This window comes from Lentzea sp. CA-135723, assembly GCF_050936595.1.
Lineage (GTDB): Bacteria > Actinomycetota > Actinomycetes > Mycobacteriales > Pseudonocardiaceae > Lentzea.
Genome location: NZ_JBNJMK010000001.1, coordinates 5,961,073 through 6,069,326, shown reverse-complemented (window position 1 = coordinate 6,069,326; position 108,254 = coordinate 5,961,073). Strand labels below are relative to the sequence as shown.

At 69.0% G+C, this 108,254-nt stretch carries 119 protein-coding genes, 1 tRNA gene, 1 pseudogene and 1 riboswitch (2 of these 122 only partly in view); of the genes and pseudogenes, 45 read left to right on the top strand and 76 right to left on the bottom strand.

Features of this window, described 5'->3' with window-relative positions; translation table 11 throughout:
- From ACQEU1_RS28075 to ACQEU1_RS28050, 6 genes are all read right to left on the bottom strand, one after another.
- A protein-coding gene (locus tag ACQEU1_RS28075; RefSeq protein WP_433207865.1) for a transglycosylase SLT domain-containing protein crosses the window boundary here: on the bottom strand, positions 1-698 show its 5' portion. The gene continues 469 nt to the left of window position 1, outside the view; only the first 698 of its 1,167 coding nucleotides appear in the window; it begins with the start codon at positions 696-698; the stop codon falls past the left edge of the window.
- A gap of 1 nt (position 699) precedes the next feature.
- Entirely contained in the window at positions 700-1,005 is a 306-nt protein-coding gene (locus tag ACQEU1_RS28070) for a hypothetical protein (protein WP_433207862.1), read from the bottom strand.
- Between the two features lie 134 nt (positions 1,006-1,139).
- The gene (locus ACQEU1_RS28065) at positions 1,140-1,877 is read right to left on the bottom strand and encodes an ESX secretion-associated protein EspG (RefSeq protein WP_433207859.1); all 738 of its coding nucleotides are present in this window, start codon (positions 1,875-1,877) and stop codon (positions 1,140-1,142) included.
- 24 nt (positions 1,878-1,901) lie between these two features.
- On the bottom strand, positions 1,902-3,200 hold the full coding sequence (locus ACQEU1_RS28060) for a hypothetical protein (protein ID WP_433207856.1): 1,299 nt from the start codon (positions 3,198-3,200) through the stop codon (positions 1,902-1,904).
- A gap of 9 nt (positions 3,201-3,209) precedes the next feature.
- Positions 3,210-3,809, bottom strand: coding sequence for a DUF3558 domain-containing protein (locus ACQEU1_RS28055; RefSeq protein WP_433207853.1), 600 nt, complete (start codon positions 3,807-3,809; stop codon positions 3,210-3,212).
- Entirely contained in the window at positions 3,806-4,264 is a 459-nt protein-coding gene (locus ACQEU1_RS28050; protein ID WP_433207850.1) for a hypothetical protein, read from the bottom strand. The genes ACQEU1_RS28055 and ACQEU1_RS28050 overlap by 4 nt, the downstream gene beginning before the upstream one ends.
- Positions 4,265-4,689: 425 nt before the next feature.
- On the opposite strand from ACQEU1_RS28050, the gene ACQEU1_RS28045 reads away from it, so the two are divergent.
- Both ACQEU1_RS28045 and ACQEU1_RS28040 read left to right on the top strand, forming a co-directional pair.
- On the top strand, positions 4,690-5,754 hold the full coding sequence (locus tag ACQEU1_RS28045; protein WP_433207847.1) for a hypothetical protein: 1,065 nt from the start codon (positions 4,690-4,692) through the stop codon (positions 5,752-5,754).
- 73 nt (positions 5,755-5,827) lie between these two features.
- Entirely contained in the window at positions 5,828-6,652 is an 825-nt protein-coding gene (locus tag ACQEU1_RS28040) for an AraC family transcriptional regulator (RefSeq protein ID WP_433207844.1), read from the top strand.
- On the opposite strand, the gene ACQEU1_RS28035 is transcribed toward ACQEU1_RS28040, so the two are convergent.
- The 4 genes from ACQEU1_RS28035 to ACQEU1_RS28020 are packed head-to-tail and all read right to left on the bottom strand — an operon-like array spanning position 6,642 to position 11,676.
- Complete coding sequence (locus ACQEU1_RS28035) at positions 6,642-7,550, bottom strand: ADP-ribosylglycohydrolase family protein (RefSeq protein ID WP_433207841.1); 909 nt, start codon at positions 7,548-7,550, stop codon at positions 6,642-6,644. The genes ACQEU1_RS28040 and ACQEU1_RS28035 overlap by 11 nt on opposite strands.
- Positions 7,547-8,803, bottom strand: coding sequence for a phosphoribosylamine--glycine ligase (gene purD, locus ACQEU1_RS28030; protein ID WP_433207838.1), 1,257 nt, complete (start codon positions 8,801-8,803; stop codon positions 7,547-7,549). The genes ACQEU1_RS28035 and purD overlap by 4 nt, the downstream gene beginning before the upstream one ends.
- Positions 8,804-8,819: 16 nt before the next feature.
- A complete protein-coding gene (locus tag ACQEU1_RS28025) occupies positions 8,820-9,797 on the bottom strand; it encodes a TAXI family TRAP transporter solute-binding subunit (protein WP_433211828.1) in 978 nt (325 codons plus the stop codon).
- Complete coding sequence (locus ACQEU1_RS28020) at positions 9,787-11,676, bottom strand: TRAP transporter permease (protein ID WP_433211824.1); 1,890 nt, start codon at positions 11,674-11,676, stop codon at positions 9,787-9,789. The genes ACQEU1_RS28025 and ACQEU1_RS28020 overlap by 11 nt, the downstream gene beginning before the upstream one ends.
- A 174-nt stretch (positions 11,677-11,850) precedes the next feature.
- Here ACQEU1_RS28020 and ACQEU1_RS28015 point away from each other — a divergent pair, with 174 nt between their 5' ends.
- Both ACQEU1_RS28015 and ACQEU1_RS28010 read left to right on the top strand, forming a co-directional pair.
- On the top strand, positions 11,851-13,413 hold the full coding sequence (locus ACQEU1_RS28015) for a Na+/H+ antiporter (protein WP_433207835.1): 1,563 nt from the start codon (positions 11,851-11,853) through the stop codon (positions 13,411-13,413).
- Positions 13,414-13,479: 66 nt separating this feature from the next.
- Positions 13,480-14,562 carry a glycerophosphodiester phosphodiesterase gene (locus ACQEU1_RS28010; protein ID WP_433207832.1) on the top strand — a complete coding sequence of 361 codons (1,083 nt, stop codon included), beginning with the start codon at positions 13,480-13,482 and terminating at the stop codon, positions 14,560-14,562.
- On the opposite strand, the gene ACQEU1_RS28005 is transcribed toward ACQEU1_RS28010, so the two are convergent.
- The 4 genes from ACQEU1_RS28005 to ACQEU1_RS27990 are packed head-to-tail and all read right to left on the bottom strand — an operon-like array spanning position 14,552 to position 18,126.
- Positions 14,552-15,676, bottom strand: coding sequence for an LLM class flavin-dependent oxidoreductase (locus tag ACQEU1_RS28005; RefSeq protein ID WP_433207829.1), 1,125 nt, complete (start codon positions 15,674-15,676; stop codon positions 14,552-14,554). The two genes, ACQEU1_RS28010 and ACQEU1_RS28005, sit on opposite strands and share 11 nt — an antisense overlap.
- Positions 15,673-16,647 (bottom strand): ABC transporter substrate-binding protein, encoded by a 975-nt coding sequence (locus ACQEU1_RS28000; RefSeq protein WP_433207826.1) that lies wholly within the window; start codon positions 16,645-16,647, stop codon positions 15,673-15,675. Before ACQEU1_RS28000 ends, ACQEU1_RS28005 begins: the two co-directional genes overlap by 4 nt.
- Complete coding sequence (locus tag ACQEU1_RS27995; protein ID WP_433207823.1) at positions 16,631-17,332, bottom strand: ABC transporter ATP-binding protein; 702 nt, start codon at positions 17,330-17,332, stop codon at positions 16,631-16,633. Before ACQEU1_RS27995 ends, ACQEU1_RS28000 begins: the two co-directional genes overlap by 17 nt.
- Positions 17,317-18,126, bottom strand: a complete 810-nt coding sequence (locus ACQEU1_RS27990) for an ABC transporter permease (RefSeq protein ID WP_433207820.1) — start codon at positions 18,124-18,126, stop codon at positions 17,317-17,319. The genes ACQEU1_RS27995 and ACQEU1_RS27990 overlap by 16 nt, the downstream gene beginning before the upstream one ends.
- Before the next feature lie 146 nt (positions 18,127-18,272).
- On the opposite strand from ACQEU1_RS27990, the gene ACQEU1_RS27985 reads away from it, so the two are divergent.
- Positions 18,273-20,732, top strand: coding sequence for a M48 family metalloprotease (locus tag ACQEU1_RS27985; protein WP_433207817.1), 2,460 nt, complete (start codon positions 18,273-18,275; stop codon positions 20,730-20,732).
- Here ACQEU1_RS27985 and ACQEU1_RS27980 read toward each other — a convergent pair.
- Positions 20,725-22,014: an adenylosuccinate synthase gene (locus ACQEU1_RS27980; RefSeq protein ID WP_433207814.1), complete on the bottom strand. Its 1,290-nt coding sequence runs from the start codon at positions 22,012-22,014 to the stop codon at positions 20,725-20,727. The genes ACQEU1_RS27985 and ACQEU1_RS27980 overlap by 8 nt on opposite strands.
- Positions 22,015-22,124: 110 nt before the next feature.
- Here ACQEU1_RS27980 and ACQEU1_RS27975 point away from each other — a divergent pair, with 110 nt between their 5' ends.
- The 3 genes from ACQEU1_RS27975 to ACQEU1_RS27965 all read left to right on the top strand — a co-directional run bounded on the left by ACQEU1_RS27975 (position 22,125) and on the right by ACQEU1_RS27965 (position 23,719).
- The gene (locus tag ACQEU1_RS27975) at positions 22,125-22,733 is read left to right on the top strand and encodes a hypothetical protein (RefSeq protein WP_433207811.1); all 609 of its coding nucleotides are present in this window, start codon (positions 22,125-22,127) and stop codon (positions 22,731-22,733) included.
- Positions 22,734-22,838: 105 nt separating this feature from the next.
- Positions 22,839-23,468: an HNH endonuclease family protein gene (locus ACQEU1_RS27970; protein ID WP_433207808.1), complete on the top strand. Its 630-nt coding sequence runs from the start codon at positions 22,839-22,841 to the stop codon at positions 23,466-23,468.
- The gene (locus tag ACQEU1_RS27965; protein ID WP_433211821.1) at positions 23,468-23,719 is read left to right on the top strand and encodes a hypothetical protein; all 252 of its coding nucleotides are present in this window, start codon (positions 23,468-23,470) and stop codon (positions 23,717-23,719) included. The genes ACQEU1_RS27970 and ACQEU1_RS27965 overlap by 1 nt, the downstream gene beginning before the upstream one ends.
- On the opposite strand, the gene ACQEU1_RS27960 is transcribed toward ACQEU1_RS27965, so the two are convergent.
- The 3 genes from ACQEU1_RS27960 to ACQEU1_RS27950 form a co-directional block, all read right to left on the bottom strand.
- The gene (locus tag ACQEU1_RS27960; protein ID WP_433207805.1) at positions 23,628-24,788 is read right to left on the bottom strand and encodes an FUSC family protein; all 1,161 of its coding nucleotides are present in this window, start codon (positions 24,786-24,788) and stop codon (positions 23,628-23,630) included. The two genes, ACQEU1_RS27965 and ACQEU1_RS27960, sit on opposite strands and share 92 nt — an antisense overlap.
- Positions 24,789-25,530: 742 nt before the next feature.
- Entirely contained in the window at positions 25,531-25,941 is a 411-nt protein-coding gene (locus ACQEU1_RS27955) for a DUF3151 domain-containing protein (protein WP_433207802.1), read from the bottom strand.
- A gap of 49 nt (positions 25,942-25,990) precedes the next feature.
- Positions 25,991-26,113: a hypothetical protein gene (locus tag ACQEU1_RS27950; RefSeq protein WP_433207799.1), complete on the bottom strand. Its 123-nt coding sequence runs from the start codon at positions 26,111-26,113 to the stop codon at positions 25,991-25,993.
- A 136-nt stretch (positions 26,114-26,249) separates the two neighbouring features.
- On the opposite strand from ACQEU1_RS27950, the gene ACQEU1_RS27945 reads away from it, so the two are divergent.
- The gene (locus ACQEU1_RS27945; protein ID WP_433207796.1) at positions 26,250-27,359 is read left to right on the top strand and encodes a hypothetical protein; all 1,110 of its coding nucleotides are present in this window, start codon (positions 26,250-26,252) and stop codon (positions 27,357-27,359) included.
- Here ACQEU1_RS27945 and ACQEU1_RS27940 read toward each other — a convergent pair.
- Positions 27,339-27,710 (bottom strand): winged helix-turn-helix transcriptional regulator, encoded by a 372-nt coding sequence (locus ACQEU1_RS27940; RefSeq protein WP_433207793.1) that lies wholly within the window; start codon positions 27,708-27,710, stop codon positions 27,339-27,341. The two genes, ACQEU1_RS27945 and ACQEU1_RS27940, sit on opposite strands and share 21 nt — an antisense overlap.
- Before the next feature lie 85 nt (positions 27,711-27,795).
- Between ACQEU1_RS27940 and ACQEU1_RS27935 the strand changes: the two genes are divergently transcribed.
- Positions 27,796-28,623, top strand: a complete 828-nt coding sequence (locus ACQEU1_RS27935; protein WP_433207790.1) for an SDR family oxidoreductase — start codon at positions 27,796-27,798, stop codon at positions 28,621-28,623.
- A 53-nt stretch (positions 28,624-28,676) separates the two neighbouring features.
- On the opposite strand, the gene fbaA is transcribed toward ACQEU1_RS27935, so the two are convergent.
- Entirely contained in the window at positions 28,677-29,711 is a 1,035-nt protein-coding gene (fbaA, locus tag ACQEU1_RS27930; protein ID WP_433207787.1) for a class II fructose-bisphosphate aldolase, read from the bottom strand.
- 158 nt (positions 29,712-29,869) lie between these two features.
- On the opposite strand from fbaA, the gene ACQEU1_RS27925 reads away from it, so the two are divergent.
- On the top strand, positions 29,870-30,154 hold the full coding sequence (locus tag ACQEU1_RS27925; RefSeq protein WP_433207784.1) for a DUF427 domain-containing protein: 285 nt from the start codon (positions 29,870-29,872) through the stop codon (positions 30,152-30,154).
- Here the strand turns inward: ACQEU1_RS27925 and ACQEU1_RS27920 are convergent.
- A complete protein-coding gene (locus tag ACQEU1_RS27920; protein WP_433207781.1) occupies positions 30,144-30,917 on the bottom strand; it encodes a TIGR03620 family F420-dependent LLM class oxidoreductase in 774 nt (257 codons plus the stop codon). The two genes, ACQEU1_RS27925 and ACQEU1_RS27920, sit on opposite strands and share 11 nt — an antisense overlap.
- 38 nt (positions 30,918-30,955) lie before the next feature.
- On the opposite strand from ACQEU1_RS27920, the gene ACQEU1_RS27915 reads away from it, so the two are divergent.
- Positions 30,956-31,882: an aldo/keto reductase gene (locus ACQEU1_RS27915; protein ID WP_433207778.1), complete on the top strand. Its 927-nt coding sequence runs from the start codon at positions 30,956-30,958 to the stop codon at positions 31,880-31,882.
- 44 nt (positions 31,883-31,926) lie between these two features.
- On the top strand, positions 31,927-32,778 hold the full coding sequence (locus ACQEU1_RS27910) for an SDR family oxidoreductase (protein WP_433207775.1): 852 nt from the start codon (positions 31,927-31,929) through the stop codon (positions 32,776-32,778).
- Here the strand turns inward: ACQEU1_RS27910 and ACQEU1_RS27905 are convergent.
- Entirely contained in the window at positions 32,768-33,049 is a 282-nt protein-coding gene (locus ACQEU1_RS27905) for a YciI family protein (protein WP_433207772.1), read from the bottom strand. The two genes, ACQEU1_RS27910 and ACQEU1_RS27905, sit on opposite strands and share 11 nt — an antisense overlap.
- A 40-nt stretch (positions 33,050-33,089) precedes the next feature.
- On the opposite strand from ACQEU1_RS27905, the gene ACQEU1_RS27900 reads away from it, so the two are divergent.
- From ACQEU1_RS27900 to ACQEU1_RS27870, 7 genes are all read left to right on the top strand, one after another.
- A complete protein-coding gene (locus tag ACQEU1_RS27900; RefSeq protein ID WP_030477748.1) occupies positions 33,090-33,653 on the top strand; it encodes a SigE family RNA polymerase sigma factor in 564 nt (187 codons plus the stop codon).
- Between the two features lie 168 nt (positions 33,654-33,821).
- Positions 33,822-34,730, top strand: a complete 909-nt coding sequence (locus ACQEU1_RS27895) for an ROK family protein (RefSeq protein WP_433207768.1) — start codon at positions 33,822-33,824, stop codon at positions 34,728-34,730.
- Positions 34,730-35,881, top strand: coding sequence for an N-acetylglucosamine-6-phosphate deacetylase (gene nagA / locus ACQEU1_RS27890; RefSeq protein ID WP_433207765.1), 1,152 nt, complete (start codon positions 34,730-34,732; stop codon positions 35,879-35,881). Before ACQEU1_RS27895 ends, nagA begins: the two co-directional genes overlap by 1 nt.
- A gap of 4 nt (positions 35,882-35,885) precedes the next feature.
- On the top strand, positions 35,886-36,080 hold the full coding sequence (locus tag ACQEU1_RS27885; RefSeq protein WP_285637138.1) for a hypothetical protein: 195 nt from the start codon (positions 35,886-35,888) through the stop codon (positions 36,078-36,080).
- 23 nt (positions 36,081-36,103) lie between these two features.
- The gene (locus ACQEU1_RS27880; RefSeq protein WP_433211818.1) at positions 36,104-36,823 is read left to right on the top strand and encodes a DedA family protein; all 720 of its coding nucleotides are present in this window, start codon (positions 36,104-36,106) and stop codon (positions 36,821-36,823) included.
- 765 nt (positions 36,824-37,588) lie between these two features.
- Complete coding sequence (locus tag ACQEU1_RS27875; protein WP_433207761.1) at positions 37,589-38,740, top strand: glycoside hydrolase family 18 protein; 1,152 nt, start codon at positions 37,589-37,591, stop codon at positions 38,738-38,740.
- Positions 38,740-38,940, top strand: a complete 201-nt coding sequence (locus ACQEU1_RS27870) for a hypothetical protein (RefSeq protein WP_433207754.1) — start codon at positions 38,740-38,742, stop codon at positions 38,938-38,940. The genes ACQEU1_RS27875 and ACQEU1_RS27870 overlap by 1 nt, the downstream gene beginning before the upstream one ends.
- 198 nt (positions 38,941-39,138) lie before the next feature.
- Here the strand turns inward: ACQEU1_RS27870 and ACQEU1_RS27865 are convergent, their stop codons facing one another.
- Positions 39,139-40,509 (bottom strand): FAD-binding oxidoreductase, encoded by a 1,371-nt coding sequence (locus ACQEU1_RS27865; protein WP_433207751.1) that lies wholly within the window; start codon positions 40,507-40,509, stop codon positions 39,139-39,141.
- A 156-nt stretch (positions 40,510-40,665) separates the two neighbouring features.
- Between ACQEU1_RS27865 and ACQEU1_RS27860 the strand changes: the two genes are divergently transcribed.
- On the top strand, positions 40,666-41,313 hold the full coding sequence (locus ACQEU1_RS27860; protein WP_433207748.1) for a DedA family protein: 648 nt from the start codon (positions 40,666-40,668) through the stop codon (positions 41,311-41,313).
- An 80-nt stretch (positions 41,314-41,393) separates the two neighbouring features.
- On the opposite strand, the gene ACQEU1_RS27855 is transcribed toward ACQEU1_RS27860, so the two are convergent.
- Together ACQEU1_RS27855 and ACQEU1_RS27850 are read right to left on the bottom strand one after the other, a co-directional pair.
- Positions 41,394-41,969, bottom strand: a complete 576-nt coding sequence (locus tag ACQEU1_RS27855; RefSeq protein WP_433211815.1) for a nucleoside/nucleotide kinase family protein — start codon at positions 41,967-41,969, stop codon at positions 41,394-41,396.
- 23 nt (positions 41,970-41,992) lie between these two features.
- Positions 41,993-42,838: a PfkB family carbohydrate kinase gene (locus ACQEU1_RS27850; RefSeq protein WP_433207745.1), complete on the bottom strand. Its 846-nt coding sequence runs from the start codon at positions 42,836-42,838 to the stop codon at positions 41,993-41,995.
- Between the two features lie 34 nt (positions 42,839-42,872).
- Here ACQEU1_RS27850 and ACQEU1_RS27845 point away from each other — a divergent pair, with 34 nt between their 5' ends.
- A complete protein-coding gene (locus ACQEU1_RS27845; protein WP_433207742.1) occupies positions 42,873-43,847 on the top strand; it encodes a LacI family DNA-binding transcriptional regulator in 975 nt (324 codons plus the stop codon).
- A complete protein-coding gene (locus tag ACQEU1_RS27840) occupies positions 43,841-44,572 on the top strand; it encodes a sugar phosphate isomerase/epimerase family protein (RefSeq protein WP_433207739.1) in 732 nt (243 codons plus the stop codon). Before ACQEU1_RS27845 ends, ACQEU1_RS27840 begins: the two co-directional genes overlap by 7 nt.
- Here ACQEU1_RS27840 and ACQEU1_RS27835 read toward each other — a convergent pair.
- The 4 genes from ACQEU1_RS27835 to pyrE form a co-directional block, all read right to left on the bottom strand.
- The gene (locus ACQEU1_RS27835) at positions 44,562-45,659 is read right to left on the bottom strand and encodes a glycoside hydrolase family 76 protein (RefSeq protein ID WP_433207736.1); all 1,098 of its coding nucleotides are present in this window, start codon (positions 45,657-45,659) and stop codon (positions 44,562-44,564) included. The genes ACQEU1_RS27840 and ACQEU1_RS27835 overlap by 11 nt on opposite strands.
- 25 nt (positions 45,660-45,684) lie before the next feature.
- Positions 45,685-46,350 carry a TrmH family RNA methyltransferase gene (locus ACQEU1_RS27830; RefSeq protein ID WP_433207733.1) on the bottom strand — a complete coding sequence of 222 codons (666 nt, stop codon included), beginning with the start codon at positions 46,348-46,350 and terminating at the stop codon, positions 45,685-45,687.
- Positions 46,322-46,690 carry a DUF2784 domain-containing protein gene (locus ACQEU1_RS27825; protein ID WP_433207730.1) on the bottom strand — a complete coding sequence of 123 codons (369 nt, stop codon included), beginning with the start codon at positions 46,688-46,690 and terminating at the stop codon, positions 46,322-46,324. Before ACQEU1_RS27825 ends, ACQEU1_RS27830 begins: the two co-directional genes overlap by 29 nt.
- 63 nt (positions 46,691-46,753) lie before the next feature.
- On the bottom strand, positions 46,754-47,308 hold the full coding sequence (pyrE, locus tag ACQEU1_RS27820; protein WP_433211812.1) for an orotate phosphoribosyltransferase: 555 nt from the start codon (positions 47,306-47,308) through the stop codon (positions 46,754-46,756).
- Positions 47,309-47,373: 65 nt separating this feature from the next.
- On the opposite strand from pyrE, the gene ACQEU1_RS27815 reads away from it, so the two are divergent.
- Positions 47,374-47,925, top strand: a complete 552-nt coding sequence (locus ACQEU1_RS27815; RefSeq protein WP_433207727.1) for a hypothetical protein — start codon at positions 47,374-47,376, stop codon at positions 47,923-47,925.
- Position 47,926: 1 nt separating this feature from the next.
- Here the strand turns inward: ACQEU1_RS27815 and ACQEU1_RS27810 are convergent, their stop codons facing one another.
- From ACQEU1_RS27810 to ACQEU1_RS27785, 6 genes are read right to left on the bottom strand one after another with little or no spacing between them, the layout of a single operon-like run.
- Positions 47,927-48,364 carry a hypothetical protein gene (locus ACQEU1_RS27810; RefSeq protein ID WP_433207724.1) on the bottom strand — a complete coding sequence of 146 codons (438 nt, stop codon included), beginning with the start codon at positions 48,362-48,364 and terminating at the stop codon, positions 47,927-47,929.
- Positions 48,361-49,281 carry a WXG100 family type VII secretion target gene (locus ACQEU1_RS27805; protein ID WP_433207721.1) on the bottom strand — a complete coding sequence of 307 codons (921 nt, stop codon included), beginning with the start codon at positions 49,279-49,281 and terminating at the stop codon, positions 48,361-48,363. The genes ACQEU1_RS27810 and ACQEU1_RS27805 overlap by 4 nt, the downstream gene beginning before the upstream one ends.
- A complete protein-coding gene (locus ACQEU1_RS27800; protein WP_433207718.1) occupies positions 49,278-49,592 on the bottom strand; it encodes a hypothetical protein in 315 nt (104 codons plus the stop codon). Before ACQEU1_RS27800 ends, ACQEU1_RS27805 begins: the two co-directional genes overlap by 4 nt.
- Before the next feature lie 37 nt (positions 49,593-49,629).
- Complete coding sequence (locus ACQEU1_RS27795) at positions 49,630-50,403, bottom strand: SDR family NAD(P)-dependent oxidoreductase (RefSeq protein WP_433207715.1); 774 nt, start codon at positions 50,401-50,403, stop codon at positions 49,630-49,632.
- Positions 50,404-50,456: 53 nt separating this feature from the next.
- The gene (locus ACQEU1_RS27790) at positions 50,457-51,191 is read right to left on the bottom strand and encodes a hypothetical protein (protein WP_382443945.1); all 735 of its coding nucleotides are present in this window, start codon (positions 51,189-51,191) and stop codon (positions 50,457-50,459) included.
- A gap of 37 nt (positions 51,192-51,228) precedes the next feature.
- Positions 51,229-52,074 carry a helix-turn-helix domain-containing protein gene (locus ACQEU1_RS27785; RefSeq protein ID WP_433207711.1) on the bottom strand — a complete coding sequence of 282 codons (846 nt, stop codon included), beginning with the start codon at positions 52,072-52,074 and terminating at the stop codon, positions 51,229-51,231.
- 112 nt (positions 52,075-52,186) lie between these two features.
- On the opposite strand from ACQEU1_RS27785, the gene ACQEU1_RS27780 reads away from it, so the two are divergent.
- Positions 52,187-53,215 carry an aldo/keto reductase gene (locus tag ACQEU1_RS27780; protein ID WP_433207708.1) on the top strand — a complete coding sequence of 343 codons (1,029 nt, stop codon included), beginning with the start codon at positions 52,187-52,189 and terminating at the stop codon, positions 53,213-53,215.
- On the opposite strand, the gene ACQEU1_RS27775 is transcribed toward ACQEU1_RS27780, so the two are convergent.
- Entirely contained in the window at positions 53,186-53,596 is a 411-nt protein-coding gene (locus tag ACQEU1_RS27775) for a hypothetical protein (RefSeq protein WP_433207705.1), read from the bottom strand. The two genes, ACQEU1_RS27780 and ACQEU1_RS27775, sit on opposite strands and share 30 nt — an antisense overlap.
- A 37-nt stretch (positions 53,597-53,633) precedes the next feature.
- Positions 53,634-56,216 carry an ATP-dependent chaperone ClpB gene (clpB, locus tag ACQEU1_RS27770; RefSeq protein WP_433207702.1) on the bottom strand — a complete coding sequence of 861 codons (2,583 nt, stop codon included), beginning with the start codon at positions 56,214-56,216 and terminating at the stop codon, positions 53,634-53,636.
- A gap of 126 nt (positions 56,217-56,342) precedes the next feature.
- Here clpB and ACQEU1_RS27765 point away from each other — a divergent pair, with 126 nt between their 5' ends.
- Complete coding sequence (locus ACQEU1_RS27765; protein WP_433207699.1) at positions 56,343-56,726, top strand: VOC family protein; 384 nt, start codon at positions 56,343-56,345, stop codon at positions 56,724-56,726.
- Here the strand turns inward: ACQEU1_RS27765 and ACQEU1_RS27760 are convergent.
- Positions 56,624-58,285 carry an MDR family MFS transporter gene (locus ACQEU1_RS27760; protein ID WP_433207696.1) on the bottom strand — a complete coding sequence of 554 codons (1,662 nt, stop codon included), beginning with the start codon at positions 58,283-58,285 and terminating at the stop codon, positions 56,624-56,626. The two genes, ACQEU1_RS27765 and ACQEU1_RS27760, sit on opposite strands and share 103 nt — an antisense overlap.
- 219 nt (positions 58,286-58,504) lie before the next feature.
- Positions 58,505-59,140, bottom strand: coding sequence for a pyridoxamine 5'-phosphate oxidase family protein (locus ACQEU1_RS27755; protein WP_433207693.1), 636 nt, complete (start codon positions 59,138-59,140; stop codon positions 58,505-58,507).
- Positions 59,141-59,459: 319 nt separating this feature from the next.
- Here ACQEU1_RS27755 and ACQEU1_RS27750 point away from each other — a divergent pair, with 319 nt between their 5' ends.
- Both ACQEU1_RS27750 and glyA read left to right on the top strand, forming a co-directional pair.
- On the top strand, positions 59,460-60,563 hold the full coding sequence (locus ACQEU1_RS27750) for an FAD-binding oxidoreductase (RefSeq protein WP_433207690.1): 1,104 nt from the start codon (positions 59,460-59,462) through the stop codon (positions 60,561-60,563).
- 7 nt (positions 60,564-60,570) lie between these two features.
- A riboswitch (ZMP/ZTP riboswitch) is annotated at positions 60,571-60,655 on the top strand.
- A 13-nt stretch (positions 60,656-60,668) separates the two neighbouring features.
- Positions 60,669-61,886, top strand: a complete 1,218-nt coding sequence (gene glyA, locus ACQEU1_RS27745; RefSeq protein ID WP_433207687.1) for a serine hydroxymethyltransferase — start codon at positions 60,669-60,671, stop codon at positions 61,884-61,886.
- Here the strand turns inward: glyA and ACQEU1_RS27740 are convergent.
- The gene (locus ACQEU1_RS27740; protein WP_433207684.1) at positions 61,869-62,444 is read right to left on the bottom strand and encodes a TetR/AcrR family transcriptional regulator; all 576 of its coding nucleotides are present in this window, start codon (positions 62,442-62,444) and stop codon (positions 61,869-61,871) included. The genes glyA and ACQEU1_RS27740 overlap by 18 nt on opposite strands.
- 87 nt (positions 62,445-62,531) lie before the next feature.
- On the opposite strand from ACQEU1_RS27740, the gene ACQEU1_RS27735 reads away from it, so the two are divergent.
- Entirely contained in the window at positions 62,532-63,431 is a 900-nt protein-coding gene (locus tag ACQEU1_RS27735; RefSeq protein ID WP_433207681.1) for an SDR family oxidoreductase, read from the top strand.
- Between the two features lie 150 nt (positions 63,432-63,581).
- Here the strand turns inward: ACQEU1_RS27735 and ACQEU1_RS27730 are convergent, their stop codons facing one another.
- The 9 genes from ACQEU1_RS27730 to ACQEU1_RS27690 form a co-directional block, all read right to left on the bottom strand.
- Positions 63,582-63,764 carry a hypothetical protein gene (locus ACQEU1_RS27730; protein ID WP_433207678.1) on the bottom strand — a complete coding sequence of 61 codons (183 nt, stop codon included), beginning with the start codon at positions 63,762-63,764 and terminating at the stop codon, positions 63,582-63,584.
- Positions 63,765-64,043: 279 nt separating this feature from the next.
- Complete coding sequence (locus ACQEU1_RS27725; RefSeq protein ID WP_285637061.1) at positions 64,044-64,472, bottom strand: heat shock protein transcriptional repressor HspR; 429 nt, start codon at positions 64,470-64,472, stop codon at positions 64,044-64,046.
- Positions 64,473-64,477: 5 nt separating this feature from the next.
- Positions 64,478-65,650, bottom strand: a complete 1,173-nt coding sequence (gene dnaJ / locus ACQEU1_RS27720; protein ID WP_433207675.1) for a molecular chaperone DnaJ — start codon at positions 65,648-65,650, stop codon at positions 64,478-64,480.
- 17 nt (positions 65,651-65,667) lie between these two features.
- Positions 65,668-66,297: a nucleotide exchange factor GrpE gene (grpE, locus tag ACQEU1_RS27715; RefSeq protein WP_433207672.1), complete on the bottom strand. Its 630-nt coding sequence runs from the start codon at positions 66,295-66,297 to the stop codon at positions 65,668-65,670.
- Entirely contained in the window at positions 66,294-68,162 is a 1,869-nt protein-coding gene (gene dnaK / locus ACQEU1_RS27710; protein WP_433207669.1) for a molecular chaperone DnaK, read from the bottom strand. The genes grpE and dnaK overlap by 4 nt, the downstream gene beginning before the upstream one ends.
- A 181-nt stretch (positions 68,163-68,343) precedes the next feature.
- Positions 68,344-69,189, bottom strand: a complete 846-nt coding sequence (locus ACQEU1_RS27705) for a DUF4097 family beta strand repeat-containing protein (RefSeq protein ID WP_433207666.1) — start codon at positions 69,187-69,189, stop codon at positions 68,344-68,346.
- A gap of 82 nt (positions 69,190-69,271) precedes the next feature.
- Positions 69,272-69,826 carry a hypothetical protein gene (locus ACQEU1_RS27700; RefSeq protein WP_433207663.1) on the bottom strand — a complete coding sequence of 185 codons (555 nt, stop codon included), beginning with the start codon at positions 69,824-69,826 and terminating at the stop codon, positions 69,272-69,274.
- Positions 69,827-69,831: 5 nt separating this feature from the next.
- Positions 69,832-70,407 (bottom strand): TetR/AcrR family transcriptional regulator, encoded by a 576-nt coding sequence (locus ACQEU1_RS27695; protein WP_433207660.1) that lies wholly within the window; start codon positions 70,405-70,407, stop codon positions 69,832-69,834.
- An 8-nt stretch (positions 70,408-70,415) separates the two neighbouring features.
- A complete protein-coding gene (locus ACQEU1_RS27690) occupies positions 70,416-70,739 on the bottom strand; it encodes a DMT family transporter (protein WP_382441171.1) in 324 nt (107 codons plus the stop codon).
- Positions 70,740-70,885: 146 nt separating this feature from the next.
- Between ACQEU1_RS27690 and ACQEU1_RS27685 the strand changes: the two genes are divergently transcribed.
- Positions 70,886-73,147 (top strand): (Fe-S)-binding protein, encoded by a 2,262-nt coding sequence (locus tag ACQEU1_RS27685; RefSeq protein WP_433207657.1) that lies wholly within the window; start codon positions 70,886-70,888, stop codon positions 73,145-73,147.
- A 56-nt stretch (positions 73,148-73,203) separates the two neighbouring features.
- Here ACQEU1_RS27685 and ACQEU1_RS27680 read toward each other — a convergent pair whose 3' ends face one another.
- The 5 genes from ACQEU1_RS27680 to ACQEU1_RS27660 form a co-directional block, all read right to left on the bottom strand.
- Positions 73,204-73,983, bottom strand: a complete 780-nt coding sequence (locus tag ACQEU1_RS27680; protein ID WP_433207654.1) for an SdrD B-like domain-containing protein — start codon at positions 73,981-73,983, stop codon at positions 73,204-73,206.
- 72 nt (positions 73,984-74,055) lie between these two features.
- On the bottom strand, positions 74,056-74,436 hold the full coding sequence (locus ACQEU1_RS27675; RefSeq protein ID WP_433207651.1) for a phage holin family protein: 381 nt from the start codon (positions 74,434-74,436) through the stop codon (positions 74,056-74,058).
- Between the two features lie 32 nt (positions 74,437-74,468).
- Complete coding sequence (locus tag ACQEU1_RS27670; protein ID WP_433207648.1) at positions 74,469-75,677, bottom strand: SdrD B-like domain-containing protein; 1,209 nt, start codon at positions 75,675-75,677, stop codon at positions 74,469-74,471.
- A 21-nt stretch (positions 75,678-75,698) separates the two neighbouring features.
- Positions 75,699-76,928 carry an SdrD B-like domain-containing protein gene (locus ACQEU1_RS27665; RefSeq protein WP_433207645.1) on the bottom strand — a complete coding sequence of 410 codons (1,230 nt, stop codon included), beginning with the start codon at positions 76,926-76,928 and terminating at the stop codon, positions 75,699-75,701.
- 154 nt (positions 76,929-77,082) lie between these two features.
- Positions 77,083-77,634 carry a MarR family winged helix-turn-helix transcriptional regulator gene (locus ACQEU1_RS27660; protein ID WP_433207642.1) on the bottom strand — a complete coding sequence of 184 codons (552 nt, stop codon included), beginning with the start codon at positions 77,632-77,634 and terminating at the stop codon, positions 77,083-77,085.
- Positions 77,635-77,846: 212 nt separating this feature from the next.
- Here ACQEU1_RS27660 and ACQEU1_RS27655 point away from each other — a divergent pair, with 212 nt between their 5' ends.
- Positions 77,847-78,830: a cation diffusion facilitator family transporter gene (locus ACQEU1_RS27655; protein ID WP_433207639.1), complete on the top strand. Its 984-nt coding sequence runs from the start codon at positions 77,847-77,849 to the stop codon at positions 78,828-78,830.
- Here ACQEU1_RS27655 and dcd read toward each other — a convergent pair.
- Positions 78,827-79,408 carry a dCTP deaminase gene (dcd, locus tag ACQEU1_RS27650; RefSeq protein ID WP_433207636.1) on the bottom strand — a complete coding sequence of 194 codons (582 nt, stop codon included), beginning with the start codon at positions 79,406-79,408 and terminating at the stop codon, positions 78,827-78,829. The genes ACQEU1_RS27655 and dcd overlap by 4 nt on opposite strands.
- 84 nt (positions 79,409-79,492) lie before the next feature.
- On the opposite strand from dcd, the gene ACQEU1_RS27645 reads away from it, so the two are divergent.
- The 5 genes from ACQEU1_RS27645 (at position 79,493) to ACQEU1_RS27625 (ending at position 81,955) form a co-directional block, all read left to right on the top strand.
- Positions 79,493-79,563: transfer RNA gene (locus ACQEU1_RS27645), tRNA-Gly, on the top strand.
- A gap of 95 nt (positions 79,564-79,658) precedes the next feature.
- Positions 79,659-79,910 (top strand): DUF7669 domain-containing protein, encoded by a 252-nt coding sequence (locus ACQEU1_RS27640; protein WP_433207633.1) that lies wholly within the window; start codon positions 79,659-79,661, stop codon positions 79,908-79,910.
- A gap of 368 nt (positions 79,911-80,278) precedes the next feature.
- Positions 80,279-81,004 (top strand): hypothetical protein, encoded by a 726-nt coding sequence (locus ACQEU1_RS27635; RefSeq protein WP_433207630.1) that lies wholly within the window; start codon positions 80,279-80,281, stop codon positions 81,002-81,004.
- A 25-nt stretch (positions 81,005-81,029) separates the two neighbouring features.
- Complete coding sequence (locus ACQEU1_RS27630) at positions 81,030-81,437, top strand: roadblock/LC7 domain-containing protein (protein ID WP_382441181.1); 408 nt, start codon at positions 81,030-81,032, stop codon at positions 81,435-81,437.
- 146 nt (positions 81,438-81,583) lie between these two features.
- On the top strand, positions 81,584-81,955 hold the full coding sequence (locus ACQEU1_RS27625; RefSeq protein WP_382441182.1) for a hypothetical protein: 372 nt from the start codon (positions 81,584-81,586) through the stop codon (positions 81,953-81,955).
- A gap of 6 nt (positions 81,956-81,961) precedes the next feature.
- Here ACQEU1_RS27625 and ACQEU1_RS27620 read toward each other — a convergent pair whose 3' ends face one another.
- Positions 81,962-82,378, bottom strand: coding sequence for a hypothetical protein (locus ACQEU1_RS27620; RefSeq protein WP_433207626.1), 417 nt, complete (start codon positions 82,376-82,378; stop codon positions 81,962-81,964).
- 116 nt (positions 82,379-82,494) lie between these two features.
- On the opposite strand from ACQEU1_RS27620, the gene ACQEU1_RS27615 reads away from it, so the two are divergent.
- On the top strand, positions 82,495-82,857 hold the full coding sequence (locus ACQEU1_RS27615; protein ID WP_433207623.1) for a hypothetical protein: 363 nt from the start codon (positions 82,495-82,497) through the stop codon (positions 82,855-82,857).
- Here ACQEU1_RS27615 and ACQEU1_RS27610 read toward each other — a convergent pair.
- Positions 82,817-84,325, bottom strand: a complete 1,509-nt coding sequence (locus ACQEU1_RS27610; protein WP_433207620.1) for a sodium:solute symporter family protein — start codon at positions 84,323-84,325, stop codon at positions 82,817-82,819. The two genes, ACQEU1_RS27615 and ACQEU1_RS27610, sit on opposite strands and share 41 nt — an antisense overlap.
- A 281-nt stretch (positions 84,326-84,606) precedes the next feature.
- Between ACQEU1_RS27610 and ACQEU1_RS27605 the strand changes: the two genes are divergently transcribed.
- Complete coding sequence (locus tag ACQEU1_RS27605; RefSeq protein WP_433207617.1) at positions 84,607-85,245, top strand: response regulator transcription factor; 639 nt, start codon at positions 84,607-84,609, stop codon at positions 85,243-85,245.
- Here ACQEU1_RS27605 and ACQEU1_RS27600 read toward each other — a convergent pair.
- Positions 85,207-85,782 (bottom strand): TetR/AcrR family transcriptional regulator, encoded by a 576-nt coding sequence (locus tag ACQEU1_RS27600; RefSeq protein WP_433207614.1) that lies wholly within the window; start codon positions 85,780-85,782, stop codon positions 85,207-85,209. The genes ACQEU1_RS27605 and ACQEU1_RS27600 overlap by 39 nt on opposite strands.
- A gap of 81 nt (positions 85,783-85,863) precedes the next feature.
- Here ACQEU1_RS27600 and ACQEU1_RS27595 point away from each other — a divergent pair, with 81 nt between their 5' ends.
- Positions 85,864-86,901 carry an FAD-dependent oxidoreductase gene (locus ACQEU1_RS27595; RefSeq protein ID WP_433207611.1) on the top strand — a complete coding sequence of 346 codons (1,038 nt, stop codon included), beginning with the start codon at positions 85,864-85,866 and terminating at the stop codon, positions 86,899-86,901.
- Positions 86,902-87,052: 151 nt separating this feature from the next.
- Positions 87,053-88,888 (top strand): acyl-CoA dehydrogenase, encoded by a 1,836-nt coding sequence (locus ACQEU1_RS27590; protein ID WP_433207608.1) that lies wholly within the window; start codon positions 87,053-87,055, stop codon positions 88,886-88,888.
- A gap of 75 nt (positions 88,889-88,963) precedes the next feature.
- Here the strand turns inward: ACQEU1_RS27590 and ACQEU1_RS27585 are convergent.
- A pseudogene (locus tag ACQEU1_RS27585) lies at positions 88,964-89,989 on the bottom strand (Cmx/CmrA family chloramphenicol efflux MFS transporter); the annotation flags it as partial.
- A 172-nt stretch (positions 89,990-90,161) separates the two neighbouring features.
- Here ACQEU1_RS27585 and ACQEU1_RS27580 point away from each other — a divergent pair.
- Complete coding sequence (locus ACQEU1_RS27580) at positions 90,162-90,608, top strand: hypothetical protein (RefSeq protein ID WP_433207605.1); 447 nt, start codon at positions 90,162-90,164, stop codon at positions 90,606-90,608.
- Here ACQEU1_RS27580 and ACQEU1_RS27575 read toward each other — a convergent pair.
- The 7 genes from ACQEU1_RS27575 to ACQEU1_RS27545 form a co-directional block, all read right to left on the bottom strand.
- Entirely contained in the window at positions 90,572-91,300 is a 729-nt protein-coding gene (locus ACQEU1_RS27575) for a DUF1206 domain-containing protein (RefSeq protein WP_433207602.1), read from the bottom strand. The two genes, ACQEU1_RS27580 and ACQEU1_RS27575, sit on opposite strands and share 37 nt — an antisense overlap.
- Positions 91,301-91,410: 110 nt before the next feature.
- The gene (locus tag ACQEU1_RS27570) at positions 91,411-93,168 is read right to left on the bottom strand and encodes a VanW family protein (RefSeq protein ID WP_433211809.1); all 1,758 of its coding nucleotides are present in this window, start codon (positions 93,166-93,168) and stop codon (positions 91,411-91,413) included.
- 335 nt (positions 93,169-93,503) lie between these two features.
- Positions 93,504-93,797, bottom strand: a complete 294-nt coding sequence (locus ACQEU1_RS27565) for a GroES family chaperonin (protein ID WP_084401587.1) — start codon at positions 93,795-93,797, stop codon at positions 93,504-93,506.
- 36 nt (positions 93,798-93,833) lie between these two features.
- The gene (locus tag ACQEU1_RS27560; RefSeq protein WP_433207599.1) at positions 93,834-95,654 is read right to left on the bottom strand and encodes an NHL domain-containing thioredoxin family protein; all 1,821 of its coding nucleotides are present in this window, start codon (positions 95,652-95,654) and stop codon (positions 93,834-93,836) included.
- Positions 95,655-95,698: 44 nt separating this feature from the next.
- Positions 95,699-96,100 (bottom strand): DUF4259 domain-containing protein, encoded by a 402-nt coding sequence (locus ACQEU1_RS27555; protein WP_433207596.1) that lies wholly within the window; start codon positions 96,098-96,100, stop codon positions 95,699-95,701.
- 41 nt (positions 96,101-96,141) lie between these two features.
- Positions 96,142-96,711, bottom strand: coding sequence for a hypothetical protein (locus tag ACQEU1_RS27550; protein WP_433207593.1), 570 nt, complete (start codon positions 96,709-96,711; stop codon positions 96,142-96,144).
- A gap of 20 nt (positions 96,712-96,731) precedes the next feature.
- Positions 96,732-97,253, bottom strand: coding sequence for a hypothetical protein (locus ACQEU1_RS27545; RefSeq protein ID WP_433207590.1), 522 nt, complete (start codon positions 97,251-97,253; stop codon positions 96,732-96,734).
- A 131-nt stretch (positions 97,254-97,384) separates the two neighbouring features.
- Between ACQEU1_RS27545 and ACQEU1_RS27540 the strand changes: the two genes are divergently transcribed.
- Positions 97,385-98,440 carry an NAD(P)-binding domain-containing protein gene (locus tag ACQEU1_RS27540; RefSeq protein WP_433207587.1) on the top strand — a complete coding sequence of 352 codons (1,056 nt, stop codon included), beginning with the start codon at positions 97,385-97,387 and terminating at the stop codon, positions 98,438-98,440.
- A 3-nt stretch (positions 98,441-98,443) separates the two neighbouring features.
- On the opposite strand, the gene ACQEU1_RS27535 is transcribed toward ACQEU1_RS27540, so the two are convergent.
- Both ACQEU1_RS27535 and ACQEU1_RS27530 read right to left on the bottom strand, forming a co-directional pair.
- The gene (locus tag ACQEU1_RS27535; RefSeq protein ID WP_433207584.1) at positions 98,444-99,112 is read right to left on the bottom strand and encodes a dienelactone hydrolase family protein; all 669 of its coding nucleotides are present in this window, start codon (positions 99,110-99,112) and stop codon (positions 98,444-98,446) included.
- A complete protein-coding gene (locus ACQEU1_RS27530; protein WP_433207581.1) occupies positions 99,109-100,038 on the bottom strand; it encodes an SDR family oxidoreductase in 930 nt (309 codons plus the stop codon). The genes ACQEU1_RS27535 and ACQEU1_RS27530 overlap by 4 nt, the downstream gene beginning before the upstream one ends.
- A 97-nt stretch (positions 100,039-100,135) precedes the next feature.
- Between ACQEU1_RS27530 and ACQEU1_RS27525 the strand changes: the two genes are divergently transcribed.
- Complete coding sequence (locus ACQEU1_RS27525; RefSeq protein ID WP_433207578.1) at positions 100,136-100,804, top strand: TetR/AcrR family transcriptional regulator; 669 nt, start codon at positions 100,136-100,138, stop codon at positions 100,802-100,804.
- Here the strand turns inward: ACQEU1_RS27525 and ACQEU1_RS27520 are convergent, their stop codons facing one another.
- Positions 100,805-101,872, bottom strand: coding sequence for a pentapeptide repeat-containing protein (locus ACQEU1_RS27520; protein WP_433207575.1), 1,068 nt, complete (start codon positions 101,870-101,872; stop codon positions 100,805-100,807).
- Between the two features lie 67 nt (positions 101,873-101,939).
- On the opposite strand from ACQEU1_RS27520, the gene ACQEU1_RS27515 reads away from it, so the two are divergent.
- Entirely contained in the window at positions 101,940-102,713 is a 774-nt protein-coding gene (locus tag ACQEU1_RS27515; RefSeq protein WP_433207572.1) for an HAD family hydrolase, read from the top strand.
- Here the strand turns inward: ACQEU1_RS27515 and ACQEU1_RS27510 are convergent.
- The 5 genes from ACQEU1_RS27510 to ACQEU1_RS27490 all read right to left on the bottom strand — a co-directional run bounded on the left by ACQEU1_RS27510 (position 102,710) and on the right by ACQEU1_RS27490 (position 107,068).
- A complete protein-coding gene (locus ACQEU1_RS27510; RefSeq protein ID WP_433207569.1) occupies positions 102,710-103,054 on the bottom strand; it encodes an NTP pyrophosphohydrolase in 345 nt (114 codons plus the stop codon). The two genes, ACQEU1_RS27515 and ACQEU1_RS27510, sit on opposite strands and share 4 nt — an antisense overlap.
- Before the next feature lie 14 nt (positions 103,055-103,068).
- Positions 103,069-104,436, bottom strand: a complete 1,368-nt coding sequence (locus ACQEU1_RS27505; RefSeq protein ID WP_433207566.1) for a S28 family serine protease — start codon at positions 104,434-104,436, stop codon at positions 103,069-103,071.
- A gap of 43 nt (positions 104,437-104,479) precedes the next feature.
- Positions 104,480-105,340 carry an NAD(P)-dependent oxidoreductase gene (locus ACQEU1_RS27500; protein WP_433207563.1) on the bottom strand — a complete coding sequence of 287 codons (861 nt, stop codon included), beginning with the start codon at positions 105,338-105,340 and terminating at the stop codon, positions 104,480-104,482.
- A gap of 229 nt (positions 105,341-105,569) precedes the next feature.
- Positions 105,570-105,716: a hypothetical protein gene (locus tag ACQEU1_RS27495; RefSeq protein ID WP_169746017.1), complete on the bottom strand. Its 147-nt coding sequence runs from the start codon at positions 105,714-105,716 to the stop codon at positions 105,570-105,572.
- Positions 105,717-105,874: 158 nt separating this feature from the next.
- The gene (locus ACQEU1_RS27490) at positions 105,875-107,068 is read right to left on the bottom strand and encodes an AAA family ATPase (protein WP_433207560.1); all 1,194 of its coding nucleotides are present in this window, start codon (positions 107,066-107,068) and stop codon (positions 105,875-105,877) included.
- 154 nt (positions 107,069-107,222) lie between these two features.
- Between ACQEU1_RS27490 and ACQEU1_RS27485 the strand changes: the two genes are divergently transcribed.
- Complete coding sequence (locus ACQEU1_RS27485; RefSeq protein ID WP_433207557.1) at positions 107,223-107,837, top strand: SIMPL domain-containing protein; 615 nt, start codon at positions 107,223-107,225, stop codon at positions 107,835-107,837.
- 39 nt (positions 107,838-107,876) lie between these two features.
- Here ACQEU1_RS27485 and ACQEU1_RS27480 read toward each other — a convergent pair whose 3' ends face one another.
- Together ACQEU1_RS27480 and ACQEU1_RS27475 are read right to left on the bottom strand one after the other, a co-directional pair.
- Entirely contained in the window at positions 107,877-108,122 is a 246-nt protein-coding gene (locus ACQEU1_RS27480; RefSeq protein ID WP_433207554.1) for a hypothetical protein, read from the bottom strand.
- Between the two features lie 83 nt (positions 108,123-108,205).
- Positions 108,206-108,254, bottom strand: the 3' portion of a protein-coding gene (locus tag ACQEU1_RS27475) for a serine hydrolase domain-containing protein (protein WP_433207551.1). 920 nt of this gene lie beyond the right edge of the window; only the last 49 of its 969 coding nucleotides appear in the window; its start codon lies beyond the right edge, outside the window; the stop codon is at positions 108,206-108,208.

The window sequence follows — 108,254 nt, the reverse complement described above, 5'->3', positions numbered from 1 at the left end:
CCGCCTCCTCCGCCACCGCCGTTGTTCGTCGGTGCGGGCGGGGGTGCGGTGGTGGAGGACGTCTTGGTGGAGTCGTCGGGCGGGGCGGTCGGGGACCAGTCGACGGGCTTGCCGGGGGACGGGACGAACGTCTGGGTGTTCGGGTCCTCCAGCGTCGAGAACTTCGGGGTCAGGCTCGCCGGGCGGCCCTTCAGGGTGCCGGCCGCGGTGTTGACGGCGGATTCCGCTTGGGAGATCACGGGGTTGGCGTCGCTCAGGGCCTCGGCGCAGTAGCCGCGGATGACGCTGTCGACGTCTTCTTGGGGCTGGCCCTGGAGTTGCTGGCGGGCCTGGCGGGCGCGGCTCAGGAGGTTCTCGCAGATGCGGCTCATCGACGTCTTGGCGGTCTCCAGCGCGCTCGCGGCCGCCTCCAGGTCGGTCGCGGCGTTGGTGAGCGCTTCGGTCATCGAGGTGCCGCACTTCGTGACGTTGCCCATGTAGGCGACGAATCCGTCCGCGGCCTTGCCCTCCCAGCCGCCGTCGAGCTGCGCGACGGAGCGTTGCAGGACGCCCGTCTGGTCGCCGCACTTGCCGGCTGCCTGCTTCCAGCGGTTCGCGATGTCGCGGACGGCCTGGGGTTGCGCGGTCTCGATCTTGTCCGCGAGCGCGGCCAGTTCCGCGCCGCCGGGCAACGCCGCGACTTCGTCCATCGCGCTCACGTCACACCGCCCTCATGGAGTTCTTGTTGGCTTCCTCGACATTCGCGACGTTGGTCTGGATCGCGTCGAGCGCGCCTTCGACCTTGCGCAGCACCTTCTCGGCGGCCTCGAACTCGTGTGCGCCCGCCTGGTCCATTGCGGACACCGCGCCCGAGATCGCAACGGAAGAGCCGAGCTTTCCGAAAATGTCCGGATTGCCGTACTGGCCGGAAAAGCCGTCGCCGATCGCACCGAATTGCCCGGCCTGACTGCTCACGGTCGTTCGGCACTGTTCCATGGCTTCCGTGTTGAACTTGCTCGCAGCCATGCGCGCCTACCCCCTCAACGTCTGCTCGCTGACCTTAGAACGAATTGCGCCGGGCGGTGCGGCGATTCGCTCTTTCGAGACGACGACGCCCGCCCGTCGAGTTCGACGGGCGGGCATCGACGAGGGTTCCGTGATCACACTTCTTGCAGGAGCTCCCAGATCGAACCGGCGAGCCGGTGGTTGTCGACGGGCGTGATCGTGCACCACTGACGGCCGTCGCTGCTCGGCTTGAGCTGACGCAGGTACCGCCCGTTGTGCGTGTCGTGGAACGAAACGACGCGCGCCGCGCGGTGTCCGTTGCGCTGCACGCCGAACTGCCCGCGCGTCGACATGCCGTCGAGCATGCCGGCGAGCTCCTGCGCGTCGCCGAGCCGCATTCCCTGCCGTTCCAGCGAGGTGATCATGCGTTGCGCGTCGAGCCCGACGTTCTTGGCAGCGGAGACCAGTTCGTCGTACGGCATGCTGATCGACCGCCCGAACCCGGTGGGCATCTCGCCGGCGACCGACACGGCGGCCTCGGCGAGTGCCGTGCCGCGCGCCTCGATCAACCACATCTCGTCGCGGTCCTGCACCGCCAGGATCGCCTCGTCACCGATCGCCGCGGCGAGCCCGCTGATCTGCCGGTCGGCCCAGATCCACAGGTCGATGGCCACCTGGTGGTTGGCCAGCAACGCGAACCCGTCCGCGAGTTCCGGCACGACCCGCCCGTTGCGCGCGAGCCCGCGCGCCTCCAGCGACTCCCAGGCCCGCTTCACCACCTCCGCCTTCTCGGTGTGGGTGATGGACGGAATCCGCGTGTCCAGCGCGACGTGCGCGGCCGGGAGGCGTTGCGCCTCCCAGACCACGGCGAACTCCACTGTGGACAGAACCACAGAACCTGGTGAGCTCAAAGGGATCTACTTGTCCTTCGGGTCTTCGCCGATGACGGACTGAACCACCATGCGGTCGTCGCCGAACATCTCGTCGGAGTCGACGCCGTACTTGCGCACGTGCTCGCCGTCCTCCTCGCCCTCACCCTTGGCGGCACTGGCCGCGGGCGACATGAGCGACCCGGCCCCCTTGCCGCCGACACCACCCTTGCCTGCAGCAGCGGCACCGGCCCGAGTCCCCTCAGGCCCGACGCCGCTAGCACCACCGGGCGTCATGGCGCCACCAGGCCCCTTGCCCGCGACACCGGTACCGCCGACGCCACCAGCGCCGCCGCCCTTGCCGCCACCAGCGCCGATGGTGCTGGGCGCACCCTTCGGACCGGTGGGAGCGATGGCCGTCTTGGGCGCCTGGCTGGGCCCGCGTCCGCCACCGACGACCTGCGCGCCACGCGCACCGGCCGCACCGCCGGCGACAGCGGCCGCACCGGTCGCCGCGGCGGCGAGGCCGATGGGCGGGGTGCCGATCGCCTTGGGCAGGCCGGGGCCTGCGGCGATGGGGGTGGGCGTGCCGCCGGGCAGGACGCCGGTGGAGTTGCCGGGGATGTTCGGGGTCGGCGCGCCTGGGGTGCCCGTGAAGCCGGGCGTTCCCGCGAAGCCGGGGGTTCCCGGCGTGCCGGTGTAGCCGGGGCCGCCGGTGATGCCGGGAGGGCCTCCTGTCGGCACACCGACCTGCGCACCGACCGACGGGGCGACGGCCGAGCTGGCAACGACGATGTCCGGCGGCGGGTTGGGCGTGCGGAACGAGTCGATCGCGCTCTGGCTGTTCGACTGGTAGCCGTTGAGACTGTCGATGGCCTGCTGACGGGCCGCGTTGGTCGCCGCGACCTCCTGCGCGTGATCGGTTTCGATGCCGAAGAAGCCGCCGACCTTGTCCCCGAAGTTCTGCTCCGTGTCGCCGCGCAGCGTCTGAGACTCTGGCGAACTGTTACGCGCGGTCGAGGTGCTTTCGCCCTGGCGCGCCATCGCATCCGAGTTGCCGGTGGTCGCTTCGCCCGCGTCGTTGAAGCCCTCGGAGGTGACCTTGGTCTTCTGCTGGCCAGCCTCGCCGGCCGCTCCGCCCCAGTCGATGCCCAGAGCCTTCAGCTGGTTGCGCAGTTCGGTGTCCACGTCCTGCAGGCTGCCCGCGAGCGTTCGGAGAACTTCCGAAGCAGCCGCGAACTTCCGGGAGAGTTCACCGCTGCCCGTAGCGAGCTTCTGGACCTCGGTTGCGAGCTGCTGATTGCTCCAGCCTTCGAAGTTCCAGTCAGTGAGTCGTTCACCCGCCATGTCTCCCCCTCACTTCAAGGTCTTGAGCGTCTCGACCGCGAGTCCGGCGGCCTTGCTGGCCTTGCTGCACATCTGGTCCTGCGAGTCGCCCTTCTCGGTCCCGGGGTCGTAGCTCATGTGGAGCTGCTGACCTTCGGCGACGTCGACGGTCACACTGCAATCCACGCTGTTCGTACCCGTGAAAGTGAGCTGCGCGGCACCGTATCCGGCGACGTTCACGACCTTCGCGTCCACGTTTCCGGACCCGCTGAGCCAGAACGGAACGCCCTTGTTCGTCACCAGGACGACCGTGTAGGAATATTTGAGTCCATTTTCATAAAAGCACCCCGGTGCTTTACCGAAATCGGACACCTCGATCTGCTCGGGCACCGTCTCAGTGACCTTGACGTCGGCCATCTGAGCCTGCGTGAGCAGCTTGCACGCGTCGACCCCGGCGAGGCTCAACTCGGACGGGCGCTTCGGCAGCTCTTTGGCAGAATCCGACGTGCCTGACGTGGGGCTGCCCCCTGACGTCGGGCTCGGCTTGCCCTGCTCACCGCTACTGGTGCACGCGGTAGCGGCGACCAGCACGGAAGCTGCCGCGATGACCTTGAAGATCGCCTTGTTCACTTCGTCTTTCCGAACACGTTCGTGATCTCATCTTCGGTGAAGCCGTACTGCTTGGCGGATTGCTGCAGCTGCGCCGCCAAATGATCGAGACTTTCAACGTACTGCGCGATTCGCTCAACATAGGAGTCATCGTCAGTCATCAGGCGGCGATTCCACAGGCCTGCGACGTTAGCGCTCACCATTCCGGCCGAGTCTTCGCCGACGTGCACCTGAAGATCACGCTTGGCCATGCGCAGCGCCCGCTGCAGCACCTCGGCCTGCTCCTGGATGATCACGCCTGCTTTGAGGACAGTGTCCTTGTTGACGTGGAAGTTCTGGCTCGACGGACCCGACGTCAGTCCGTCCAAGAAGGCCGAAGCCGAGTGGAACGCGCTGACCGCGGCCCCGATCGCGCCCCCGGCCACACCCGCGACGGCACTGAGAGCGGCATCCGCCCCCGCGCTCTCCTGTGTCACGACGTCCTACCCCCGTACGGTTGGTAACGGTTCGGTCCCGCTTCGCAGGCTACCAACGCCTGCGTAAGACGTACCTGTGGTTGGACGAAGACCACCCCTCGTTGGTTCCACGTCACTCTCCGTTCCGTTTCCACTGGCGGGGTGCGGTGATTCCGGTAGCTTCCGCGACTTGGGGGACGAACGCACGGGACTACCTGGGGGAATGTGTGCACGGGCCGTACGGGCAGCAGCCGCACGCGTATCAGCAGCCTTATCCGTTTCCGCCGCCCAAGAAACGGCGCATCGGATTGATCATTGCCGTGCTCGCGGTGGTGGTTGTTCTGGTGGGTGGTGGTGTTGCTGCCGCGATCTTGGTCACTCATGAGAGCAGGCCTGCTGCTGTGGAGCCTGAGGCGGCTGACACGAGTGTTATCGCGCAGAGGGTCGTGCCCGAGGTGGTGGAGTACGGCGGGGTGGCGATGATCGACGCCTGCACGGTTATGCCCGGCACGTTGATCGAGGCGGTCGGGTTCCGGGACGCCGCGCACGGGTGGCACAGCCAGCGGTATCTGCCGCGGTCGGTGCCTGGTGTCGACGCGACGGTGAAGGGCGAGGCCGACGCCATCTCCACCTGCCTTTACGAGTCGATGGCCGAGGGTGGGATCGAGCGGTTCACGCTCTCGTTGCGCCAGGCGCCGTTCAACGACGTGGGGTCGATCGGGGTCGGGGAAGGCACGAAGATGACGGTGGCCGGGCTCAGGGCCGCCGTGCGGCCCGGGCTCAGCGCTGGCAGCTTCGACGCTCGGGTGGTCAGCGCGGACGGCCAGGTCGAGGCCGTGCTGGGTGCGTCGCGCATGAGCAACGTCAAGGAGATCACCGATCCCGAGGCGACGTTCTTGCGGCTGCTGGAAGGTGTGGCGGCCAACCTCGCGAAGGGGCCGCAGGGCAGCACGGCGCACGTGCACACCGGGCGGTACGAGAGCGTGCCGAGCGCTTGTGACGTGCTGAGCGGCGAGCGGTTCCGGGAGATCACCGGCGGCAGGGACTCCGGTGTGGTCGAGGCCGACTTCTACGAGAAGGAGATCTTCGACCGGTTCCAGAACGACAAGGACGAGGTGCGGTACTTCTACTCGAACCAGCAGGAGTGCAGGCGGCTTTCGCCGGAGTGGTTCGAACCCGGGAAACGCGGTCAGGGCAAGGCGTTGAAGATCCGCCTCAGGACCTACCGCGACGCCGACATGGCGATCAAGGACGCGCAGGACTGCAACCCGGACTCGCCCTCGCGCGGCGTCACGGGTGAGGCCGCGATGAGCGACGAGAAGATCGGCGACTTCGCCGCGTGCGGCTTCAAGGAAGGCGACTCGCCGACCATCTCCTTCGTCGCGGGACGCACGCAGGTGCGGCTGACCGGCTACGGCGACTGGGCGGCCGACGAACCCGCTGCGTACGTCAAGCAGTTCACGCCGGTCGCTCAGGCCCTCGCCGGCGAGGTGAAGAAGGCGATCGGATAGGGCACAGGTTGTCGGGTGGCCGGGCCGGACACCCCATAGCTTTGGGGACGTGTTGGAGCGACTCAACGAGGCCATGGCCCGCATCGAGGACGACCTCGAAGGGGACGTCGACGTCCGGGTGCTCGCGCGGATCGCGGGCACCAGTGAGTACCACTTCCGGCGCATGTTCAGTGCGTTGGCCGGGATTCCGATCAGCGAGTACGTGCGGCGGCGGAAGCTCACGAAGGCGGCCGGCGAGGTCCTCAGTGGACAGATGTCGTTGCTTGATGTTGCCGTCAAATGGGGTTACGGGTCCAACGAGGCCTTTGCTCGGGCTTTCCGTGCCATGCACGGGGTTGGGCCTCAGGAGGCCAGGGCTGACAGGAAGGCGTTGCGGTCGCAGCAGATCCTCACGTTCAGGCTGACCATCGAGGGGAGTGCGGACATGGAGTACCGCGTTGTGGAGAAGGACGCGTTTCGCGTTGTCGGGCGTGGGACGCGGGTGCCGTTGGTGCACCTGGGGATGAACCCGGCGATCGTGGAGTTCGTCAAGGGCATCGGGATGCCGACGCTTGACAGGATGAAGGCTCTCAGCGACGGGGAGCCTGGTGGGATGTTGGCTCTCACGTTCAACCAGGAAGGGGTCGAGGAGGGTGCGATGCTCGACTACTTCCAGGGGGTCGTGACGAGTGCACAGGCCCCCGAGGACATGGAGACGCTCCACGTCGACAAGGGGACCTGGGCCGTGTTCACGACTGAGGGGCCTTATCCGGAGACCATTCAGCACATGTGGCGGGACATCTACACGCAGTGGTTCCCGTCCAACAGTTACGAGAGCGCTGAAGGGCCGCAGATGTTGCGCACGGAGATCGACGGGGATCGGGCCACGGCCGAGTTGTGGATTCCCGTCACCAGCTGAGGACCAGGCGCTCCATCACGTCGCGGAGTTCCAGGACGGCCAGCCAGGACTCGGGGATCACGTGCACGCCGTCGCGGGCTCCGAGGATGTTGCCGCAGATCGAACCCGTCGAGTCGCTGTCGCCGGAGTGGTTGACGGCGAGACGCACGGCTGAGGCGAAGTCGTCGCCCACCAGGGCGGCGTGCAGGCCGATGGCGAGGGCTTCTTCGCCCACCCAGCCTCCGCCCAGCTCGGACTCGATCTCCTCCGGGGTCAGCGGGCCGAGGGTCATCACCTTGTCCAGCAACGAGGACTGCTCCTCGTGGCCGTCCCAGCGGACCAGTTCGGCGCGGGCCACCGCCACCGCCGACGGCAGGTCCGCGCCGGCCAGCAGGGCCTGGACGATCACGGCCAGCACGCCGGCCGAGAGGTAGCCGCTGGGGTGGTGGTGGGTCATCTGGGCCGTGCCCACGGCCAGCGCGAAGACCTCGCGGACGTCGGGTGACCAGACGGCTACCGGGGCGGCGCGCATCACGCCGCCGCAGCCCTTGGAGTTGTTCTTCTCGTTGTGCTTCAACGCGGTGATGCAGGTGTGGCCAGGGGCGCGGCGGGAGTGCAGGCGCTGGTCCGCCATCAGCCAGCCGTCGGACGCGACCAGCGGGCCGCCTTGCGTGTGCAGCCAGCGCGCGTAGGCGGCCCGCACGGTCAGGAGCGGGTCCACGCCGTGCTGACGGGCCAGCAGCAGGCCTTCGAGGGTGAAGAGCACCATCTGGGTGTCGTCGGTGATCTCCAGCGACGGGAGGTCGACCACGCCGGCGGGGCCGTGCTGGCGGCGGATGGTGTCGATCGACGAGAACTCGATCGGCGCACCCAGCCCGTCGCCCACGGCTCCGCCGAGCACGCACCCCAGCAGGCTCACGGCAGGGTGATCTTTCCGTCGACCGCCTTCGACGCGATGTCCGAACGGTGGTGCGAGCCGGTGAGGTGGATGTCCGCGACGCGCTTGTAGGCGCGCTCGCGGGCCTTCGCCAGCGACTTGCCGGTGCCCACGACGGACAGCACGCGGCCGCCCGCGGAGACCACGGCGCCGTCCTCGCGGCGGCGGGTGCCCGCGTGCAGGACGCCGTCGGACTCGGCTCCGGTGATCACGTCGCCGGTGCGCGGGCGGTTCGGGTAGCCCTCGGCCGCGACCACGACCGTCACGGCGTAGCCGTTCTCCCACTCCAGCTCGGGCAACGAACCCAGCGAACCGTTGGCCGCCGCCAGGAACAGCGAGGAGATCGGCGACTTCAGCAGCGCCAGGACCGACTGGGTCTCCGGGTCGCCGAAGCGGCAGTTGAACTCGATCACCTGCACACCGGTCGACGTCAGCGCCAGACCGGCGTACAGCAGACCGACGAACGGGGTCTCCCTCGCACGCAGCTCGTCGACCACGGGCTGCACGCACCGCGACACGATCTCCGACACGAGGCCCTCCGGCGCCCATGGCAACGGCGCGTAGGCACCCATGCCGCCGGTGTTCGGGCCCGCGTCGCCGTCGCCCACGCGCTTGAAGTCCTGCGCGGGGATCAGCGGCACCACGGACACGCCGTCGGTGACGCAGAACAGCGACACCTCGGGACCGTCGAGGAACGACTCCAGCAGCACCGGGTGGCCGCCGTCGAGCAACGTCATCGCGTGCGCGCGGGCCGCGGCCAGGTCGGACGTGACGACCACGCCCTTGCCGGCGGCGAGACCGTCGTCCTTCACGACCCACGTCGGCCCGAAGCGCCCGAGAGCGGCGTCCAGGCGGGCCGGGTTGTCCACGACCTCGCTGTGCGCCGTGGGCACGCCCGCCGCGTTCATGACGTCCTTGGCGAACGCCTTGGACCCCTCGATGCAGGCGGCGGCCTTCGACGGGCCGAAGCACGGGATGCCGAGGGCGCGGACCGCGTCCGCGGCCCCGGCCACCAGTGGCTGCTCGGGGCCGATGACGACGAGGTCGGCCTTCCACTCCTTCGCGAGACCGGCGACGGCCTCCGCGTCGGACACGTCCACGCCGTAGATCTCGGCATGACCGGCAATGCCTGCGTTGCCTGGCGCGCACGCCAAAGCAGTCAGTTGCGGGTCGCGCGACAACGCGAGGACAAGGGCATGCTCACGGGCTCCAGACCCGATGACCAGGACGCGCACGATGACCCAGCGTAGTTCAGCCCAGCGCCTGCTTCGCCCCAGGGTGCAGCGGGACGGGGTCGGAGGCGCTCGCCTTGTCCCGGGCGATGTCCTTCACGGCCGGGTGCACCTTCTCCAGGTCAGCCTTCTTGTCGAAGATCAGCTTGGTGACGGCGCAAGCGTTGTTGGCCGCGAAGTCCTCGCGGACGAGCAGCAGGTTCGGCACCACGATGGTGGGAACCTCGGCCAGTCCGTAGGTCGCCGCGGGGATCGGCGCCGTGTCGTACACCGGCGAGATCTTCTTCATCTCCGGCAGCAACGGCGTGATGTCGATGAACTTCACCCGGTCCTTCATGGACGTGGTGATGTCCGTGATCTGGGGCGTCGGCAGGCCTCCCGACCAGATGAGACCGTCGATGCTGCCGTCCTTCATGCCGTCCGCGGTCTTCGTCAGGTCGAGCCGCTGCGCCTGCACGTCGGAGTCGATGTTGAGGCCCGCCGTCTTCAGCAGCCGTCCCGCGATCACCTCGGTGCCGGACTTCGGCGATCCGGTGGAGATCCGCTTGCCCTTCATGTCCGCGATCGAGTTGATCCCGGAGTCCGCCCGCACCACGACCTGCGTGTAGTTCGGGTAGATCCGCGACAGCGCCGCGATCTTCTGCTTCTGCCCGTTGAACGCCCCGGTGCCGTTCACGGCGTCCGCGGCGGTGTCCGCAAGTGAGAACGCGATGTCATAAGTGCCGGACACGAGCTGCTGGATGTTCTGAACGGACGCACCGGTCTCGGCCGCCGACGCCTTCAGCTTCGAGTTGTCGGAGATCAGCTTCGCCAGGCCGCCGCCGACCACGAAGTACACGCCACCGGAGTTGCCGGTCGCGATCGTGATCCGGCCGTCCGACGCCTCGCACGACGCGCCACCGGAGGACGCGTCCGGCGTGGTGGGCGTGCGCTTTCCACCACACCCGGAAACCACGAGCGCCAAAGCGATCGCGCCGATCGCGTACTTACGCAGCATCACGAACCCTCCCACGGGTCACCAGGTGGACCGCCGCGGCCACCACGAGGAACCCGGCCCCGATGGCGATCGTCAACGGCTGCAGGTACAGCAGGAACAAGGCGGCCGGCGCGCACAGCACGCGTTCCGGCCAGCGCGCGGGACCGAACATCCAGCCGCCGGTCAGCACGGCCAGCGCCGCCACCCCCAGCGCGGACGCTCCGAACGCCCACACGGAGTCGAGCAACGGCCCGCGCAGCAACAGCGAAGACCCGGCGTCGGTCAGCACGAACGCCAGCGGCACGAGGAACGCGGGCAGCGTGTACTTCCACGTCTGCCACATGGTCTTCATCACGTCGCCGCCGGTCAGCGCGGCGGCGGCGACGGCCGCGAGGGCAGTCGGCGGTGTCACTTCGGACAACACCGCGTAGTAGAAGATGAACATCGCCGTCTCGGCCGGCTCGACGCCCAGCGTGATCAACGCCGGCCCGATGACGACCCACGAGATGATGAACGACGCCGTCACCGGCACGGCCAGCCCGAGCACCGACACCGCCACGGCCGCCAGCACCGCCGTCAGCATCAGCACCACGACGGGTTCCGAGCTCACCGCGGACGCGAGGTCCACCAACGACCCCGCAAGCGCTTGCCCCAGGCCGGTCTTGGTGATCGTCGACGTCACCACGCCGGCCGCCGCGCACACCGCGATCACCGGGAACGCCGACCGCACACCGACCGAGAGCGCGTCCGCGATCAGCCGCGGCCACTCCCGCCGGTGGTTGATCAACGCGAACAGCGCCGCCACCCCGGTCGCGTACACGACGGCCTTGTAGACGGGGATGTCCAGCGCCAGGAACACGATGATGATCCCGAGCGACAGGAAGTGGTACCAGCCGAGCTTCAGCACGTCGAAGAACCGCGGCGCGTCCACGTCGACCGGCCGAGCCCCGAACCGCCGGGCGTCCGCCTCGACGGCCAGCGCGATGCCCAGGTAGTACAGCAGGGTCGGGATGATCGCCCAGACCAGCACCGACAGGTACGAGACCTCGAGGTACTCGGCGATGATGAACGCCGCCGCGCCCAGCGTGGGCGGCGACAGGATCGCGCCGATGCCGGACGCCGCGAGCAGCCCGCCCGCGTTCTCCTTGGGATACCCGGCCTTCTGCAGCATCGGCCACGTCACGGCACCCAGCGACACGGTCGTCGCCGTGCCCGAACCCGACACCGTGCCCAGCAGGAAACCGGCCGTGGCCGCGGTACGTCCGGGGGCCGTCCGGGACTTGCGGAACGCCGCGAAGCTGACGTCCACGAAGAACTTCCCGGCGCCGGAGGCGTTCAGCACCGAGCCGTAGATCGTGAACAGCACGATGTAGGTCGCCGCCACGTCGAGCGGCGTGCCGTAGAACCCGCTGGAGTCGTTGAAGAAGCCGTTGATGATCTGCGGGAAGTCGACGCCGGAGTGCGAGATCGACCACGAGGGCGGCAGGAACCCGCCGTAGTAGGCGTAGGCGATGAACCCCAGGCACACCACCGGGAGCACCCAGCCGGTCGTGCGCCGGCAGGCCTCCAGGACCAGCACCAGCAGCACCGAGCCGACGACCACGTCCAGCGTCGTGAGCTGGCCCTGCCGGTTCAGGAACTCGTCGTAGCCGCCGAACAGCGGGTACGCGCCCGCGAGGAACGCCAGCCCCGCCAGCACCCAGTCCCACCACGGCGGCGTGTGCCCGCGGCCGTACGCGAGGAACACCAGCGGCAGCGTCACCGCCAGGAAGATGATCAGGTAGTACTGGCTTCCCTTGGCGAACGGGAAGAACACCTGCTTGAGCACCAGCAGTGCGATCAGCAGGCCGGCGATCCACAGCGCCCGCTCCCACCGTGGGGAGAGCGATCGCGACGGCATCTCCTCGTCGTGCTCCGCGACGATGCGGGCGAGGTCCGGGTTGGCCACGGACCGACCGTACTGTGGGGCCGATCACAGCCCCAGAGGATCAATCCAAAGGAACTGCAAAGACTCGAAGGCGCCCTCTACAAGGCACACAGGACAGGCGATCCATCAGCACGCAAAATGAGCGGCATGCACGGGCCTGAACTTCTGCTGCTGCTCCTCGGGGCGTTGATCGTCACGGCGATCGCCCGCCGGCTCAACTGGTCGGCGCCGCTGGTGCTCGTCGCCGTCGGTCTCGTCGTCTCGTTCATCCCGGGCGTCCCGGAGTTCGAGCTCGACCCGCACCTGATCCTGCTGGTGGTGCTGCCGCCGCTGCTCTACAGCGCCGCGCTGGACAGCTCCTACCTCAACATCCGCGCGAACCTGCGGCCGATCGGCCTGCTCGCGGTCGGGCTCGTGCTCTTCACGACGCTGGTCGTCGGCATCGTGGCCAAGCTGGTGTTCCCGGACATGCCCTTCGCGGCCGCGCTCGTGCTCGGCGCTGTGGTGGCGCCACCGGACGCCGTCGCGGCCGTGGCGATCGGGCGCAAGCTCGGCCTGCAACGGCGCGCGATGACGTTGCTGGTCGGCGAGAGCCTGATCAACGACGCGACGGCGCTCACGGCGTTCAAGGTCGCGGTGGCGGCCGCGGTCGGCACGGCCATGGCCCCCTGGCAGGGTGTCGGACTGTTCCTGCTGGTCACCGCCGGTGGCATCGCCGTCGGTCTCCTCGTCGGCGTGGTGGTCAGGTACCTGCGCAAACGGCTCTGCGAGGGCGTGCTGGAGAGCGCGCTGGGGTTGCTCGTGCCGTTCGGCGCCTACCTGCTCGCGGAAGAGGGCCTGGCCGCGTTCCACATCCAGTTCTCCGGCGTGCTCGCGGTCGTCGTGGCGGGCCTGTACGTCGGCCACCACTCGCCGCGCGGCCGGTACTCGACGCGACTGCAGGACGCCGCCGTCTGGAAGGCGCTGGACGTGCTGCTGGAGGCGTTCGTCTTCGCGCTCATCGGGCTTCAGGTGTCGGCGATCATCCAGGACGTCGAGCTGGACGGCGCCCTGCTGCTCGGGGCCGGCGCGGTGCTGCTCGCCGCGATCCTCGCGCGGTTCGTCTGGATGTACCCGGCCACGTACATCCCCTGGTACCTGTCGAAACGCATCAAGGAGAGGGAACGCGAACCGCACCTCGGGCAGGTGACGGTGATCGCCTGGACCGGCATGCGCGGGGTGGTGACGCTCGCCGCGGCCGCCGCGATCCCGCCGGAGATGCCCGGCAGGAGCATCATCCTGTTCTGCGCGTTCGTGGTCACGGTCGCGACGCTGCTGCTGCAGGGCATGACGTTGCCGTGGCTGATCAACAAGATCGGCTTCGCGGGCGACGACGCGCGCCAGGACGCCCTGGCGGAGGCGCAGGTGCAGCACCGGGCGGCGCAGGCGGCGGTGACGCGGCTCGACGAGGAGGTCGACGACGTCCCCGAGCACGTGCGCGACCAGCTGCACGCGCTCGCCGAGCACCGGGGCAACGCCGCGTGGGAACGCCTGGGCCGGCAGGAGGAGGAGAACCCGGCGGCCGCTTACCGCAGGCTGCGGCGGCTGATGCTGACCGCCGAACGGGACGAGTTCGTCAAGGCCCGCGACGCCGGGGAGATCGACGACGAGGTGCTGTTCCGGGTGATGCGGGAACTGGACTTGGAGGAAGCCGCACTTTCCCGTGAGTAACCGTTCACCTGCATTTCGTGTTGCGATGCTTGGGTTCGCTCTCTACACGAAACGGGAGGTCGATCGATGTATCGGAGAGGTCTAGCCGCCGTAGTCCTCGTGTTCGCGGGTGCGGTGGTGGCGTCCCTGCCCTCCGCCTCGGCGCACGACGACAAGGGCCCGATCGTCATCGGGCACCGCGGCGCTTCGGCGTACCGGCCGGAGCACACGCTCGCCGCGTACGAGCTCGCCGCGCGCATGGGCGCCGACTTCATCGAGCCCGACCTGGTGCCCACCAAGGACGGCAAGCTGGTCGCGCGGCACGAGAACGAGATCGGCGGCACCACGAACGTCGCCGACAAGACGCAGTTCGCCGACCGCAAGAAGACCAAGACGATCGACGGCGTCGCGATCACCGGCTGGTTCACCGAGGACTTCACGCTCGCCGAGCTGAAGACGTTGCGCGCCAAGGAACGCATCCCGGCGATCCGCCCGCGCAACACCCTCTACGACGGCCGGTTCGAGGTCCCGACGCTGCAGGAGGTCATCGACCTCTCCAAGCGCCTGTCCCGCGAGCTGCACCGCGAGATCGGCATCTACCCCGAGACCAAGCACCCGACGTACTTCAAGTCGATCGGTCTCGCGCTGGAGCCGAAGCTCGTCGACGTGCTGAACCGCAACGGCCTCAACCGCGGCAGTGCCAAGGTCTACGTGCAGTCGTTCGAGGTCGCGAACCTCAAGGAGCTCAACCGCTCGCTGCGGGTGCCGATCGTCCAGCTCGTCAACGGCTCCGGCCAGCCGTACGACTTCACCGTCGCCGGCGACAAGCGCACCTACGCCGACCTGGTCACCCCGGCCGGGCTGCGCGAGGTGCGGTCGTACGCGGACGGCGTCGGCCTCACCAAGGACATCATCATCCCGCGTGACGCCAACGGTTTCCTGAAGGCGCCGACCACCGTCGTGAAGGACGCCCACAAGGTCGGTCTGACGGTGCACTCCTGGACGTTCCGCAACGAGAACTCGTTCCTCCCCGCGGACTTCCGCTCCTCCACCGACCCGGCCGCGTACGGCCGGGCCTTCGAGGAGTACGACCTGTTCTTCAAGCAGGGCATCGACGGCGTGTTCGCGGACAACCCCGACACGGCCGTGGAAGCCAAGGTCAAGCGCTAGCGAGCTGCAGCGTGCGGTCCCCGTCGAGCAACCCGCGTTGCTCGAGCAGGGGCCGCACGCCCTCGCCGAACCAGTACGCCTCTTCGAGGTGCGGGTAGCCGGAGAGCACGAACTCCTCGATGCCGACGGCGTGGTACTCCTCGATCAGGTCCGCGACCTCGGCGTGCGAGCCCACCAACGCCGTTCCCGCACCGCCGCGCACCAGCCCGACGCCCGCCCACAGGTTCGGGTGGATCTCCAGGCCGCGCACACCACGGCTGAGGTCACCGCCGTGCAGCGCCAGCATCCGTTGCTGGCCAACGGACTCCGACGCGCCGAGCTGGGCCTGCGCCTGCGCGACCGCCGCCGGGTCGAGCGCGTCCAGCAGCTTCGCGGCCGCCCCCCACGCCTCCGCCGACGTGTCCCTGCTGATCGTGTGCAGCCGGATGCCGAACCGGATCGGCCGGTCCGTCAACGCCCGCACCCGCGCGATCTTCGCCGCCACGTCCGCCGGCGGTTCGCCCCAGGTCAGGTAGACGTCCGCGCGGGCGGCCGCCACCGGCAGGGCCGCGTCCGACGAACCGCCGAAGTAGATCGGCGGCACCGGGTCCGGCGCGGCCAGCACCGTGGCGTCCTGCACCTGGTAGTGGTCGCCGTGGAACGTGAACGGCTCACCGCTCCAAATGCCGCGCACGACCTGGAGGAACTCGTCGGTGCGCGCGTACCGCTGGTCCTTGCCGAGCCAGTCGCCGAACCGTTGCTGCTCAACGGAATCGCCGCCGGTCACAACGTTGAGCAGCAACCGCCCGCGTGAGATCCGCTGGTAGGTCGCGGCCATCTGGGCGGCCAGCGTCGGGGAGAGCACGCCGGGCCGGAACGCCACCAGGAACTTCAGCGTCTTCGTCTGCGCGATCAACGCGGACGTGGTCAGCCAGGCGTCCTCGCACCACGTGCCGGTCGGCGTGAGCACGCCGGTGAACCCGACCTGCTCGGCCGTGCGCGCGATCTGCGCCAGGTAGTCGATGTCCGGCTCACGGCGTGCCCCGGCCGCGGGCGCGCGGTTGGCGTGGAAGTGCTCCACGACCGTGCGGCCGTCTCCGGACGTCGGCAGGAACCAGTGCAACGTGATGCTCATGCGAGATCTCCCTGGAACCTCGTGTCGACGAACTTCGCGAAGTCGACCTTGCCGGGCAGCGTCTTGTCCTCGGTGAACGCGTCCGCGAGCTCCTGCTCCGACCTGATCACCGTGTCGTCCAGCTTCACCACGGTGTCGCCGTTGCGGTTCACGGCGGCGAGCGCGACCTCGTACTTCAGGCCGGTCTCGGCGGACCACGCCTTCGCCCACTCCTCGCGGTGCGTGTCGGCCCACTTCTGCGCCTTGTAATACCGGATCAGGTACTCCTTGAGCGCCGGGTTCTTCCCCTTGTCCTCCAACGCCTTCCGGCCGGCGACCTGGAAGCCGTAGCCGTTGGACCTGCCCTCGCCGGTGGTCAGCACGCGCGCCTTGGCCTCCTGCTGCGCCTGCGCGGTGTAGGGGTCCCAGACCGCCCACGCGTCGACCTTGCCCTGGGTGAACGCACCGTACGCGTCGGCGGGCTGCAGGAAGTTGAGCGTCACGTCCTTGGTCGTGAGACCGGCCGCGCGCAACGTCAGCAGGACCTGGCCGTGCGCCGAACTCCCCTTGGCCACGGCGATGTTCTTGCCCTTGAGATCCTCGACCCTCTGCAACGGCGAGCTCTCCGGCACGAGGATCGCGTCGGCCTCGACCTCGCCCTTCGAGACGCCGACGGCGGCGATCTTGGCGTTCGCGGCGGCGGCGAAGATCGGCGGCGTGTTGCCGACCGCGCCGACGTCGATCGCCCCGGCGGACGCCGCTTCGAGCAGCGGCGGGCCGGAGGTGAACGTCGACCACTCGATCTTGTAGGGGAAGTCGTTCAGCAGACCGGCGGCGGTGAGCACGGACTTGGCGCCGCCCTTCTGGTCGCCGACCTTGAGCACGACGTCGGCGGCGGGCGTGTCCTGGGACTGCGTCGCCGTCGAGCAGCCGGTGGTGAAGAGGATCGCGGCGAGCAGGGTGAGCCAGCTTCTGTTAGGCGGCTTCTTCAACTTCGACTCCCAGATCAGCGAGCACGCGGGCGCGTTGCTCCACGACGGAGGCCCGGCGGCGCGGGCGGGGCAGGTCGACGTGGTGCGTGGCGACGATGCGGCCCTCGTCGAGCACGAGGATCCGGTCGGCCAGCAGCAACGCCTCGTCGACGTCGTGCGTCACGAGCAGGACGGCGGGCTTGTGCCGCGTCCACAGGTCTTCCACCAGGTGGTGCATGGCCAGGCGGGTCAACGCGTCGAGCGCGCCGAACGGTTCGTCGAGCAGCAGCACGTCGGGTTCGCGGACCAGCGCGCGGGCGAGCGAGACCCGTTGCGCCTCACCGCCGGACAACGTCAGCGGCCACGCGTCGGCGTGGTCGGTGAGCCGCACCTCTTCCAGCGCCTTCAACGCGATCGCGCGGCCGTCCGGCCGGTGCAGGCCGAGCGCGATGTTGCGCCAGACCTTGCGCCACGGCAGCAACCGCGGCTGCTGGAACGCCACCGACACCGTGCCGGGCACCTCCGCCGTGCCTTCGACGTCCCGGTCGAGGCCTGCGAGGATCCTCAGCAACGTCGACTTGCCGCAGCCGCTGCGTCCCAGCAGCGCCACGAACTCGCCGGGCTCGACCTCCAGGTCGATGCCGTCCAGCACCGTCCGCGCGCCGAAAGCCTTGTGCAGACCGCGAACGCTCACCGCTTTTGCCATCGCAGGACCCTCCTCTCCAGCAGCCGCACCAGCGCGTCGGTGGTCAGGCCGAGCAGCGCGTAGACCACGAGGCCGACGACCACGACGTCGGTGCGGAGGAACTCACGGGCGTTGTTGATCAGGAAGCCGAGACCGGCGTCGGCGTTGACCTGCTCGGCGACGATCAGCGACAGCCAGGCCGTGCCGAACGCGATCCGCAGTCCCACCAGGGTCTGCGGCACGGCGGACGGCAGCACGACGTGCACGACCCGTTCGACGCGGCTATACCCGAGCACGCGGGCGGCCTCGACCAGCCCCGGATCGGTCTGCCGGATGCCCGCGTGCAGGTTGAGGTAGAGCGGGAACGCGACGCCGGCCGCGACCAGTGCGAGCTTGGGTTCCTCGCCGATGCCGAACCACAGGATGAACAACGGGATCAGGCCGAGGTGAGGCAACGTCCGCAACATCTGCACCGGCGGGTCGAGCAATGTCTCGCCCCACCGGGAAAGGCCGGAGGCGAGCCCGAGAACGACGCCGACCACACCGCCTATGAGAAACCCGAATAGCACGCGCGTCATGGACACCGTGAACGCCTCGCCCAATTGGCCGTCGGCGATCAGCTCACCGGCGGATTCGGCGACCGTGAGCGGAGACGCGAGTTTGTCGGGCGACAGCACCCCCGTTGAGCTGGCCAGTTGCCACAGCAGAACCAGCGCCACCGGGCTGATCCACCGCAGTGGCAGCTTGAACTTCCGCGCCTGAACAGGCGGCGCGGATTTCGGCCGCGCGGCCACTCCTGCAATGGACAAGGTCATGGGCAGGAAGTACAGGCGAGCCCACGAGATGCGTCAACGACGCCCAAATCGTGAAAAAGCGTCGTACATCGACATGATCGCCGCACGGACATTTTCCCGCCAACGGCCGAGTGACAAGTGCGACCCTTGACGATCAACATGCAGGCATGGTTTCGGAGGGGGACAGACCGAGGGTGCCTTCCGGCACCACGCTGAGGTTCGCGTCGCTGGTGCTGCTGGCGGCCGCGACGACGTTGCAGATCTTCGGGCAGTACGGGGCGTCGTGGCCGGTGACCACCTCGCTCGACGACGCCCGGTGCCAGGTGCGTTCCGGTCTCTACTTCACCTCCTCGTTGGCGGTGGATCCCGACGAGTCCAAATGGGACGCCTATCGAGCGTGCATGGCGCCGTTCCTCGTGCCGCGCGGGTTGTGGCTCCTGGGCGGGCTCGTGCTGCTGACCTCGGCCGCCCTGCTGATCTACTTCCTGCGCCCGCGGTGGCGGATCTTCCGGCGCGGACTCGTCCCCGTTCCCGAGGAGCTCCACGAAACCCTTGCCGCGCTGGTGGAGGAGGCCGGTCTCACCAAGGCGCCGGTATTCCTCCTCGAACCGACCAAGATGCACATGGGCGGAACGGCGTTCGGCAACCACCGGCGCAAGTACGTCTCGCTGAACGCGGCGATGCTCGTCGTGCACCGCGAGCAGCCGGAGACGTTCAGAGCGATCGTGTTGCACGAACTCGCCCACGTCCGCGCGGACGTCACGGTCACGTACGCGACGCTCGCGATCTGGCGGGCGTTCGTCGTCGTGGTGCTCACGCCGTACGTGCTCACCCTGATCAACCCGATGCTGTTGTCCCGCACTCCGTGGAAACCCTTCGTCCTGCCACCGGGCTACATCACGTTCAGCATCGCCTGGCGGCTGGCGGTGATGGTGCTGCTGGTGTTCCTCGCCAGGATCGCGGTGCTGCGCGCCAGGGAGAAGTACGCGGACGTGCTCGTGGTGCGCTGGACGGGCGACCAGGACCCGTACCGGGTGCTGCCCGCGAGGAGCTGGTTCCGCCGCTGGTTCGGACACCACCCCGCGCCTGCCGCGCGGTCCACGGCCATGCGCGACCCGGACTCGTTGCTGCGACCCGGTTTCTGGGAGGTGCTGGCCTGCGCGCTCGCCGTGCAGATCGCCTGGTGGCACACGACTTCGGCCCTGCGCAACCTGAGCTGGTACCACTCGGGCAACGAGTCGTTCCTCGTCATGAGGATCGTCTGGGTGGTCCCGATGGCCGCGTTGATCGGCCTGGTCGCCTGGCGCGGCGCGGCGGGTGTGGTGCGCTGCGGCACCTTCCTGGTACCGGGGCTCGCGATCGGCACGGGCCTCGTGCTCGGCGACCAGCTCGACATGTACGGCTTCGGCTTCGACAAGGTCTCGGTGCAGAGCGTGCTCGCCTCGGCCGCTCTGACCGGCACCGCGGTTCTCGTGACCGTGTGGGCCGGGTACTGCGCCACGCTCGTGCGAACCCGCCGACAGGCGTGGTTGCTCGGTCTGTCGATCCCGCTGGTGGTCTTCCCGCTGCTGGCCTGGTTCGCCGAGATCCGGGCGGTGGAGGCGATGTGGCGCAACAACATCACACCCGTGTTCGAGCTGCTGGCCGGCTACACGTCGTCCAATGTGGACGCGGTCGCGCTGCAGGCGGTCTCGTTCCCGTTCCTGCTCAACTTCAACCGCACGGTCACGGTCGTGGCGCTCGCCCTGGTGTGGCTGGTGCCGCTGCTCCTGCGCCGGGAGCTCCCGCGCGGCGCCGTGATCGCCGGGGCCGCCGGCGGGGTGCTCGCCGCGGTCGCGGTGGTGCTGCTGGGGAACATCAGCCCACCGCTGGTCGCCACCGCGTGGCAGATCGTGGCGGTGGTCGCGGTGGAACTCGTGGTGGTGCTGGCGGCGGCACGGCACGTCGACCGCGTCGGAGCTCTGCTCGCCACGTGGCTGACGGGACTCGTGGCGACGGTGGCGATCTGGCTGACGCACCTGGACGGCACCCAGGTCGACAGCGTGCTGGCGTCTCGTCCGCTCCAGGTCCTGCCCGTCCTGGGCACCCTCGCAGCGCTCCTGGGCGGGTTCGCGCACGTCTCCCGGCCCCGGCACCCCTCCCGGCCGTGGTTCGCGGTCGCAGCGGCCGTTCTGGGCGTCGGCATGGTGGCCTGGCAGCCCGGCGCGACGGACGCTTCGGCCTCGATGCAGCCGCCGGTGCCCACGAGCACCGAGCTGAACACCGACGACGCGGTGAACACGTGGATCTACGGCGGCGGATGGGACCGCATGATGACGGTGGTGCACGCCACCAACCAGGTCTTCGTCGGTGTCAAGGCCACCGACCCGGCCGGCATCCTCCAGGGTTGCGAGAACCTCGTCCCCGCGTTGCGCGAGGAGTTCCCCGACCCGCCCGACGCCGTGATCGCGGAGAACTGGCGCACCGCACTGGCGGACCTGGAGACCGCCGCCAGGTCGTGCGTCGCGGTGTACCGGGACGGACGGACCGACGACGGCTCGACCTGGACCGCGTTCAGCAGCGGCCTCGGTCAGCTCGGCAAGGTGCAGACCGGACTGACCGAGGCCCAGGAGCGGGCTCTCAGCTGAGCACGTCGTGGCGGACGATCGTCTGGTCGCGGCCGGGGCCGACGCCGATCGCCGAGACGCGCGCGCCGATGATGCCTTCGAGGTACTCGACGTACGCCTTGGCGTTCGCGGGCAGCTCGTCGAACGTGCGGCAGTGCGAGATGTCCTCGAACCAGCCGGGCAGCTCCTCGTAGACCGGGACGGCGTGGTGCACGTCGGTCTGCGTCATCGGCATCTCGTCGGTGCGGCGACCGTCCACTTCGTACGCGACGCAGACCGGCACCTTCTCGAGGCCGGAGAGCACGTCGAGCTTGGTGAGGAAGTAGTCGGTGATGCCGTTGACGCGACTCGCGTACCGGGCGATCACGGCGTCGAACCAGCCGGTGCGGCGGCTGCGGCCGGTGGTGACGCCGAACTCGCCGCCCTGCTTGCGCAGGTACTCGCCCATGTCGTCGTTGAGCTCGGTCGGGAACGGGCCGGAGCCGACGCGGGTCGTGTACGCCTTCAGGATGCCGATCACGGTGCTGATGCGGGTCGGGCCGACACCGGAGCCGACCGTCGCGCCACCGCTCGTGGGGTTCGACGAGGTGACGAACGGATAGGTGCCGTGGTCGACGTCGAGCAGGGTGCCCTGCGAGCCCTCCAGCACGACGATCTCGTCGCGGTCGAGCGCCTGGTTGAGCAGCAGGCGGGTGTCCGCGATGCGGTGGACGAAGTGCTGACCGTGCTCGAGCACCTGGTCGACGACCTGCTCGGGGTCGAGCGCCTTGCGGTTGTAGACCTTGACCAGCACCTGGTTCTTGAAGTCCAGCGCGGCCTCGACCTTCTGCCGGAGGATCTTCTCGTCCAGCAGGTCCTGCACCCGGACGCCGACGCGGGCGAGCTTGTCCTGGTAGGCGGGGCCGATGCCGCGACCGGTCGTGCCGATCTTCGCCTTGCCCAGGTAGCGCTCGGTCACCTTGTCGATGGCCACGTGGTACGGCATGATCAAGTGCGCGTCCGACGAGATCAGGAGACCGCTGGTGTCGACGCCCTTCTCCTCCAGGCCCGCGAGCTCCGTGAGCAGCACGCCGGGGTCGACCACGACACCGTTGCCGATCACGTTCTTCACGCCGGGCGTGAGGATGCCGGACGGGATGAGGTGCAGGGCGAACTTCTGACCGTCCGGGAGGACGACGGTGTGACCCGCGTTGTTGCCGCCCTGGTAGCGAACGATCCACTGGACACGCTCACCGAGGATGTCGGTGGCCTTGCCCTTGCCCTCATCGCCCCACTGGGCACCGATCAGCACGACGGCCGGCATGTGAAACTCCAAGCACTTGGACTGGTTCGAGCGAATGCCGGTAAGTGAGGGTAGACCAGGAGATGACCGTGCGCGGAATCGTGTTGGCCTGCGGAAACACGCAGTCGCCAATGATCGCTCAACGTGACGGCGTGGTGGCCGTCCCCGCCCGCCCCGGCAAGGACCACGTAGATCAACATTTGGACTCGGAACGGCTCGTCGTCGTGGGCACCGACGCGGACCTCGCCGCGGTCGCGTTGCGGTTGCTGCGCAAGGAGAAGCTCGGTTCGGTGGCGCTCGGGTACGTGCCCGTCGCCGATTCGTCCACCGCCGCGCTCTGGGGGCTTTCGACCGACCAGGAGCGGGCGCTGGACGTCGCCCTGAACGGTGACGTGGATCCCGTTCCCCTCGTCCGCGACGACGTCGGCGGCGTGTTGGTGGGTCTCGGCGTGTTGTCCCCGGTGCGTGGCGTTGGTTACAGCGACGCGGACAACGTGCTGCGCGGGCAGGCGTCCAGGGTGGAGTGCACGCCCGACCCCGACGGCGGCCTCGGACTGCGGATCCGGATCGTCAACAAGCGGCTGATCGGGTCCCGGGTCAGGGAGAGCCGGCCGCGGGCGTTCCAGCTCGGCTGCCTGCCCACGACGGTGACCCTGGACGGCGTGAAGCACCCGCGTCCGATGGACAAGTGGACCTGGTACCGGCACACCGAGGACTTGAGGCTCGTGCGAGGCGTCTAGTCGTCCGCTTTTCATTCACTTGAGGGTCACTCGAAGGCATTGCGCAATTTCATAATGTGACTGAGGGTAGGTCCCGATCACTTTCCAACAAGGAAGGTCGGGACGATGTCAAAAGTTAACCGAATCATTGGTGTTTCAGTTGCCGCACTGGCACTGGCCTTTGGTTTTGTTACCCCTGCACTGGCGACACCTCCGAACATCCCCAGCACCGCCACGGCAAAGTCGGAATTAGCCGGACTGACCGTTCGCGCCGATGGTTCGATGACCGGCTATTCGCGTGACAAGTTCCCGCACTGGATCACCCAGTCGGGCGCTTGCAACACCCGTGAGGCGGTTCTGAAGCGCGACGGCACCAACGTCGTGACGGACTCGTCGTGCGCCGCCACCTCGGGCCGCTGGTTCTCGCCGTACGACGGCGCGACCTGGTCGGCGGCCTCCGACGTGGACATCGACCACGTCGTCCCGCTGGCCGCGGCCTGGCGTTCGGGCGCGTCGTCGTGGAGCACCGCGCAGCGCCAGTCGTTCGCGAACGACATGTCCGGCCCGCAGCTGATCGCCGTCACCGACAACGTCAACCAGGCGAAGGGCGACCAGACGCCCGCGACCTGGAAGCCTCCGCTGACGTCCTACTGGTGCACCTACGCCAAGATGTGGGTACACACCAAGTACCGCTGGAGCCTCAGCGTGAACTCGGCGGAGAAGACCGAACTGACGGGCATGCTCGGAAGGTGCTGATGGCGTCCCACTCCACGCTTTTCGTGGCAGGCCCCGGTGGCGTGATGACCGACGAGGTCGGCGTCGTCACCGGAGACCTCGAACTGTGCACGGAACTCTCCGAGGACGGAAAGCTCCGCGCACTGGTCCGCTACGAGGGCGCGGAGGAGTGGTACGCGATCACGGGCGGTTCGTGCGTTCTGAACGACCCTCGTGATCACGAGCAGGTGCACTCCCTTCTGCACGGCCTCCTGCACCGGCCGGAGGGCTGAGCGGCGGCAACGCCTCCATCGCCTCGCTCCTGCTCAACCCGGTCGCCTGCAACAGGTCCACGGCGACGCTGCGGATCTGGGCCAGCACGACCTTGGACGAGAACCCGTCCCCGCCGAGGCGCCGCGCGGTGAGATTCCGCGCGGCGTCCCGCACGGCCTCCCGCGTCTGCTGGGGCTCCTTGCCCTTCTCCAGCTCGTTCTTGAGGCAGTCGACGGCCTTCGCGTACTCGACGAGCACCTCTGGCACGCCGTCCGGGATCCGTTCGTCGGCCTTGAGCGCGGCCATCGTCCGGCGCGCGAGCACCCGCGTGTTGCGGATCGCGTAGTCCACCGGCCCCGCCGCCGTCTGATAGCGACTCAGCTCGTCCTTCGACCGCCACCGGATGGGCGCGATCTTCGCGATCTCACTGCCGGTCTGCAGTGCGGACTTGTAGTCGTCGATGGTGCTCTGGCTGGTCCTCAGCTCGGCCAGCACGCCGGCCGCCTTGACCGCGTCCTTCTCCTCGAGCGCCTGCGCGATGTTCTTCAGCGCCCCGCTGAGAGTGGCCGTCAACGTCTTGAGCTGCCGCTGCGCCACCGTCACCGGGTTGGCGGGGATCAACGCGGCCACCGCCAACCCGACCAGCCCGCCGGTCAGCGCGTCGATCATCCGGTCGAACCCGCCCCCGGCACTGGGCGGCAGCAACGTAGCCACCAGCACCGCGCTGCTGCCCGCCTGGAGGGCGATGACCGACCCGCCGTCCAGCAGCACCGCCGCCGACATCGCGAGCGCCACCACCAGCGCGATCTGCCAGGGCCCACTGCCGATCCACCCGATCAGCGCGTCCCCGACACCAACCCCGACCGAGACACCGACGACCAGCTCGCCAACACGCCGGAGCCGTTGCCCTAACGACACACCAAGACACACGACCGCGGCAATAGGGGCGAAGAACGGGTGCGCGTGGCCGATGACCATCGTCGCCACCAGCCAGGCAATGCCGGCGGACAGCCCGCACTGGACGATCGGCAACGCGGCCGCGCGCCACCGGCCGAACCCCCGGCCGACCGCCTCTCTGACCGCGCCCACGTCCCCACCTTCCGCTCGACCGTGCCGCCGCCAGTCTTGGGCCAACGGGGACGGGTCACAACCTGCGGAGCTGCCGGAGCCGGGCGGAGGAAGCAACATCACAACGGCCGCGAGGTGGGAGAGCGCGGCCAATCAGGACGATGGCGGCAATTCGCCCGCAAAGGAGACCGGGCTGCCCGCGAGGAATGCGGGCCGGGACGCGGCGCGGTGAGAGGCGGCGGGACGCAGGCACCGCACGATGCGGGGCGGACGCGGCGCGAGCCGGAACGTGGTGCGCGGGACGAGGCTGGGTGCGGAACGGAGCGCGGTGCGGTGCGCAGTGCGGAGGCGCGGGTGGCCTGATACCACGCGAAGCCGCAGGCGAGCCGTACCGACGGCGAAGCCGAGGCTCTTGGCTTTTGCTTTTGTCTTTAGCCAAGAAGATCCGGCGGTGGGGTCCCGTCACGAGTCGCGCCACAGCTCTTGCTGCACCAGAGCAGGGGTGTCAAACGGACACGCTTTTCGTCCGTTTGACACCCCTGCTCTGGTGTGGCCCGCTCTTGGTGCGACTCGTGACGGGACCCCACCGCCAACGCAACCACCAACGCAACAGGCAGCCGCCCAACACAAACAGGCGTGCCATCTACCTGCTCATGGCGCGGTGCCCCCCGATCAGATTGCCGGGGGTCTGGGGGCAGAGCCCCCGGAGGGAAGCACGCAAGGCAAACCCGCCGCCCGCAACGGAACCCACCAACGAACCGCGTCAGGAAAGACCCAGCGCGGCCGGCGCCTTCGGGTCCGAATCAGCCAGGAACTTCGAGCAGCGGTCCCACTCCTCGTCCTCCCCGATCTCCCGAGCCGCCAGCGCCAGCGCCGCGAGCGCCCGCAGGAACCCCTGGTTCGGCCGGTGGTCCCACGGCACGGGCCCGAAGCCCTTCCACCCGGACCGCCGCAACTGGTCCAGCCCGCGGTGGTACCCGGTGCGGGCGTACGCGTAAGCGGCAACGGGGTCACCGGCGTGCAGCGCACGCTCAGCCAGCAACGCCCAGGCCTCGGAGAAGTCCGGGTACGCGCGCACGATCTTGGCGGGGTCGGTGCCACCGTCAGCGGCGGCCTGAGCCTCCGGACGGTCGGGAAGGCGGGTCGGCTCGGGCCCGAGGAGGTTCTCAACCATGGGACCCATCGTGCCGCATGCGACGAAACGGGCTGGACGAACATCCTGCCTAGCCGAACATCTGCACCACGGCGGCCACGACGGCCAGCATCAGCACGGTGACGAGCACGCCGGCGATGATCCGCTGCTTCGTGGTGGCCTTGTAACGGTCGTCGATGTCAGAAGAGCTCATGGCCGTGCACCTTGCCGAGGCGAGGCATAGAACTTCAACCTCGTTCACTCCATCGTGCACACGAATTGGAAACATCAGGGTAAAACCAGGGGCGTTCTCCCTGTCCGAACGCCACGACCGTGCTCATGATGTGCGGATGATCCAGGGGGCAAGGGACTTCAGGACGAGGTACTGGGCGCGCGGGCTCCCGGGCAGGGAGACGCCCGCCGAGCTCACGCGGCTGCTGTACCGGTGGTGGCTGGTCGGTCTGCTGCTCAAGCTGATCGGGTCGTCGTGGGACGTGAGCTGGCACTTCAAGTGGTTGCGCGACGATCTCGCGCCGCCGCACCTGATCAACACGGTCGGCACGGTCATCGTGGTGGGGCTCACGCTGTTCCACACGTTCACCGGGTACGGCGGGGACCGGCTGACGATCCGGTTGATGCAGGTGGGGTCGGGGATCTTCCTCATCGCGCTGCCGATCGACGTGATCAACCACCGCATCAACGGGCTCGACATCACGAGCTGGAGCGGGTCGCACGCGCTGCTGTACCTCGGTACGGCCGTGATGCTCGCCGGCGCGATCCGCGGGTGGATGAAGTACTACCCCCACGACCGCACGCGGACGGTCGGGCTGGCCGCGCTGTGGTTCTTCTTCCTGGAGAACGTCTGGTTCCCCAACCAGCACCAGGAGTACGGCGTGCGCGCGTTGCAGGCCTACGACAGCGGCCGCGCCGAGGCCGAGCCGATCCTGCTCCAGTTCGCCGCCGACCAGCTCGGCGTGCCGGTCGGGCGGGAGGCGGTGGTGCACTTCGCGCTGCCCATCGCGGACTGGGTCTACCCGGTGTGGGGGCTGGTGGCCGCGGCGCTGGTGCTGGTGGTCGCGCGCCGGACGATCGACCGGAGGTGGGCCGCCACGGCGGTGGCCGCCGGGTACGTCGCCTACCGGTGCCTGATCTGGCCGTTGCTGGCCGGGATCGACTTCCCGAAGTCCGCCGTGCCGTTGTTCCTCGTGCTGGTCGGGCTCGTGATCGACGCGGTGCACGCGCTCGAGGTGCCGACGCCCGCGAAGGCCGTGCTCGGGTCGGCGGCGGTGACGACGGTCGGGTACGTCGGGATCTGGTTCCAGCAGGAGTACCTGTGGGGGCCGCCGATCTCGTTCTCGTCGGCGGCGGTCACGGCCGTGCTGCTGGCGGTGCTGTGGACGGCGGGGGACCTGCTGAGCCGCCGGCCGCAGCTGCTCGGGTCACGCCTCGAGCTGGGCTGACAGCCTCGTCGTGATCCGGCCGAAGAGGTCGGCCAGCGGCTCGCCGACGTCCCGCCCGAACTCGGTCAACCCGTAGGTGACCTGGGGCGGGGTCGTCGGCTCCACCCTGCGCCAGATCAGGCCGTCCTCGACGAGCCCGCGCAACGTCTGGGACAGCATCTTCTCGCTGATGCCGCGGATGCTCTCGCGCAGCTCGAAGAACCTCAGGTCGTTGGCCTGCAGCGAGATCAGCACCCAGATGCCCCAGCGGCTGGTGACGTGATCGACCATCTCGCGCGCCGGGCAGTCGGTGTGAAACACCTCATACCGCTCCGTCGCACCGGACCGCGTGAACTGAGTTCCGACCGTCACGTCCGGAGCTTACCTCCAGGTACGTCCTTACGAAAAGTAAGCCCTGTTCCTAGCGTCGCCACCACAGACGACGAAGGAGCTGGACATGATCGTGGTGACCGGGGCGACCGGGAACATCGGACGACCCCTCACGAGGGCGCTGGCCGAGGCGGGCGAGCAGGTGGTGGCCGTGTCGCGGCACGAGGCGGCGGTGCCGGCGGGCGTGCGGCACGTCCGCGCCGACCTCGCCCACCCGGAAGACCTCCCCCTGAACGGCGCGAAGGCGTTGTTCCTGCTGCTGTCCGGCGACCTGCACGCGGTGGACGCCCACCCCGCGGCGTTGATCGACCAGGCCGCGCGGCACGGCGTGGGCCGAGTGGTGCTGCTGTCCTCGCTGGGAGTCCGGACCAGGCCGTTCGGCACGACGCGGATCCTGATGCGCGGCCTGGAGGACCGGCTGCGGGAGTCCGATGTGGACTGGACCGTGCTGCGGCCTGGCGGGTTCGCCTCGAACGCCCTGTGGTGGGCCGAGTCCGTGCGCGCGCGACGGACGGTGGCCGCGCCGTTCGGGGACGTCGGCGTGCCGGTCATCGACCCGGCGGACATCGCCGAGGTCGCGGCGGAATGCCTGCGGGGCAACGCGAACGGCGTCCTGGAACTCACCGGCCCTGAGGTGGTCACGCCGCGGCAGCAGGCGGAGGCGCTCGCGGCCGCGCTGGGCGAACCCGTGCGGTTCCACGAGCTCACCCGCGCGGAAGCCAAGGCGGGCATGGAGAAGATGATGCCGGGTGAGCTCGCCGACGACACCCTCGACATCGTCGGCGCGCCGACCCCGGACGAGCTGGCGGTGAGCCCGGACGTCCGGAGGGTGCTCGGCAGGTCCCCGCGCACGTTCGCCGAGTGGGCGGCACGGCACGTGGAAGCCTTCCGCTGACACGAAAAGGCCCCCGGCACGAAGCCGGGGGCCTTTCACCGAGCCGAAGAAGATCAGCCCGCGATCATGCGGCCCGACGACTTGAGGTGCTCGCACGCCTGCGCGATGCGGGCGCCCATGGCCGTCTCGGCGGCCTTGAGGTAGCTGCGCGGGTCGTAGGTCTTCTTGTTGCCGACCTCGCCGTCGATCTTCAGCACGCCGTCGTAGTTCGCGAACATGTGCGCGGCGATCGGACGGGTGAACGCGTACTGCGTGTCCGTGTCGATGTTCATCTTGATGACGCCGTACGACACGGCCTCGTGGATCTCCTCGAGCAGCGAGCCGGAGCCGCCGTGGAAGACCAGGTCGAACGGCTTGGAGCCGGCCGCGAGGCCGAGCTTCTCCGCCACGACGTCCTGGCCCTGCTTGAGGATCTCGGGACGCAGCTTCACGTTGCCCGGCTTGTAGACGCCGTGCACGTTGCCGAAGGTCGCGGCGAGCAGGTAGCGACCCTTCTCGCCGGCACCGAGGGCCTCGACGGTCTTCAGGTAGTCGTCCGCCGTCGTGTAGAGCTTGTCGTTGATCTCGTTGTCGACGCCGTCCTCCTCGCCACCGACGACGCCGACCTCGATCTCCAGGACCAGCTTGGCCTTGGCCGAGAGGTCGAGGAGCTCCGAGGCGATCTGGAGGTTCTCGTCCAGCGGCACGGCGGAGCCGTCCCACATGTGCGACTGGAAGAGCGGGTTGCCGCCCTTGTCGACGCGCTCCTGGCTGATGGCGATCAGCGGACGCACGTACCCGTCGAGCTTGTCCTTCGGGCAGTGGTCGGTGTGCAGCGCGATGTTCACCGGGTACTTCGCGGCAACGACGTGCGCGAACTCGGCGAGCGCGACGGCACCGGTCACCATGTCCTTGACCTTGGTGCCCGAGGCGAACTCGGCACCGCCGGTCGAGACCTGGATGATGCCGTCGCTCTCAGCCTCGGCGAAGCCGCGCAGAGCCGCGTTGAGCGTCTCCGACGACGTGACGTTGATGGCGGGGTAGGCGAACTCGTTCGCCTTGGCCCGGTCCAGCATCTCCGCGTAGACCTCGGGAGTTGCGATGGGCATCGGTGGTCCTCCTCAGGCGCCCTGAACGGGTGTCAGCCCGCATCCTACGAGGCGGTGTCACGGGGCCGCGCCGGTGGCCGTCCTCACAGAGGGATCGATCAAGTACCAGCTGACCAGCCGGTCCGCACTACTCGCCAGTACGGCGGATAGTGGTGGACATGGCAACCGCTCAGTGGAACGGCAAGATCATCGCTTCGAGCGACGACACCGTCGTGGTCGAAGGCAACCACTACTTCCCGCTGGGGTCCGTCGACCCGGCCGTGCTCAAGCCGACGGACCACACCTCGCACTGCCCGTGGAAGGGCGACGCGAACTACTACTCGCTGGTGGTCGACGGCTCCGAGAACACCAACGCGGCCTGGTACTACGCCGAGCCGAAGGACGCGGCGAAGCAGATCAAGGGCCACGTGGCGTTCTGGAAGGGCGTCGAGATCAGCGCCTGAGCCCGAGCGCCGACGCGAGGTCCGCGTAGTGGCCGTTCAGCGACTGGACGGCCACGTGGTCGGCACCGGCGTCGAGGTGCGCCTGGAGTTTGGCGGCCACCTGGTCCGGCGTGCCGTGCGCGACCAACGCGTCGATGAGCCGGTCCGAGCCCTTCACGTCCTCGTCGCTGAAGCCGTAGCGCTTCCAGTTGTTCGTGTAGTTGGTGAGCGTGAAGTAGTAGGAGAGCTGCTCACGGGCGATGGCCCGCGCGGCCACCGGGTCCGCCTCCACGACGGCGGTCACCTCGGGGGCGAGCAGCTTGTCGCCCAGCACCTCACGTGCGGCGGCGGTGTGCTCCACCGGCACCAGGTACGGGTGGGCGCCCGCGGTCCGGTCGGCGGCGAGCCGCAGCACCTTCGGGCCGAGCGCGGCGAGCACCAGCCGGTCGGCCGGCACGTCCAGCGCGTCCAGGTACGACACGAGCTTGTCGTAGGGCTTCTCGTAGGCCTGGTCGAGCTGGCGGTGGCCGACGCCGACGCCGAGCAGCAGCCGGTCGCTGTCCAGCCGGGCGAACGCGGCGGAGACCTCGTGCGGGTCGGACTGCCACACGTTGACGATGCCGGTCGCGATCGTGATCGAGCCCGTGGTGGCCAGCGCGTGCTCGATCTCGGCCACGCCGGGCGAGGCGCCGAGCCAGAACGTGCCGAAGCCGAGCTCCTCGATCTCGCCGATCCGCCCTGCCCACGCCTGGTGCGCGCCCCAGACCCCGAACGTTCCCAACATCCGAACTCCCGTTCTCGTGAAGGACTACCGTTCGCAGTATGCCGATCTTGAGCTCCACTGACCTGACCGTGTCGAGGCTCTGCCTGGGAGGCAACGTCTTCGGCTGGACCGCCGACGAGAACCAGTCGTTCGCCGTGCTCGACGCCTACCTCGCCGCGGGCGGGAACTTCGTCGACACCGCCGACGTGTACTCGGCCTGGGGCGACGGCAACTCGGGCGGCGAGTCGGAGACGATCATCGGCCGGTGGCTGGCCGCGCGCGGCAACCGCGACGACGTCGTGGTCGCCACCAAGGTCGGCATGCTCGCCGGCTTCGACAACCAGAGGCGCGAGACGGTGCTGACCGGCGCCGAACGGTCGTTGAAGCGGCTCGGCGTGGACCACGTCGACCTCTACTACAACCACCGCGACGACCCGGACACGCCGCTGGAGGAGACGCTCGCCGCGTACGACCAGCTCGTCCGCGACGGCAAGGTCCGCTACGTCGCCGCGTCCAACTTCTCCGCCGAACGGCTCGCGCGGGCGTTGGAGATCCAGGAACGCGAGGGCTTCGCGAAGTTCGTGGCGTTGCAGCCCGAGTACAACCTGGTCAGCCGCGCGAAGTTCGAGGGCGACCTGCAGGACGTCGTCGCGTCGCACGGTCTCGCGACCCTGCCGTACTGGGGCCTGGCGCGCGGCTTCCTGACCGGCAAGTACCGGCCGGGCGTGGAGGTCGAGAGCGCACGGGCCGGCGCCGCGTCGCAGTACCTCGACGAGCACGGGTTGCAGGTGCTGGAGGTGCTCGACGAACTGGCCGAGACGCACTCGACGACCGTCGCCGCGGTCGCGCTGGCATGGCTCGCCCAGCAGCCGACGATCGCCGCGCCGATCGCGTCCGCGCGCACGTTGGAGCAGCTCAGCGACCTCACGCCGGTGCTGACCCTGGAGCTCACCCAGGCCGAGGCGGACCGCCTCAGCGCAATTTAACTTGCCAGTAGCTTACCGGGAGTAGGTTGCGTTACCGTGACGGCATGGACGTCACGGGCAAGGTGGTACTGATCACCGGCGCGGCCAGGGGCATCGGCGCCGAGGTGGCGAGGCAACTGGCCGCGCGCGGGGCTCGCCTCGCGCTCGTCGGGCTGGAGAAGGCCCAACTCGAAGAGGTCGCGCGGCAGACCGGCGGCAAGGCGTGGGAAGCCGATGTCACCGACTGGGACGCGCTCGACCGCGTGATGAACGAGGTCGCCGCCCACTTCGGCGGCATCGACGTGGTGGTGGCGAACGCGGGCATCGCGGCCACCGGGTTCGTGCGCTCGATGGACCCCAAGGCGTTCGAACGGGTCATCGAGGTCAACCTGCTCGGCGTGTGGCGCACGGTCCGCACGGCGTTGCCGCACCTGATCAAGAGTCGTGGCTACTGCCTGGTCGTGTCGTCGCTCGCGGCGATCGTCCACATCCCCGGCAACGCGGCCTACTCGGCGGCCAAGGCCGGCTGCGAAGCGTTTGCGGACAGCCTGCGCGCCGAGGTCAGGCACCTGGGCGTCGGCGTCGGCACCGCCTACTTCTCGTGGATCTCCACGGACATGGTCAACAGCGCCGACGAGCACCCGGTGTTCGGGAAGCTCCGCCAGGGCATGCCGGGGCTCGCCAGCAAGAAGTACCCCGTCCGCAACGTCGGCAGGGCCGTGGTCAGGGGCATCGAGAAGCGGTCGAAGGCGGTCCACGTCCCGGGCTGGGTCGGCGCGCTGAAGTACTTCCGCGCGTTCACGCCGCTGGTCGTGGACCGCCAGGCGGTCGCGGAGATCGCGGACGCCGACCGGCAGATGGCCGCGAGCGACACATCAGGCCTGGTCGGGCCCGGCGGGCAGGCTGCTAGTCGTTGAGCCAGAGGCCCATCAGCGGGGACCACTCGCGGATGCGCCACTCGGTGACGTTCGCGGACGAGTACGGGTCGGCGGCGATGACCTCCTTCAGCGAGGCCTCGTCCGCCGCCTCGTAGACGATCAACGCACCGGTGTCGTCCGCGTACGGGCCTGAGGCGAGGACCACTCCCTTCTCGACGAGGGAGGCGAGGTACTCGCGGTGCTCCGGGCGTACCGAGAGACGCTTCTCACGGTCGGGACCGAACACCAATTCGACAGCAAAGCGGGCCATGCCACCACCGTAGTGAAGCTGACCGGTACCGTCCTACCTTGTGGTTGGCGAAGAAACCCCGCGCACCGTGCAGGACACCCTGACCAACCTGCGAATCAAGGACGGCGTCGCAGGACCTCCCACAGGGCCCCTCACGCTCGAAGACCTGTACAAGCAGCACCGCATGCGCCTCGTGAGGCTCGCGCTGCTGCTCGTGGACGAGCCGTCGACCGCTGAGGACGTCGTCCAGGAGGCCTTCACCGGCCTGCACCGCAACTGGAAGGGCCTGCGCGACTCCCAGGCCGCCGTCGGCTACCTCCGCACGGCCGTGGTCAACGGTTCGCGCAGCGTGCTGCGCCGCCGCAAGACCGCCCGCGACTACACGCCCCCGCACGTGGCGAACGCGCGGTCGGCCGAGTCGCTCGCGATGCTCACTGCGGAGCACCAGGCCGTGGTCAAGGCGTTGCAGCAGCTCCCGCCACGCCAGCGCGAGGTGCTCGTGCTGCGCTACTACGGCGACCTGTCCGAGGCGGAGATCGCCGAGGCCACCGGCATCTCGAAGGGCACCGTGAAGTCCACGGCGTCCCGCGCGCTCGACGCCCTGCAGAAGATCATGGCGGGCTGACCACGCGCGGTGACCGTCCAGGTCGTCCTCGGTTAGTAAGCCAACTTTCCCGTTTCCCCAGCTGACGCCGATTTGCCCGTTGCGGGCGGTTTCAGCTCGTAAGACCACGCGCCCAAATCGGTACTTGGTATAGACCAATAGGCCACCTATGCCGCAGGATCAGTTCCCGTGGCACGCAGACACGTGGTCGCCGTTGACATCGGTGGCACCGAAACCAAGGCGGCGCTCGTCTCCGGCACCTCGGAGTCGGTGGCGGCGGTGAAGCACGCTCGCCGGGCGACGCCCGGTGAGCTGGAGCCTCTGCTCGACGTCATCGCCGAGCTCGTCGAGGAGCTCAGCAACGCCTCCGAGCACGAGATCGACGCCGTGGGAGTCGTGGCGCCGGGCATCGTGGACGAGTCCAGGGGCGTCGGCGTGTACACGGCCAACCTGCCGTGGAGCCAGTTCCCGTTCGCCACCGTCCTGTCCGAACGGCTGGGCGTGCCCACCGCGTTCGGTCACGACGTGCGGGCCGCGGGCCTGGCCGAATGCCGCATGGGTGCCGCCAGGGACCTGAGCAACGCGGTGATCATGCCCATCGGCACGGGCATCGCCGGCGCGCTGCTGCTGAACGGGCAGATCTTCGCCGGCGAGGGCTACGCGGGCGAGATCGGCCATGTGAACGTCGGCCACGGCGTGCCCTGCGCCTGTGGCCAGATCGGCTGCGTGGAGACAGTGGCGTCCTCCGCGGCGATCGCCCGCCGGTACACCGCACGTACCGGCACCCCCGTCAACGGCGCCGCTGAGGTCGCGCGCAGGGTCCGTGACGGGGAGCAGGACGCCGTCGCCGTGTGGCACGAGGCCGTGGACGCGCTCGCCAGGGGGATCCTGGTGCTGGCGACGCTGCTCGGTCCTGAGGCCGTCGTGCTCGGCGGTGGGCTCGCACTCGCAGGAGACCTGCTGGTGGAGCCCCTGAGGGAAAGGCTGGACGGGCTGATCGCCTTCCAGCGCCGACCGGAGCTGCGGCTCGCGGCGCTCGGCGACGAGGCGGGCTTCCTCGGCGCGGCGCTGCTGGCCATCGACACGCTGGAGGCGTGATGAGCACGTGGGGTGGACCAGTCGACGTGACCCTGACCGGTGGTCGGGTCGTCACGCCGGAGGGGGTGCTCGAGAACGGGTGGGTGAGCATCTCGGGCGGCCGGATCGCCGCCGTGGGAGAGGGCGCCGCACCGGACGGCCCGACGACCGATGTCGCGGGCGGCACGATCGTGCCGGGCTTCGTGGACATCCACTGCCACGGCGGTGGCGGCGACGCGTTCACCAGCAGCGACCCGGTGAAGATCCGCAAGGCGGCCGCGGCCCACCGCAGGCACGGCACCACGACGTTGCTGGCCTCGCTGGTCTCCCGGCCGGTCCCGGAACTCGCCGACCAGGTCTCGGCGCTCGCCGAACTGGTCCAGGAGGGCGTCGTCGCGGGCGTGCACCTGGAGGGCCCGTTCCTCTCGGCGGCCCGCTGCGGCGCGCACGACCCGGCCATCCTCTGCCCGCCGGAGCAGACCGCCGTCACCAAGCTCCTCGACGCGGGCAAGGGCACCGTCCGCATGATCACCATCGCCCCCGAGCTGGAAGGCGCGGTCCAGGCCGTCCACCAGCTCGTGGACTCGAACGTGATCGCGGCCATCGGCCACACCGACGCCACGGAGGCGCAGGTCCGACCGGCCGTCGACGCCGGAGCGTCCGTCGCCACGCACCTCTTCAACGGCATGCGCCCGCTGCACCACCGCGAGCCGGGCCCGATCGGCGCGTTGCTCGACGACGAACGCGTGACCGTGGAACTGATCTGCGACCTCGTCCACCTGCACCCGACCGCCGTCCGCCTGGCCGCCCGCCACGCGGGCCTGAAGCGCACGATCCTGATCACCGACGCCATCGCGGCGGCGGGCGTGGGCGACGGCGTGTACGACGTCGGCGGCCTCGAGGTCCGAGTCGTCGACGGCGTTCCAACGTTGGCAGGAGGCGCCGCGCTCGCCGGCAGCACCCTCACGATGGACATGGCGTTCCGCAACGCCGTCAACTCGTGCGGCCTCACTCTCGTAGAAGCCGCACACGCCACTTCGACCCGGGGCGCCGAACTCCTCGGCCTCGACACCGGCAAGCTGCAAGCCGGGCTGGCCGCGGACCTGGTAGTCCTGGATGCAGAATTGAAGCCCCGGGACGTGATGGTCAAGGGCGAGTGGGTGAAGGACTAGGTGCATGGCAGACGATCCGGAACGACTGGTCACCGACGCTCTGAGAGCACAGGCGACCAGCACAAATGCCGGATTTGCCGTACCTGTCCGTTTTGACGACGAGCCCCCGGCACCCATGTCCGCGTGGTGGGTGCTGGGCCTCGCGCTGCTCCTGGGCCTGGCCGCAGGCACGGTGGCGGCGGTGATCACGCTCGGCTGACCTGTACCGTTGGGCGCGTGACGATTGCATTGGGCCCTGACTGGCTGGACCCCACCGTTCTGCTGAACGGGCTCGGCCCGTACATGCTCATCGGGTTGTGCCTCATCATCTTCGCGGAGTGCGGGCTCCTCGTCGGCTTCTTCCTGCCGGGCGACTCCCTGCTGTTCACAGCGGGCCTGTTCGTCGCCGCGGGCACCATCGACACCCCGCTCTGGCTCGTCTGCGTGCTCCTGACGGTCTGCGCCTTCGTCGGCAACGTGGTCGGCTACTACATCGGCGTCAAGGCAGGCCCGGCCCTGTTCAGCAAGCCGGAGTCGAAGATCTTCAAGAAGGAGTACGTCGACAAGACGCAGGAGTTCTTCGACAAGTACGGCGCCCGAGCCATCGTCCTCGCCCGCTTCGTCCCCATCGTCCGCACCTTCATCACCGCGATGGCGGGCGTCGGCAAGATGGACCCGAAGAAGTACTTCACGTACTCGGCCATCGGCGGCGTCGCCTGGGCGGCGGGCCTGACGATCCTCGGCTACTTCCTCGGCCAGGTCTCGTTCATCAAGAACAACCTGGAGATCACGCTCCTGGCCATCGTCTTCCTGTCGATCGTGCCGATCATCATCGAGGTGATCAAGGCCCGCAAGGAGAAGAAGGCGCTCGTCGAGGCCGAGGCCGACGACATCACGCAGGTGATGCAGGCGCAGGTGCAGCACGACGACGCGACGCAGGTCATCCCGCGCGTGGAGCGCTGACCGCACGACCAGCACACGAAGGCCCGCCCGCTCCGAGAGCAGGCGGGCCTTTTGCTTGCGGGAGGCATGCTGCCGCAGGGGTCCCCTCGGATTCAGGCTCCCCCGCGACCCAACGTACCGAGAGGGTCTGACAGTCCGGAGTGGTCAGCCGAGCAGCAACGGGGGCGTTGGCGGCAGGGGCGGAGGCCGAGGCGGCGGGCACGGAGGCACGGAGGCACGGAGGCACGGAGGCACGGAGGCGGCACCCAACCGCAGCCGCCAACGCAAGCCAACCACCGTCTCGGCCCGGCGCGCGGTGCCAACCGGACAGCCGTCAACGCAAAGCCAACCACCTACGAGGCCTGGTACGCGATGCCGCAGGCGAGCCCGAACGGGCTGATCCCACTCCGGTCAGCGGTACAACCCATCGACTGCGATTGGGGCTTGACTTTGGGTGCGAGGTGCTACCACTAGTGGCTCGGCCGGGCCTCTTTTCAGCCCGGCCTTTTCCGGTCCGACAAGCACCTCGCAAGGGCCCCGAAGTCAAGCCCCAATCGCCACCCACGCGCTTCGGCAGGACCCGCGCAAGCACCCTCGCAACCGCAGCCCAACCAACAAAACGCAACCAACCCCGCTGGAAACGCAACCCACCCCGCCGCAACAGGAACCACACCAACGAAACCGGCACCGAGGGGCCAATAGGACCGGTTTCCACCCTCAACCTTGCGGCAAACCGGACACCACCCCTAGCCTCCAACTGGTCTGGACCACCGGGGAGGGCCAAGAATGATGTCGTTGTTCCGCAAGGGTTTCGCACTGACCCTGACCGCCCTAGCAGTCGCAGCAGGCACAACCACACCGGCAGAAGCCACCCCACCCAAGATCGTCGGCGCCTACTACGGCAACTGGTTCAGCGGCTCCAAGCCCATCTCCCAGATCCCGTCCAACACCCCCATCACCCACCTCTTCTACGCCTTCTCCACCATCGAGAACGGCAAGTGCACGATGCCGGCCGAAACAGCCCAGAAGGACTTCGCCGACATCCGCGACCTCAAGCACCGCAAACCAAGCCTCAAAGCCCTGATCTCCCTGGGCGGCTGGGGCGCAGGCGGCTTCTCGGACGCAGCACTCACCGAATCCACCCGCAGCACCCTCATCAGCTCCTGCAAGGCCCTGTTCTTCCAGGACGGCACCTTCGACGGCATCGACATCGACTGGGAGTTCCCGGTCTACGGCGGCCCGACAGAGATCACCGACCGCCCGGAGGACAAGCGCAACATGACGTTGCTGACCAAGGACTTCCGCAAGGCGCTCGGCCCCAGGAAGCTGGTCACCGCCGCCCTCCCGGCAGGCCGCCTCCAGACCGACGGCCCGTACGACCCGGCGAAGTCCTTCGAGCTGCGCGAACTGGCGCGCACCATGGACTTCATCAACGTCATGACCTACGACCTGGGCACCGGCTTCTCGCCCGTGGCCACGTTCAACGCCGGTTTCCGCGAGGTCGCCAACGACCCGATGCCGCGCGAAGACCGCAAGTGGAACAACGTCGTGGGCGCCATCAACTACTACGAGCGCCACGGAGTGCCCGCACGCAAGATGGTGCTGGGCGTGCCGTTCTACGGCCGCGGGTTCAACGTGAAGGCCGAAGGGCCGCAGCACGGGCTCTACCAGGCGTACGACAGCGCGTTCTGGGTCGACGGGTACGACGAGGTCAACGCCCTCAAGGCCGCGCCGGGGTGGAAGGAGTACTGGCACCCCGTGGCGCAGTCGCCGTGGTTGTACAACGCGGCGGAGAAGAAGTTCGTGTCGTTCGAGAACCCGCGGTCCATCAAGCTCCGTGCGGACTACGCGCGCGCACGCGGGCTGCTCGGCACGTTCATGTGGGAGCTGGGGCACGACGACGCGCAGCACTCATTGCTGAAAGCCATGTCCCGCTAGTGCACCGGCTGGAAGACCGGATCGCGTTGCTGCGTCAGGCTTTGAGGAGCCCGATCGCGTGGCAGGTGGCGGCGGCCCTGAAGTACGTCGGGGACACGTTGGAGCCCGAGCACCGCGCGGCGCTGGTGCCCGACCTCGTCGAGCTCAGCGCCAGCCCGCTGTGGGCGTCCGACGCGAGGGAAGTGCTCGAAAGGATTTGAGTCTCCCGTTGCGTCAAGGTGTTCGCAAGCAACCCGAGATGCACGACCACGGCGAGGAGATCCTGGTCGGCACGGACGCGGGCAACCCCTGCACGTTCCCGTAGTTCTCGGCGCACGACGAACTCGCGCTGCTCACCCGAGGACGGGTGCTCGGGCCGGAGGAACGGCGGCGGATGCTCGCCGACGTCGAGGAAGCCGCTAGAACATGGATCCCGGGTTGAACAGGTTCGACGGGTCCAGCGCGCGCTTGATCTCGCGGTGGACCCGCAGCCCGACCGGCCCGATCTCCTTCGCGAGCCACTCGCGCTTGATCTTGCCGATGCCGTGCTCGCCGGTGACCGTGCCGCCCAGCGAGAGCCCGACGGCGAGGATGTCGTCGAACGCCTTCTGGGCACGCGCGAACTGCGAGGCGTCGGCCGGGTCGTAGACGATCGTCGGGTGCATGTTGCCGTCGCCCGCGTGGCCGACGACGGCGATCTTGAGCCCGACCTCGGCCGAGATGTCCTCGCAGCCCTGGATGAGCTCGGCGATGCGGGTGCGCGGCACGCACACGTCGTCGGTCAGCCACGAGCCGTAGATCTCCAGCGCGGTCAGCACGGCGCGGCGGGCGGTCAGCAGGTCGCGGCCCTCGTTGACGTCCTCGGTCGCGTAGACGAGGTCGGCCTCCAGGCAGATCTCCTCGATCTTCCGCAGCTCGTGCCGCGCCTGCTCGCCGCCCGCGTCGGACTGGCAGATCAGCAACGCCGCGCAGCCGGGTCCGGCGCCGAGCTCGGTCTTCAGGTACGTCTCCGCGGCCTCGATCGAGGTGCGGTCCATGATCTCCATCAGCGACGGCACCAGGCCCTCGCGGACGATCCGGCTGACCGCGGCACCCGCGAGCGCCGTGGTGCCGAACGCGGCGACCAGCGTGGCCGGGGCCTGCGGCAACGGCCGGAGAGCCAGCGTCGCCTGGGTGATCACGCCGAGCGTGCCCTCGGAGCCGATGAAGAGCTTGGTGAGGTCGTAGCCCGCGACGCCCTTGACCGTGCGGCGGCCGGTCCGCAGCACCTCGCCGTCGGCCAGGACGACCTCGAGGCCGAGCACCGAGTCGGTGGTCACGCCGTACTTCACGCAGCACAGGCCGCCTGCGTTGGTGGAGAGGTTGCCGCCGATCGTGCACCAGTCGTAGCTGCTCGGGTCCGGCGGGTAGAACAGGCCGTCCTTCTCGACGCGGCCGCGCAGGTCGAGGTTCACGACGCCCGGCTCGACGACGGCGAGGCGGTTGTCGGCGTCGACCTCGACGATGGCGTTCATCTTGGTCATGACCAGGACGACGCAGCCCTCGATCGCGTTCGCGGCGCCGGAGAGACCGCTGCCCGCGCCACGGGGGACGATCGGGACGGCGTGGCGGGCGCAGGCCCGCACGACCTCCTGCACCTGCCCGGTGTTCAGCGGGAACACCACGGCCAGCGGACTGCCGTGCGGGGCCAACGGCATCATGTCGCGCTCGTAGCTCGCGGTGACGTCGGTGTCGGTCAACACGCCGGATTCACCCACGGCGGCGCGGAGTTCCGCGAGCAAGGTCTCCATGCGCCCCACGCTAGTCCGACTCGGCCGGTTCACGAGGCGGCGATCTGGGCGGAGCGGAGTTCACGTGGTGACTCGGTGTGCTCAACCCAGATTTAGGCAACCCGTCAGACCGATGTCGCCGTGCCGTCCACACCGCAAGACGTAGGCTGGTTCACCGTGGCGCATGCATTCGCCTCGCTGGAGACCGCCGGTCCGGTGGCCGTCTGGGTCATCGTGCTCAGCTTCATCTTCGTCGAGTGCGCATTCATCTTCGGGCTGTTCCTGCCCGGTGACTCGCTGCTGTTCGCCGCCGGCGTGGTGCTGGCGACGCACAACAGCGAGCTGTCGGCGTGGCTGCTGTCCCTCGCCGCACTGATCATCGCCGTCGTCGGCAACCTGGTCGGCTACTACATCGGCCGGGGCACCGGCACCCGCGTGCTCGCGCGCAAGGGCGGCAAGGTGCTGAACCGGCAGAACCTGAAACGCGCCGGCGACTTCCTCGACCGCCGCGGGTTCTGGGCCATCGTGCTCGCCCGCTGGATCCCGTGGATCCGCACGCTGGCGCCCATCATCGCGGGCGCCGCGCGGATGGACCTCAAGCGGTTCACCGTGGCCACGACCATCGGCGCCGTCGCGTGGGTGCCGACGCTGGTGCTGGCCGGCTACTACGGCGCGGGCATCATCCAGTCCGTCCCGTGGCTCGAGACGGCCGCGATCATCGTCAGCATCGCGTTCTTCGTGGGCGGCACCGGCTGGGGGATCTGGCGCTACCGCCAGGAGATGGCCAAGCCGATCGACGACACGGTCGAAGTCGGAACGAACTAGCGACAGATCGCAAAGCCGTTCTGCGGGACGGACCGCCGTCACCGGCGACGCCCTCGGCTGCGCGCCGGCCTGGCCTGTTCCTAGAGCACCTCGGTGATCAGCAGGTCCGCTGATCCCTTCGACGAGTTCACCATCAACGCGTTGACGTGGTCGGTGCCGTGCAGCACCCGTTCCTCCGCCTCCGACAAGGTGCGCCCGTACCGCAGGTGGCGGTCGATCAGGCGCTGCACGCGCACGTCCTCGTCGATGAACAGGAACCACGCCTCGTCCAGGATGATCCGGACGCGCTTCCACTTGTCGTAGTTGAGCAGCAGGTAGTTGCCCTCGGTGACGACGAGCGGGACGTCCGGGTGCACCGGCACGGCGCAGGCGATCGGCTCCTCGATCTCGCGGCGGAACTCCGGCGCGTAGATCAGGTCCGGCCCGCACGCCTTGATGCGGCCGAGCAGGTCCACGTAGCCGGGGATGTCGAACGTGTCGGGCGCGCCCTTGCGTTCGACCAGCCGCAGCCGTTCGAGCACGCTCTGCGCGAGGTGGAAGCCGTCCATCTCGACCAGCACGGCCTGGCCGTCGAGGGCCTCGACCAGCCGGCGCGCGAGTGTCGACTTGCCGGAACCGGGTGCCCCGCCGATGCCGAGAATCTTGCGCTCACCCATGTCCGCGAGCGCCCGAGCCCGTTCTAGCAGCTCGTCGAACCTGACCTGCTGTCCTGCCACCGCGCCAGCCTCTCAACCCAGTCCCCGACCGCACCGACGCGAACGGCGGCCGCCTCCGACGCGAACCCGATGGCCTCCACCGGGTCCGCCCCTGACGCGAGCGCAAAGGCGTACGCGCCGTGCCAGACGTCTCCGGCACCGTTCGTGTCCTTCACCTCCACCGCGGGCACGGGCACCTCTCCGCGCGAGCCGTTCCGCGACCAGGTGACCGGCTTCGCACCCTGCGTGCGAATGACCAGCGGCACCCCGAAGGAGTGCACCTCGGCCTCGGACCGCTCGAACCCGTGAGAGCAGGCGGCCACGTCCACCAGCGGCAACAGGTGATCGAGGACAGGTTTCCAGCTCCCGGCGTCGAGCACCACAGGCAATCCGAGCGCTTTCGCCTGGCGGGCGACGGGGATCACGAGCCCGTCGTGGTGCCCGTCGACCAGCACCACGTCGGCGGCGGCCAGCAGTTCGGCCAACTCCGGCGCGATCACCTGCACCGATGCGTTCCGGGACACAACCGTGCGTTCTCCATCGGAGTCCCGGACGACGACCATGCTCACGGGTGTCGTGCCCGGAACGGCGGTCACGTGGACCGGCTCCAAGGCGGCCTGGACGAATTCACCCAGTGCGTCGGCACCCAACGCGGTGAGCAGCGACGCCCGCCCGCCGAGTGCCGCGACGGCGCGGGCCGCGTTCGCCGCCGGGCCTCCCGGCGAGAGCACGGCGTCGAGCGAGCGGATCTTCTGCCCGGGTTCCGGGAACTCGTCCACCCGTTGGGTCACGTCGAGAGTTGTGAGCCCGACACACAGCACGGCTGCCATCTGGGCTTCCTCCAAACGGGTATGGTCCCAGGCCATGGTCACCATGCGGGATGTCGCGGCTCTCGCGGGGGTCTCCATCACCACGGTGTCACACGTGATCAACGAGACGCGGCCGGTCGCCGGGGACACGCGCGAGCGCGTCCAGAAGGCGATCGACGAGACCGGGTACACGGGGGACGCCATCGCGCGTTCGCTGGTCATGGGCGGCACCAAGTCGCTGGGCCTCGCCGTGTCGCTGGTCTCCCACCCGTACTTCGCCGAGCTGATCGCCGCCATCGAGTCGGAAGCGACCCGCAACGGCTACTCGCTCGTGCTGATCGACACGCGGGACACCCCCGAGTCCGAGCAGGCCGCGGTCAGAATGCTGCGCTCGCGAAGAGTCGACGGGCTGCTGCTCACACCGTCGGCAGGGGGCGGAAGCCTGGTCCTGCCGGAGCTCAAGAGACTCAGCATCCCGACGGTGCTGGTGGACCGGCTGACCGTGGCGAAGGACATCGACCAGGTCGGGCCGGAGAACGTCCAGGCCACGTCCGGCCTGGTCAAGCACCTCGCGGAGCTCGGGCACCGGCGGATCGGCATCGTCTGCGGCAAGGCCGGCGTGGCGACGACCGAGGAACGGATCCTCGGCTACCGCCTCGGCCTCGGCCGCGCGGGCCTGAAGTGGGACGAGGCGCTGGTGTCGCAGAGCGGCTGGCTCGCGCCGCTGCTCGACCAGGAGGACCCGGCCACCGCCGTCGTCGCCGCCGACCACCTCGTCACGGTCGGGCTGCTGCACGAGATGCGCGCCCGCGGTCTCAAGCTCGGCACGGACCTGGCCGTCGTGGCCTACGACGAGGTCGAGTGGGCTACCTTGATCGAACCGCCGCTCACCACACTGGCCCAGCCAGTCGAGGAGATCGGACGGACCGCGGTGAAACTGCTGCTCTCCCGCATCGCTGACCCCGAGAGGCCACCGGAGACGATCCGGCTCTCACCCTCCCTCATGCACCGGCAGTCCTGCGGATGCTGATCCCTGGGCTCGTCTCGGTGACGTTCCGGCAGCTCACGGTCGAAGAGATCGGTGAGCTCGCGACGGAGTGCGGCTTGCAGGCCGTGGAGTGGGGCGGCGACGTGCACGTGCCGCCCGGCGACTTCGCGGCGGCACGCAGGGCGCTCGACACCGGGCTGAAGGTGGCGGCGTACGGGTCGTACTACCGCGCCGGGGTCTCCGACCGCGCCGAGCTGGCGCCGGTCCTGGAGACCGCGGCCGAGCTGGACGCGCCGTTCGTGCGGGTCTGGGCGGGCACCGCCGGCTCGGAGGAGACGCCCGACCGCGGGCCGGTCATCGACGCGCTGCACCACGCCGTCGAGCACGCCGAGGCGATGGGCACCAAGATCGCGCTGGAGTACCACCGGAACACGCTGACGGACACGCTCGACTCGACCGTGCGGCTGCTCGACGAGGTCGACGGCGTGGTGTCGTACTGGCAGCCGCGCGGCGGTCAGGACGTGTTCTCGGCCGTGCACGAGGTGCGGACCCTCGAACCCGTGACGGCGCACGCCTTCTCGTGGGGACCCGGCGGGTTCACCGAGCGGTTCCCGCTGGCCGAGCGCCGTGACCTGTGGAAGCCGGTGCTGACCGAGCTGGCGCGCGACGGCGTCGACCGCAACGTGCTGCTGGAGTTCGTGCTGGACGACTCACCGGAGCGGTTCCGCGAGGACGCCAAGGCGCTGCTGAGCTGGATCAGGCCGTAGCGACGTCCAGACCGCTGCGTTCGAGCAGGGCGGCCGCCTCCAGGCACATCCAGCCACCGAGCTGGACGGACAGGTCGCGGCCCTCCTCCTCGTCCGCCGGGACAGTCCACTCCGGACCGAACAGCGGACCGCTGACGGCCATCACGCGGTTGCTCCACGCGGCCTCCGCCGACTGCACCACGAGCTCGCGGGCCAGGTCGGCGGTCTCGTGCCGCTCGGGGTCGAGGTCGGGGATGATCAACGCGGCCTGGGCGAGGTAGCGGGTGAGGATGCCCGCGAACAGGCCGCCGTCACCGCCGCCCTGACCCCGGATCACGCCGTTGGTGGCCAGGTCGTCGTGCACGGCCGTGATCGTGCGTGCGGCCTTGTCGAGCCACTTCTCGGCCTGGCCGTGCTTCGCGAGCTCGACGCACGCGCCGATGAGAACTCCTTGGCAGTACGTGAAGATGTTCTTCTCGTACTCGCGGATCTCGCCGTTCGGGTGGACGTGCAGGCCGTCCCACGCGAGGCCGTTGCCGGGGTCGACCAGGTGCTCCTCGATCCAGTCCACGGTGGAGCGGGCGCGGGCGAGGTCGGTGCGTTCGTTCTGGCGGGCCAGGAAGATCGCGGCCGGGCCGTTGGCGGGGACGTTCTTGAAGTCGTCGTGGCGCTTCCACCAGATGCCGCCACCGGCGTGGTCGGTCCAGCCGTCCCGCAACTGCTCGGCGATGGCGTTCAACGCCTTGGGCTTCGCTACGCCGACCTCGCGTTCGGCGCGTTGCAGCGCCAGGCCGAGCCACGCGACATCGTCGTAGAAGTCGTTGGTCCAGCCCAGGACGTTGCGGACCCGGATGCCGCGCACGACCTTGGTGACCGCGGCCTTGCGCAGCTCGCTGGGCGAGCGCAGGTAGCCGTCGATCAGGCAGTCCAGCAGGTGCGCCTGCCACCAGTAGTTGAAGCTGGTGTGGATCTTGTCCCGGAAGAGCGGGGGCCACGCCCTCGCCCCGAGGAGCGTGCCCGGCACACCCCAGACCCTCCGCAGGTGCCTGGAGTACACCGCGCGCTCCGCGACGCCCGCGCGCGCCGCCAGCAGTTTCGCGATCGCCACAAGGTCATCGTGCGTGCTTGACCGATCAAGAAGCTCGGTGAATCGCCCAGTGGTAGAGGCCCATGGCCACAGAAGTTGTCAGGTTGTAACTGCTGACCTTCTCGCGCATGGGCAGCCGGACGATCCGGGAGGCCTTGGCGCGGACCTCGGCGGAGATGCCGTGGCGTTCCGAGCCGAACGCCAGCACGGCGTCGTCCGGGATCGGGCCTTTCAGCAGGTCACCGTCGGCGTCGAAGGCGATCAGCTCGCCGGCGAAGTCGAGGCTCGTGACCTTCGCCACCGGCAGCGCGAAGTGCAGCCCGGCCGAGCCGCGCAGGACGTTGGGGTGCCACGGGTCGACGTCCCCGGTGGAGATCACGCCGCCCGCGTCGAGGCCGGCCGCGACACGGATGGCCGCGCCGAAGTTGCCGAGGTTGCGCGGGTTGTCCAGCAGCACGACCGGCGCCTGGCGGTCGAACGGCAGCTCAGGCCGTTCGGCGAACCCGGCGACGCCGGTGGGGTGCGTGCGGCCGACCCGCAGCTTGAAGTGGTTCTGGTCGACCTCGGTGGCGGCGGCGAACCGCTCGCGCAGGTCGGGGGCGTGCGTCTCGGCGAGGGCGACCGCGGCGGCGAGGTCCGTCGTGAGCAACGGGTCCACGTGCCCGCCGAAGCGCAGCGCGTGCTTAACAGCGTGAAAGCCTTCGAGCAGCACGGTGACCAGCATAGAAGCCGATCCAGGAGACGATCACGATCGACCCCAGCACCAGCTGGACCAGCGTCGACGCGCTCTCCGGGTACCAGACGCCGTCGATGTAGTGGTCGATGAACCCGGTCTCCAGCACCGGCATGCCCGCCATCGCCCGGAAGTCGTTCTCCCAGGTCGTGAGGGGGCAGACCGTCGGCGTGAGGATGCTCAGCACCGCCCACGCGCCCAGGGCCAGGTGCGGGTAGATCACCCAGCGCCAGCGCCAGGCGAGGTATCCGCCCACGAGCAGGAACGCCAGCACCGCGAAGTGCAGGAGCATGACCGCTTCGGCTAGAGATCTGGCCATTCGCACCACCCCGTCCCTGTTCCAGACTAGGACGGGGTGGCTCGAACCGCTCTCGACAAAACCTCAGGCGAGGCCGAGGTCGTTCAGGTCGAGCAGGTAGCGGTACTGCAGACCCTCGGCCTCGATGGCCTCCTTGGCGCCCGTGCCGCGGTCGACGACCGTGGCCACGCCGATGACCTCGGCCCCGTGCTCGCGCAACGCCGTGACGGCCGTGAGCACCGACCCGCCCGTGGTGGAGGTGTCCTCGACCGCGAGCACGCGCTGGCCGCGCACGTCGATGCCCTCGATCTGGCGCTGCATGCCGTGGGCCTTGTTGGCCTTGCGCACGACGAACGCGTCGAGCACGTCACCGTCCGCCGAGGCGGAGTGCATCATCGCGTAGGCGACGGGGTCCGCGCCGAGGGTGAGCCCGCCGACCGCGACGAAGTCCCAGTCGGACGTGAGCTGCCGCAGCAGCCTGCCGATCAACGGGGCCGCGGCGTGGTGCAGCGTCGCCCGCCGCAGGTCGACGTAGTAGTCGGCTTCCTTGCCGCTGGAGAGGGTCACCTTGCCGTGCACCACGGCCAGTTCGCTCACGAGGCGAGCGAGTTCCGACTTAGCGTTCGAGTCCAAGACCACTTCAGTTCGCACGGGTCGTGAGCTTCGCACATATGAGCGGACGATGCCTCGTACGCTGCATCACCGTGAGCACCCTGTACGTGGAACAGCCGTGGACGTTCCTGAGCCTGCTGGCCCGGCCGCACTACCGAGTCGAGGTGTTCGACGAACGGGACGTGCCGGTGATGGTGGTGCGCGAGCGCGGCGGTCCCGGGGTGCAGCGGCCGTTGCGGCACACCGGGTTCTCCGGCTGGACGACGTTCGACCTCGACGTGGTGGCGCCTGGTGGCCAGCCGATCATGCGCATCGACAAGGGCTTTGGGCGACGGCCGCACGTGCGGGTGAGCACGCCGCAGGGCCAGTTGATCGGGACGATCAAGACGCACGGCGCGTGGCAGCAGTCACTGCACGACGCGGCCGGTCAGCAGCTCTGCTTCTTCGGTGACGTCGCACGAATCCAGACCGGTGCGCGGGCCAAGCGCAACGGCTCTCGGGTGCGCAGGGACGTCGTGCGGATCAACCCCGCCGTGACGGAGCCGGTGCGGTCGCTGGCGACCGCCTGCGCGGTCGCCTTCGACGTCGTACGCGGTACCGGGACCAGCCACACCAGCAGCGGCGGCGTGGACTGGCCCGTCTGACCTACCAGGCGTCCTTGCGGAAGTGGCTCGGGCCGTCGTCCTCGTCGTCCGGCGAAGGAGGCGGCGGCGCGGGAGTTCCGGAGGCGATGACGTCCTCGACGTCCTGGCCCTCTTCGAGCGCCCGGTAGGCGCGCTGGAGGTCCGGCACGCCGACCGCGAGCGCCTGCTGCGCACCGGGGTCGTTCAGCGCGCGACCCGCGGCGACGTCGGCCCACGACAGCTCGCCGGCGTCGACGCGGCGCTGGAAGTCCTTGAGCTCCTTGGGCGCGCCGGGCGACTTGGCGAACCGCTCGATCTCGCGGAGGTCCTGTTCGGACAGTCCGCGCGAACGTCGTTGCACCTGGGAGGCGGCCGTCGCGACCTTGCCCAGGTCGTCGATGCGGGAGTCGACGTCGGCGAACAGCTGCTGGAGCCGCGCCTGGTCGTAGGGGAACGTCACTGCTGACCACCACCGGTGGACGCCGGTGCGGGTGCGGAGGAGCCACCGGTTCCGGCTCCGGCGCCGCTGCCCGTGCTCGGCGTGCTGTAGCGGCCGGACGCGGCCGATCCGGCCTTGCCCAGGCCGTACGCGCCGAGGCCGACACCGATCGCGCCGGACTTCGCCGCCGACACGCCGTTGTCGAACTTCTGCTTGCCGTCCTGCACGCCGTCCACGGCGTCGAGCGCGTCGTTGACGTCCCGGACGTCCTTGAGCTTCATCAACGCCGTGCCCATGGCGACGATGCCGTCGACCATGCCCTTGACGCCCTCGATCAGCGTCATGATCGACTGGATGATCTTGCGGATGGCGTCGACGATCTGGATCGCGTCGTAGACCATCCACACCGCGCGGCCCCAGCCGACGACCGGGATCACCGCGGTCATCGCCGCTTCGAGCAGCATGGTGCAGAGCTTGTCGAGCAGGAACAGCGCGACCTTCGTGGCCGAGCGGCACGCCGAGGCCATCGACTGGAACTTGTTGCCGATGATCCGGGCGACCTGGGAGTCCGCCTCGATCGCGATGACCCACATGGTGTCCATGCGGCGTTCGAAACCCTGCGCCGCGGAACCGTCCCAGTGCGGACCCAGCTGGCCGGCGCCCTCACCGACGTTGTGCCGCACGGAGTCCAGCGCCTTCGCGACCTGGTCCCACGCGTTGGCGTTGGCGTCGATCTTCTCGAAGTCGCCGACCAGCGGGCTGATCAGCGACTCGATCAGGTTCTCGCCGGTGACCTTCTCGTAGATCCAGTTGACGCCCTGCAGCTTCCACCCGGCGGCCTCGATGAGCTCCTTGGTGGTCTGCCTGCCGGGACGGTCCTCGGCGGCCGCGTTGAGCGCGACCGACGGGTCCTCGACGTCCGCGTACGCCGTGGTCATCGGCCACCTCCGGCACCCTGGATCAGTTTGAGGCCGAACTGGTCGACCTTCTCGTAGGAGTCGGCCGTCTTCCGCAGCGCGTCGGCGTCCTTGGTCATCATCTTGTTGGCGAAGTCCAGCGTCTCCCCGTAGAGGCTCGCGACACCGGTCACGACGGGGTGCAGCAACGTCAGCAGGCCGGTGAACCCGCTGGTGTCACCGCCCTTGGAGATCGCGTGGTCCTTGATGGTCAGGAAGTGCCCTGCGTTGCGGTCCAGCAGTTCGCTGTAGCCCCGCAACTCGTCCGGTTCGACGTGGAACTGTTCGCTCACGTGCCCTCCGACGCGCCATTCGGCCCAACGGTTCCGGTCAGGTGCGACCGCGTCCGCCGGCGAACCGCGACGCCATCCGGCGCACGAGCTTGCGGGGCAGGCGCGTGGCGATGGTGACGATCGCCTTGTACTGCAGGCCGGGCACCGACAACGGCTTGCCGCGGCGCAGGTCGCGCAGGGCCTCGTGGACCAGCTTCTCGACCGGCACGTAGAGCCAGTTCGGCGTCTTGGACATGTCGATCCGCGCCCGCTGGTGGAACTCGGTCCGCACGAAACCGGGGGCGAGCGCCATGATCCGCACGCCGGTGCCCTCGGCCGCGAGCGCCGTGCCCTCGGAGAACGCCGTCACCCACGCCTTGTCGGCGCTGTAGCTCGTGCCGCGGCCCGGCAGGAAGCTCGCGACGCTCGACACGTTGATGACGTCGCCCTTGCCGCGCGCGATCATGGCCGGGATCGCGGCCCGGCACAGGCGCAGCACGGTGGTGACGTTGACGTCGAGCTGGTTCTGCAGCTTCTCGACGTCGGTGGCGAAGAGCTCGCCGTTGTTGGCGAAGCCCGCGTTGTTCACGAGCAGGTCGACGGCCTGCTCGGCGAGCCGTTGCTCGACCTTGAGCCGGTCCTCGTGGTCACTGAGGTCGGCCGGCAGGACGTCCACGTTCACGCCGTGCCGGTCGTGCAGCTGCTTCGCGAGTTCCTCGAGTGCGGGCGCGGTGCGCGCGACCAGCACGAGGTCGTACCCCTCCGCCGCGAGCCTGCGGGCGAAGGCGGCCCCGATCCCGACGGTCGATCCGGTCACCAGTGCGGTTGGCATACGTCCGCACGGTAGTCGGTTCGGCGCCGGGGCCGAAGATCACGCTTGCAACGTCACGTCTGCTTGCGCCCGAACGACGGCCGGTAGACCTCGCCGCCCTCGTCGTCCTCCGCCACCGGCTCCTCGCGCTCGGACGGGTCCGGGTCGAACGGGTCGATGACGTCCGCGAGCTCGCCGACGTCGCGCAGCAGCCGTTCGAGGCGCGCGGGCGACGAGTTGGGCGGCGCGGCGGCCAGCACCCAGTCGTTCTCCATCCAGACGACCGTGACGTCGCCCCCGATCTCCTCGGCGGCATCGATCAGGTCGGGCGTGATGATCTTGCGGGCCGCCGGCACGTCCGTGACGAACGCGTACCGCGACCCCACCGGCCCGAGCATGTCGGGCATCGGCTTCTTGTCGTCGTCGCGCTGGAACGGCACGGTCGACAGCCACAGCTCGATCACCACCGACAACGCCCTGCGGCAGCGCACGCCGACCAGCACGGAGTTGACCTTGCCGCCGGTCTCGTGGTCGAGCACGTAGACCTGCCTGCGGCCGTCCGCGGTGAAGGTGGAGCCCGCCACCACGTCACGGGCGAGGCCCGTGCCGTAGTACGCGATGGCCCCGGCTTCCCACCGGGTCGGCAGCACGTGGTCTGTCTCCTCGAACTGCCAGCCGCGCAGGGCAGCCCAACGGCGCCGTTCACGATTACGCGCGGTTCGTTGCGCCCGGTCGGTCGCGAGCAGGGCGAACCCCGCCACACCCGCCACCGCGGCGACGGTGAACCAGACCCACGCCGGTATGCCCACGGGCCAAGCGTAGTGGGTCGGAGGCGAGGAACGAAGATCACTTCCGCGCGTCGTGATCTCGGCGTGCCTTTCCCCGGTTCAGTCGGGCGATCGCGGCCTGGCTCCTCCGGTCGGCTCCGCGGTAGATCACCAGCAGCTGGTCGGGGTTCTGCAGCGGCCGGAGCGTCTCGAAGCTGAGGGCGATCTCCCCCGCGCTCGGGTGTTTCAGCACCTTGGCGCCGCGGGCGTTGAACCGGACGTCGCGCGCGGCCCACAGCCGGGCGAACTCCTCGTCGGCGGCGGCGCACTCGGCGATGAGGCCGGCCAGCACCTGGTCCTCGGGGTGCGCGGCCCACGCGGCCCGCAGGTGGGCGACGCCTTCTCTCACCACCCGGTCGCGGTCGACGTACCGCTGGCGGATCTCCGGGTGCAGCAGGCAGAGCCAGACCGCGTTGCGCCTGGTCTCCGGCAGTTCCCGGAAGTCCAGGAGCACCTCCGCCATCTCGTCGTTCCACGCGAGGACGTCGAACCGGTGGTTCATCACCATGGCTGGCCTCGGCGAGAGGTCCTCGACCAGCAGTTTCAACGACTCGGCCGCCTCGGTCGCCGCCTTGTCCTCGGTGCGCTGCCTGGTGAGGCCGAGGAGGTACGCGCGTTCGTCGTCGTTCAGCCGCAACGCCCCGGCCAGCGCCTGCGCCACCTCCGCCGACGGCCGCAGCCCGCGGGCCTGCTCCAGCCGGACGACGTAGTCGACGCTGATCCCCGCCAGCTCGGCGACCTCCTCGCGCCGCAGCCCGGGCGTCCTGCGCTGCCGTCGTCGCGGCAGGGCGAAGTCGCGCGGGTCCAGCCGCTCGCGCCGGGTCCTCAGGAAGATCGCGAGCTCCTGCGTCACGTCGGTGAGCATGGCCTCTTCAACAGTCCGGGTAGGACTCGTGTTCCCAGGAAGTTCCTTCCCTTATCGATGGGCTTTGTTCGTCGGACGCTGGTGCTCCACTTCGTCTTCGGGGAGAAACACCATGTCGCTCGACACGTACCGCCTGCTGGGCCGTTCCGGCCTGCGGGTTTCACCACTGGCCCTGGGCACCGCGACCTTCGGCAACGAGTGGGGCTGGGGCTCGTCGGCCGAGGACGCGCGGACGTTGTTCTCGACGTACGTCGACCGCGGCGGCAACTTCATCGACACGGCCGCGGCCTACGGCGGTTCCGAGGAACTGCTGGGCTCGCTGGTCGCGGGACGGCGCGACAGCCTGGTGCTGGCGACGAAGTACTCGACCCTGCGGCGTCCTGACGACCCGAACTCCGGCGGCTCGCACCGCAAGAACCTGTTCGCGTCGGTGGAGAACAGCCTCCGCCGGCTGCGCACGGACTACCTGGACCTGCTGCACGTGCACGTCTGGGACGCGCGGACGCCGTTCGAGGAGGTGCTGCGCGGCCTGGACGACCTGGTGCGGTCCGGCAAGGTCCTCTACGTGGGCATGTCGAACGCCCCGGCCTGGGAGATCGCGCGCATGCAGGCCGTCGCGGACCTGCGCGGCTGGTCACCGCTGGTGGCGTTGCAGGTCGAGTACAGCCTGATCAACCGGGCCGCCGAACGCGACCTGATCCCGATGGCCTCCGCACTGGGGCTGGGCGTGACGCCGTTCTCGCCGTTGGGCGGCGGAGTCTTGTCGGGCAAGTACTCGGGCGCCGCCGAGGCCGGGACGTCGCGCCGGGAGTTCAACGCCGCGCTGGGCATGGTGAACCCGCGCACGCTCGGGATCGCCGAGGTGGTGCGGTCGGTGGCGTTGGAGGTCGGATGCGCTCCTGCCCAGGTCGCGCTGGCGTGGAACGTGCGGCGGCCCGGGGTGGTCGCTCCTGTCGTGGGGGCGCGCACGCCGGAGCAGCTCGTCGGGAACCTCGGGGCGTTGGAGGTGGCGTTGACGGCGGGGCAGGTGGCGCGGCTGGACGAGGCGAGCGCGATCGACCTCGGGTACCCGCACGACGTGCTGTCCGGCGACCACATCCGGACCGTGCTGTCAGGGGAGCTGAAGGTCGAGAGCCGGTGAGCGCGGCACCACGACGACCTGGTCGGCGTCCTCGTAGACGATCCGGCCGGGGTCGTCGCTCTCCAGCCGCTCCCAGCGCACGCCGTGGGCGTCGAGGATGGCGAGGTAGCCGGGCAGGCGCACGACCAGGTGCGTCGCCTCGGTTTTGAACCAGGCACGGGCATCCGGGTTGACCGCGCGGTCGTAGACCGCCGGGTCGACCGTCGACGGGTCGGTGTAGGCGGCGTTGTACCAGGCGTTGTTGACGCGCACGAACTCTTCTTGCGCGGCGGTGAGCTCGCCGCGGCGGCGGAGGCCGTTCACGAGACCGAAGACGCCGGGGAAGCGGCCGCGGGCGTTGGGCTCGGCGGCCTGGTACCTGGCAAAGCGGAAGTCCCCCATGGGGCCGGAACCTACCGGCCCCACAGGGGACTCTCGCTCAGGCGGTGCGGCCCACGATCAGGCCGCTCTGGTCGTCCACCACGTCGACCCGCACCGTGTCGCCGTCCCGGACCTCGCCGGCCAGCAGCTCCTTCGCCAGCTGGTCGCCGATCGCCGACTGCACGAGCCGCCGCAACGGCCGCGCGCCGTAGATCGCGTCGAAGCCGTTGAGCGCCAGCCAGTCGCGGGCCGACGGCGTGACGTCGAGGGTCAGGCGCCGGGCCGCCAGGCGGTCGGCCAGGCGGGCGATCTGGATGTCCACGATGGACGTCAGTTCCTCGGTGGCGAGGGCGTGGAAGACCACGACGTCGTCCAGCCTGTTGAGGAACTCCGGCTTGAAGTGGCGTTGCACCACGGCGAGCACGGCGTCCTTGCGTTCCAGCTCGGTGAGCGTCGGGTTGACGATGGTCTGCGAACCCAGGTTCGAGGTGAGCACCAGGATCGTGTTGCGGAAGTCGACCGTGCGGCCCTGGCCGTCGGTCAGGCGGCCGTCGTCGAGCACCTGCAGCAGCACGTCGAACACGTCCGGGTGCGCCTTCTCGACCTCGTCCAGCAGCACGACCGAGTACGGGCGGCGACGGACCGACTCGGTGAGCTGGCCGCCCTGGTCGTAGCCGACGTAGCCGGGAGGCGCGCCGACCAGGCGGGCCACCGAGTGCTTCTCGGAGTACTCGCTCATGTCGATGCGGATCATCGCCCGCTCGTCGTCGAACAGGAAGCCCGCCAACGCCTTCGCGAGCTCCGTCTTGCCGACGCCGGTGGGGCCGAGGAACAGGAACGAACCCGTGGGGCGGTCCGGGTCGGCTACGCCGGCGCGTGTCCTGCGCACCGCGTCCGACACCACGCGCACGGCTTCGGCCTGGCCCACTACGCGGCGGCCCAGTTCCTCCTCCATGCGCAGCAGCTTGGCGGTCTCGCCCTCCAGCAGCCTGCCGGCGGGGATGCCGGTCCACGCCGACACCACGTCCGCGACGTCGTCCGGGCCGACCTCCTCCTTGAGCATCGCGGCGTCCTGTGTGGACTCCGCCGCGACCGCGAGTTCCTTCTCCAGCTGGGGGATCCGGCCGTACCGGAGCTCCGCCGCACGGCCGAGGTCGCCGTCGCGCTCGGCCCGTTCCGACTCGCCGCGCAACGACTCGAGCTGCTCCTTCAGCGCGCGCACGCGGTCGATGGAGCCCTTCTCGTTCTGCCACCTCGCCGTCAGCGCGGAGAGCTCCTCGCGCTTCTCGGCCAGTTCGGCGCGCAACGCGTGCAGGCGTTCGACGGAGGCCGCGTCGGACTCCTTGGACAGCGCCATCTCCTCGATCTCGAGGCGCCGCACGGCACGTTCGACGGTGTCGATCTCGACGGGCCGCGAGTCGATCTCCATGCGCAGCCGGGACGCGGCCTCGTCGACGAGGTCGATGGCCTTGTCCGGCAGGAAGCGCGCGGTGATGTAGCGGTCGGACAGCGTCGAGGCGGCGACCAGCGCGGCGTCCGTGATGCGCACGCCGTGGTGCACCTCGTAGCGCTCCTTCAAGCCGCGCAGGATGCCGACCGTGTCCTCCACCGAGGGTTCGCCGACCAGCACCTGCTGGAAGCGGCGTTCCAGGGCGGCGTCCTTCTCGATGTGCTCGCGGTACTCGTCCAGGGTCGTGGCACCGACCATCCTGAGCTCGCCGCGGGCCAGCATCGGCTTGATCATGTTGCCGGCGTCCATCGCCGACTCACCGGTCGCGCCCGCACCGACGATCGTGTGCAGCTCGTCGATGAACGTGATGACCTGCCCGGCCGAGTCGGTGATCTCCTTCAGCACGGCCTTGAGCCGTTCCTCGAACTCACCGCGGTACTTGGCGCCCGCGACCATCGAGCCGAGGTCGAGCGACACGACCTTCTTGCCGCGCAACGACTCCGGCACGTCACCGGCCACGACGCGCTGCGCCAGGCCCTCGACGATCGCGGTCTTGCCGACGCCGGGCTCGCCGATCAGCACGGGGTTGTTCTTGGTGCGCCGCGACAGCACCTGCACGACGCGGCGGATCTCGGCGTCACGGCCGATCACCGGGTCGAGCTCGCCCTTGCGCGCGCGTTCGGTCAGGTCGACGCCGTACTTCTCCAGCGCCTTGTAGGTGCCCTCGGGGTCGGCCGAGGTCACTCGCGCCGAGCCGCGCACCTTCGCGAACGCGTCGGTCAGCGCGTCGGGCGTGGCACCGTGCCGCCGCAGGAGGTCGGCCACCAGCCCGCCGTGCTGCGCGAGCCCGACGAGCAGGTGCTCGGTGGACACGTACTCGTCGCCCATCTCGGTGGCGAGCTCCTGCGCCCGGTTGATCACCCGCACGGCGTCGCGCGAGAACTGCGGGGCGGACACGGTGGAACCGGAAGCGCTCGGCAGCCCGCGGGAGAGCTGCTCCAGCTCCTTGCGCACCTGCTCGGGGTCGGCGCCCACGGCCGACAGCAACGGCGCGGTCAACCCGTCCGTCTGCGCCAGCAGTGCGCTGAGCAGGTGCACGGAACCCACGTCGGGGTTCCCGTTCAGCGTGGCGGCCTGCACCGCCGCGGACACGGCCTGCTGCGTCTTGGTCGTCGGGTTGAAAGCGTCCATTCCTCCACCTCGTGGTCAGCCTCCAGCATGGACCATCATCCCGCACAACGTCAGAAAAGTTGAGTCTGTTCCGCTCAACCTTGAAATCGCTCCAGATCACAGCGCGACTAGGCGATGATCAGTCCCATGACGTCCATCATCCACAGCATCACGATCGACACGCGGGACTGCTACGAGATCGCCTCGTGGTGGAGCGAGGTCCTGGACCTGCCGATCCACCCCGACGACAACCCCGGCGACCCCGAGGCGATGATCGAGCTGCCGAACGGCATCCGCTACCTGTTCATCAACGTTCCCGAAGGAAAAGACCTCAAGAACAGGCTGCACCTGGACCTGCAGCCGGTGGGCACGACCCGCGACGAGGAGGTGGAGCGCCTCGTCGGGATCGGCGCGACGGTCTTCGACGATCAGCGCAGGCCCGACGGCACCGGCTGGGTCACCCTCCGCGACCCCGAGGGCAACGAGTTCTGCGTGGAACGCAGCGCATCCGAACGAGCCGCGACGTCCTGACCAGCGTCACTCGAAAGCACCAACAGCTTGTCCACAGCGGGAACCGAGTTATCCACAATCCGCTGTTCAGTATCCACAGGTGAATCAAGTTCAGTGGCGACCGTCTGTGCACCAGAACCCGTTGGGGTGACATCTTCCACCGAGTCGCGCAGCGGCTGCTCCTTGATCAGCAGGACCGCGATGACCGTGAACACGGCGAGCCCGGCGGCGATGAGGAACAACTCGCCCATGGCGTCACCGTAGGAGTCGCGCACGACTGGGGAGAGGGACCCGCGGTCGAGCGTCTTCGTGCTCACCTGGGCCGCCAGCACGGCCCCGAGCACCGAGACGCCGGCCGTCCCGCCCAGCGACCGCAGGAACGTGGCCGTGGAGCTGGCCGCTCCGAGGTCGGCCATGCCCACGCCGTTCTGCACGGCCAGCACGAGGTTCTGCATGGTCAGCCCGACTCCGACGCCGACCAGGGCGAGGTACGCGCCCATCAGCACGAGGTTGGTCCGGTGGTCGATCGTCCCGAGCAGCGCCAGCCCCGCGACCAGCGAGAACGCTCCCCACACGAGGTAGCTCTTCCACCGCCCGCTCTTGGCGATCAACTGCCCGCTGACCGTCGACGAGATGCTCAGCCCGAGCACCAGCGGCACCGTCAGCAACCCGGCCTTGGTCGGCGAGAAGCCGCGCGCGATCTGGAAGTACTGCCCCATGAACACCGACGCGCCGAACATCGCGGTCCCCACCGCGACACCCCCGAGCATCGCCAGCACCACGGTCCGGTTCTTGAACAGGTGCAGCGGGATGACCGGCGCACTGGCCCGCCGCTCCACGAAGTAGGCCCCGACGATCGCGAGGAGCGCCCCGCCCGCGAAGAGCGCGCTCTCACCGCTGATCCAGCCGAAGTCCTTGCCCGCGAACGACACCCACATGAGCACGAGGCTCACCCCACCCGTGATGAGCGTGGCACCGAGGTAGTCGATCTTCACGTGCTGCTTCTTCACCGGCAGGTGCAACGTCTTGTGCAGCACGGCCAGCGCCACGAGCGCGAGCGGGACGCAGACGAAGAAGCACCACCGCCACCCCGGCCAGTCGACGAGGAACCCGCCGACCAACGGCCCGCCGACCGTCCCGGCGGAGATCACCATGCCGGTGTAGCCGCTGTACCGCCCACGTTCACGCGGGCTGAGCAGCGCGCCGACGACGACCTGCCCCAGCGCCTGCACACCACCCATGCCGAGCCCCTGCACGACCCGGAACCCGATCAGCTGCTCCATGTTCTGGCTGAGGCCCGAGAGCACCGAGCCGATCACGAACAGCACGATCGCGGACTGCAGCAGCCGCTTCTTGTCGAAGAGGTCCGCGAGCTTCCCCCACAGGGGCGTGCTGGCGGTGGACGCGAGGAGCATCGCGGTGATGACCCACGTGTACTGGGTCTGCGTGCCTTTGAGCTCGGCCAGGATCGTCGGGAGGGCGTTCGAGACGATGGTGGAGCTGAGGATCGCGACGAGCAACGCCACCCAGATTCCGGACAGCGCTTCGAGGATCTCCCGATGCGACGAGGGCCGACTCAAACCGGCACACCTCCAGTAGTTAGTTGATGTCATACAACTATATCTGGAGATAGTTAGCTAGAACAACGAATTGGGGTGGCTGATGGGTCACACCCAGGGTCGGCCGGGCCGCTCGAGCGGGGGTCGGCGCACGCTCACGAACGGGGCGGCACGTGCCGGACGGACGACCGCGGCGGTGGAGTCCCACCGCCGCGGCCGTCCGCCTGCGAGATCAGCGACTCAGGACTCGGCAGCCTTCGTGGCCTTCGCCTCGAAGAAGTCCCCGCCCTTCCGCCGGACGTCGTCCGTCCCCCAGTCCCGGATCCGGTCCACCGGCACCATCCGGGGGATGTGCTTGCGGCAGTGGATGTAGGCCTCCTCGACGGACACCACCACCCACCGCTCGACCTTCCGGTCCTCCCCGGCCAGCTCGGCGAACTCCTCGAAGGGAGCGATCCGGGCGGCCCCGTTCACGTGCAGCCCGATCAGGTCCTCGGTGAAGTCCACCATCAGCATCCCAACGTGCGGGTTCTCCATGATGTTGCCGAGCGAGGCCATCACCCCGTTCCCCCGGTACTCGGGGTAGACGAGGGTCCGCGAGTCCACGACGTGCAGGAACCCGGCCGGCCCCGCGCGCAGTGACGAGTCGCACTCCCCGTCGGCGTCAGCGGTGGAGACGAAGGCCATCTCCATCCGGGCGACGAAGGAGACCATCAGGGGGTTCAGGTGGTCCAGCACCTGGTCCGAGTAGAAGCGCGTAGCGCGATCGGTCGTCTCCAGGGCACATTGGAGGAAGTGCTCACCACGTGAGCCGGGCAAGGCGTCGCGCTCCACACGGTCGGGTGAGGTGGTTTCAGTCAGCTCTGGCAGGGACACGCGCCCAACCCAAGCACGCAAGCACGCAACCCGGTACAGAAGGACCCTCACATTCACACTGTTGCGGTAACAACTAGTCACGTAGAGTTACCGTGCTTCGCTCGAAGGTGGCATCAAGGAGTCAGGAGGCTCGAACAGGGGTTAGTGTCCACTCCGTCGGGGGACGGATGCTTGACGAGTAACGACAGCGCCCCAGCCGGCGCTACTCAGAAACACCCAATGAGAACGTGGAGACTGCGCGCGGACCATGACTGCGAACGCTGTGCTGAGCCCCATCCCTACCCCGCCACACCGAGAACCCCCGCCTGGCGTCACCGCGATGGTGCGGATGATCCGGGAGAGCTTCGCTGTGGTGGAGCCGCACGCCGAAGAAGTGGCGAAGTTCTTCTACGGCATGCTCTTCTCCCTCTCGCCCGCCACACGCGAGATGTTCCCCGCGAACATGGAGGTGCAGCGGAGCCGTCTGCTGCGCGCCCTCGTGCACGTCGTGCAGATGGTCGACCGCCCGGACGACCTCATTCCCTTCCTGCGTCAGCTGGGACGTGACCACCGCAAGTTCGGTGTCATCAACGTCCACTACGAGGCGGTCGGGACGGCACTGCTGTCCGCGGTGAAGAAGTTCTCCGGCGCCGCCTGGACGCCCAAGGTCGAGATGGCGTGGGCCGAGGCCTACACCCTCATGGCGAGGGCGATGCAGGAGGCGGCCGACGCCGACAACGGGCCCGCCTACTGGCACGCGACGGTGCTGGAGCACCAGCGCGTGTCGTGGGACCTCGCGGTCGTGCGCCTGCAGCCGGACCACCCGGTGAGCTACAAGGCCGGTCAGTACGTCAGCGTGGAGACGCCGCAGCGCAAGCGCCTGTGGCGGTACTTCTCGCCGGCGAACGCACCGCGCGAGGACGGCGTCATCGAGTTCCACATCCGGTCCGTCGACGGCGGCTGGGTGTCCCGCTCGGTCGTCGGCCACACGCAGGCCGGTGACACGTGGCGCATCGGACCGCCCATGGGACGTCTGTCGGTCGACCGCACGGCCGGCACGGACATCCTCATGGTCGCCGGTGGCACGGGTGTCGCGCCGATGCACGCGATCATCGACGAGATGTCGCAGTACGGCGAGAACCCGCGCGTGCACCTGTTCTACGGCGGCCGCACCCGCGAGGACCTGTACGACCTCGACAACCTGCAGCGCATCGCGACCACGAACCCGTGGCTCACGGTCGTGCCGGTGCTGGAGTCCGACCCCGGCGTCCGAGGTGTCGAGCAGGGCAGCCTCGCCGACGTGGTCACCCGCTATGGCGCGTGGGAGGACCGGGACGTCCTGGTCTGCGGCAGCCCGGCCATGATCAGGTCCACGGTGTCCCGCATGCTGGTCGCGGGAACTCCGCTCGACCGGATCAAGTACGACCCGTTCACGCTGGACTAAGCTCGGCACGTCGACAAGCGACTGGCGTGCCGAGGGTGGAACTGACCACCGGGAAGCGACGGCCGAGCGCACCGAACGCCTGGGTGCCCGGCACGGAGTGATGCCGTGCTGCGCGAAGCCGATCCAGAGATCGCCGCCCTGATCCAGGCCGAGGAACGTCGTCAGGCCAGCAAGCTGCGCATGATCGCGTCGGAGAACGACGTGTCGCAGGCCGTGCTTGAGGCAACAGGCTCGGTGCTGACGAACAAGTACTCCGAGGGCTACCCCGGCAAGCGGTACTACGAGGGCCAGCAGGTCATCGACCAGGTCGAACTGCTGGCACAGGAACGGGCGAAGGCGCTCTTCGGCGTCGAGCACGCGAACGTGCAGCCCTACTCGGGCTCTCCCGCGAACCTCGCCGTGTACCTCGCGTTCCTGAACCCCGGCGACACCGTGATGGGCATGTCCCTGCCGATGGGCGGCCACCTCACGCACGGCTGGAGCGTCTCGGCCACGGGGAAGTGGTTCCGCAGCGTCCAGTACGAGGTCCGCAAGGAGACCGGCCGCGTCGACATGGACGAGGTCCGCACGCTGGCGCAGATCGAACGTCCGAAGGTGATCTTCTGCGGCGGCACGGCGATCCCGCGCACGATCGACTTCCCGGCGTTCGCCGAGATCGCCCAGGAGGTCGGCGCGCTGCTCGTCGCCGACATCGCGCACATCGCCGGGCTGGTCGCGGGCGGTGCGCACCCGTCGCCGGTCGGGCACGCGCCGGTGATCACCACGACCACGCACAAGACGTTGCGCGGGCCGCGGGGCGCCATGATCCTCACCGACGCCGCGCACGCGAAGGCGATCGACCGCGCGGTCTTCCCCAGCCTTCAGGGCGGTCCGCACAACCACACCACGGCCGCCATCGCCGTGGCGCTCAAGGAAGCCGCGCGGCCCGAGTTCCGCGACTACGCGCAGATGATCGTGCGCAACGCCCATGCGCTCGCCGAGGCGTTGCTGGAGCGCGGGTTCGACCTGGTCTCCGGCGGCACCGACAACCACCTGGTGCTGATCGACCTGACGTCGAAGCTGATCGCGGGCAAGCCGGCCGCGCAGGCGCTGGACCGCGCGGGCATCGAGCTGAACTACAACGCGGTGCCGTTCGACACCCGCAAGCCGTTCGACCCGTCCGGCATCCGGCTCGGCACGCCGGAGATCACGACGCGCGGCCTGAAGCCGGAGCAGATGCCGTTGATCGCGGACTGGATGGACCGCGCGATCGCCGCCCACGACAACGACCAGGCGCTCGACCGCATCGCGGCCGAGGTCGGCGAGCTACTCGCCTCGCTCTAGCCTGCCGGCTGCTTCCCGCACCTCGCTGAACGTCCGGCGGGCGACCTCCCCGAAGTCCCCGCCGGACGGCAGCCACCGCTCGTAGCCGTGGTTGAACGCCAGCACGCCCAGCTCGGCGGCCACCGAAGCCTCCAGCTCCGGCACCCCGCGCCGCTGCAGCGCGTCCGTCATCGCGACGGCGAACCCGACCATCTTCAACGCGGACCGCTCCCGCAGCTCGTCGTTGCCCGCGATCACCTCGAGCCGCTGCGCCCCGTGCGCCCGCCGCTGCTCGGTGAACGTCTCCGCGGTGGCCACCAGCGCCGCCTCGACCGCCTCCAACGGCCCCACCTCCGGCCCGGCCGCGGCGATGGCACCGGTCATGAGCTCGGCCAGCACGTCCTGCCCGCCGAACAACACCTCGCGCTTGTCGCGGAAGTGCCGGAAGAACGTGCTCTTCGTGAGCCCGGCGCGCTCGGCGATCTGCGCGACGGCGGTGTTCTCGTACCCCTGCTCGCTGAACAGGTCGAGCGCCGCGCGCACCAACCGATCCCGCGCGTCCGGCTCCCATCGACCCATGCCCCACATCCTAAGTGATGCGACTAAGTCCCATCACTCTGCTACGGTTGATGAGACCAAGTCCCATCACTTTTTCAAGGATGTGCCATGAAGGTCTTCGTCACGGGCGCCAGCGGCCACGTCGGCTCAGCACTGGTCCCCGAACTGCTGGGCGCCGGCCACCAGGTCGTCGGCCTGGCCCGCTCCGACACCTCCGCCGCCAAGCTGGAAGCCCAGGGGGTGACGGTCCAGCGCGGCGACCTGGACGACCTCGACGGCCTGCGCAAGGGAGCGGCCGAGGCGGACGCCGTGATCCACCTGGCGTTCAAGCACGAGGAGATGTACGCGGGCGACTACCAGGGCGCCTCGGAAGCCGACCTCGCCGTGGTGCACGCGTTCCTCGACGAGCTGTCCGGCACCGGCAAGGCGCTGGTGGGCACCGGCGGCACGCTGTCGTACTCCGGCCTGGGCCGCACGGCCACCGAGGAGGAGCGGATCCCCAGCGAGGGCCCGCGCGGCGCCGCCCGCAACGCGATCCTCGACGCCACGGGCCTGCGCGGCTCGGTCGTGGTGCTGCCGCCGACCGTCCACAGTGAACTCGACACGGCCGGCTTCATCCCGATCCTGGTCCGCACCGCCCGCGCCACAGGCATCTCCGGCTACCCCGGCGACGGCACCAACCGCTGGTCGGCAGGCCACACGAGGGACGCGGCGCGCCTCTACCGGCTGGCGGCGGAGAAGGCGCCGGCGGGTTCGGTGCTGCACGCGGTCGGCGAGGAGGCGATCACCATGCGGGAGATCGCCGAGGTGATCGGGCGGAAGCTGGGCGTGCCGGTCGAGAGCATCCCGGCCGAGCGCGGGCAGGAGCACTTCGGCCCGCTGGCGTTCATGGTGTCGCGGGACGCGCCGACGTCCGCCGAGCGCACGAAGGCGTTGCTGGGCTGGGAGCCGACGGGGCCCGGGCTGCTGGAGGACCTGGAGAGCGGGTTCTACTTCGAGCAGGGCTGAGCTTCGAGCTCGCGGTGGGGAGCAGCTGAGCCGTCGAGCTCACGGCGAGGCGCTTCCTCACGGGCAGCCGAGGTGGCGAGGCGCTTCCTCACAGGCAGCCGACGCGGCAAGCCGCTTCCTCACGGGCAGCCGACGTGGCGAGCCGCTTCCTCAAGCAGGGCAGGGGTTCCCGCCGCTGTTCCACGCGCGTGACGCGCCATCGTCCTGGCCTTCGAACACCTGGCCTGCCGACCTGGCCGGCGTGGCTTCGTGCTGCTGCTCGAACGCCGGTCGCTTCGTCCGCCCCTTCTCGCCGCCGCCCGCCCCCTTCCGCTTGCGGGGGAAGGTGATCATGGTTTCCGGACATCTACTAGACGGGGCCAGGCGTGAATCAGGACGAGGTTCACCCGTCCGGGTGGCTGGACCTTCGGTTTGCCGAGCTTCTCGGGGGTCCGGTGAAAGGTGGATGGCGCGACAGAAGGCAAGTGGTGCAGCGAAAAGCAGGTGGCGCGGCGGAGGGTAGGAGGCGAAGGAAGCCGGCTGAAGCGCGACGCCGCGCCCCCGCGGTGGTCGCAGAAAACTCGACCAGCTCGGTGGGCGCGGCGTCGCGAAAGCTTCGGCCGAACCGTCAGATCACTTGCGCGGCTTGGGTTTCCAGACCACCAGGGCGGTCTCCTGGCGGATCGGCACCAGGTCGCGGCGGTAGGAGGCGTGGACCGCGGCGGCTGTGGAGTCGGCTGCCGCCAGGGCCTGGGCGAGTTCCTGCTGGAGCTCGACCACCCGCGACCTCAGGGCGTCCACCTGGTTTTCCAGGTCGATGATGCGCTTGATGCCGGCGAGGTTGACGCCCTCGTCCTGGGAGAGGCGTTGGACCTCGCGCAGCAGCACGATGTCGCGCATCGAGTAGCGGCGGCCGCCGCCGGAGGTGCGGCCCGGGGAGACCAGGCCCATCCGGTCGTAGGACCGGAGGGTCTGGGCGTGCAGGCCGGACAGCTGGGCTGCCACCGAGATCACGAAGAACGGCGTGTCCTCATCGGTCCCGGGAGGGAACGGAAAACCCACCGAACTCACCGCCCTTCAAGAAGTGCGTTCAGTTCGCTGCGGGGGTCGTGGTCCCGCGTCACTTCGGCGTACGCCTCCAGGGCCTTGCGGGCCTCGGACGACAGGTTGTTCGGCACCGCGACCTCCAGGGTGATCAGGAGATCGCCCGAAGTGCCGTCGCGCTTCGTGATCCCCTTGCCCCGCGCCCGCAGCACTCGCCCGGAGGCGGTGCCCGCCGGCACCTTCAAGGTCACCTTGCCGTCCAGGGTCGGCACGGTCAACGTCGTTCCGAGTGCGAGCTCGTCGAACGTCATCGCGGCCTTGAGCGTCAGGTCGTTGCCCTGGCGGCCGAAGACGCTGTGCGGGTTGACGTGCACGCGCACGAACAGGTCGCCGGACGGTCCGCCGTTGCGGCCCGGTTCGCCCTGGCCGGCGAGGCGGATGCGCTGGCCGTCGTCGACGCCCGACGGGATCCGCACGGTGAGCGTGCGGGTGCGGGTGCTGACGCCGTCGCCGCCGCACTCGGGGCACGGGTCGTCGATGATCCGGCCGGTGCCGCGGCAGTCGCGGCACGGCTCGCTGAACGCGAAGGCACCCTGCGAGCGGGTGACCAGGCCGGAACCCGAGCAGGTCGCGCAGGTGTGCGGGGTGGTGCCGGGCTTGGCGCCGGAACCGTTGCAGGTGGTGCAGGCGGCGGGGGACGACAGGCGCAGCGGCACCGTCGCGCCCTTCACCGCCTCGGTGAAGTCGATGCGGACGTCGGTCTCGACGTCCTCGCCACGACGCGGGCGCGTGGCCGAGCCGGGGGCCGTGCCTCCGCCTCGCCGGTTGAACAGGCCGCCGAGCAGGTCGCCCAGCCCGCCGCCGCTGCCACCGGTGCCCTGCGCGGCACGGCCGAACAGGTCGTTGACGTCGAACCCGCCGGAGCCGAAGCCGCCGGAGCCGGGGAAGCCGCCACCGCCCGCGAACAGGCGGCGGGCCTCGTCGTACTGCTTGCGCTTGGCCGCGTCCGACAGCACGCCGTAGGCCTCGGAGACCGCCTTGAAGCGGGCTTCCGCCTTGGCGTCGCCGGGGTTCGCGTCCGGGTGCAGCTCGCGCGCGAGCTTGCGGTACGACTTCTTGATCTCGTCGGCCGACGCGTCGGAGGAGACGCCCAGCTCGCGGTAGAAGTCCTTCTCGATCCAGTCCCTAGCACTCACCGGACGTCTCCTCCTCCCTACGCTTCTTCAGCCGGAGCCGGCGCGGCACCGGGCTCGTGGTCGGTCACCGCGACAAGCGCGGGGCGGACGAGCTTCTCGCCGAAGGTGTAGCCGCGGCGCAGCACCGCGGTGACCGTCGGTCCGTCGACGTCCGGGGACGTGCTGTGCTGCACGGCCTCGTGCACCGACGGGTCGAACGCCTCGCCCTCGTGCGCGAACGGCTCGAGGCCGGTCTTCTGCAACGTGGACACGAGCTTGTCCGCCACGGCCTTGAACGCACCGGTCAGGTCGCCGTGCGCGGCGGCCCGTTCGATGTCGTCCAGCACCGACAGCAGCTCGCCGGCGACGGTCGCCTTCGCGTTGTTGATCACTGCCTCGCGGTCGCGTTCCACCCGCTTGCGGTAGTTCGCGTACTCGGCGGTGAGCCGCTGCAGGTCGGCGGTGCGCTCGTCGAGCTGGGTCTTCAGCTCGGCGGCCACCTCGTCCACGACCTCGGCGACCAGGGGCTCTTCCGGAGCAGCGCCTTCCTCGGGAGCCGCGTGGGCCGGCGGCCGGACCTCGCCCGTTTCCGGGTCGATCCGGCGCCGGTCGTTCACGACGACCTGAGGCTGCTCCTCGTCGGGGGCGGCGTGCCTCGGTTCGGTCACTTCTTCTCGTCCTCGTCCACGATCTCGGCGTCGACGACGTCATCGTCCTTCTTGGCGCCCGCACCGGCACCCGCGGCACCCGGCGCGTCCGCACCGGGGGCCTCGGCGCCCTGAGCACCAGGAGCGTTGGCGTAGATCGCCTGGCCGATGGCCTGGGACTCGGTCGCGAGCTTCTCGACCGCCGTCTTGATGGCGTTGATGTCGGTGCCCTTGAGCGCCTCGGTCGCCTCCGCGATCGCGGCGTTGACCTTGTCCTTGATCTCGGCGGGGAGCTTGTCGTCGTTCTCCTTGACGACCTTCTCCGTCTGGTAGACGAGCGTCTCGGCCTGGTTGCGGACCTCGGCCTCCTCGCGGCGGCGCTTGTCCTCCTCCGCGTGGGCCTCGGCGTCCTTCACCATGCGGTCGATGTCGTCCTTCGGCAGCGCGGAGCCACCGGTGATCGTCATCGACTGCTCCTTGCCGGTGCCCAGGTCCTTCGCGAAGACGTGGACGATGCCGTTCGCGTCGATGTCGAAGGTGACCTCGATCTGCGGCACGCCACGCGGGGCGGGCGGCAGGCCGGTCAGCTCGAACATGCCGAGCTTCTTGTTGTGCGCCGCGATCTCGCGCTCGCCCTGGAAGACCTGGATCTGCACGGACGGCTGGTTGTCGTCGGCCGTCGTGAAGGTCTCGGAGCGCTTCGTCGGGATCGTGGTGTTGCGCTCGATCAGCTTGGTCATGATGCCGCCCTTGGTCTCGATGCCGAGGGACAGCGGGGTGACGTCGAGCAGCAGGACGTCCTTGACCTCGCCCTTGAGGACACCGGCCTGCAGGGCGGCGCCGACGGCGACGACCTCGTCCGGGTTCACGCCCTTGTTGGGCTCGCGGCCACCGGTCAGCTCCTTGACGAGCTCACCGACGGCGGGCATGCGGGTGGAGCCACCGACGAGCACGACGTGGTCGATGTCGCCGACGGAGATGTTGGCGTCCTTGATCACGTTGTTGAACGGCGCGCGGGTGCGCTCCAGCAGGTCGTTCGTGATCCGCTGGAACTCGGCGCGCGACAGCGTCTCGTCGAGGAACAGCGGGTTCTTGTCGCCGTCCACCGTGATGTACGGCAGGTTGATCGACGCCTGCGACGAGCTGGACAGCTCGATCTTGGCCTTCTCGGCGGCCTCGCGGATCCGCTGCAGGGCCATCTTGTCCTTGGTCAGGTCGATGCCGTTGGCCTGCTTGAAGCGCTCGACCAGCCAGTCGACGACGCGCTGGTCCCAGTCGTCGCCACCGAGGTGGTTGTCACCGGAGGTCGCCCGGACCTCGACCACGCCGTCACCGAGCTCGAGCAGCGAGACGTCGAACGTGCCGCCACCGAGGTCGAAGACCAGGATGGTCTGCTCCTTCTCGCCCTTGTCGAGGCCGTACGCCAGCGCGGCCGACGTCGGCTCGTTGACGATGCGGAGCACGTTGAGGCCCGCGATCTGGCCGGCCTCCTTGGTGGCCTGGCGCTGCGCGTCCTCGAAGTAGGCGGGGACGGTGATGACGGCGTCGGTGATCTCCTCACCGAGGTACGCCTCGGCGTCGCGCTTGAGCTTCATCAGCACGCGCGCGGAGATCTCCTGCGAGGTGTACTGCTTGCCGTCGATCTCGTCGGTCTTCCAGTTGGTGCCGACGTGCCGCTTGACCGACCGGATGGTGCGGTCGACGTTGGTGACGGCCTGGTTCTTCGCGGGCTGACCCACGAGGACCTCGCCGTTCTTGGCGAACGCGACGATGGACGGGGTCGTCCTGGAGCCCTCCGAGTTGGCGATGACCGTCGGCTCACCGCCTTCGAGAACGGCGACGACGGAGTTGGTCGTCCCCAAGTCGATGCCGACTGCACGCGCCATTGGAGTTCCTTCCGCTAGTACTTGTTGAGCGTTGCTGGCTCAAGTTTGCCATCCGCTCAAACCTGAGCCTACCCGACTCAAGCTTTCTGACTGGCCCAACGACCGGAGAACTCTGGTTGTTCCCTCAGAACGCACTGAGGGCCACCCCTTGTGGAGTGGCCCTCGACACAGTGACCCGGCTTCAGATGCCGATCACGCGGACGTCCCCCGACCCGGTGGACAGCTGGAGCTCGGTCTTCGACGCCGGATCGGTCGGCACGTTGAACATCCGGTCGCCGCTGCCCGAGTTGCCCTCGATCTTGAACGGGCCGCCGGGAATCCGCAGGTTGATGTCGCCGGAACCGGAGTTCGCCCGCACCGACCGCGTCGACAGGAACGTCAGCGAGACGTTGCCCGAGGACGCGTCGGCGGTGAAGTCGTTGTCGATCCCGGTGCCGGTGATGTCACCGGAGTGGGTCACGACCATCGACTTGCCCTTGATCCGGTCGAGGATCACGTTCCCGGAGCTGACCTCCACGATGAGCCCGCCGTCGACGCGGCTGAACTCGAAGTCCCCCGACCCCGAGGTGGCGCGGACGTCCCCCTTGACGTCCCTGACCTTCACGTCGCCGGACCCGGTCCGGTAGTCCACCGCGGCCACGCCTTCGAAGAGCGCGTCCCCCGAGCCGTTGTCGCCCTGCACCGTGATGTCCGCGCTCGGCACCAGGACCTCGTAGTTGATCTCGCAGTTGCGGCCGCAGCCGTCCAGCACCAGCGCGTCCCCCTCGACGCGGTGCTTGACGTCGGTCGGCTTGTTGTCCCGGTGGTGCTCGATCCGGCGGTGGATCTTCGTCTCGGTCAGCCCCTGCTGGTACCGGATCGTCACGTCGCCGGAGTCCTGGTCGCTGCGGACCTTGACCGACTTGAACGTCTCCGCGACCACGTGGTCGTCGGAGAACTCGTACTTCATGATGCGGATGCCACCGCAGCCGGTCGCGACCGCGAGCACCGCCCCCACAACCAACGCCACCAGCGCTGTCCTCATCATGGGCTCAAAACTAGAGGCGGCACGGCTCAGGAACACGGCTGCAAGCCCCCGAAGGTGGGGTGGGGCTACCCCTACCGGGTCTTCAGACCAGGTCTTCGAGAACGGCGCGCAACGCCGGCGCCGTGCGAGCCGGGTCGTTGAGGAAGCGGGTGGACGCCAGCACGTGCGCGGGCGCGATGCGTTCCCACAGGTAGCCCTCGACCGGCACCTCGGCGATGTGCAGCTCGACGCTCTGCGCCCACCGGCCGATGCGCGACTCGATGCCGCGCAGCACGTCCCCGATGGGCAACGCGGCGGGGCTCTGCACGCGGTGCAGCTGTTCGATGCCGGGCTTCAGGGTCAGCACCGCGGCACGGCTCGCCGGGCGGGTCAGCAGCGCCGGAGCGTCCTCCGGGGTCGGGGACTCGGCGCCTCGGGTGCACGCGTCGAGCGCGTCGGCCCACCAGCCGGGCCACTCGGCGGTCACGGCCGCGCGGTCGGTGCCGAGCGGCACCTGCACCGGCAACGAGGGCTCCAGGCCCGGCACGTGCGGCTCGACGTCGACGGACAACGCCAGCGAGTCGCGGACGTAGAGCGCGGCGAGCAGCCCGAGGCTCACCCCGTGGCTGATGCCGGACACCTCTCGCGCGAACTTCATGGTTCCTATTCTTCCCGCGGGACGGCCGTGGAATCGTCGCGGCCGCGGATCAAGAAGGACACGATTGGCTCCAGCTCGTCCTCGTTCGGAGCAACGTCGGCGATCAGGCCCTGGATCAGCAGGCCGTCGATCGCCGCGAGGAACGCCCGGAACGCCACGGGGTCGGCCGGGCGCGCGAGCTCCACGGCCAGGTCGAGCCAGCGGCGGGCGGCGGGCTTGAGCTCGGGGCGGCGGCCCGCCAGCAGGTACAGCTCGTACTCGGCGAGCGTGCGGCCGCGGTTCGCGTTCACCGCCTGCGCGAGGCTCTGCGCGATCTCCCGCGCGGTGCCGCCGGACGCGACGATCTTGAGCATGTCGTCGCACAGCTCTTCCGCCGACCACAGCAGCGCGGCGATCAGCAGGTCGTCGAGCGTCGCGAAGTAGTAGGTGGGTGCCGTCGTCGGCACGCCGGCCTCACGGGCGACGCTGCGGTGCGTCACGCCCGCGACGCCCTCTCGTTCGATCACGCGCAGGGTGGCCTCGACGATGGCGCGCCGCTTCTTCTCGCCACGCGCCTTGCGTCCGTCCACCTTGTGCTCCACCGCCGCGGTCAGTGCGTCCTCCCGAGTTCGAGCGTCACCACGCCTCCGATGATCAGCGCCAGGCCGACGACCATCGTGGGGTTGAGGGTTTCGCCGAGGAACTTCCAGCCGATGATCGCAACGGCGGCAACGCCGACTGCGGACCATACGGCGTAGGCGACGCCCACGGGCATACCCAACTTCAACGCGCGCGAAAGTGCGGTGAAGGCGATGGCGTATCCGACGACGACGATCACGGACGGCCACAGTCTGCTGAAGCCTTCGGACAGCTTCAACGACACGGTGGCGGCGATCTCCGCCGCGATCGCCGCGACGAGGAGCAGGTACAGCACGGCGACCTCCAGGGCTGCTCAGGACAACTACCTGAACAAGTGTTCCATAAGTTTTTGATCAACTTCTGGGAACTTGACCGGTACGCGGGGAGACACCGGCCACGTCCAAGTGGTTACTGAGCAGTAACCTGTCCTAGACTCCCGCCATGACCCTCCAGCTGGTTCTCGGGCTCGTCGCCGTGGCGGTGAGCGTCGTCGCCTGGGGCGTGTTCGTCGCCGCCGTGCTGAAGCAGATCAAGATCATTCGGCTCGGCCAGCCGGACGGCACCCGCTTCGGGCCGTTCGTGCCGCGCCTGAAGACGATGATCGTCGAGTTCGTCGCGCACACCCGGATGGCGAAGTTCCGTTCGGTCGCCCCGTGGCACTGGATGGTGATGTGGGGCTTCCTCATCGGCTCCGCGGTGCTGTTCGAGGCGTACGGCGAGGTGTTCGACCCGCACTTCCACTGGCCGATCATCGGCACGTGGTCGGTGTGGCTGCTGCTGGTCGAACTGCTCGGCCTCGGCACCGTCGTCGGTGGTGTGGCCCTCGCGGTGATCCGCCAGCGCAACCACCCGCGCCGCGCCGACCGGGTCTCGCGGTTCCAGGGGTCGGACTTCAAGTCCGCGTACTTCGTCGAGGCCGTCGTCATCATCGAGGGCGTCGGCATCCTGCTGGTCAAGGCGTTCAAGCAGTCGAGCGGACTCGAGGTCGCCCCGCTGTGGACGTCGTTCGTGACGCAGCCGCTCGCGCAGATCCTGCCGTCCGCGCCCATCTGGGTGTCGGTGATGGCGCTGGTCAAGCTGCTGAGCGGCATGATCTGGCTGATCGTGGTGGGCCGCAACCTCACGATGGGCGTCGCGTGGCACCGGTTCTCGGCGTTCTTCAACATCTACTTCAAGCGCGAGGACGACGGTGGCGTCGCGCTGGGCGCGCTGAAGCCGATGATGTCCGGCGGCGAGGTCCTGGACCTGGAGGAGGCCGACCCGGACAAGGACGTGTTCGGCGTCGGCAAGGTCGAGGACTTCAGCTGGAAGGGCTGGCTCGACTTCTCCACCTGCACCGAGTGCGGCCGCTGCCAGTCGCAGTGCCCCGCCTGGAACACCGGCAAGCCGTTGTCCCCCAAGCTGGTCATCACGCAGCTGCGCGACCACGCGTACGCGAAGGCGCCGTACCTGCTGGCCGGTGGCTCGAAGGACATGGCCGGTGACGAGGTCGGCCTGACCGAGGACAAGTACGAGGACTACAAGAAGCGCCTCGAGTCCATCGACGTGCTGGCGATGGCCGAGTCGGAGCGCCCGCTGATCGGCGGCCCGGACGAGCTCGGCGTCATCGACCCCGAGGTGCTGTGGTCGTGCACGACCTGCGGCGCGTGCGTCGAGCAGTGCCCGGTGGACATCGAGCACGTCGACCACATCGTCGACATGCGCCGCTACCAGGTGCTGATCGAGTCGAACTTCCCGACCGAGCTCGGCGGCATGTTCAAGAACCTGGAGAACAAGGGCAACCCGTGGGGCCAGAACGCCAAGGACCGCCTGGCGTGGACCGAGGGCCTGGAGTTCGAGGTGCCGGTCTTCGACGGCGACCTGGGCGACGCGGAGTACCTGTTCTGGGTCGGCTGCGCCGGCGCGTTCGAGGACCGCGCGAAGAAGACGACGCGGGCCGTCGCGGAGCTGCTGCACACGGCCGATGTGAAGTACACGGTGCTCGGCCCGGAGGAGACCTGCACCGGTGACCCGGCCCGCCGCGCCGGCAACGAGTTCCTGTTCCAGATGCTCGCGCAGCAGAACGTCGAGGTGCTCAACTCGGTGTTCGAGGACCGGCCCGCCGGTCAGCGCAAGATCGTCGTGACGTGTGCGCACTGCTTCAACACGCTCGCCAACGAGTACCCGTCGGTCGGCGGCACGTACGAGGTCGTGCACCACACGCAGCTGCTGAACAAGCTGGTGCGCGAACGCCGCCTGGTGCCGGTCGCGCCGGTCACCGAGGACGTCACCTACCACGACCCGTGCTACCTGGGCCGCCACAACAAGGTCTACGAGGCACCGCGTGAGCTCATCGGGGCGTCGGGCGCGAAGCTGCGCGAGATGCCGCGGCACGAGGAGCGGTCCATGTGCTGCGGTGCCGGTGGCGCCCGCATGTGGATGGAGGAGCGGATCGGCAAGCGCATCAACCTCGACCGCGTGGACGAGGCGCTCGGCACCGCGCCGTCGAAGATCGCGACGGGCTGCCCGTTCTGCCGCGTGATGCTGACCGACGGCGTGACCGCGCGGCAGTCCGACGGCCAGGCCGGTGCGCACGTCGAGGTCGTGGACGTGGCGCAGATGCTGCTGGAGTCCGTGAGGCGGGGCACGGAGAAGAAGGACACCCCCACCGACGAGGTCCCGACCGGCACGCCGCTGCCGGACGAGGACAAGTCGAAGGTCTGACCGCGCAACGACGAGAGCGGCCCCGGTCCACTGCGGACCGGGGCCGTTCTCGTTCGTCAGGAAGCGCTGATCTGGGTCTTCTTGAGGTTGTTCCTGGTGTTGGTGTCGGCCCAGCCGTTGGTCCCGACGGTCGCGACGACCTCACCGCAGTCGATCGGCGCGTCCACCCGCGCCTTCACCGTGTAGGTGACCGACTCGCCGATGAAGGTGTCCGCCTGGTAGATGCTGGACAGGTAGACCTGCTGCCCGTCGATGAAACCGGCTGGTGCGTTGGTCGACAACGGGGTCAGCCCCTGCGGCAGCGTGGCGATGCCGTGCAGCGGCGTCGGGATGTTGCTCTTGTTCCGGTAGGTGACCTCGACGTCGACCTCGCTACCGACCTTCATGAAGCGAGGCGCGTCCACACGGCTGACAGCCGGGTCGTACTGCTCCTTCACGAAACCCGCGTCGAACGGACCGACCTCGCCACCCGGCGTGAGGGTGAACTCCTGGGTCTGCAGGGTGTTCCGGTCGAAGTCCGAGTCGCGGCCACTCTTGGTGAACGCCCACCCACCGCCACGGGAGAACATGGTCACCACGTGCTTGCCGGCCGGGACGTCCTCGATCCGGTAGTTGCCGTTCTCGTCGGTGGTCCCGGCGTAGTAGACGCCCGGAACGAGGAAGCCGTAGCCCGCCAGCGGCGGCTCGCCCGGCTGCCGGATGCCGTCCCCGTTGCTGTCGATCCACGCCGACCCGGTGACGACACCGCCCGGCTCGCCGGCCATCGCCGGTGACACGACGAAGGCCGACGCCGCCAGCGCCAGTCCGAGTGCGGAAAGCCTTGCCACAGCACGCATTTCAACTCCCCCAAGTTGTCGGGCAATCTGCCCTTCCCTGAGAGGTACGCGCTACCCCGCACCGGGGTTGCCTCAGTCTTCGCCCGTGACCTTGTCGTAGACCACGTTCAGCACCCAGCCGGTCAGAGCGACGATGATCGCGCCCCAGAACGCGGGCCAGAACCCGTCGACGCGGAACGGCAGGTCGAGCTGCTCGGCCAGCCACCCGGTGAGCATGAACAGCAGCGCGTTCACGACGAGCCCGATCAGGCCCAGCGTCACCAGGTAGAAGAGGCAGCCGAAGAACTTGACCAGCGGCTTCACGATCGCGTTGACCAGGCCGAAGATCACCGCGACGCCGATCAGCGTCAGGATCCTCGACCCGGTCGAGCCCTCACCCAGGTCGATGCCGGGGAGGGCGGTCGACACCCAGACCGCCACGGCGGTCAGCAGCACTTGCACCAAGATGCCCATGCCGAAGACTAACCGCGGTGGTCCTGTGTGGATCAGGAACGGCGGCGGCGCGCCACGAAGAACGCACTCGCACCGGCCGCGAGCAGCAGCGCGCCGAGGCCGAGGAAGCCCAGCGGCGACGCGCCCGTGGACGCGAGACCGGAGGAGTTGCCCGCCTTCGCCACGGCCTGGTCGGTGGTGGCCGGCGCGGCGGTGGACGTCGGGGCGGACGTCGTGGTCTCCGCGCCCGGCTCGACGACCTCGATCTTGCGGATGGCCACGTTGTCGCCGAACGGCTCCTTGAAGAACCTGCTCGGCTGCACGATGACGTGCAGCGTCTGGTCCTTCGCCTCGACGAACTTGACGCGCATCTTCACGTCGACGCTGGCACCGGGCGCGAGCGGTTCCCTGGTCTGCCACTCGTAGCCGCGGTCGTTGACCGACACGACGTTGTCGCTCATCGACAGCGTCTTGGCGTAGTAGCTCGCCAGCACGAACGAGGCCTTCTCCGGCGCCTCACCCTTGTTCGTGATCTTGATGACGACGTCGGCCTCCTCGTCGCGGACGTAGACGTCCTTGGACGGCGTCAGCACCGGCATCTCGACCGCGAGGTCGCCCTTGATCGCGACGTGGCGGGCGTCGAGGTGCTCGGCGTTGTCGAACTTCTCGAGCCTGAAGTTCTTCGTGCGGGTCGCGCCGTCGGCCAGACGGAGGTTCCTGGCCGAGTGGTCCGCGGCGGCGTAGACGAAGTCACCGAACGGGAGGTCGTTCACCACGACCTTGCCGTCCTCACCGGGCTTCGGCAACGGCTTGCCGTTGAGGGTGCCGGCGTCGAGCAGTTCCTCGTCCGGCTGGCGCACGAAGTCGAGGTTGGTGTCGAGGAAGGAGTTCACCTCGAACCACGAGCCGTAGAAGCGGAGGTGGACCGTGCCGCCCTCAGTGGTCCGGTGCTCGGGGAGGAAGTTGTACCGCGTGGTCACGGGGTGCTCGACGCGGTATTTGCCGGCGGGCAGGTCCTTCACGGCGTACCGGCCGTTCGCGTCCGTCGCGAAGGTGGCGACGACCTCGCCCGAGTCGTCCTTGACGATGGTCCCGCCTGGTTCGTTCGCGAGCAGGACCTCACCCTCGTCGTAGGCGCGATTGGTGTTGCGGTCGAGCCAGGCCTGGCCCTCGATGCTGATCGTCGCGTCCTGGGCGAGGGCCGGTGTGCCCGCCGTCAGTGCGATGGCCGCCGTTGTCGCAGCGGCGAAGAGCTTCTTCACTTGTCCCCCAAGGACAGTTGTTCAGGAACGGCGGCGGCGGGCCGCGACGAACGCGGCGGCGCCGGCCGTGAGGAGGAGGGTGCCGAGGGCGAGGAAGCCCAGCGGCGAGGCGCCCGTGGACGCGAGACCCGACTTCGCGGCCGCCTGGGCCACGGCCTGCTCGGTCGTGGTGGTCGTCGGCGCGGTGGTGGCCGGGGCCGTCGTCGTGGTGGTCTCGGTGACCTTCTCCACGACCTTCACGGGGATCTTGACGCTGTTGTTCTTGCGGTCGACGTCCTCGAAACCGCCGAAGTTGTAGACCACGAACGGCCACACGGCGGTGAAATCGGTGCCACGGGGGACGAACTTCAGCTCGACGTCCGCGGACTTGCCGGGCAGCAGCTTGTGCTTGAGGTCGAAGTCCTTGTTGCCGTGCTCCACCACGTTGTCGCTGACGGAGACGAGCTTCTCGTCGAACTCGGCCAGCAGGAACGACGGCGTGACCGGCACGTCGCCCTTGTTCGTCAGCTTGAGCTTGAGGTCGATCTGCTCGCCGACCAGGTAGGTGTCCTTGGCCAGCGACGCTTCGAGGGCGACGTCGGCGCTGGGATCGACGTACAGCACGGACAGCAGCGACGGTCCCTCGAACTCGCTGAGCGAGAAGCCGAGCCTGCCGGTGGCCCAGTCGATCGGGTCGTTGCCCTTCGGCTCTGCCAGTGCCAGCTTGCGGCCCGAGTAGTCGGCCGCGACGAACTCGTACTTGCCCGCGGGCAGGTCGTCGACGCTGAACTGACCGTTCTCCCGGGACACCGCGATGGGCTTGCCGTTCAGCGTGCCGGGCGAGAGCAGCTCCTCGCCGGCCTGGCGGATGCCGTCCTTGTTCCTGTCGTAGAACGAAAGACCGACGATGCTGTAGCCCTTGAGTCCGAAGTCGACGGTGCCGCCCTCGGTGACGACGCTGCGCGCGGTGGTGTGCTCGTAACGCCCGTCGGTGATGCTCACGCGGTACTTGCCGGGCGCGAGGTCGTTGATCGCGTAGACGCCCTTGTCGTCGGTCGCGTACTCGCCGAGGACCTCGTCGCTGCCGTCCCTGCTGAGCCGGACGATCGTCTCGCCGGCGAGAACCGGCTCGCCCGCCGAGGCGCGGTCCCCGTTGTGGTCGAACCACACCAGCCCACTGATGGAGATCTTGTCTTCCTGCGCGACGGCGCTCAGGCCGGTCGCGGGCAGGACGAGAGCGGCCGCCATCGCGGCCGCGCAAAGCTTGCGCACAGTTCCCCCAGGATCCGATTACTCCAATCGGGTAATCGGATCCCGAGGGTGCCGGTGTTGCGTGATCCCGATCACTCGGACAGCGGATAGCCACCCATCCTCGTACCCCTCCCTCTCGTTTAGCACGATATCGGATAGTACGAGTTCGTAGCAATTACTCCTTGCCGTCGAGCGCGAGCCGGGTGCGCCGGTGGGCGGGGCCGAGCTCGCCGGACAGCACCTCCATCACCTGGCGCAGCAGGTCGCGCAGGTTCTCCAGGTCGGCGCCGGGCAGCGCGGTGAAGAGGTCGCGCTCGCGTTCCGCCTGGCCAGCGACGATCCGCAGGAAGATCTCGCGGCCGGCGTCGGTCAGCGTGGCGGGCAGCGAACGGCGGTCGGCGGGGTCGAGCTCGCGCACGACGAGGCCCGCCTTCTCCAGCCGGTCGAGGCGGCTCGTGATCGTGGTCGCCGGGCTCAGCGTGCCGTTCGCGAGCTGCTTGGGCGTGAGCCGGTGCGGCGGCCCGATCCAGAAGAGGCGGGCGAGGATCTCGTAGTCGGCGCGGTTGAGGCCGTGCGGCGCGGCGATCTCCGTGGCGAGGAAGTCGAGGTACTTGCTGATCTGGTGCACCCGGTCGACCACGCCCTCGACCACCGGATCGATCGCCGGAACCATGGCCCTCCACGCCTCGACCTCGGCATCGGTGTCGTCCGCACCACGCTTGCCCATCCCACGATGGTAGTTGCGCCCGCATGCAGAACGGCCCGCGTCTCTCCCGGACGCGGGCCGTTCCGTCTTACCCCCTGGTGATCAGCGTCCCCCCGGAGCAGATCCCGCATGTAAGACATCCGAGCCACCGCGGATGTTGCTCCTCGCTCCGAATGTCACTCGAATGCAGTAGTGATCGGGTGGTTCGCCGTCGGCGGCCTAGGCTGATCGACATGAGCGAGAAGCCGCAGAGCTCGGGCGAAAGCACGCTGACCGTCGTCCTCGCACTGCTGGTCAACCTGGCTATTGCGGTCATGAAGGCCATTGCGGGCATATTGACCGGATCGGCCGCGATCCTCTCCGAAGCGGCCCACTCGGTGGCCGACACGTTCACCGAGGCGTTGCTGCTGACCGCACTGCGCCGCTCGGACCGCCCGGCCGACCGCAGGCACCCGTTCGGCTACGGCAAGGAGCGCTACTTCTGGTCGCTGCTGGCGGCGGTCTCGATCTTCGCCTCGGGCGCGATGTTCGCGTTCTACGAGGGCTTCCGCACGGTCTTCGGCGAGCCGGAGGAACAGGCCCGCCCGCTCGTCGGCTACATCGTGCTGGGCCTGGCGTTCGCACTGGAGTCGATCTCGTGGACCCAGGCGTTCCGGCAGGTCCGCTCCGAGTCCGCCGCCCACGGCCGCGGCTTCTGGGACTTCCTGCGCGTGTCCGACGACCCGACCGTGAAGACGGTGTTCTTCGAGGACTCCGCCGCGCTGATCGGCCTCGTGCTGGCGTTCGCGGGCCTCGGCCTGCACCAGCTGACCGGCTCGTCGCTCTGGGACGGCCTCGCCTCACTCGCGATCGGCGTGCTGCTGGCACTCGTCGCGTACATCCTGGCGCGCACCAACCGAGGCCTGCTGATCGGCCGCCAGGCGGACCCGGTGATGGTCAGGGCGATCTGGAAGCGACTCGGCGAGGTGCCCGAGGTCGACGCCGTGGTGGACGTGCTGACGATGCTCATCGGCACCGACCGCGTGCTCCTGTGCGCCCGCCTCGACTTCGACGACGCCCTGACCGCCCACCAGCTGGAGGACGCGTGCGTCCGGGTGTCGGCGGAGCTGCGCGAGTCGTTCCCCGACCTGGACGAGATCTTCCTCGAACCCGTGCCGCGCACCGACCCCGAACTGCGCCGCCGCGTGCTGGAGCGCTACGGCGACCTGTCGTCTTAGCGGCGGGTGTCGGTCTGGTGGAAGTTGAGGTAGGCGCGGCTCGGCGTCGGCCCGCGCTGCCCCTGGTACCGGCTGCCGGCCTGCTTCGAGCCGTACGGGTGCTCCGCCGGGCTGCTGAGCTTGAAGAGGCAGAGCTGCCCGATCTTCATGCCGGGGTGCAACGTGATCGGCAGGTTGGCGACGTTCGACAGCTCCAGCGTGATGTGGCCGGAGAAGCCGGGGTCGATGAAGCCCGCCGTGGAGTGCGTGAGCAACCCGAGCCTGCCCAGACTCGACTTGCCCTCCAACCGGCCGGCGAGGTCGTCCGGCAGCGTGACCATCTCGTAGGTGCTGCCGAGCACGAACTCGCCGGGGTGCAACACGAACTGCTCGCCCGCGGGCGTCTCGACCAGGCTCGTCAGCTCGTCCTGCTGCTGCGAGGGGTCGATGTGCGTGTACTTGGTGTTGTTGAAGACCCGGAAGAACCGGTCCAGCCGCACGTCGATGCTCGACGGCTGGAGCATCTCCACGTCGAACGGGTCGAGGAGGAGACGGCCGGACTCGACCTCTTTGCGCAGATCCTGGTCACTCAGCAGCACCCGGACAGGCTAACCGAAGACGGGCACACCGCTTGGCACCGCTCGTTGCCGCTCTGTGTATGATCGGCGACGAGCTCAGCTCACGCGGGTGTAGTTCATTGGTAGAACGACAGCTTCCCAAGCTGTAGAGGCGGGTTCGATTCCCGTCACCCGCTCGCGAAACCAAAGCCGGAGTGCGTCTGCGAAGACCGCTCCGGCTTCGGTGTTTTCTGGGGTCTGTCGCCTGGGCCTTCCCGAGTAGCCTGCGTCGATGACCTGTCGTGACGAGGTGTTGGAGGCCGCGCGTCGCCTCGCCTCCGCGAGCAGTGACGGCACCTTCTCGCCAGACGAAGTCATCCGGTTGCTTCGCCGTGCCGGCAGCCGGTACCCGGACAGCACCATCCGCACTCACGTCGTGTCACGGTTGTGCGCCAACGCGCCGGCCAACCACGCAGTCAGGTATCCGGATCTCGTTCGGGACAGCCATGGCCGCTACCGACTCAACGACACCGACGACGTCTAGCGCTACCCCAGGCCGCCGCCGTCATCGCGTGCAGGCGCTCCTCTCGCCCTGCGGTGCCGCGCCCGCTCCCTCACCTCCGTTGTTCCAATGGATAGGGAATGAAATCAAGGTTGCTTTGCGTGGTGGAATGCTTCACTCGATCAGGTGATGCCTAAGCGACACGACCGGTTTCTGCGGGTAAGAAGTAACCCGGCCGGTCGCTCTTTCGATATAGGCGATGTACCTCGATCGAATGATCAGCTCGTCACGTACCCGCTCGGTAAGTCCGATTTAACCCGGAGTGACCTCTGAGACGCGACAATCGAACCTCATTCGACGTCCTCGCGTACGCCCTGACGCAGTGCCAGGCGGATCGAGTCACCGGCGCTTTGCGCGTTGCCGGCAACGCGGGTGGACTGTTTCATTTGCACGACGGCGCTGTGGTGGGGGTGGACAGTCCCGGTTCGCCCGGGATCGAAACGCTCTTGCGGCGGTCCGGGCAGATCAAGGAGAACGACTGGATCGCGGCACTGGTGAGCAGTGTCAAGATGCGGTCTTTGCACGCCGCGCTCGTCGGGCGCGGGGTGATCGGGTCCGCCGAGATCCAGCGTTGTGCGGCGGGTGCCATTCGTGACGGGACCTTTGCCGTGGTGGTCGGTGAGATCGAAAGGTGTTTTCTGGACGAAACCGCCGATCTGCCTCTTCTGCCCGCGCGGAACGGTATTGCCGTGGACCTGTTGTTGTCGGAAACCGCAGGTTTGTTGAAAGGCCTGACCGGGCGTGCCGTGTCGCCCTATCGGGATCGGTTGGTGGCCACCGACAAGAAGGCCGCCACGGAGGAGCAGTGGGAGATCATGGCGCTCGCCACCGGGCGGCGGACCGCCCGGGACCTGGCCTTCTCGCTCGGGCGCGGGTTGCACCCCGTCACGGTCGAGGTGTCCCGGATGCTCGGCACCGGGTTGCTGGAGATCGCCGCGCCGGCCACGTCGTCACGGTGGGGGCTCGCCCGGCTGCGTCCCCGCAAAGCTGCTGTTCAGGACGTCGGCACCACCCAGCCGAGTTCACTGCCCACGCGTTCGCCGGGGCAGGCCTTGTCGAACTCGGGAATCGCCTGAACCTGTCGGAGGTGGAATGTTGGTCTTGAGCGGTTCGCCCTTCCCCATTCAGGACTGGAGCGAACTGGACTACGACGCACTCAACGCCGAAATGCGGAAGCTCCGCGAAGCCGTCGCCGGAGTGACCGACACGATGATCGCCGCGTCCGACGGCATTCCCATCGTCGCCGACGTCGCGAAGAACGTCGACCCCGCGCACATCTCCGCACTCGCCGCCAGCAGCCTCGGAATCGCCAGGCAGTCGGCGGAGGTGATCGGAATGGGCACGCTCAGCCAGACCGTCGTGTTCGGCAGCGAGGGTTACATGGCCGTGTACGCGATCGGCCGCCTTTCGTTGCTGGTCGTGCTCGGTGACAAAGGACTGAACCTGGGACGTCTGCTGCACGAGTCCCGTCCGGTGATCGAACGAGTCGGCGCGATTCTGGCCGCCTAGCGCGCCTGACTCCGGAACGCGCAATGTTCGGCTCATCGTTCTCGACATTGATTTCCTCGACCTGGAGACGTGTCCGCATGCCATCGAGACACCGGAAAGCGGCCGCGTCGTCTCCGCCACCAGTTGAACCAAGGAATTGGAGCCCCGTGAACATCGATATCGCAATGAAAGAAGCCATGTCCATCTCCGGCGCTGTCGGTGTCGCGCTCGTCGACTACGACAGCGGCATGTCGCTCGGCACGAGCGGCGGCGGCGACTGGCTGAACCTCGAAGTCGCGGCGGCCGGCAACACCGAGGTCATTCGCTCGAAACTGCGGGTGATGGCCTCACTCGGCCTCAACGACACCATCGAGGACATTCTCATCACGCTGCACCGGCAGTACCACCTGATCCGGCTGATGAGCGGCGTGAAATCGCGCGGCTCGCTGTTCCTGTACCTCGTGCTGGAGCGCGACAACGCGAACCTCGCGATGGCCCGCCACCAGCTCAAGCGGATCGAGTCCGAACTGCAGGTGTGACCGCGGTCAGTCGACCGGCAGGCCCCACGGGCGGCGGTCCAGCTCCACCCAGCCGCCCCCGCGGGCGAGGGCCGCGCGCACGCCGGCCACGTGCTCCGCGAACGACGCTAGGTCGCCGTGCAGCAGTTCGGCGCGTTCCACGTCCAACGGGTACGTGTCGTCGTGCCACAGGTCTACGGCGAACGACGCCACGAACGACATCGACTGCAGGAGCTGCAGCAGAGCGGCGGACGGGCGCACGGTCTCGGCCAGGTAGGAGGTGCGGATCTCCTCGCACGCCTCGAGCAACGCGCGGACCTGGCGGATGGCGTCGGCCGGGGTGCCGTCCCACGACGGGTCCGGCCACACGCGGTCGCTGAGCTCCAGCCAGAGTCGCCAGCCGTTGGCGAGTTCCGCGTCGTCTGCGGGAGACCACTTACCCATGCATCCACTGTGCATGCGGAACCTTCGAGAGTCTCGTGACGATGACGCACGCCACGGAACCGATGCGCCACACAGGCGTCCTGTACCGCATGACGCGTTCCTGGCAAGGACAAAGCGTGAAGAGCGTGCTGAAGGGCCTCGCGCTCGGCGTGGCGCTGACCCTGCTCGCGTTGCCGGCGATCCAGTACGAGATCACCGACCACGCCAACCTGCTGACGCGGGTGTTCGCCTACGGCTTCCTGCTGGTGCCGGTCGCCGTCTTCACCGTGCTGCGCAGCGAGTTCCCGGTCAGTCAGACGATCGGCCTGGTGAGCGGCGCGACGGTCGTGCTCGTCGCGGGCGCCGGCACCTACACCGGCACGCCCATGCCCTACGTGTGGCTCGCGGCGGCGACCCTGTTCGGGTGCGCCGCCGCGAGGATCATGCGGAACGAAAGGCTTACGCCTTCACCGTCTCCGGCGCTGGGTCATCGGAGTTGAGCGAGTCCAGCAGGATGTCGCGCTCGGTGGAGGGCTCCTTCTTCAGGAAGCCGATCGCCAGGTAGAGCACCAGCGAGAGCAGCAGCGGCCACGACACGAGCACGCCCTTCGTGACCCACTCGGCCTTGTTCATCTGCGAGATGTAGAGGAACGCCCACATGCCGAGGCCGCCGACGACCGAGGCGATGGCCGCGGTCGAGCCGACCTTGCGGAACCACGGCAGCAGGCCGAGCATCAACGGGATCGCGATCGGGCCCATCGTGGCGGCGACCAGGTCGACCACCACCTTGAGCACGAAGCCCTGACCGCCGGAAGCGATCGCGATGATCATGCTGACGCCGATGAAGGTGAACGTCGTGATCCGGGCGAGCAGCAGCTGGTTGTCCGCCGAGAACGTCTTCACCTTCTTCCAGATGTGCGGCAGCATGTCGCGGTTGATCACGGCGGCGATGACGTTCGCGTCCGACGACACCATGGCCATCGTGTGCGAGAAGAACCCGGCCAGGACCAGGCCGATCATGCCCGCGGGCAGCATCTGCTTGCCCATCTCGATGTAGGCGTTCTCCGCCTGGGCGCCCTCGAGACCGGGAACGATCAGCGGCGCCGCCCACATCGGGAAGAACAGCACGAGCGGCCACACGAGCCACAACGCGGACGAGAGCAGCGCGGACCGCTTGGCCGCGAAGCCGGACGGCGCGGCCATGTAGCGCTGCGCCAGGTTCCACATGCCGCCGTTGTACTCGAGCGTCTTGATCAGGAAGAGCGCCATCAGGAACGTCGAGGTGTACGGACCGGCGAGCGGGTCGCTGTGGCTCTCCGGCAGCTTGTCCCAGATCGTCACCGGGAAACCCCAGCCGAGGGTGCCCGCGACGGCGATGAACATCGCGAAGCCCGCGGCCGCCTGGATGATGAACTGGCCGAAGTCGGTGAGCGCGTCGGCCCACAGGCCGCCGAGCACCGAGTAGACCATGGTGACCAGGCCGATCAGGATGATGCCCCAGGTGATCGGGACGCCTGCGAAGCCGCGCAGCAGGATCGCGACGGCCGCCCACTTGGCGGCGATGTCGACGACCTTGAGCAGCGCGCCCGCGTAGGCCATGACCTGCTGGGTGGGCAGGTTGTAGCGCTTGGCCAGGTACTCGAGCGGTGACTTGACGTCGTGCTTCGAGCGCAGCCGGTTCCACCTCGGCGCGAACAGGAAAGCGCCGATCCCCACGCCGATGCCGATGGTCAGCGACCACCACACGTAGACGGTGAGCCCGAGCCGGTACGCCTCAGAGGCGAACGCCACGAACATGACCGCGCTGTAGCCCGACATGTGGTGGGAGATGCCGGACAACCACCACGGCATCTTGCCGCCGGCCGTGAAGAAGTCGGCGATGTTCTGGACTCGCCCACGCGACCAGAGCCCGATCGCGACCATCACGAAGAAATAGCCGACAACCACGACCCAATCGAGGGTGCCCATGTGACCTCCTTGCGTGCACACACGTGTGCCCGCGAGAGCGCACCAGGCCTCGGGCGGCGGAACCTGGCACATCCCCGCACGGGATATGTGACGTAGGTCTTACGAGACCGTTGCCGGGTAACGGAAGGGTTTCGGCGGTCTTGAATCACATTCGTGACCCTTGTTCATCCACGTGAACCGTCTTGTCCTGTTGTCAGTTCCGGCCTTATTCCCGGCCTCATTCCGCGTCACGCGGAAGGGGGAACGACGTCACCCCTCTGGATGCATGAACGGAGGTGCTGATGCTCCCGCCCGCCAGGCCTGCCCCCGGCGTCGCGCTGATCGATCCGGTCCCGCTGTACCGCGAAGGCCTGTCCGCACTGGTCAGGCGCACTCCTGGGCTGCGCTGGCTCGGGTCGACCGGCGATCCGCACGCGGCCGTCCGCCTCCAGGAACGACTGCGCCCCGACGTGCTGCTGATCGACTCCGTGCTCGACCCCGTGGGTCACGTCACACGGCTGCTCGTCGACCGCGACCCGACGCTGCTCGTCGTCGGGCTCGTCCGCGACGCCCACTCGCACGCGAACTACGTGACGACCGCGTTAGAGGCCGGTGTCCGCGGCGTCGTGCCGCGCAGCGCCCAGCCGGAGCAGATCGTGCGGGTGATTGCGGAGACCTGCCGTTCGCGCGGCTACGTGCACCCCGACCTGCGGCCGAAGGAACGGCCGACGCTGTCGAAGCGCGAGTACGAGGTGCTCACGCTGATCGCGGAGGGCCTGGAGAACCAGCAGGTCGCCAAGGAGCTCGTGGTGTCCGTCGAGACCGTGCGCACCCACGTGAAGGGCATCCTGCGCAAGCTCGGCGCGCGCGACCGGACGCACGCCGTCTCGCTCGCCTACCGGTCAGGCCTGCTGATCGGCCGCCCAGCCGCGTTCGAGTAAGCCGAACACCTCGTCGGCCGCCCGTTCGCGATCGGGCCTGCCGAAGATCACGTCCCGGGCGTCCAGCGCGAACCGGGCCAGTGCCGCACACCTGACGTCGTCCGCCGGGGCGCCCGTCTCCTCCGCGATGGCACGCGCCAGCGCGCCCTGGTGCCTCGTCCACATCCGGCGCCCGTACTCGCGCAGCGCCGGCGTCTCCAGCACCAGCCGCTGGAAGGTCTCGAACTGCGGGTGGTCGGCGTGCCCCCGCGCCGCCCGCACGAAGTGGTCGCGCAGCGCCATCGGGATCGACCGGCCCTCGCGCTCGCGCACGACCGCGACCAGCGCCGACTCCATCTGCTCGTCCTCGTCGAAGAGCAGCGCCTCCTTGCTCGGGAAGTGCTTGAACAGCGTCGTGACCGACACGTCGGCCCTGTCGGCGATCTCCTTCACTCCCACGTCGTCGAAGCCGCGCGCCAGGAACAGCTCCAGCGCCGCCTCGGCGATGGACTGACGGGTCTGCAGCTTCTTCCGCTCGCGGCGGCCGAGCTCGGTCACGAACCGACCATACCACCCGGGTTGAGCGACTTCAAAAGTGTAGCGGTTGCACTTTTGCAGTCGATCCGCTTTCATGGGCTCATGACCTCACCACGCATCGCCATCGCCGGGGCCGGCATCGGCGGCCTGACCTGCGCCCGCGTCCTGCAGCTGCAGGGCTTCGACGACGTCACCGTGTTCGAGCGGGAGAGCTCGCCGGAGGCCCGTCAGCAGGGCGGCACCATCGACCTGCACGCCGACAGCGGCCAGGAGGCTGTCCGCACCGCCGGGCTCTTCGAGGAGTGGCGCGCGCTCGCCCGGTTCGAGGGCCAGGAGCAGCGCAGGGTCGACCACGTGACGGCCGCGCTGGTCGGGCACGAACCGGCGGAGGGCGACTTCCGGCCGGAGATCGACCGGGGGCAGCTCCGCAAGCTCCTGCTGGACTCGCTCACCCCGGGAACCGTCACCTGGGGCCTCGGCATCGCCGCGGCCGCCCCCGGTGGCGAGGTCACCTTCGCGGACGGCTCTGCGGACTCGTTCGACCTGGTCATCGGCGCGGACGGGGCCTGGTCGCGGGTGCGCGGAGCTGTGTCCGCGGCCCAGCCCGAGTACACCGGCGTGCTGTTCGTCGAGATCCGGCATGACCGCGACGAACGGCTGCTGGAGCTCACCGGCCAGGGCACGATGGTCGCGGACGGCGAGGGCCTGATGATCTGGTCGCAGCGCAACAGCGGCGATCAGATCCGCGCGTACGCGTGCCTGCGCGCGCGTGAGGACTGGAAGCCCTCCCACGCCGATCTGCTGGACCTCTACGCAGGCTGGCACCCGTCGCTCACGGCGTTCCTGCACGGCGACCTGATCCACCGGCCGCTCTACTCGTTGCCGGTGCCCCACACCTGGGCGACCACGCCCGGCGTGACGCTGCTCGGTGACGCGGCGCACCTGCAGCCGCCGCTGGGCGTCGGCGCGAACCTCGCCATGCAGGACGCGGCGGACCTGGCGCTCGCGATCGCCGAGCACGGTGTCCGAGACGGGGTGGCGGCCTACGAATCGGTCATGTTGCCGAGGAGCGTGAGCTTCGCCGAGCGGACGAACCCCGCACTCCTGGAGATGGTTCCCGAGCGCCCGATACGCGTCTGACCGGCGCTCATGCCCGATTCAGGTCGCTTGAAGGAGTGTCTACTTCGCCACCAGTGGGTGGTCGCCCTTGCCGGGGTTACTGTCGGGTAATACCCTGTTGTTACCGGTCAGTAGGCGACCCCGCCGCGACCCTGAGGAGTGAGCTGACGAGATGGGCCACTACAAGAGCAACGTCCGGGATCTCGAATTCAACCTGTTCGAGGTCTTCAACGTGCAGGACCACCTCGGCAAGGGGCCGTTCGAGCAGTCCGACGAGGACACCGCGCGCGGCGTTCTGGCCGAGATGAAGACCCTGGCGGAGGGTGTCCTCGCGGACTCCTTCGCCGACGCCGACCGCAACCCGCCGAAGTACGACCCGGCGACCTTCTCGGCCACGCTGCCGGAGTCGCTGAAGAAGTCGTACAAGGCCGTGTGGGACGGCGAGTGGTACCGCATGTTCCTGCCGGAGGCGCTGGGCGGCTTCGGCACCCCGCCGTCCGTCGCGTGGGCCGCGTCCGAGCTGATGCTCGGCGCCAACCCGCCGATCTACATGTACCTCGCGGGCCCGAGCTTCGCGACGGTCGTCTACAACAACGGCACCGAGCGCGACCAGCACTGGGCGCAGCTCATGATCGACCGCGGCTGGGGCGCCACGATGGTGCTGACCGAGCCGGACGCCGGTTCCGACGTCGGTGCCGGTCGCACCAAGGCCATCAAGCAGGACGACGGCACCTGGCACATCGAGGGCGTGAAGCGCTTCATCACGTCCGCGGACCAGGACATCACCGAGAACATCATGCACATGGTGCTCGCGCGGCCGGAGGGTGACGGCGTCGAGGCGAAGGCCGGCACCAAGGGCCTGTCGCTGTTCCTCGTGCCGAAGTTCCACTTCGACGCCGAGACCGGTGAGCTGGGCGAGCGCAACGGCGCCTTCGTCACCAACGTCGAGCACAAGATGGGCATCAAGGCGTCCACCACGTGCGAGCTGACGTTCGGCCAGCACGGCGTCCCCGCCAAGGGCTGGCTGCTCGGCGAGGTGCACGACGGCATCGCGCAGATGTTCGACGTCATCGAGTACGCCCGCATGATGGTCGGCACGAAGGCCATCGCGACGCTGTCGACCGGCTACCTGAACGCGCTGTCCTACGCCAAGGAGCGCGTCCAGTCCGCCGACCTCACTCGCATGACGGACAAGACCGCCCCGCGCGTCACGATCACCAACCACCCGGACGTCCGCCGCAGCCTGATGCTGCAGAAGGCGTACGCGGAGGGCCTGCGCGCGGTGTACCTCTACACCGCGACGTTCCAGGACAAGGTGATGCTCGGCGGCGACGACGCCAAGCTCGCGGCCCAGGTCAACGACCTGCTGCTGCCGGTCGTCAAGGGCGTCGGTTCCGAGCGCGCGTACGAGCAGCTGGCGCAGTCGCTGCAGACGCTCGGCGGTTCGGGCTTCCTGCAGGAGTACCCGATCGAGCAGTACATCCGCGACTCGAAGATCGACTCGCTGTACGAGGGCACCACGGCCATCCAGTCGCTGGACTTCTTCTTCCGGAAGATCATCCGCGACAAGGGCCAGGCGCTCGCGTTCATCAACGGCGAGATCCAGTCGTTCCTCGACAACGAGGGCGGCAACGGCAGGCTGAAGGAGGAGCGCGCGCTCCTCAAGCAGGGCCTGGAAGACCTGCAGGGCATGCTCGGCGCCCTGGTCGGCTTCCTGACCTCGTCGCAGGAGGACGTCCGCAACCTCTACAAGGTCGGCCAGAACTCGGTCCGCCTGCTGATGACCGCGGGTGACGTCCTCGTCGGCTGGCTGCTGCTGCGCCAGGCCGAGGTCGCGCTGCAGAAGCTCGACGGCGCCCCGTCCGCCAAGGACAAGGCGTTCTACGAGGGCAAGATCGCCGTCGCCTCGTTCTTCGCGAAGAACGTGCTGCCGGAGCTCACCTCGCGTCGCAAGATCGCCGAGTCCACGGACAACGCGTTGATGGACATCGACGAGAACGTCTTCTAAAACGCCACAACGGACTACGGGTCCGGCCCACCTCCTGCCCGAGGTGAGCCGGACCCGTTTTCATTGCTACGACAGCAGAACCGGCCCCAGCGCGGCGCCGATGTTGAACGCCGCCGTGGCATAGGAGCCCGCCATGGTCTGCGCGCCGGTGGCGTGGTGCAGGACGCGGGCGATCAGCGTGCTGCCGACCGCGAACGAGAGTGCGCCGAGCACGAAGACCAGGCCCAGCAACGAGATCGGCCCCGCCACGAGCAGGTCGAGCGTGAACCACCCCACGAGCACGAGCGGCCCGCCGAGCAGAACGACGGGACGGGGCGACGAGTCCGCGAACCGGCCGCCGACCGTGACACCGGCGAACGACCCGGCGCCGAACAGCACCAGCGCGACGGGCACCCACCACTCACCCAGCCCGGCGACGTCCGTGACCACCGGGGCGAGGTACGTGAAGTGCCCGAACGTCACCGCGTTCACCACCACGGCGAGCACGATGACGAATATCAGCCGCGGCCGGGCGAGCACCGCGAGCTCAGGGCGCAACGCGGGCAGGACGCGGTCGTTCCGCGCCGGAATCCCCGTGAGGACGCCGAACGCGGCCGGCACGCACAGCACGGCGACCGCGAGGAACGTCGCACGCCACCCGAAAGCGGTGCCGAGCAACGACCCGCCGGGCACCCCGGCGATCGTCGCCACCGTCGTGCCGGACAACAACACGGCGAGCGCACGCCCACGACGTTCCACGGGCACGAGCGCGGCCGCCGCGGTCAGCGCCACCGCGAGGAACCCGGCGTTCGCGAGGGCGGCGAGCACCCTGGATGCCAGCAGCAGGGCGAAGTTCGTCGTCACGGCGCCGATCACGTGCGCCACCAGGAAGACGACCACGAACCCGAACAGGCTCCAGCGAGGTGACCATCGACGGGCCACCACGGCCATGAGCGGTGCGCCGGCGGCCATCCCCGCGGCGAACGCCGACGTGAGCAGACCGGCGGTGCCGACGGAGACGCCGAAATCCGTCGCGATCGACGGCAGCAGTCCGGCGAGCATGAATTCGGAAGTGCCCATGGCGAAAACGGCTAGGGCAAGCAGGTACAGCGAAAAAGGCACAGAGGTGCTCCGAGTGCTGAGGGGGTTTTCGGGGCTGACGGCTGAACCGCAGACCCGGACCTGCTTGCCTCAGGACTCGACATGCAGCGGACGCTAGCGTGAGCGACTCACATCACGCATCTTGATTTCGTTGTCAGTTGACAGCCCCTCGTTCGGAATCAAAGATTGGCCGGTGTTCCTGGAGCTGCTGATCTCGTGCGCGAGCGTAGGTGTCGTGGCGCTCGCCGTGGTCGTCCTGCGCCGCCTGAAGAACCGGCACGCGCGCCAGGACGAGCTGTGGTTCAAGTACCGGCAGCACATGGACGAGCTGCGGTCGGTGTCGCCGGAGGCCGAGCTCGCGCGGGTCGTGCAGGTGTACCAGCGGGCCAAGCGCGGGACGAAGGCGTCGATCGTGTGGGAGCGGACCGGGGTCGCTCAGGACTCGTGGTTCGAGGGGATGAACCCGAGTCCTGGCGACCTCCTGCTGCTGCGCGGCGGGCCCGGTTGGGGGCCGGACGTCAGCAGTCCCAACGTCTTCTACGTCGCGCCGGGGCAGGTGCTCTCGTCTATGACGGTGGCGGCGCAGACGGCCGCCGACCGGCATCAGTCCTTGAGCGCGCGGGCCGCCGCGAAGCAGTAGACGCCGAAAGCGGCGATGCCGATCGCCACGGCGGTCAGCAGGAACATGCCGTAGGGCTGCGCTGCCAACGTTTTCAGTGCCTTGTCCATGCCGCCGGACTGCTCCGGGTCCGCGTTGATCGCGGCCAGGCCGATGAGGACGCCGATCACGCCGTACGCGATTCCCTTGCCCAGCCAGCCGATCCGGCCCACGGGCTGGATCCACTTGGGCGAGCGGGACTTGTCGAGGTCCTCCTCGAACGACAGCTTCACGCCCTTGCGCGCGATGATCACCGCGATGACGATCACGCCGATGGCGACCGCACCGACGATGAACTGACCGGCGGGCAAGGCGAGCAACTGCGCCGTGAGTTCCTTCTGCTGCTGGTTCTGGTCGCTGGGAGCGCCGGAACCGGTCGCGAACTTGAACGCACCGAACGCGATACCGCCCGCACTGATGGCGCGGGCGCCGGCGCCGATGCGTTTCGCGATCTTCTTGCGCTTCTTCGGCATGTAGTTGAAGCCGACGCACGCCTGTAGCACCTGCCAGAGCGCGAAGAACGCGAGGCCGAAGCCGAGGGTCCACAGCAACCACGGGCCGGCGGCGGCGATGTCGCCGAGCGCGCCCTTCGAGTCGGCCTGTTCGGAGTCGCCGAACGCGACCTGGATCGCGAGCCACGCCACCAGGACGTGCACGAACCCGTACAACACCATCCCCGCTCGACCCAGCGTCTGGACGACGGGGTGTCTTCGCGCCTCATGCGCAACAGTGGCCACGAACGGGTGAATACCCGCGCGTGGCCACTGTTGAACCAGCAATTGTGTCAGCCGCCGGGCGGCGGCTCGCAGACGATCTTGAACTGCGGGTCGTAGCGGACGGTGCGCGACTCGCTGCGCGCCTGGCCGCTGCGCCGGTCCGTGATCGTGCGGGTGTCGGTCACCGAGAAGCCGGGGGCGCCGTTGCTCGGTGCGCAGCCGGCCTTGTTGACCTTCTTCTCCTGCGGCTGGGTCGGGTTGAACTCACCGCTGGTGGAGCCGGTCACGTCGTAGTTCTTGGTGCCCCAGAGCTTGATCGTGATCGAGGAGCCGGTCCAGATCGTCTGGATGGCGATGCCCGTGTCGTCCGGGTTCGTGAACGCGATGTCGATCAGGCTGTTGCCCGCGTTGTCCATGAACACCGTGGCCTCGCGGCCCTTCGGGTACCGGGTGATCCAGTAGCTGTGCTCCTTGTGGCCCGCGTCCTTCATGCCCGCGTAGTAGTACGCGTTGTAGAGCGTGGTCGCGAACTGCGAGATGCCACCGCCGACCGCCATGCCGGGGATGCCGTTCTCGATGATGCCCGCCTCGACGTAGCCCTGCGCGGTGCCGCGCGGACCCGTGTACTTGTTGAGGCTGAACGTCTCCTTCGGCTTCACGATCGCGCCGTTGACCTTCTCGGCCACGACCCGGATGTTGACGCCGGAGGCGGGGGCGAAGCCACCGGTCGAGAACTCGCCGATGACCTCCTTGATGCCCATCTTGTTCGCCTGCTCGGTGGTGACCTTCGCGGGCGTGTGCTTGTACTCGAACTTGATCTCGCGGCCGTCGGTCTTCTTCAGCGTGTCGAAGTACGGCTGGAGGTTCTTGTCCCAGTCGAGGTCGAGGCCGTCCACCGAGGGCTTGACGGTGGGCTTGCCGCCCTCGAACACGATCTCGGCGTCCTTGCCCTCCTTGATCGAGTCCTTCAGCTGCGGCGTCGTGACCTCGGCGAGCTTGTCCTTGTTGGGCGTGACCGCGAGCGAGCCGTCGTCGGCGGGCGCGAACGCCAGCGTGGTGCCGATCTGCTCCGGCGTCAGCGTCGCGTCCTTGCCCTCGCCCTTGATGACGACGGGACCGGACACGGCGGTCTTGACGATGTCGTTGAGCGCCTTCTCGACGCCTTCCTTGGTCGTCTTGACCGGCGTGAAGTCCATCGGGACGTCGACCGGGGTGCCGGACGCCCAGTTGGCGACCACGGCGCCGGTGGCGTCCTCCGCCTTGAGCTTCTGGCCCGCGTGCGGCTCGACGGCGACGGGGGTGGCGCCCTCGAACTTGATGGTGCCCTCGATCGGCTCGTGGTCGAGCTTGGGGCGCAGGGCCTCCAGCGCGCCGGAGACCTTCGCGTCGTCCGCCTTCGTGGCGACGCCGACCTCGCGGCTGGTGAAGAACGAGGTGACGCGCGTGAACGGGCTGAGCGGCTGGCTGCCCGCACGATCGATCGTCGCGTTCCAGTCGAGCTCCAGACCCGCCGCCTTGGGGTCGAGCTCGGCCGTGACGTCGCCGGCCTTGAGCGCCACGGGCTTGTCCAGGCGCGGGCCGATCTCGTCGCGGAGCTTCTTCTCGGCCTCGGAGTGGCTCATGCCGCCGACGTCGACGCCCGCCACCGTCACGCCGCGCGGCACGTTGCCGCTCGACACGAGGATGTCGAGGCCGTAGAGCAGGCCGAAGGCGCCGACCACGGCCGCGGCCACGATGATCGCCCGCTTCCGGTTGAAGCCTGGCTTCGCCTCGTCCTCACCCGGCTCGATCATCACGGGCCCGTAGACGCCGGAGTCCTCCGGCATCTGCGGTGGCGGCACCTGCTGCGTCGGCGGTTCGGGCGGCGCCACCGGCCTCATGTACTCCGTGGCGTCCTCGCCGTTGGGGAAACCGACACCGGGCACGGCCGCGGTGATCGTCGGCTCGTTCGAGTCCGGCTCCTCAGACGGCCACGCCTCGGTCGAGGCGTCCACCTGGACAGGCGCGATCTTGGTCGTCTGCTCGGAGGACGTGCCGCCGGGACCCACCGGAGGCATCGCTCTCGTCTTGTCAGCGTCGTACGGCACAGCTCTCCCCGTTGCCCTGTCTCTCCTGAGGTGGCGTATGTGTAGCTATCAGGCGCAGATCACGAACCGGCGGCTCATAGGTACAGACCAGTACCGTGCTCGGTGAGCTCAGTCGCAACCGCGTGCAGATCGCGTTCCCTCATCACGAGATACGTGGTGCCGTGCACCTCGACCTCAAGCTGATCTTCCGGGTTGAACATCACCCGGTCGCCGACCTTCACGTGGCGCACGCTGGTACCGACTCCGAACACGTCACCCCACGCCAACCGCTTCGCCATCTGGGCCGTAGCGGGGATCACGATGCCACCGCTGGAACGCCGCTCGCCGTCCTCCGGCGAGATGCGGACCATGACGCGGTCGTACAGCATCTGGATCTCTAGCTTGACATCAGGCACCCCGGGAGTCTACGTGGCTTGCGGACCCTCCTCGTCCATGCCGCCCATGAGCAGGGGCAGCCTGGTAGGTGCATCCGCAACCACTCGAACGGGCACCCCCCAGTCCTGCCTGGTCAGACGGCAGACCGGGTGCTCGTCGGCCGGATCGTCACTACAACTCGCGGCCTGCGCGACGACGTGCAGCACGCCGTTCGTGACCTGATCGTTGATCCGCAACGCGCGTACCAGTTCCGTGCCGACGCCCGCGCCCTCGACGATCAGCTCGGGCGGTGAGCTGGTGATCTCCAGGCGGGTCGACGGCCCGTACCGCTCGTCGAGCTTCGTGCCGGTCGGGGGCGTGAAGATGACCGCGAGCTCGACCGCGCCGGCCGCGATGTCGGTCGAAGGGCGCTTGACCTCGTGGGCCTCGCCGTTGACGTTGACCGCGGCTTCGGCGAACCGTTCGAGCCGGTGCGCCGCGCTCGCGACCACGACGAGCTCGCCGTCGACGACGAGCGCGTCGGACGGCTCGGCGATGTCCGTGGCGATGGTGGTCAGGGTGTTCGTCTCCGGGTCGAACCGGCGGATCGCGTTGTTGTAGGTGTCGCTGATGGCGACCGAGTGGTCCTTGAGGACCGTGACGCCCAGCGGGTGCTGGAGCAGCGCCTCGTCCGCGTCGCCGTCCTTGTGGCCGAACGCGAACAGGCCCTTGCCGACGACCGTGGTGACCTCGCCGTCGCGCAGGTACCGCAACGCGCTGGTCTCGGAGTCGACCATCCAGAGCGTGTCGCCGTCCGCCGCGAGCCCGGACGTCTGGGCGAAGAACGCGCCTTCGGCCGGTCCGTCGTTGATGCCCTCGACGGTCGTGCCGGCGAGGCGTTCGACCGTGTTCCTGGCGGGGTCGAAGAAGCTCAGCGTGTGGTTGCCGGCCATGGCGATGGCGACGCCGCCGTTCCACCAGGCGACGTCCCACGGGCTGGTGAGCTCGATCTTGTCGGCCGGCCCGTCGGTCTCGCCGTCGCGCCACTGCTCGCCGGTGCCCGCGAGGGTCGTGACCTCGCCGGTTTCGAGGTCGAGGCCTCGGAGGAGGTGGTTGACCGTGTCCGCGATGACGACGTCGTAGCCGTGCGTGTTCGGGACCAGCGTGAGGCCCGCTGGCTCGGAGAAAGACGGGTTCAGGCCGTCTTGGCGGCCGCGTTCGCCGGTGCCGATGCGCCGGATGACGGTCTCGCCGTCGGCTTCCAGCTCCACGATGCTGTGGTGCGCCGAGTCGCTGACGAGGATCGTGTTGCCCGGCGTGACGATGGCCTTGGCGGGGAACCGGAGCGTGGTGTTCTCCGGCTCCGGCGCCCGGTACGGCCCGCTGCCGCGATGCAGCGTGCCCTTCGCGTCGTGCTCCTCGACGAGCTCCCTGATGATGGTCCTGAGGGCCTCGACGTGGCCTTCACCAGCGGCGACGTGCACGACGTACCCCTCGGGGTCGATGAGGGTGAGCGTCGGCCACGCCTTGACCGCGTACTGCTGCCACATGCCGAGTTCCGGGTCGTCCAGGACCGGGTGGTGCACCTCGTACCGTTCGACGGCGGCCTTGAGCGCCTCGGGATCGGCCTCGTGCACGAACTTCGGCGAGTGCACGCCGATGGTGACGAGGACGTCCTCGAACTCCTTCTCGAGGGGCCGCAGCTCGTCGAGGACGTGCAGGCAGTTGATGCAGCAGAACGTCCAGAAGTCGAGCAGCACGATCTTGCCGCGCAGGTCCTTCAGGCCGACCTGCGCGCCGCCGGTGTTCAGCCAGGCCCGTCCGTGCAGCTCAGGGGCGCGGACACGGGCACGGCGCTTCGAGGTCGTCACGGCCGTATCCAACACTGTGGACGGTCACGCTGTTCCGGCGTCCATCAGGTGAGAAGGACGGCCTTCAGCTCGGCCACGCTCTGCCGCCACTTCTCGCTGTACTCGGTCTCGTCCCACAGCTCGGCCAGCTCCGAGTCCTCGGCCACGACGCGGTCGAGCGCGCTCGCGGCCAGGGCGCGCAGGTCCGGTGAGAAGGCCGGCATCGGTTCGTCGGGGGCGTAGGCCGTGGTGATCGGGGTGCCGCCGGGCAGCTGCGCGGCGATCAGCGCCGCCGAGGCCACCGCCTGGCAGGCCTCGTAGCTGTCGAGGTAGTCGTCGGTCTCGATCGTGCTGGTCAGCGCCGTGCGGACGATGCTCTCGCGCTCCGCCTGCGCCGCCTTGTCGAGCTTGCCGGAGAAGTCGGCGGCGGTGTCGTTGTCGAAGTGCCCGATGTCCCAGGTTCCCATGGCGGCGATCATGACAGCCGCCTCTGACAATTCCTGCGCGGTCAGGTGCTGGTGTCGTACCTGATGGTGCCTTTGAAGACGACGTCGTCGTAGGTGACGGTGAGGTCGTCCGACATGTCGCTGCCCAGGTAGTCCTCTTCCGGCGCGAACACCACGCCGACGTCGATCTGCGGCAGGTCCTCGCCCGGCGGCAGTTCCGCGGCGCTGCGGCAGGTCGCCGACTCGCGGGTGGTCTCGCAGGTCCAGCCGTCGCCGTCGGCGTTGAGGACGATGGTGTGGATGACACCGTTGCCCTCAGAACCCGGTGTGATCTCGAACCGGATCACCGGCGCCTTCAGGGTCTCGTCACCGGCGTTGCGGAACTTCACCACGACGTCGTGCGGGTGCTGGGTCCGGTACCAGATCTGGGGCGGGTAGTAGCTCACGAAGCCCGGTCCCTTCGGGTTCAGCTCGAACCAGTCCGGCGGTCCGGGAGGTGGCTTCGGCTCGGTCGTCGTCGGTTCCGCCGGCGGTGGAGTGACGGGCTGCGCGGACGATGTCTGCACAGGTGGCGGCGGCGCCGAACAGGCCGCGACGAACAACAGCAGCAAAGCCCCCAGAGCTCTCCCCATGCCTGCGACGGTAGCGGGGATCAGGTGCCGGTGTCGTAGCGGAAGATGACGCTCGGCGTCACGTCCGCCCAGTGGACGACGACGCGGGTCTGGCCGCCCTTGGTGTGGCGCATGGTCAGCGTGAGCGGGGCCCAGGTGCCGCCGGGCTCCGTCGCGCCGGTCGCCGTGCACGCGATGTCGCGGCCGCCCTCGCACTCCCACCCGTCGCCGCCGACGGTCAGGTCGCCCTCGCCGTCCATGTCCTCGACGACGAACCTCAGCCTGGCGTCCGACTGCGGGGTGCTGCCGGTGTTGCGCGGCGTGAGCGTGAAGTCGATCGGCTGCACGCGGTAGACGAACCCCATCTCCTCCGGCGAGTTCTGCCACTCGCGGACGCCGCTGACGTCCGTCGTGATCTCGAACGGCTCCTGCCTGGGCGGAGTCGGCGGCACGGTGGTGGTCTCGCTCGGCTCCGGCTCGGTGGACCGGGGCGGCGTGGGTGCGGCCATCGAGGTGCAGGCGGCCAGCAGCAACGTCAGTGCCGACAGCGCGACGAGCCTCATGGAACCAGCGTAACGACGTTGCCGGCGTCCGGCAGATCGCGGAACGGGTCTCGCCCAGCGGGACGGTTCGGGCCAAATGCGCTGACAGCCTGCATGATGGAACTCTGGTCGCCCGCCTGAACCTTTTCGCCATGCTTGGCGTAGAGGACGCCGGGAGGTGCGTGATGGCGGAGTACCTGGTGATCGGTGCAGGTCCGGCGGGCTTGCAGATGGGGCGGTTCCTGCACGATGCGGGGCGCGACTACCTGATCGTCGAGGCGGAACCGGAGCCGGCGAGCTTCTTTCGAAAGTTCCCGCGGCACCGCGTGCTCTCGACGGACGACAACTCGTTGTTCGACGGCGTGCCGTTCGCGCGCTACAGCAAGCGGTCCTTTCCCAACGCGGACGACCTGGTGCGCTATCTGGAGGATTTCGCGCGGCCGTTGCACGTCCGCTACAACACGACGGTCACCGATGTGGACGCGTACGGCGCGCGGCACGTCATCGTGGCCACCGGTTTCCGGCCTCACCTGCCCCGCATTCCCGGCGTCGAGCACGCCGAGACCTACGGGACCGCCTCGACCGACCCCACCGCCTACGCGGGCAAGCGCGTGCTCATCATCGGGCGCGGGCCCAGCGCGTTCGAGACGGCGGACAACATCGCCTCGACGGCACGGCTCACGCACACCGTCGGGCGGACCGTGCAGCGGATCGTCAAGGACGACAACGGTTTCGTCGCCTCCATCGACGGCACCGGCGACCTGCGGTACGACCACGTCATCGTGTGCACCGGTTTCCGGCGCGACACGACCTTCGACAGCGCCGGGGCGCACCTGCTCACCGGCGACTCGATCAAGTCCATCCGGCACGCTGCGCGGGCGTTGCACCGGACGCTGGAGGCCGAGCACCACGGCGTCCCGTGGCCGCACCGCCGGCTGCGCAACCGGCCGGACGCGCTGGCCGCCACCATCGCCACCCGCGCGGGCGAGATCCCGGAGGGGCTGGCTGACGTCGTTGTGCCGCAAGGACAGCACGCGTTGCTCTACGACGAGATGCCCGCGGACGACGGGCGCAACGGTTTCGTGGTGACCCGCACGCAGGTGCGGCACTACCGGCGCGACGAGCTGATCGCCGTCGAACGCCGCCTGCACCGCAAGCCGCTGGAGAGGTTCTTCTCGCAGCAGCTCGCGGTGCCGTGCATCGCCTGAGCCTCAGACAGGCAGCGTGCGCGCGAGGAACTGGGCGGAGATGTCCCACGCGCGGTCGGCGGCGGCCCGGTCGAACCAGGGACCGAGGTGGTTGAGGAACGCGTGCCCGGCGGGCTCCAGGTGGATCTCGGCGTGGTCGTGGTCCTCGACCGCGTCCACGACCTTCTGGTAGCCGGTGATGAACGCGTCCTCGGTGCCGAAGACGAACTGGATCGGGCACGTCACCTGGTCCAGCGTGCCGATCTGGTCCGGCACGCCCGAGCCGTAGAACGAGACGGCGGTGTCGGGGTTCGAGGCCGTGGCCGCCGCGTAGGCGAGGGTGCCGCCGAGGCAGAAGCCGAACACGCCGACCTTGCCGGTGACCTCGGGGAGGCCGCGCAGGTACTCGACGGACTTCACCACGTCCTGGACGGCGAGCGGGAAGTCGAGGTTGCCGACGACCTCCATCGACCTCGCGATGCCGGCCTCGTCGTGCTCGCCGACCCAGCCCGGCTGGAAGCGGTGGAAGAGCTCGGGAACGGCAACGACGTAGCCGAGGGCGGCGAGCTTCTCGGCGACGCCCCGGAGGTACCCGTCCAGGCCGAAGATCTCCTGGATCAGGACGATGCCGGGGCCGGAACCGGACTCCGGCAGCCAGATCGGCAACGGCATCTCGTCAACGCGGTGAGTCATGCCCCGATCTTGCCCGAGAGCCCGGTCACCGACGTGCCGGTGAGGCGTTCGGCCTCGGCCCACAGCCGGGCGGCCACCGCCTCGTCCCGCGCGGACCTGGGCATGGACGAGGGCTTGGTCGGGCCGACGAGCGCCCAGCGGGGCCCGTAGTAACCGCCCGCGACCACGCCGGGGTCGGCCGCCGCGAACAGGAGAGGTTCGGTGCCCTGCTCGACGCCCTGCGAGGGCACGATCCGGTACCCGATCGACTCGGCGAGGCCGGGCTTGCCGCCGTTCAGGAACGGTCCGGTGGTCATCAGGTTGGTGCGCGTGTAGCCGGGGTGCGCGCCGACCGACAGCAGCGGCCAGCCCTGCTCGGCCGCGATGTCCGCCAGGCGCACCATCATCAGCAGGTCCGCCAGCTTGGAGTGCGCGTAGGCCAGTGTGGGGCGGTAGCGGCGGCGGGACTGCAGGTCGCCGAAGTCGATCCGCCCGCGGTAGGCGGCACCGCTGGCCATCGTCACGACCCTCGGCGCCGGACCGGCCAGCAGCAACGACAGCAGGCGGGCGGTCAGGGCGAACGGGCCGAGGAAGTTGCTGGCCAGCTGCAGCTCGAACCCGTCGACGGTCTCGGTCCGCGCGGGCACGTTCATCACGCCCGCGTTGTTGACCAGCACGTCCAGCGGCCTGCCTTCGGCGACCAGCGCATCGGCGAACGCCCGCACCGACGCCTGGTCGGCCAGGTCGAGCCGGCGGACCTCCAGCACGGCGCCGGGGTGCGCGGCGAGGATCTCCGCCTTCGCCTGCTCGCCCTTGGCCTCGGTGCGCACGGCGAGGACGACCTCGGCCCCGGCTCCCGCGAGGCGCTTGGCCGCCTCCTTGCCGGTGCCGCTGTTCGCGCCGGTGACGACGATGCGCTTGCCGTGCTGGTCAGGAACCTCGTACATGGCAACCCCTCATTAAGTACCGCCGGTCTTTTATGGCTCCAACATAACGGACCGCCGGTCTCTTAGTAAAGGACCGCCGGTCTGTAACATGCGTCGCATGACGTTCCAGCGGGCGCGGACCGACGAGCAGCGCGGCGAACGGCGGCGGCAGATCCTCGCCACCGCGGCCGCGATGCTCACGGAGGTGCCGGTCGCCGACCTGACCCTCACCGCGCTCAGCCGCCGGGTCTGCCTCGCCAAGGCCAACGTCCTGCGCTACTTCGAGTCGCGGGAGGCGGTGCTGCTCGAGCTGCTGGAGGCCGAGGTAGCGGACTGGATCACCGAACTGGAGGCCGCGGAGCTCCCCGGCGGCTCTCCCGAGGAGCGGGCCGACCGGCTGGCCGACCTCGTGGCCACCTCACTGGCCCGCCGGCCGGTGCTGTGCGACCTGATCAGCGCCCAGGCGACGGTGCTGGAGCGCAACATCTCCGCCGAGACGGCGTTGCGGCACAAGCGTTCCGTGCACGGCTACCTGGAGGCGCTCGTCCGGTTCACCGTGCGGCACCTGCCCGAGCTGGGCGACGAGGGCGCCGCCGCCCTGATGCAGACGGTCATGCTGATCGCGGTCGCCGCCTGGCCGGGCAGCCGCCCCCCGCAGGCGGTTCTCGACGCCTACGCCGCCGATCCGGCGCTCGCCGCGATGTGCGTCGACTTCACCGCCGTCGTGCGCCGCACCACCGCGGTGACGGTCTCAGGTCTTCTCGCCCGCGAGCACCAGCCCCGCTGATCAGCTGATGGTCAGGCCGACCCATTCGCCGGTTGCCTCGTCGCGGACCTGTGCGCCCTCGATCACCGCTGGGCTTTCGAACTGTTCCACACCGAATTCGACTCTCTGACCGAACTTCGCCTGGTTGAACATGACGTACGCGTTGAACTCCGCTTTCGAGAACACCGCTGCACCGCTGAACTCAGCCTTCGCGAAAGACACCGAATCGAGGAACTTCACGCCCGCGAACCCAGCGCTGCCGGCGAAATTCCCGCTGAAGAACCAGACGGAACGGTGAAACCGCGCCCGCTCGAAGGTCGCGTTCCTACCGAACCGCACACCGCTGAACCAGGCTCTGCCGTTGAACTCCGCTTCATGAAACAACGCGCTCCCGCTGAACTCGGCCTCGTTGAATCGGACGGACCCGAAATGGCATCCGGTGAAGTCGACATCGAGAAGTGTCGCGCCGGTCAGGTCCAGGTCGACACCGCGCCAGAAGGTGCTGGCAGGCGTGGAGCCGTCTCCGGGGCGCAGATGCGCGGCGAGAATTCGTTGCGCGGTCAGTCGCACCTGCTTTTCTTGTTGACGGCGTTCGTTCTCCTCCTGCTCGACGGCCGTGTCGGGAGCCAGGTACGGCATCCTCAGATAGGCGCACAGGACGTTGACGATGGTCTGCCGTTGCGACGGCGTGCCTTGCGCCAAATCTTCCAGCGCGTACATTCCAGCCAGCCGCACCGGCGCCTTGTCCGACCCAAGCTGGTCAGCAGCCTTGGTGAACCGTTCGGCAAAGAGCTTGATGTCCTCGCGGCGTTCAGCCGCCTCGCCCAAATGCTGCTTGCGGTAGGCGACCACCAACGCGACCACTGCGCCAACGCCGCCGATCAGGGCGAGCACGATCTTGGCGAACTCGAAGCTGTTGGCTGTGGTCCAGCCGCTCACCTGCCAAACCGGCGGCCGCCCCAAAGCCAGCCAGATCAACAGCGCCGCGCCTGCCGCCAACAGCACCGCTACGGCCAAGACCACGACTACGTTGAGGCCCAACGGCATGCCAGAGCGCGGGCTGTCAGGACCAGGGCGGCGCAGGCGCATGACGAGAGCGTCCCACGATGAAGAAATTGCCTTCTGGCACCTGAGCGCGCTGCCCGATAATCGGGCGATGATCAGGCTGATCGCGACCGACCTCGACGGGACGCTGCTGCAACCGGGCGGCGTGTTGAGCGACCGCACCCGCGCCACGCTCAACGCCGTCGACGCCGATGTCGTGGTGGTGACGGCGCGGCCGCCGCGGTTCGTGCAGGACCTGGAGCTGACCGGGACCGCCATCTGCTCCAACGGGGCGATGATCTACGACCTGACGAACCGCGAGGTCACGCACGCGCAGACCGTGCCGTTCGACGTCGTGCGGAAGGTGTCCGAGGCGTTGGCCGAGGTGATCCCGAACGTCGGCATCGCGGTCGAGACCGGGATGGAAGTGTTGTGCGAACCCGGTTTCCAGGGGTTCGGGCCCAACAATCCACACAGGACACTGGAGTTGCTCGACCACGTCTACGCGGAGGCGTCGCAGGTCGTGCAGATGCTGGCGTGGGCACCTGACGGCGAGTCCGACCAGATGATGGAGGTCGCGCGCGAGGCCGTCGGGCAGCACGTGTCGGTCACGCACTCCGGTGGGCTCGGGTTGCTGGAGATCAGCCCGCCCGGGGTGTCGAAGGCGGCGACGCTTGAATCTCTGTGCAGCACAAGGGGAATCCACAAGAGCGAGGTCGTCGCGTTCGGGGACATGCCGAACGACCTGTCGGTGCTCGGGTGGGCGGGCACGGCCTACGCGATGGGCAATGCGCATCCTGTGGTCAAGCAGGCGTGCAGCAACCACGCGCCGCCCAACACCGAGGACGGGGTGGCGCAGGTGCTCGAACGGCTCTTCCGGCTCTAGCGGCGCGGGACCGAGGTGGGGCCCGCCACCTCGGCTCCCAGTGCGATCACCCGCGCCCGCAGCTCACGGTCCGCGGTCACGACCGTCACCGGGCGGCCCGCTCCTTCGGCCCGGACCACCTCGACGATCGTGTCGTCGCCGTCGCCTGGGGCGGAGACGACACGGACGTCGGGGATCGAGGAAACGTTGCGCGCCTTGCCTTCTACGACGAGGACCACTTCCTCGTCGCGGCCCCGCAGGGCGTCGCGGAGGCGTTCGGCCGCGCCCGCCCGGTCGCGCCACCACCCGTCGGGGACGGAACCCACGACGTTGGCGGCGTCGACCACGAGCAACGGCTTCACGCCTCCAGCGTGCCTCAGCCCCGGCGGGCCCGCAGCGCTTCCAGCGAGTCGGGGCCCTCGTCGACCGACAGCGCCGACACCGGAGCCGGCACGCCCGCCCAGCGCAGGACGGCCGCGGTCGCGGTGGCGCGGTCGGCTTCCGGCAGGCGGGCGATGTTCGCGCCGTGGTTGCCCGCCGGGACGGTGAACGACAGCGAGTCGCGGGTGCCGCGGCCGAGTTCGAACGGTTCGGCGCTCCACGGGTCGTTCTCGCCGTACACGAACAGCAGCCGCGAGCCCTGGTAGCGCACCCAGCGGTCGACGTCGGCCATGGCGTGCCGGTCGAAGCGCGGGAACTTGATCGAGGCCGGGACCATCGTGCGCGGCACGCTGGAACCGGGGTAGCGCAACAGGTCGCGCACCGCGGACTCGTCGGCTTCCGGCCAGCCGAGCTGCGTGCCCGCCTGGTAGTAGTAGGTGTCGTACGGCGCCACGCCCGCGTCGGTGTAGAAGTCGAAGCCCACGGTGGCGTCGATGAACTTCCACAGGTCGTCCACGGACGCGCCGGCGCCCGGCACCAGCGCGCACTGGGACTGCGTGCCGTACTGCCAGAACGTGAACGGCGTGTCGAGCACCAGGACCTCGAGCGCGCGGTGGGCACTGCCGAACTGCTTGTAGGTGTAGCCCTTGGCCTCCAGGCGCGTCACGAACTCGTCGCGATGCTCCAGGATCTGCCGTTGGACGCCCTCCAAGCGGCGGTTGCACGACGGGTCGTCGCCGACCTCCCTGATGAACCTCCCGTAGACGTCGCGGTCGTTGACCACGTCGTTCGGCGCCACGTACGCGATGGTCGCGTCGACGTCGCGCGGGAAGAACCGGCGGTGGTAGATCGACGTCATGCCGCCCTTGCTGGCACCGGTCGAGAGCCAGCGAGCGCCGTAGATCTTCTTGAACGCGGCCACGATCCGGTGGTGGTCGCTCGCGGCCTGCCAGATGTTCAGGTCGTCCCAGTCGGCGGGCGCGGGCCGCGACGGCGAGAAGAACCGCTGCTCGACGCTGATCTGGTTGCCGTCGACGAGCCGTGCGGGCTCGGACGGGCTGACCGAGCCCGGCAGGTTGTAGCCGGTGGTGTGCAGCACCATCGGCTTCGACTCGGCCTTGTGCAGCAAGGAGAAGCGCTGCTCGAACTTCTGCCCGCGCGGCTTGCGGTGGTCGGAGGGCTGCTGGATGCCGAGGACGAACGTCCGCGCGGTGCCGGACGTGCCCTCGCTGATGATCCGCACGCCGGGGATGGCGGCGATGCGGTCCTTGATGTCGGGTGTGGCGGAGACGACGGCGGCGGTGGCCACGACCTGCGCCGATACCAGGCCGAACGCCAGCAGGGAGCGTGCGAGTCTGTTCACACGGGCCAAACTATTGAGCCCGCACGCCCTGCCGGACCGGCCGTTAGTCGGCTTGTTCGTAGCTGGCGAAGTAGGACGCGGCCATGTCCTTGTCGCCGTGACCGCCGTCGACCGCGCGCCGCAGACGTTCGGCGGACGCTTGGGCGACGTCCAGGCGCACCTGGGCCCGTTCCGCCGCCTCACCGACGAGCAGGGCGTCCTTCAGCGCGTTCTCCACGGTGAACGCCGGGTCGAACGAGCGGGCGATGATCGCGCCGCCCTTCATCTGCAGGTACGGGGCGTCGATCGCGCCACCGGACATGGCGTCCAGGAACAGCTGCGGGTCGAGCCCGGACGCCTCCGCGAGCGACACGGCCTCGCCGACGGCGGCGGTCAGCGCGAGCACCCAGCTGTTCGCGACGAGCTTCAGCCGCGACGACTGGCCGGCCTCGCCGACCCACATCGTGCGTGCACCGATGACGTCGAAAACGGGCTGTACGCGCGCACGCAGGTCTTCCGCACCGGACGCGAGCACGACGAGCTTGCCCTCGGCCGCGGGCTTGGTGCTGCCGAGCACCGGCGCGTCCACGAACTCGAGCCCGAGCGACCGGGCAAGCGCGATGTGGTCCTCCGTCGCGTCGACACCGACCGTGGACGCCTGCACCCACACCGCGTCGTGCGGCAGTGACGGCGCGGCGGCCTGCATGGTGGTGGTGACGGTCGGACCGTCGTTCAGGACCGTCATGACGATCTCGGCGCCCTCGACGGCTTCGGCGGGCGTGTCCGCGACGGTGGCGCCTTTCGAGGCGAGCGGTTCGGCCTTGGCGCGCGTGCGGTTCCAGACCCGGACGTCGTGTCCGGCGGCGGCGAGGTTGGCTGCGATGGGGGCACCCATGAGGCCGGTGCCGAGCACGGCGATCTTCATGTCCCCAGCAAACAAGAAACCTCGCGGTGCTGCCAGGTCGGGGGTCCGACAGCACCGCGAGGTCAACAGTGACATCGGCGGACCGACGTGCGCTGTTACAACGCCATCATACTGTGGCGCGGATCACGTTTAACAGAATGAAACCCCCTGGAGCGCGGGAGGTGCTCCAGGGGGTTCCCGTAGGGAGGCACTCGCTAGCGGGGCGCCGCGCGAGTGCCGGGTCAGAAAGTCAGCGCAGGGTGGTGACCTGAGCCTGGGCGATGGCCATCAGCTCGTGACGCATGGACGGGGTGGTCGCCATGTCGATCGCGCGAGCCACGGCCTTCCGGTTGCGCGCCTCGGCACGACGGGCGCGGAGCTTCGCTGCGAAGTTCATCTCGGTCTGCACTTCCCTCTGTGAGGTCTGTTTGGTTGGTAACCCAAGTATGCACCTACACGCGCATGAAAGCACGCGATTATCCGGTGAGTTGGGGCACACGCCGATGAATCATCGGCAGACAACGTGGACGGCCGGACAACCGCAGGTGTCCGGGGTCACTCCTCCCGACCGAGCAGGAACCGTCCGAAGTGCGGCACGGTGAAGGCGATCTGACCCCGTTCCGCGCTGTAGACCAGGCCTTTCTTGATGAGGGAGTCCCGCGCGGGCGACAGCGACGAGGGCTTGCGCTTGAGGTGCTCCGCCACCTGGGCGGTGTTGACGCCCGCATCCTTTCCGTCGGTCAACTCGGCCATCGACCGGAGGTACTCGCGTTCAGCGGGCGTCGCACGCTCGTATCGGGAGCCGAAGAAGCCCACGGCCAGCTCGGCGTCGGCCTCCGGGGCGGCCACGGAGACGTCCATCGCGGTGATCGGATCGGCCGGGGCGGCGTCCCAGGCGGCCTTGCCGTAGGCCTGGATGAAGTACGGGTAGCCGCCGGACGCGTCGAAGAGGGCGTCCAGCGCCTCGTCGGTGATGCCCGCGTCCTCGCGTTCGACCGGGGCGAGCACGGCGCGGTCGGCGTCCTCCCGGCTGAGCCGGTCGATGCGGACGTAGCGGAAGAGGCGTTCCGAGTACGACTTGCTGGCGGACAGCACCGCCGGCAGGTGCGGCAGGCCCGCGCCGACGACGACCAGCGGTGCGCCGATCTGCGACAGCTCGTGGCACGCGGCGCACAACGCGCTGATGTCGTCCGGCCTGAGGTCCTGCATCTCGTCGATGAGCAGCGCGACGCCCGTGCCGACGTCCTGCGCGAGCTCCGCGACGTCGGTGAACAGCTCGACGAGGTCGATCTCGATGTCGCCGGAGTCGGCGCGGCCGGACGCGGCGGGCACGTCGATGCCGGGCTGCCAGCGGTCGCGCAGCTTGGCGCCGTCCGGGGCGGCCCGCAGCGCGAACGCCTTGAGGATGCCGAGGATGGCCTCGACGCGGTCCGGCGCGCGGTGCCGGACGGCGAGGTCGCGGATCGCCCGGTGCAGCGCGGCCGACAGGGGCCTTCTGAGGTCGGCGTCAGGCCTGGCCTCGACCTTGCCCGCGCCCCAGCCGCGTTTCACGGCCATCGACCGCAGCTCGCCGAGCAGCACGGTCTTGCCGACGCCCCGCAGCCCCGTCAGCACGAGGCTGCGTTCGGGACGGCCGCGGGCCACGCGTTCGAGCACCACCTCGAACGCGCCGACCTCTTTGTCCCGGCCGGCGAGCTCAGGAGGCCGCTGGCCTGCACCGGGAGCGAACGGGTTGCGCACCGGGTCCATGGCTCGCACCGTATCCGCGTTTCTAGCGCCCGCCTTAGAGACGCGCAGACATCGCTCGAAGTGCGGCCGGATGCCGCTCTCTACGTTTATCTAGTGATTGAGCAATACTCCGTAATAGTTGCGGATGGTCCGCTGCCCCGGTTCGCTGAGCCACATGGCTGAAGTCGTGACGAAGGGGACCGGCGAGGTCGAGCGCACCGCCGACCGCGCCCAGGTGGACGTGACGTTCGAGGCTCTCGGCGCCGAACGCTCCGAGGCGGTGAGCACGCTCAACCAGCGCATCTCCGCCGTCGAGCCGCTGCTCGAGGAGTTCGAGGTGCGGTCGCGGCAGCTGTCCGTGCACGACAACTGGGACAACAACCAGCGCGTCGGCAGCCGGGCACAGCAGCAGTACGTGATCTGGGTGAAGGACCTGGACCGCCTCGACGGGCTGCTCGCCGAACTCGTGCAGGCCGAGCCGTCGTGGATCAACGGCCCGTCGTGGGCGCTGGTCGACGACACCGAGGCGATCCGCGAGGCGCAACGCGAGGCCGTGGCCGATGCGCTGCGACGGGCCGAGGGGTACGCGTCGGCGCTGGGGCGGCGGCTCGGGCCGTTGCTGCGGATCGGCGACACCGAGGGCGGGGCGCACTACTCGCCGCGGATGATGAGCGGGGCGGCGTCGTTCGAGATGGCGGGACCGGCCGGGATGGTCGACCAGCTGAACCTGAAGGCGCAGCAGATCACGGTGTCGGCGTCGTGCACGGCAGCCTGGTCGTTGCTGGACTGACAGCCGTGGACAGCGGGCAGGGACGAGAAACGTTCGTACCTAATGGCCGTTGAGCGACTTCACGGTGTGGTGCAGGGCTACGGCGTCGTGGTCGTCCGGCCGCGCCTTCAGCCACTTCGTGAGCCACTCGGCGCGGCGGCGGGCGGCTGCCGCGAGGGTCAGCAGGATGTAGGCGCGGCGCTCCCACTCCCTGGCTGACCTCATCGCGTCGGCCGCCGGGCGCCACTCGTCGCGCAGGGTACCCATGAGGGCGCGCGCGAGGATCGGGTCTCTCACGGGATCCACTTGCAGGTCCTGCATCCCACCCCCAGTGTCGCTGCGAAACGACACTCTGAGTGTGCATGAGGGACCGTCTACTTCGGCAAGCCTTAGTGCGCCGCGTACCGCCAGAAGTCGCGCATGATCGCGGTCGGGGTG

What these genes read in the sequence shown, in the direction of transcription:
- ACQEU1_RS27640 (WP_433207633.1), top strand. Translation starts at nt 79,659, where the DNA reads ATGACCTGTCGTGACGAGGTGTTGGAGGCCGCGCGTCGCCTCGCCTCC.
- ACQEU1_RS27750 (WP_433207690.1), top strand. Translation starts at nt 59,460, where the DNA reads ATGGTGCGGATGATCCGGGAGAGCTTCGCTGTGGTGGAGCCGCACGCC.
- ACQEU1_RS27610 (WP_433207620.1), bottom strand. Translation starts at nt 84,325, where the DNA reads ATGGGCACCCTCGATTGGGTCGTGGTTGTCGGCTATTTCTTCGTGATG.
- ACQEU1_RS27530 (WP_433207581.1), bottom strand. Translation starts at nt 100,038, where the DNA reads ATGTACGAGGTTCCTGACCAGCACGGCAAGCGCATCGTCGTCACCGGC.
- ACQEU1_RS27765 (WP_433207699.1), top strand. Translation starts at nt 56,343, where the DNA reads ATGACGTCCATCATCCACAGCATCACGATCGACACGCGGGACTGCTAC.
- dnaK (WP_433207669.1), bottom strand. Translation starts at nt 68,162, where the DNA reads ATGGCGCGTGCAGTCGGCATCGACTTGGGGACGACCAACTCCGTCGTC.
- ACQEU1_RS28025 (WP_433211828.1), bottom strand. Translation starts at nt 9,797, where the DNA reads ATGCTGCGTAAGTACGCGATCGGCGCGATCGCTTTGGCGCTCGTGGTT.
- ACQEU1_RS27555 (WP_433207596.1), bottom strand. Translation starts at nt 96,100, where the DNA reads ATGGGAACCTGGGACATCGGGCACTTCGACAACGACACCGCCGCCGAC.
- ACQEU1_RS27995 (WP_433207823.1), bottom strand. Translation starts at nt 17,332, where the DNA reads ATGGCAAAAGCGGTGAGCGTTCGCGGTCTGCACAAGGCTTTCGGCGCG.
- ACQEU1_RS27590 (WP_433207608.1), top strand. Translation starts at nt 87,053, where the DNA reads ATGGGCCACTACAAGAGCAACGTCCGGGATCTCGAATTCAACCTGTTC.
- ACQEU1_RS27845 (WP_433207742.1), top strand. Translation starts at nt 42,873, where the DNA reads ATGGTCACCATGCGGGATGTCGCGGCTCTCGCGGGGGTCTCCATCACC.
- ACQEU1_RS27595 (WP_433207611.1), top strand. Translation starts at nt 85,864, where the DNA reads ATGACCTCACCACGCATCGCCATCGCCGGGGCCGGCATCGGCGGCCTG.
- ACQEU1_RS27850 (WP_433207745.1), bottom strand. Translation starts at nt 42,838, where the DNA reads ATGGCAGCCGTGCTGTGTGTCGGGCTCACAACTCTCGACGTGACCCAA.
- ACQEU1_RS27685 (WP_433207657.1), top strand. Translation starts at nt 70,886, where the DNA reads ATGACCCTCCAGCTGGTTCTCGGGCTCGTCGCCGTGGCGGTGAGCGTC.
- ACQEU1_RS27970 (WP_433207808.1), top strand. Translation starts at nt 22,839, where the DNA reads ATGTCAAAAGTTAACCGAATCATTGGTGTTTCAGTTGCCGCACTGGCA.
- ACQEU1_RS28005 (WP_433207829.1), bottom strand. Translation starts at nt 15,676, where the DNA reads ATGAGCATCACGTTGCACTGGTTCCTGCCGACGTCCGGAGACGGCCGC.
- ACQEU1_RS27495 (WP_169746017.1), bottom strand. Translation starts at nt 105,716, where the DNA reads ATGAACTTCGCAGCGAAGCTCCGCGCCCGTCGTGCCGAGGCGCGCAAC.
- ACQEU1_RS27935 (WP_433207790.1), top strand. Translation starts at nt 27,796, where the DNA reads ATGATCGTGGTGACCGGGGCGACCGGGAACATCGGACGACCCCTCACG.
- ACQEU1_RS27740 (WP_433207684.1), bottom strand. Translation starts at nt 62,444, where the DNA reads ATGGGTCGATGGGAGCCGGACGCGCGGGATCGGTTGGTGCGCGCGGCG.
- ACQEU1_RS27920 (WP_433207781.1), bottom strand. Translation starts at nt 30,917, where the DNA reads ATGTTGGGAACGTTCGGGGTCTGGGGCGCGCACCAGGCGTGGGCAGGG.
- ACQEU1_RS28040 (WP_433207844.1), top strand. Translation starts at nt 5,828, where the DNA reads ATGGCCCGCATCGAGGACGACCTCGAAGGGGACGTCGACGTCCGGGTG.
- ACQEU1_RS28020 (WP_433211824.1), bottom strand. Translation starts at nt 11,676, where the DNA reads ATGCCGTCGCGATCGCTCTCCCCACGGTGGGAGCGGGCGCTGTGGATC.
- ACQEU1_RS27660 (WP_433207642.1), bottom strand. Translation starts at nt 77,634, where the DNA reads ATGGGCAAGCGTGGTGCGGACGACACCGATGCCGAGGTCGAGGCGTGG.
- ACQEU1_RS27865 (WP_433207751.1), bottom strand. Translation starts at nt 40,509, where the DNA reads ATGGAGACCTTGCTCGCGGAACTCCGCGCCGCCGTGGGTGAATCCGGC.
- ACQEU1_RS27910 (WP_433207775.1), top strand. Translation starts at nt 31,927, where the DNA reads ATGGACGTCACGGGCAAGGTGGTACTGATCACCGGCGCGGCCAGGGGC.
- ACQEU1_RS27855 (WP_433211815.1), bottom strand. Translation starts at nt 41,969, where the DNA reads ATGGGTGAGCGCAAGATTCTCGGCATCGGCGGGGCACCCGGTTCCGGC.
- ACQEU1_RS27550 (WP_433207593.1), bottom strand. Translation starts at nt 96,711, where the DNA reads ATGGGGAGAGCTCTGGGGGCTTTGCTGCTGTTGTTCGTCGCGGCCTGT.
- ACQEU1_RS27570 (WP_433211809.1), bottom strand. Translation starts at nt 93,168, where the DNA reads ATGCCGGAGGACTCCGGCGTCTACGGGCCCGTGATGATCGAGCCGGGT.
- ACQEU1_RS27680 (WP_433207654.1), bottom strand. Translation starts at nt 73,983, where the DNA reads ATGCGTGCTGTGGCAAGGCTTTCCGCACTCGGACTGGCGCTGGCGGCG.
- ACQEU1_RS27780 (WP_433207708.1), top strand. Translation starts at nt 52,187, where the DNA reads ATGTCGCTCGACACGTACCGCCTGCTGGGCCGTTCCGGCCTGCGGGTT.
- ACQEU1_RS27875 (WP_433207761.1), top strand. Translation starts at nt 37,589, where the DNA reads ATGATGTCGTTGTTCCGCAAGGGTTTCGCACTGACCCTGACCGCCCTA.
- ACQEU1_RS27885 (WP_285637138.1), top strand. Translation starts at nt 35,886, where the DNA reads ATGGCAGACGATCCGGAACGACTGGTCACCGACGCTCTGAGAGCACAG.
- ACQEU1_RS27965 (WP_433211821.1), top strand. Translation starts at nt 23,468, where the DNA reads ATGGCGTCCCACTCCACGCTTTTCGTGGCAGGCCCCGGTGGCGTGATG.
- ACQEU1_RS27500 (WP_433207563.1), bottom strand. Translation starts at nt 105,340, where the DNA reads ATGAAGATCGCCGTGCTCGGCACCGGCCTCATGGGTGCCCCCATCGCA.
- ACQEU1_RS27730 (WP_433207678.1), bottom strand. Translation starts at nt 63,764, where the DNA reads ATGATCACCTTCCCCCGCAAGCGGAAGGGGGCGGGCGGCGGCGAGAAG.
- nagA (WP_433207765.1), top strand. Translation starts at nt 34,730, where the DNA reads ATGAGCACGTGGGGTGGACCAGTCGACGTGACCCTGACCGGTGGTCGG.
- ACQEU1_RS27620 (WP_433207626.1), bottom strand. Translation starts at nt 82,378, where the DNA reads ATGGGTAAGTGGTCTCCCGCAGACGACGCGGAACTCGCCAACGGCTGG.
- ACQEU1_RS27975 (WP_433207811.1), top strand. Translation starts at nt 22,125, where the DNA reads ATGATCGCTCAACGTGACGGCGTGGTGGCCGTCCCCGCCCGCCCCGGC.
- ACQEU1_RS27485 (WP_433207557.1), top strand. Translation starts at nt 107,223, where the DNA reads ATGGCTGAAGTCGTGACGAAGGGGACCGGCGAGGTCGAGCGCACCGCC.
- ACQEU1_RS27950 (WP_433207799.1), bottom strand. Translation starts at nt 26,113, where the DNA reads ATGAGCTCTTCTGACATCGACGACCGTTACAAGGCCACCACGAAGCAG.
- ACQEU1_RS28070 (WP_433207862.1), bottom strand. Translation starts at nt 1,005, where the DNA reads ATGGCTGCGAGCAAGTTCAACACGGAAGCCATGGAACAGTGCCGAACG.
- ACQEU1_RS27785 (WP_433207711.1), bottom strand. Translation starts at nt 52,074, where the DNA reads ATGCTCACCGACGTGACGCAGGAGCTCGCGATCTTCCTGAGGACCCGG.
- ACQEU1_RS27915 (WP_433207778.1), top strand. Translation starts at nt 30,956, where the DNA reads ATGCCGATCTTGAGCTCCACTGACCTGACCGTGTCGAGGCTCTGCCTG.
- ACQEU1_RS27925 (WP_433207784.1), top strand. Translation starts at nt 29,870, where the DNA reads ATGGCAACCGCTCAGTGGAACGGCAAGATCATCGCTTCGAGCGACGAC.
- ACQEU1_RS27735 (WP_433207681.1), top strand. Translation starts at nt 62,532, where the DNA reads ATGAAGGTCTTCGTCACGGGCGCCAGCGGCCACGTCGGCTCAGCACTG.
- ACQEU1_RS27840 (WP_433207739.1), top strand. Translation starts at nt 43,841, where the DNA reads ATGCTGATCCCTGGGCTCGTCTCGGTGACGTTCCGGCAGCTCACGGTC.
- ACQEU1_RS27945 (WP_433207796.1), top strand. Translation starts at nt 26,250, where the DNA reads ATGATCCAGGGGGCAAGGGACTTCAGGACGAGGTACTGGGCGCGCGGG.
- ACQEU1_RS28060 (WP_433207856.1), bottom strand. Translation starts at nt 3,200, where the DNA reads ATGGCGGGTGAACGACTCACTGACTGGAACTTCGAAGGCTGGAGCAAT.
- ACQEU1_RS27980 (WP_433207814.1), bottom strand. Translation starts at nt 22,014, where the DNA reads ATGCCGGCCGTCGTGCTGATCGGTGCCCAGTGGGGCGATGAGGGCAAG.
- ACQEU1_RS27540 (WP_433207587.1), top strand. Translation starts at nt 97,385, where the DNA reads ATGCTTGGCGTAGAGGACGCCGGGAGGTGCGTGATGGCGGAGTACCTG.
- ACQEU1_RS27655 (WP_433207639.1), top strand. Translation starts at nt 77,847, where the DNA reads ATGAGCGAGAAGCCGCAGAGCTCGGGCGAAAGCACGCTGACCGTCGTC.
- ACQEU1_RS27605 (WP_433207617.1), top strand. Translation starts at nt 84,607, where the DNA reads ATGCTCCCGCCCGCCAGGCCTGCCCCCGGCGTCGCGCTGATCGATCCG.
- ACQEU1_RS27675 (WP_433207651.1), bottom strand. Translation starts at nt 74,436, where the DNA reads ATGGGCATCTTGGTGCAAGTGCTGCTGACCGCCGTGGCGGTCTGGGTG.
- ACQEU1_RS27525 (WP_433207578.1), top strand. Translation starts at nt 100,136, where the DNA reads ATGACGTTCCAGCGGGCGCGGACCGACGAGCAGCGCGGCGAACGGCGG.
- ACQEU1_RS27705 (WP_433207666.1), bottom strand. Translation starts at nt 69,189, where the DNA reads ATGATGAGGACAGCGCTGGTGGCGTTGGTTGTGGGGGCGGTGCTCGCG.
- fbaA (WP_433207787.1), bottom strand. Translation starts at nt 29,711, where the DNA reads ATGCCCATCGCAACTCCCGAGGTCTACGCGGAGATGCTGGACCGGGCC.
- ACQEU1_RS27700 (WP_433207663.1), bottom strand. Translation starts at nt 69,826, where the DNA reads ATGAAGTTCGCGCGAGAGGTGTCCGGCATCAGCCACGGGGTGAGCCTC.
- ACQEU1_RS27520 (WP_433207575.1), bottom strand. Translation starts at nt 101,872, where the DNA reads ATGCGCCTGCGCCGCCCTGGTCCTGACAGCCCGCGCTCTGGCATGCCG.
- ACQEU1_RS27565 (WP_084401587.1), bottom strand. Translation starts at nt 93,797, where the DNA reads ATGCTGTACGACCGCGTCATGGTCCGCATCTCGCCGGAGGACGGCGAG.
- ACQEU1_RS27905 (WP_433207772.1), bottom strand. Translation starts at nt 33,049, where the DNA reads ATGGCCCGCTTTGCTGTCGAATTGGTGTTCGGTCCCGACCGTGAGAAG.
- ACQEU1_RS27545 (WP_433207590.1), bottom strand. Translation starts at nt 97,253, where the DNA reads ATGAGGCTCGTCGCGCTGTCGGCACTGACGTTGCTGCTGGCCGCCTGC.
- ACQEU1_RS27825 (WP_433207730.1), bottom strand. Translation starts at nt 46,690, where the DNA reads ATGGCCAGATCTCTAGCCGAAGCGGTCATGCTCCTGCACTTCGCGGTG.
- ACQEU1_RS27490 (WP_433207560.1), bottom strand. Translation starts at nt 107,068, where the DNA reads ATGGACCCGGTGCGCAACCCGTTCGCTCCCGGTGCAGGCCAGCGGCCT.
- ACQEU1_RS27805 (WP_433207721.1), bottom strand. Translation starts at nt 49,281, where the DNA reads ATGACCACGGCGTACGCGGACGTCGAGGACCCGTCGGTCGCGCTCAAC.
- ACQEU1_RS27575 (WP_433207602.1), bottom strand. Translation starts at nt 91,300, where the DNA reads ATGGTGTTGTACGGGTTCGTGCACGTCCTGGTGGCGTGGCTCGCGATC.
- ACQEU1_RS27955 (WP_433207802.1), bottom strand. Translation starts at nt 25,941, where the DNA reads ATGGTTGAGAACCTCCTCGGGCCCGAGCCGACCCGCCTTCCCGACCGT.
- ACQEU1_RS27775 (WP_433207705.1), bottom strand. Translation starts at nt 53,596, where the DNA reads ATGGGGGACTTCCGCTTTGCCAGGTACCAGGCCGCCGAGCCCAACGCC.
- ACQEU1_RS27515 (WP_433207572.1), top strand. Translation starts at nt 101,940, where the DNA reads ATGATCAGGCTGATCGCGACCGACCTCGACGGGACGCTGCTGCAACCG.
- ACQEU1_RS28010 (WP_433207832.1), top strand. Translation starts at nt 13,480, where the DNA reads ATGTATCGGAGAGGTCTAGCCGCCGTAGTCCTCGTGTTCGCGGGTGCG.
- ACQEU1_RS27535 (WP_433207584.1), bottom strand. Translation starts at nt 99,112, where the DNA reads ATGACTCACCGCGTTGACGAGATGCCGTTGCCGATCTGGCTGCCGGAG.
- ACQEU1_RS27990 (WP_433207820.1), bottom strand. Translation starts at nt 18,126, where the DNA reads ATGACCTTGTCCATTGCAGGAGTGGCCGCGCGGCCGAAATCCGCGCCG.
- ACQEU1_RS27795 (WP_433207715.1), bottom strand. Translation starts at nt 50,403, where the DNA reads ATGCCAACCGCACTGGTGACCGGATCGACCGTCGGGATCGGGGCCGCC.
- ACQEU1_RS27985 (WP_433207817.1), top strand. Translation starts at nt 18,273, where the DNA reads ATGGTTTCGGAGGGGGACAGACCGAGGGTGCCTTCCGGCACCACGCTG.
- clpB (WP_433207702.1), bottom strand. Translation starts at nt 56,216, where the DNA reads ATGGACGCTTTCAACCCGACGACCAAGACGCAGCAGGCCGTGTCCGCG.
- ACQEU1_RS28015 (WP_433207835.1), top strand. Translation starts at nt 11,851, where the DNA reads ATGCACGGGCCTGAACTTCTGCTGCTGCTCCTCGGGGCGTTGATCGTC.